Origin of the sequence: Catenulispora sp. GP43 (assembly GCF_041260665.1) — a bacterium.
In the GTDB taxonomy this organism is placed as follows: domain Bacteria; phylum Actinomycetota; class Actinomycetes; order Streptomycetales; family Catenulisporaceae; genus Catenulispora.
Genome location: NZ_JBGCCT010000039.1, coordinates 1 through 114,422, shown reverse-complemented (window position 1 = coordinate 114,422; position 114,422 = coordinate 1). Strand labels below are relative to the sequence as shown.

Sequence of the window (114,422 nt, the reverse complement as noted above, 5' to 3'; positions counted from 1 at the left end):
CGCCAGTGAGCGCACCAGCAGCGTCTTCGCCACGCCCGGCACGCCTTCGAGGAGCACGTGGCCGCCCGACAGCAGCGCGATGACCAGGCCGGTGACCGCGGAGTCCTGGCCGACGACGGCCTTGCCGACCTCGGCGCGGACGGCCATCAGCGCGGCACGGGCGTCGGCGGGGTCGACCGGCCCGGTGGCCGAACCCGCCGAACGCGCGGAACCCCCCGAACCCGCCATGCCGATCCCCGGCTCTTCGAAAGCCGTTCCTCCGGCACCCGACACCGCAGCGCCGCCCACCCCGAAACCAGAGCCCTGCGTCATCTCGCTCTCCTGTCCCTCGTCACAGCCGCCCGACCTCGGCTTCCAGCCGGTCCAGCGCCGAAGCCAATCCCACCAGGCCGGCGTCGTCGGCGGGCGCCGGGCCCGCCAGCACCGCCAGGGTGTCCGCCGCCGGCGGTCCGCCGCGGGCCGCGACGGCCGTCGCGATGTCGCCGACCGCGGCCGTGCGCGGCAGGCCCAGGCGGGCGGCCAGCCGGGAGCGCGCCGCCTCGCGCAGCGCACCGGACGCGCGGTCGGTCACCCGGCCGCGTTCGTACAGCCTCGCGCGGCCCTCGGCCGTCTCGGCGGCGCGGACCGCCACCGGCATGCGCTCGGCCACGACCGGGCCGAGGCGGCGGGCCTGCCACAGGGCCAGCAGTCCGATGGCCAGCACCATCGTCAGGGCGCCCCAGCGCCAGCCGGCCGGCAGGACCGCGGTGAAGCTTTTTTGGCCGGAGGCCGTAGCGCCCGGGTCCGCGCCGTCCGGCAGGTACCAGACGACCGTCGGGTGCTTGCCGAGCAGGCGCAGGGCCAGGGCCGCGTTGCCGTGGTCGGCGAGGTGGTCGTTGCGGAACGGCGTGCGGCTGCCGACCAGCACCGTGTCGTCCGACGCCGGTCCCGGCGCCGTTGCCAGCGCGTAGCCGTCGGGTGTCTGGTAGCAGCCGGCGGTCAGACCGCTGAACACTTCGGCGTCGCCGATGTCGGCGTTGCCGGCGGCAGTCGCGTCGGCGTCCGGGCAGGCCGGGTCGACCACCGGCACGCCCGCGGGCGACTGGCCCACCCGGGTCACCGGGGAGGTGAACAGCTGCGCCGACTGCGGATCCGGCTGCACCACCACCAGCCGGGCCACCGGCGTCGCGGCCAGGGTGTCGATCTGCACCAGGGTCAGCAGCCCCGGGTCGGTGACGAGCAGCGTCGCGCCGCCCTGCGCGCCCTGGACCGCGGCCAGTGCGTCGGCGGTGGTCCGCGCGGGGGTGACCGTGACGCCCCGGTCCCGCAGCAGTGCGGCCAGGGCGCGGCCGCCGTCAGGCGAGGCCGAGTCCGGATCGAGGGTGCCGCCGCCGTTGCCGCCGAAGGTCAGCACGGTGACCAGGGCGCCGAGCAGCAGGACGGCGAGCGCGGCCAGCGGCCAGCGCCAGGCCCGCAGGGTCTTCATCGCGGCTCCGGCGGCTTGGAGGGGCTCGACGGTTCCGACCGCCCCGACCGGCCCGACCGCCCCGGCAGCTCAGCCAGCTCAGCCAGCTCCCCGCCCGCCGAGCCCCCGGCCGAACCCCCGGCCACGCTCCCGACCTGCACCTGCACCTGCACCCGCACCCGCGCGGCCGCGACCGCCTCGTCCACCGCCACCAGCCGCCGGTAGTCCTCGGCCCCGGCGGCCGCCTGGCCGTACCAGATGTCGTCGAAGACCCGCGCCGCGGCCAGCAGGGCCGGCGCCTGCTCCGGCAGCAGCGCCCCGGCCTCCCGCGCCGCCACGTCGGCGGTCCGCCCCGGCCGCGGGTCCAGCACCGCCCGCTCCTCCAGCGCCGCGATGACCGCGCGCAGCCGTGCCCGCACCGCCTCGGCCCACCGCCCGCCGGCCGCGTGCTCCTCCGCCGCGTGCCGGTAGCCGGCCGCGTCCATCGGGGCCGCCTCGTCGAACAGCGCCTGGTCGGCCCGCACCCGCCGCCGGACCGGCCCGTAGCGCCGGCGGACCACCAGCACGACGACCACCAGCAGCACCAGGACGACCAGCAGCGCGGTCCAGCCGTCGCCCCCGCTCGTCCCGCCGCCGAAGGCCTTGTCCCACAACGTGCTCAGCTCGTGCCCGATCCAGTCCAGCGCCCGCCGGGTGAGCGAGGGCCGGGCGTGCGCGTAGGCCGGCTTGGCCAGCTCGTCCGCGGCCGCGCGGCGCGCCTCGTCTCGGCCGACGTCGATCGGTACGCCAGGCGGCGGCGTCACCGGGGCCCCGGGATCGGTCACGCAGCCGGGCCGTTCCCCGGCGCCGGTCCGCCGCCGGCCGCCGAGCTCTCACGCTGGTGCCGCGCGTTCATCGCCAGCTGGATGTCCAGCCCCTCGCGGCGCATCCGCCGGTCCACGTACTGCAGGGCCATCACCGAGGCGGCGAAGGGCGACACCACCGACTGGATCGCCGCCGAGAACAGGGCCCCGAGGAACACGTACAGCAGCGAGACGTGGTGCCCGGAGAAGGTCCCGTCCCCGTTGTCGGCCACCGGGCTCAGATTCGAGCCGACGACCACTTCCTGCACCACCGAGAGCACCACGGCGATCATCTCCGACACCAGCAGCGCCAGCAGCGAGACGCCCACGACCCGCCACCAGCCGCCCTTGACCAGCGTCGAGGACCGCTTCAGCGCCCGCCGGACCGGCTGCTCCTCCAGGACCAGCGCGGCCGCGGCCAGCGACCACGCCACCCAGCGGTTGACCGCCAGCACCGCCGCCGCGCCGATCCCTAGCAGCAGCACCAGGGCCGCGGCCGGGCTCCCGGCGGCGGCCAGCAGCAGGCCCGGGACCATGCCCAGGATCAGCAGGCCGAACAGGGCGACGAAGATCAGCAGCGAGAGCCCGAACAGCCGGAGCAGCCGGGGCCGGGTCGAGGCCCACACCTGGGCCAGGGTCACCGGCCGGCCCAGCGCCGCCCGGGCCACCGCGGCGGTCAGCAGCCCGACCAGCAGCGAGACGATCAGCGCGTTGATCAGTATGCCGGGCCGCAGCATCGCCAGGTCGTTGAGCCCGGTGCCGCTGCCCAGCGTGGTGTTGTCGTTGACCAGTCCGGCCAGGAACCGCAGATACAGATAGTCCAGCGGGATCGCCACGGCCTGGCCGACGGTGACCACCAGCGCCGACAGGCCGAGCATGACGCCGGGATGGGCCCGCATCGCGGTCACCGCGCCGTCGAGGATTTCCCCGGCTTGCAGCGGACGCAAAGGGACCACTCCGCGTCCCAGGCCCGCGGGCGTGTACGCCGCCCGAGCGTCGGAGCCGGGCACGGAAGGGGACATCGTGGGTCCGGTGACGTGGCTCATGGGCTGCGTGGACGCCTCTTCCTCGGGGCTTCGCCGGCTCGTCGCCGGAGTGTGCACCCCAGCATGCAGGCAGGGCAGAGGACGGCGCCACCCCCGCACCAACACCCGTGATCCTTCCCAGGGGCCCCGGGGATTCACCAAAAACGGAAAGTAATGCGACGATGGTCCGCATGAAAGGTCGTGTCCTCATCGTCGACGATGACATAGCCCTGTCCGAGATGCTGGGCATCGCCCTGCGCGGCGAGGGCTTCGAGACCACGTCCGTCGCCGACGGTGACCGGGCCCTGCAGGTGTTCCGCGACTTCAAGCCGGACCTGGTCCTGCTTGACCTGATGCTCCCGGGCCGCGACGGCATCGACGTGTGCCGGCTGATCCGCGGCGAGTCCGGGGTCCCGATCATCATGCTCACCGCCAAGAGCGACACCGTCGACGTGGTGGTCGGCCTGGAGTCCGGCGCCGACGACTACGTGATCAAGCCGTTCAAGGTCAAGGAGCTGGTGGCCCGGGTGCGCGCCCGGCTGCGCCGCGCCGACGAGCCCAAGCCCGAGACGCTGGCCATCGGCGACCTGTCGATCGACGTGGCCGGCCACTCCGTCAAGCGCGACGGCCGGCAGATCCCGCTCACGCCGCTGGAGTTCGACCTGCTGGTCGCCCTGGCGCGCAAGCCCTGGCAGGTGTTCACCCGCGAGGTGCTGCTGGAGCAGGTCTGGGGCTACCGCCACGCCGCCGACACCCGGCTGGTGAACGTGCACGTGCAGCGGCTGCGCAGCAAGATCGAGGTCGACCCGGAGAACCCGGAGATCGTGGTCACCGTGCGCGGGGTGGGTTACAAAGCCGGTCCGGCTTAACACGGGCGGGAAGTAGATGCGGGTCTCGAAGTTCACCGGCGGTGCCCGGCGTTTCGGCCGCGCCGTCCTGGAACTGCCCGGGACCTGGCGCGGCTCGCTGCAGTTGCGCGTGGTGTCGCTCACCCTGCTGCTGTCGGTCGTCATCGCGTTCATCCTGGGCTGGGTGCTGGACAGCAAGATCCGCGACGGCCTGGTGCAGGCCAAGGAGAGCTCGTCGCTGGCCATGGTCAGCAGCGGGTTCAGCGAGGCCAGCGCGTCCATCGCCACCGCCTCGGATGGCATCCGGCAGGCCGGGACCGCCGGCGTGCCGCTGCGCGACGCCGGCCCGGCCGCCACCGCCGCGTGGGTCAACAGCCTGGACGACATGGTCCGCAACCTGTGCACCGGCGCCAACAGCGACACCTACCAGGTGATGCTGATGACGGACGAGTCCACCCTCCCGGTCTCGGGCTACACCTGCGGCGGGATCCTGCCCAAGAGCATCCCGGACAAGCTGCGCGGCAAGGTCCAGCCCTACGGCGGGGACAACTTCCAGGCCCAGATGCTCACCACGAACCTGGAGTACGGCGTGCAGACGGCCGCCGGGGACGTGGTCATGCTCGACGCCTCCACCGGGGCCGGGCTGACCGACCACAAGACCCCGGGGCTGCTCTACGGCGGGGCGTTCCAGCTGCCGGACCCCAACCACGACACGGTCAAGTTGTACTACGCCTTCCCGTTCACCACGGAGAGCCAGGCTCTCAACTTCGACAACGAGATGATCGTCATCGCCGGCGCGGTGCTGGTCCTGGCCCTGGCCGGGGTCGCCTGGTTCATCACCCGGCTGGTGGTCACCCCGGTCCGGCAGGCCGCCGGGATCGCCGAGCGCCTGGCCGACGGCCGGTTCGACGAGCGGATGCGGGTGCGCGGCGAGGACGACCTGGCCCGGCTGGCGACCTCGTTCAACACCATGGCCGGCAACATGCAGCGGCAGATCCGCAAGCTGGAGGAGCTCTCGCGGGTCCAGCGCCGGTTCGTCTCCGACGTCTCCCACGAGCTGCGCACACCGCTGACCACCGTGCGGATGGCCGCCGACGTCCTGCACGACTCCCGCGAGGACTTCAGCGGCCCGACCGCGCGCTCGGCCGAGCTGCTGCAGACCCAGCTGGACCGCTTCGAGGAACTGCTCGGCGACCTGCTGGAGATCAGCCGGTTCGACGCCGGCGCCGCGGTGCTGGACGCCGAGCCGGTGGACCTGCGCCTGCTGGCCCGCCGGGTGGTCGACGGCTGCGCGGTGCTGTCCGAGCGCAAGGGCTCGGACGTGCGCATCGTGGCGCCGGAGAGCCCTTGCGTGGCCGAGATCGACCCGCGCCGCATCGAGCGCATCCTGCGCAACCTGGTGGTCAACGCCATCGAGCACAGCGAGGGCCGCCCGGTGGTGGTCAAGGTGGCCGCCTCCGGCGAGGCGGTCGCGGTCGCGGTGCGCGACTACGGCGTCGGCCTCAAGCCCGGCGAGTCCTCGCTGGTCTTCGGCCGCTTCTGGCGGGCCGACCCGGCCCGGGCCCGCACCACCGGCGGCACCGGCCTGGGCCTGGCGATCTCGCTGGAGGACGCGCACCTGCACCACGGCTGGCTCCAGGCCTGGGGCGAGCCCGGCGGCGGCTCGCAGTTCCGGCTGACGCTGCCGCGTACCGCCGGCGTGGAGCTGGTGCGCTCGCCGATCCCGCTGGAGCCGGACGACTCGCGCCACCACAAGCGCCAGGCCGAGGCCGCGCGGCTGGCCGCCGAGGGCGCCGTCGCGGCCGCCCCGCGCCACACCGGCCCGGACCTGACCGGACTCGCCGGGCGCGGCTCGGACCGACTGGGGGAGCGTCGATGACCACGGGGAATCCGGACGGCCGGGCGGCCGCCGGCCCGCGCCGCGCCGCCGGGAACAGGGTGGCCCGCTGGGCCGCCGGGCTGCTCGCGCTGATAGCCGTCGCGGGCACCGCGGCGTGCGCGGGCCCGCCGTCCAAGGGCGACGTCCACGGCGTCACGCTGAACCAGAGCCGGAACAACGTCTTCATCCTGGCCCTGGAACCCAGTGCCTCCATGTCGCCGACGACGCTGGTGTCCAGCTTCCTGCAGGCGCTGACCGGCGACCAGAAGGACCCCACCTTCAGCGTCGCCCAGGAGTACCTGACGCCCGCGGCCCGCGCCAAGTGGAACCCCGCCGCCACCACGACCCAGGTCGTGAACTACTCGGGGCCGGCCCTGACCACCGATCAGAGTGCCGATCAGAGCACGGACCACAGCGCCGACCACAGCGCGCATCCGGATGCCGCCGTTTCCAGCGCGCCCCAGGCCGCCCCGGCGGCGCCGGCCGTCGGCTCGGTGACGAACGTGACCGTGAAGGGCACCGAGGTCGCCCAGATCGACAGCTACGGCTTCTTCCAGTACGTGACGCAGCCGGTCTCGCAGCAGTTCGCGGTGAAGTACCTCGGCCCGGACACCGGGTGGCGGATCGACACGCCGCCGGGCTTCCGCTGGGTCACCCCCGACGCCTTCAAACGGGCCTACCAGACCTACCAGTCCGCGCTGCCGGTCTACCTGCCCACGCACGGCGGGATCTCGCAGATGGACCAGGTGTACCTGACCCAGGACACCGGCAAGCCCGACTACACCTACGACGCCCTGGCCCGCGCCGTGCTGCACGGCAGGTATCCCGCGCAGAACACCCACCTGGAACTGGCGAGCACGGTGGACGTGGATCCCAGCGGTGTGGCCAGAGTGCAGCTGAAGGCGCCGCCGGCCGGGATGACGGACATCAGCGACGTGCAGCACGCGCTGCTCCAGACGTTCCGGGACGCCGCGGAGACCCAGCAGCTGCTCTCCCCGATCCCGCTCGCCGAGGTGAGCGTCACCTATCCCGGCTGTACCGTGTGCCACCCCGAGGACGTCTTGCAGAATTCGGGGCCGCCGACGGCGTACTGGGTGTGCCCGCAGGCGGGGCAGAACGCGAGCGCGGCGATCCTCTCCAAGCAGCTGACCGCCAATGGCGGCCCCGCGGGCGTCTGCCCGGCGAACGGCGGGAAGGTCCAGTCGGTGGTCGGCCTGGGCGACCTGCAACTGCAGAAGAACTCGCCGATCGCGGTGAAACAGACCACCGACTCCTCCGACGTGAAGGCGCCGTCCGGCACGACCGCGGTGGCCGCGGTCGAGAAGGACGGCTCGGTGGTCGTGGTCAACGACAAGAACACCGACCAGCGGGTCTGGTACACCGCGAGCGACCCCGGGAACGTGACCGACCTGGAGTGGGATCCGGTGGACGGCTCGCTCTGGGTGGTCGACAATTCCAACCTCTACCACGTGCAGGATCCCGGTGAGAAGGGCGCCGACGGCCAGAACCGGCAGGCCGTGCTGGTCCCCGGCGGGACGCTGACCCGCTTCAAGCCCTCGCCGGACGGCCTGCGCGCGGTCGTGGTGAACGGGCAGGCCAAGACGAGCAACCCGGCGGCCGCCGGCAGCCCGTTGCCGGCCTCGATGGTGACCATCGACCGCACCGGGAGCGCGCCGACCCTGTCCATGGACACGTTCTTCCAGCTGATGCAGGGCCCCCAGCAGACCGGGGACCAGCTGTCGGCGGCGCTGCAGAACGTCACGGACGCGGCGTGGGCCGACGGCCGCACCGTGGTGCTCCTGGGCACCCAGACCGATTCCACCACCCCCAAGCTCTACAAGGTGTACCTGGACGGTTCGCAGGACTCGACGATCATCGACCCCGACGACGCCCAGCCCGGCGCCCGGCACATCGCCGCGGCGACCGGCGCCAACGGCGGGCACGCGGCGCTGTGGACGTTCAGCGACGCCCCCGAGCCCAACGACCCGTCGAGCACGGTCACGTACTTCAAGCGCAGCGGCGGCACGGACAGCTTCCAGGAGATCGGGTCCAGCCCGGTGGAGGCGACGGTGACCGCGGACTGATTCCGGTGGCGCGCGAAGTCGGGCATGGCGGATAATTCGCCGTATTCCGACCACAGCGCGAACCGGGGGTCCGATGCCGCTCGTCCGCCCGCTCTGGGCCGCCCTGATGGACCTGGCAGCCGAACGCGACTGCGGCGGCTGCGGGCGTCCCCAGCCCTCCGGGGAGCCGCTCTGCCCGGACTGCGACGGCCTGCTCGCCGACGGCGGACCGTGGCGCACGCTGGCGGCGGTGCCCGGCACGCCGCGCACGCACGCGGTGGCCCGGTACGAGGACCCCGTGCGGACCATGCTCATCGGCTACAAGGAGCGCGGGCGCGCCGATCTGCGGCGGGTGCTGGGCCGGGCGCTCGCGCGGGCTGTCGCGGGGACCTTGGAGACGGGCGGCGCGCCGACCACCACCCCGCGCCGGCCCCCGGTGGCACTGATCCCCATGCCCTCACGCCGCAAAGCCGTCCGCGACCGCGGCCAGGACACCACCGCCCGCCTGGCCGGCACCGCGGCGCGGGCCCTGCGCGAGGTCGGCGTGCCGGCCCGGGCCGTGTCCGCGCTGCGCCACGCCCGCGCCGTCGAGGACCAGGCCGGCCTGTCCCGCCAGGAGCGCGCCGCGAACCTCTCCGGAGCCCTGCGGGCCCGCCGTGCCGCCGCCCTCGCCGGAGCCGCCGTGGTCCTCGTCGACGACATCAGCACCAGCGGCGCCAGCCTGGCCGAAGCGGCCCGGGCGCTGCGGGCGGCCGGGGTGCCGGTGATCGGGGCGGCCACGATTGCCGCCGCGCGGGTACGCATGTGACGCGCGAATCTGGTTATCCAGTGGGCGTGTCTCGTTATGTGAACCACCGAGGAATCGGTACGAAACCCCGCACAAACCCCGGTCGAACGCCGTTCCGATCACTCGAACGGTCCAACGCCGCCTTCGGCCTCTTCCGCCGGGCGCCATCGAGGGCTAGTTTTCAGCCATAGGCACTCGCCCACGAGTTAGTGAGCAGGCACGATGCGCACCAGCACGCTCATAATCGGCCACCTCTAGCGGGTGGCTCCCGGCCCCTTCGGCCCGGCCCGTCCCCCTCGAACACCTCGCGTCGCGGCCGTACCCCCGGCGACTCAAGTCGGAACCCGTACCGGCTGTGACTTCCTCCACTCGGAAACCCGGGCACGAAGTACATCCGGCGTACGTTGGAGGTCTACAAGTCGATCTCGATCTAGGAGTTCGATGTCGCATCACAAGAGCAGTCCCCGATCACTTCGCGGAGGCGCCGCTGGTTGAACCCTCATCCGACGCCGAAGCCGGTAGCCCTGAGCCCGGCACAGATCTGAACGCGAGATTGGAGAACGCGCGTGGACATCGTCGTCAAGAGCCGCCATCACGAGGTGACCGACCGGTTCCGCCGGCACGTGATGGAGAAGTTGGCCAAGGTCGAGGAGATGGACGGCAAGGCCATCAGCCTCACCGTCGTGCTGGGCGAGGAGAAGAACCCCCGCCAGGCCGAGCAGAAGGACCGGATCGAGCTGACGCTGGACTGCCCCCGTTCCCCGGTGATCCGGGCCGAGGCGTGCGCCGGCGACCCCTATTCGGCGCTCGATCTGGCTGCGGCCAAGCTCCAGGCGCAGCTCCGCAGGGTCAAGGACCGGCGGAAGATCCACCGCAACCGCAAGGCGATCGCCGATTCCATCAAGCACATCCCGCCGATGGCGGACCTGCCGACGGGCACCGAGCCGCTGCTCACGTCCGACGGCGCGACCGGCGACAACCCCGAGGTGGATCTGCAGCCCTACGGTGTCCCCGGCCAGGCCGGTGAGGGCCCGATGGTGGTCCGGGAGAAGACCCACGCGGCTGCTCCGATGACGCTCGACCAGGCGCTCTACGAGATGGAACTCGTCGGTCACGACTTCTATCTCTACGTGGACAAGGACTCCGGCCTGCCGGCGGTCGTCTACCGGCGCCGGGCCTACGACTACGGCGTGATCCACCTCGAGGCCTCCGAGGCGATGGCCGAGTCCATGATGAACGGGTCGTCGATGAACGGCTCCTCACCGTCGGACCGGATGGCCAGCGCCCGGCGCTGATCGGATCGCCGGTCCCGGCGGTCCTTGATCAACAGGACTCTGATCTCAGGGGATTCCCCCACGGAGCCGGCCTCGCCGGCTCCGTGGGGTTGAGAGGGTTCAACGATCACTCGGATGGGTAATGTCATGTGTCCTTCCGAGGTGTCATCATGGTTCTGTGTCGGAAGCCATAAGAGTCCTCATAGCCGACGACCACACGCTCCTGCGGCGGGGGCTGGCCGTCGTCCTCGACACCGAGGACGACATCGAGGTGGTGGGCGAGGCGTCGGACGGCGCCGAGGCCCTGCGCAAGGCCCAGGAGCTGGTGCCCGACGTGGTGATCCTCGACGTCCGGATGCCCGACACCGACGGTCTGGCGGCGTGCGCGGCGATCAAGCGCTCGGTCCCGGGCGTCAAGGTCATCATGCTGACCTCCAGCGACGAGGAGACCGACCTGTACGAGGCGGTCAAGTCCGGCGCCTCCGGCTACCTGCTCAAGAGCGTGCTCCCGCACACCATCCCGGACGCGCTGCGCGCCGTCCAGCGCGGTGAGTCACAGGTGAGCCCTTCGATGGCGGCGAAGTTGATGACCGGTTTCGCCGCTTTGGCGCGAGGCGCGGACGCCTCGAACGCCCCGGCCCCGACCGCCGCGGCGCCCAAGCTCACCGACCGCGAGATGGAAGTCCTCAAACTGGTCGCCACCGGGCGCAACAACCGGGAGATCGCCAAGGAGCTGTTCATCACCGAGAACACGGTGAAGAACCACGTCCGCAACATCCTTGAGAAGCTGAACCTGCACTCCCGCATGGAAGCCGTTGTCTACGCGGTGCGCGAGAAACTCCTGGAGATCACCTAGCGTTAGCGGCTTGACATGGTGAGACGCCTCCCGCGTAGGTTCGTGACCATGGACATATCCGTGACGTTGAGAGACGCCGCGGACGGCGGGGTGATAGCGCGCACGGTGGTTCCGACGCAGAGCCTGCCCCCGGCGTTCGACGGAACGCAGATGCTGGAGGCCGCGGGCCGGGTGTGGCGGGTGGTCCGGGCCGAGCCGGCCTTCCGCGAGGAGTACGAGCTGATCGGCGAGCTGGAGCTCACCCTGCGCCTGGTCGAGCAGGAGCCGCGGGTCGAGCTGATGCCGGCCCGCGACATCCACTTCAGCATGTCCAGCATCAGCGACCGCCTGCCGGACATCGCCGGGCCGCTGGACGGTCGCACGGTGCTGCTGGTCAAGGACGACCTGTGGCGCGACGTGGAGCTGGTCGGGCCGCGGGGGGCGTCCGCGGTCGAGGAGAACCTGCTGGCCATCCGCCGGATCCAGGACGAGTTCCGCTCCGGCCCCGGCTTCACCGAGATCCACCTGCGCCAGACCCCTGCCGAGCCGTTGGACGGGGTCACGGTGACGGTCGAGGACCTGGCCGCGGGACTGGGCACCACCACGCACTTCGTCCGCCCGGTCGCGATCGAGGGCCGCGGCGTGGTGCTCGGCGGGTTCGCGCTGACGGTCGCGGACGGCGTGCACGTCTACGGCCTCGTCGACACCGCCAGCCGGGTGAAGGTCGCCGGCGTGCACCGCACCGGCATCGCCGGACCGGAGGTCGCCGGCGCCTTCGGGGCGCTGTTGCGGGAGCGCGGTCTGGAGCTGGTCGACTGGCGCGGGGGTCTGCGGACCGACGACGCCGAAGTACTGGTCAGCTGGTTCGGGGCGCCGCCGCAGCCGTTGTGGCGCTAGTGATCTGATCCGATGATCGGCCTTCGGGCCGAGTGGGGGCGACGGATTCCCGAGCCGGGCCGCCAGGAGTCGTCAGCTCAGCGCGGCCCGCAGCGCCGCCGCCGCACCGGCCGGACTCACCTGCTCCACGGCGACGGCGTCGCACCCGACCCAGCCCGCGGCCTCCCGCAGCGCGTCGGCCATCGGGCGCACCGCGTTCGCCGTGTCCAGCGACACCTTGCGCGCGACCAGCGTCTTCCCTTCGCGCTTGGGGTCCACGCGGCCCAGCAGCCTGCCGCCGGCCAGCAGCGGCATCGCGAAGTAGCCGTGCACCCGTTTCGCGGCAGGCGTGTACGCCTCGATCCGGTGCACCATCCCGAAGATCCGCTCCATCCGGTCGCGCTCCCAGATCAGCGAGTCGAACGGGGACAGCAGCGTGGTCCGGTGCCGGCCGCGCGGGCCGCCGGCGGCCAGCAGTTCCAGGGCCGCGGGATCGGCCCAGGCCGGCCGGCTCCAGCCCCGGACCGTCACCGGCACCAGGCCGGTCTGCTCCATCAGGGGCCTGGCCTCAGGGATCTTCAACCGGTAGTAGTCGGCCAGGTCGCCTATCGTCCCCACGCCCAGCCGCCGGCCGGCCTGCGCCAGCAGGCGGACGTGCGACTCCTCGCGGGTCGGCTCCGGGGCGTCCAGCACGGCCTTCGGCAGCGCGCGCTCCGGCAGGTCGTAGACCCGGCGCCAGCCGCGCCGCTCGACACACACCACGTCGCCGGTCGCCAGCATCTTCTCGACCGCGACCTTGCTCTCCGACCAGTCCCACCACTCCGCGCTCTTGCGCGCCCCGCCGAAGTCCGAGGTCATGCAGGGACCCTCGTCTCGCAGCTTGCCGAGTACGAGCGCCTCGGCCTCGCCGGTGGTCGCCATGCCCCAGCCGCCGTTGGCCCGGTTGCGGAAGTTCGCCCGGCGGTAGGCGAAGGTCGGCCACTCCTCGACGGGCAGGATGCAAGCGGCGTGCGCCCAGTACTCGAAGGTCGAGGCGCCGTGCGCCTCGTGGTTCCAGTACGCCTTCTCGATCGCCTCGCGCCCGACCGCTCCGAGCCGGGCGTAGGGCACCAGTTCGTGCGAGCGTGCCAGTACGCTGATGGTGTCCAGCTGGACCGCCCCCAGGCCGTGCAGCACGCCCGCGACCCCGCCGCGGCGGTCCGGCGCGCCGATCAGCCCCTGCGCGTGCAGGGCCAGGCGGCGGGCCTCGTCGGTGGACAATTCGGCGTGCGGAGCGGGTACGGATGTCACATCCGTCACGCTAGCGGTCGCCACCGACAGCCCGGCCGACCGCAGTTCCGCGGTTTTCCGCCTACCGCAGCTCTCCGGGCAGGATGTCCGCCAGCCACATGTCGCGCAGCCGGCCGTGGTGCGCGTGCGAGGAGCGCTGCCGGCCGACGATCGTGAAGCCCGCCTTCTCGATCACTCTGCGCGACGCCGCGTTGCCGTCGAAGGCCTGCCACGTGACACGCCCGAGCGCGGCCTCTTCGAAACCCCACCGAACGACTTCGCGCACACTCTCTGTGATGAAACCGCGACCGCGCGTCTCGGGGTTGGCCCAGTATCCGATCTCCGCGGACCGCACTCCGCGGTTCGCCACGGAGGCCTTGATCCCGGCGAGCCCGATCGCCCCGGCGATCTGTCCGGTGTCCTTGACGAAGATCCCGAACGTCGCTTCGTCTCCGCTCCGGAATCCCCTAGGTGTGTGTTCCCGCACGAACCATTCCGCGTCCTTCATCTGATAGGGGGACGGCACAGTGGTCCAGCGCTGGACTTCCGGGTCCTGGCAGATCCGGAAGATCTCCGGGATGTCCGCGTCGCGCCACGGCCGCAACAGCAGTCGCGCGGTCTCCAAAGGGCCCTGGGGCAGCGGCGGAGCGGCCGGAGCGAGATCCGGTATGGGAACCGGTTCGGGGCGCTCGCGCGTTCGCTGTATGTCCATCGCCCCACCGTAGGCGAGCCGGATCGGCGGTCTCCAGGGAATATGCCGATGATCATCACGCCGCGCTCTTCCCTTGGAGTGCGGGCCGTCGCATAACATGTTGGAAAAGGCGGGGCATCCCCCTGCCTGCCCGAGCCCGTAATCGAGGAGTTGTCTGCCGTGGCGCGTCTGATGGACAAGGTCTTGCGGGCCGGCGAGGGGAAGATCCTGCGCCGGCTGGAGGCCGTCGCCGACCTCGTCGAGGAGATCGAGGACGATTACGTCCAGATGAGCGACGCCGAGCTGCGTGCTCAGACCGACGAGTTCCGGGCCCGCCTGGAGGACGGCGAGACGCTGGACGACCTGATGCCCGAGGCCTTCGCGGTGGTCCGCGAGGCGGCCAAGCGCACCCTGGGCCAGCGCCACTACAAGGTGCAGCTGATGGGCGGCGCCGCGCTGCATCTGGGCAACATCGCCGAGATGCGCACCGGCGAGGGCAAGACGCTGGTCGGCACCCTGCCCGCGTACCTGAACGCGCTGGCCGGCAAGGGCGTGCACATCGTCACCACCAACGACTACCTGGCCGAGCGCGACTCGTCCTGGATGGGCCGGGTGCACCGGTTCCTGGGCCTGCAGGTCGGCGTGATCCTGGCGAACATGACGCCGGCCGAGCGCCGCGAGCAGTACAACTGCGACATCACCTACGGCACCAACAACGAGTTCGGCTTCGACTACCTGCGCGACAACATGGCGTGGTCGAGGGAGGAGATGGTCCAGCGCGGCCACTTCTACGCCTGTGTCGACGAGGTCGACTCGATCCTCATCGACGAGGCCCGGACCCCGCTGATCATCTCGGGCCCGGCGGACCAGGCCACCAAGTGGTACACCGACTTCGCCAAGATCGTGGACCGGCTGGCCCCGGAGGTCGACTACGAGGTCGACGAGAAGAAGCGCACCGTCGGCATCCTGGAGCGCGGTGTGGAGCGGGTCGAGGACCTGCTGGGCATCGACAACCTCTACGAGTCCGTGAACACCCCGCTGGTCGGCTACCTGAACAACGCCATCAAGGCCAAGGAGCTGTTCAAGAAGGACAAGGACTACGTCGTGATGAACGGCGAAGTCATGATCGTCGACGAGCACACCGGCCGCATCCTGGCCGGCCGCCGCTACAACGAGGGCATGCACCAGGCCATCGAGGCCAAGGAGCAGGTCGAGATCAAGGACGAGAACCAGACGCTCGCCACGATCACCCTGCAGAACTACTTCCGCCTCTACGAGAAGCTGGCCGGCATGACCGGTACCGCGATGACCGAGGCCGCGGAGTTCCAGCAGATCTACAAGCTGGGCGTGGTGCCGATCCCGACGAACAAGCCGCTGATCCGCATGGACCAGCAGGACCTGATCTACGTCAGCGAGGAGGCGAAGTTCGAGGCGGTCGTCGACGACATCGCCGAGCGCAGCGCCACCGGCCAGCCGGTGCTGGTCGGCACCACCTCGGTGGAGAAGTCCGAGCGCCTGTCGCAGATGCTGCGCAAGCGCGGCGTCCCGCACGAGGTCCTCAACGCCAAGTACCACGAGCGCGAGGCCGCGATCGTGGCTCAGGCCGGCCGCAAGGGCGCGGTCACCGTGGCCACCAACATGGCCGGCCGAGGCACCGACATCCAGCTCGGCGGCAACCCCGACGACATGGCCAACGCCGAGCTGATGCAGCGCGGCCTGGACCCGGAGCAGACCCCGGAGGAGTGGCTGGCGGCGCTGCCGGACGCGCTGGAGAAGGCCAAGCGCAAGGTGAAGACCGAGCACGACGAGGTCCAGGACCTCGGCGGGCTGTACGTGCTGGGCACCGAGCGCCACGAGTCCCGCCGCATCGACAACCAGCTGCGCGGTCGTGCCGGCCGCCAGGGCGACCCCGGCGAGACCCGCTTCTACCTCTCGCTGGGCGACGACCTGATGCGCATGTTCAAGGCCGGCATGGTCGAGCGCGTGCTGGCCATGGCGAACGTCCCGAAGGACGTGCCGATCGAGCACAAGATGGTCACCCGGGCCATCGCCAGCGCGCAGACCCAGATCGAGCAGCAGAACTTCGAGATCCGCAAGAACGTCCTGAAGTACGACGAGGTCCTCAACCGCCAGCGCCTGGTGGTCTACGAAGAGCGCCGCAAGGTGCTCGACGGCGCGGACCTGGAGGACCAGGTCCGGCTGATGATGGACGACACCATCGCCGGCTACGTCGACGCCGCCACCTCCGAGGGCTACGCCGAGGAGTGGGACCTGGACAAGCTCTGGACCGCGCTGGAGACGCTGTACCCGATCTCGGTGACGGTCGAGGAGATCGAGGAGGCCGCCGGCGGCGCCGACAAGGTCACCCGGGACGTGCTGGCCGACGAGCTGACCGCCGACATCCGCAGCGGCTACGACCACCGCGAGGAGCAGCTCGGCGAGCAGATCACCCGCGAGCTCGAGCGCCGCGTGGTCCTGTCGGTTCTGGACCGCAAGTGGCGCGAGCACCTGTACGAGATGGACTACCTGCAGGAGGGCATCGGCCTGCGCGCCATGGCCCAGCGCGACCCGCTGGTCGAGTACCAGCGCGAGGGCTACGCGATGTTCCAGGCGATGATGGACGCCATCAAGGAGGAGTCCGTCGGCTACCTGTTCAACCTCAAGGTCGAGGTCGAGGCCGTGAACCAGGACCCGGAGGCGCAGGCGCAGGCCGCGGCCACCGCGAACGCCCTGGCCGGCGGCCAGGGCGGGGTCCAGGACGCGGTCCCCGGCGCCCCGCACCTGCTGGCCAAGGGCCTGGAGGCCCCGCGCCGCCCGGACCACCTGAGCTACACGGCCCCCACGGTCGACGGCGAGGGCGGCGTCCTGCAGCGCGAGGTGTCCTTCGCCACCGAGTACGGCGAAGACGTGGTTCACGAGCCGCTCGAGGACGAGGCCCCGCGCCGCCGCTCCTCGGGCAAGCGCAAGAAGCGCTGAAGCGGCATGGGTACTGAGCTCTGAGCTGAGGACTGCTGAGCCCCGAGCACCGGGCTGAGCACCGAGCACCGAGCCGGGTCCTGAGCGGATCAGGGCCCGGCGAAGCTGGGCCGAACGGCTGACTTTCCCCGGGAAGTCAGCCGTTTCGCATGCCCCTGTGATCTGCTGGAAACTCGGTTCCGGCAGGACAGGGGAGGTGGTGGCCCGTGGCACCGGTGCGTGCGGTCGGGACGGTCGAGGTCGGCGCGCGGTGGCGGCGGGATAACAGGCCAGACTTCCCGGGCATCGCGGTGTGGGTGGACGCGGTGGCGGAGATTGAGATCGCCGCGGAGTGCTTCGAGGACCTCGCCGGGATCCAGGACTCCCGCGGGTCGGGCGGTCGTTCGCAGGGTATGGATGACGCCGGCCCTATGCCGTGCGCCGTGGACCAGCCGTCGCCGGAGTCGGAGTGCGGGATGGCGTGGAGTCCGCTGTCGGGCAGCGGCCGGGAGCCGCGTCCGGGGCTGTTGCTGTCCGTGGTGCGGGCAGGAGCCGTGATCGCCTACCCGACGCCGCTGCCCGACCCGCCGGCGGGTGTGCTGGCCGGGGCCCTGTCACGCCCGGAGGCCGCAGCCGAGCCCAGGCCAGACGTACTGCCCGTGGAAGAAGCGCCGTCCCGTCCTCGCCCGCGCCGCACCGCGCCGCAGAAGGCTTATGGCGAAGTCAGAGCCCTGGTAGGCGTCCTTGTCGAGATCCTCGTCGGCCGGCGCGCCGCCGTCCACGCGGCCCGCTGGACCGACCCCGAGGTCCGCGGCAAGCTCCGCATCCCGCGCTACGCCCGGACCGCATCGCTGAAGTCCGTCCGTCTCGCCGAGAGCGGTGAGGGCATCGAAGCCCTCGCGCTGGTCCAGGACAGCGGCCGTACCCGCGTCGTCGCCCTGCGCTTCGACCGGATCGAGGACTCGCGCTGGCAGTGCACCGCGCTTCAGGCCGGCTGAGGCCCCGCTGAGGCAGGTTGAGGCCGGCGGGTCCGGCCGGCTCGCTACCAGCCCCGCCGTCGCACGGCCCGCCCCACGGCGTCCTCGTCCCGGATCTCGCCGTCCAACTGTGCCCGCTCCCGCTCCCGCGCCCGCTCTCCGGCCGGCGCCACCCGCCGGCGGTCCAGCGGCAGCGAGAACTCCATCGCGAGCGCCGAGGCGGCCAGCCAGCCGACCTCGCCCCACGACCGGAACATCACCGACCGCGGCTGCCAGCCGGGCCGGAACTTGGCGTTGAACCGGTACAGGCTCTCCAACATGATCCACGGGTCCAGCAGGTGGATCGCGCGGTACGCCGCGCTCTGCAGCGGTGTGCGGCGGCTGCCGGCGTCCATGATCGGGCGGAAGGCCGCGAAGTTCAGCGAGATCTCCGCGACGCCCCGCTCCCGGGCCCAGGCGGCCAGGTCGACGATCAGGCGCTCGTTCACGCCGTTCGGGCTCTGCGGGTCGCGCGGCATCACGTCCAGCGACAGCGCCGTCGGGTGGCCGGAGAGCTGATCGGCGCCGACCGGGTGGTAGCGCTGGAAGCCGACCGCGCGGCCGTCGGCGGCGTAGGCGACGATCAACAGCGCGTCGGGGTGCCGGGCCGAGGTGATGGCGTCCAGGTTCATCGCGAAGCCGTGCTCGGCGTGCCCCTTCAGCCAGCGCTGGTGGATGGCCAGCAGTTGGTCGGCCTCCTGCTCGTCCAGGGCCGTCTCCCGCAGCACGCGCGTGGTGATCCCGGCCTTGTGCGTCCGGCGCACCGCCTGCCGCACGTTGCGGATCGACCGCCCCTCCAGCGAGAAGGCGGCCACGTCCAGCATGACCTCGTCCCCGATCTCGATCGAGCGCCGCATCCCGTGCTCCCGCCACAGCGGCAGCAGCGCCTCGCGCGCGCCCAGCACCGCGGGCCGCCACCCGCGGCGCCGGCACAGAGCCAGGAACTCGGCCATCGCGGCCTCCCGGGCGTCCGCGGCGCCGAACGGGTCGCCGCCCACCACCGCGGTGCCCAGGAAGACGCGGTACCCGATGGCGGCGCGGCCGTCGGGGGAGAAGACGTAGGACTTGTCGTGCCGCAGCGCGAACGGGGCCAGCGTGTCCGAGTCCGGATGCTGCACCAGCCGCCGCACCCGGTCCCGTTCCGCGTCCGTCCCCGGGAGCGGAGCCCGCGCCGGCGCCAGCAGGCATGTCAGCACCAGCAGCAGCGTGATACCGCCGAGCAGGGAGAGCCCGTGGAGAAACCACGAGCGCCCCTCGATCGTCATCGGCTCGGAGTTCGCCGTCAGGCCGTCGAACAGCTCGCGCCCCAGCCCGACCGGGGTCAGCGAGGAGCTGAGCCGGCCCCGCTGCAGGAAGATCCCGCCGCCCCCGACCACGAGCGCGAAGATGCCGAACCCGAGGAGCCAGTGCAGGGCGGTGCGCACCCGCGTGGCGTCGGGCACGGCAGTGAACCGCATCCGCGCCCCCCACAGCGCCCACCCGAAGGCCGCCATCGGCACCAGCCGCCACGGCTGGTCCCAGGTGATCAGCGACATCGCCGTCGACCACACCACTGCGGCAGAGGTCAGATACAGCGCCATCAGACGCCGCATGTACAGGCCGCGCCCCAGAAGCAGGAAGGCGAGCCCGATGTGCACCGCGTGGCCGCCGGAGGGTGTCGTGCCGATGATCACGATGACGGTCCTGGCGAGCCAGGACGGCGGGCTGGAGGCTGCCGCGTACCCGAACAAGGTCGCCGCCGCGGCGAGCACCAAGGCGGCGAACGGCCACACCGTGAGCCGGTCCTCAGGGACCGGCACCTCGCTTCCATCCCGGTCAGCCATGGGCACTACCTCCCGCGACACACGAACGGCCCCGCCTGTCACGGTATTCCCGCCAGAAAGCCCTGTGTATCCGACTTTGGTCGGCATCGACGCCGGGTAGCGCGCCGGCTCCGCCGTTACAGTCGAGAGAAGTCTGGGGAAACGGATCATCGAGAACGGACCACCGGCGAGGGGAGAGACACGATGGCCTCCACGGCGGTGCGGCGCGGACTGGTCCTGGGCGGCGGCGGCATGCTCGGCGCGGCCTGGATGGTCGGGTCGCTGTCGGTGCTCAGCGAAGCGATCGGCTGGGACCCGCGCGAGGCCGAGATGATCGTCGGGACCTCCGCCGGCTCGGTGCTGGGCGCGCTGATCGGCGCCGGCGCCACCCCCGCGGACCTGTACGAGCACCAGCTCACCGGGCGCATCGAGCGGGGGCCGCTCACCGGCCTGGAGTTCGACTACGCCACCGCGGCCGGCGGCGCGCACCCGGAGCGGCCCAAGCTGCGGCTGGGGTCCGGCCCGCTGCTGGCCCGGACCGCACGCCATCCCCGCTCCGTGCCCCCGACCGCCGTCATGGCCGCCGCGATGCCGCCGGGCCGCGGCTCGCTCGGCGGCGTCGGCGAGCTCGTCGAAGCCCTGCCGCACGCCGCGGACGGCTGGTCGCCGCACAAGGCGCTGCGCATCGTGGCGCTGGACTTCACCACCGGCGAGCGCGTCACCTTCGGCAACCCCCGGGCCCCGCACACGACGCTGGCCGAGGCCGTGACCGCCTCCTGCGCGATCCCGGGCTGGTTCGCCCCGATCATCATCGACGGCCGCCGCTACGTGGACGGCGGCATGTGGTCGGCGACCAACGTGGACGTGGCCGACAAGCAGAGCTTCCAGGAGATCGGCGAGCCGCCCCTGGACGAGCTCTACGTCCTGGCCCCGATGGCGGTGCGCGGCTTCAACGGCCCGCCGCACAGCGTCATGGAGCGCGTGGCGCGCCGCTACCGCAGGGGCGTGACGCGGCGGATGCTGATGGAGGCGCAGCGGGTGCGCGCCGACGGCACGAAGGTCATCGTGTTCTGCCCGACCGCCGACGACTTCGAAGCCATCGGCCTGAACGTGATGGACGGCGACCGCCGCCCGCACGTCCTGGAGACCGCGATGCGCACCACCCGCGAGCAGATCGACGCCCAGCGGACCCTGGCGTAGAAGTCCGCTATAGCGCTCCCCGGCGCGGCGCGCTACACCGCACCCCCGAAGGGGATAATGGCGCAATGCGCGTCTACCTTCCCGCGACCCTGTCAGTGCTCGCCGAGCTCCACAAGACGGGGGTGGTCGCCGACGCTCCGCTGACGGCGTACGCGGTCACGCCGGCGCTGCGCGAGTGGTACACCGAAGGGGACAGCGAGGAGCTGGAGTACGCCGCCATGACCGACGCCGCGCGCGCCTCGCTGCGTCTGCTGGCCGACGCCCCGGACGCGCCCCGCCGCCGCGTGGTGGTGGCCGCCGAGGTGCCCGACGCGCACGCCCAGCCGGTCCTGGACGGCGCCGAGCCCGGCCTGGTCCGGGTCAGCGCCGAGATCCCGCTGTCCTGGGTGGCCTCGCTGCACGTCGACGACCCGGCCGTGATCGACGAGGTGGCGCTGGCCGTGGTGCTGCTCGGCGCGGCCGAGGCCGGGGACGAGGACGCGTCGTTCACCGTGGACGGGATCGACGACCACGAGCTGCTGTGGTACGCCACACAGGAGCTCCCCGACCTGCTGGGTTAGCAGGATCATCGCCTGCGGGAAACAAAACTGGTGGCGACCGCCGATAGCCTGTTCAGGTGACTGTGCCGAAGATGCAGCAGCCAACGCACCTCGTCTGGGACTGGAACGGCACCGTCCTGAACGACTTCGAGATCATCCTGCGCTCCACGAACGACTCGTTCGCCGACCACGGCCTGCCGCCGATAACGGCCGAGCAGTACCGCACGCAGATCAAGATGCCGATCCGGGCCTTCTACGCCGACATCATCGGCCGCGAGCCCGAGGACGAGGAGTGGGAGGCGCTCGACGCCACCTTCCACAAGTACTACGTCGCCTACGAGCGCGAGGCGCGCCTGTCCGACGGCCTGCCCGACCTGTTCCGGGAGTGGTCCGGGCGCGGGCACTCGCAGTCGCTGCTGTCGATGTACCACGACGACAAGCTCGTCCCGGTGGTCCGGCACCACGGCATCGCCGGCCACTTCGCGCTGGTCCAGGGCACCACGCCGCCGCGTCCGGCGCGCAAGGGGCAGCACCTGCGGGACCACCTGGCCCGCCTGGACGTGGACCCGGCGCGGGTGGTGCTCATCGGCGACTCGCCGGACGACGCGGCGGCCGCCGCCAGCGTCGGCGCGCGCGTGATCCTGTACTCCGGCGGGTTCGCCGCCGCGCAGTCGCTGCGGGCCGCCGGGGCGCCGATCGCCGACAGCCTGACCGCCGCGGTGGCGCTGATCGACGAGGTCATGGTCGCGCGCGACTGAGCCGGCTGAGCCTATTGAGCCGGCGCGCCGCCGCCGGGTGCGCGTCCATCGATCCGTGCATCGATTCGTCCATCGATCGGCGCATCCGTGTGGCGCCCCCTTCCGCGCCGCGATGGGATGCGGATCATGGCCGCGCACGCGAACGAGGACGTCACCGGCGTCACGAAGGTCCCCGTCCCCTCGAACGAACCGGTGCTCGACTACGCGTCCGGCAGCCCCGAGCGCGCGGCCCTGACCGCGAAGCTCGCCGAGCTCTCCGCGCTGCGCCACGACCTGACCGCGACCATCGGCGGCCGCCAGCGCCACGGCGGCGGCGAGCCGATCGACGTCGTCCAGCCGCACAACCACAAGGCGGTCCTGGGCACCCTGCACAACGCCACCCAGAACGACGCCCGGGCCGCCGTCGCCGCCGCCCGCGAAGCCGCCCCGGCCTGGCGCGCGCTGTCCTTCGACGACCGCGCCGCGATCCTGCTCAAGGCCGCCGACCTGCTGTCCGGCCCGTGGCGGGCGACCCTGAACGCGGCGACCATGCTGGGCCAGTCCAAGACCGCGGTGCAGGCCGAGATCGACAGCGCCTGCGAGCTCATCGACTTCTGGCGCTTCAACGCCGAGTTCGCCCGGCAGACCCTGGCCGAGCAGCCGCCCGAGAATTCCCGCAGCGTCTGGAACCGCACCGACCACCGGCCGCTGGACGGCTTCGTCTACGCGATCACGCCCTTCAACTTCACCGCGATCGCCGGCAACCTGCCGACCGCCCCGGCGCTGATGGGCAACACGGTGATCTGGAAGCCGTCGCCGACCCAGCAACTGGCCGCGCACGTCACCATGCGGCTGCTGGAGGCCGCGGGCCTGCCGCCCGGGGTGATCAACATGCTGCCGGGGGACGGCCTGGCGGTCTCCGAGGTGGTGCTGGCCGACCAGCACCTGGCCGGCATCCACTTCACCGGCTCGACCGCCACCTTCCAGCACCTGTGGCGGACCGTCGGCGAGAACATCGCGGCCTACCGCGCCTACCCGCGCATCGTCGGCGAGACCGGCGGCAAGGACTTCGTGCTGGCACATCCCAGCGCGGATCGGGCGGTGCTGAAGACGGCGCTGACCCGCGGCGCGTTCGAGTACCAGGGCCAGAAGTGCTCGGCGGCCTCGCGCGCGTACGTCCCTCGTTCCATCTGGAGAGACCAGGGGCTGCGCGAGGAGTTCTCCGCCGAGGTCGACGGGCTGACCATGGGCGACCCGGCCGATATGGCGAACTTCATGGGCGCGGTGATCGACGCCCGGGCCTTCGCCAAGCACCGCCGGGTGCTGGACATCGCGCACGGCGACGACACCATCCGCATCGCCGCAGGCGGGAGCGCCGACGACTCGGTCGGCTACTTCGTGCGGCCGACGGTGATGGTGTGCACGAACCCCGGGCACGAGATCTTCTCCACCGAGTACTTCGGCCCGCTGCTGTCGGTCTACGTGTACGACGACCACGACTACGACCGGGTCCTGCACGGTGTCGAAGGCGTCACCGACTACGCGCTCACCGGCTCGATCATCGCGCAGGACCGGGCGGCCGTGGCCGAGGCGATGAGCGTGCTGCGCTTCGCCGCCGGCAACTTCTACATCAATGACAAGCCGACCGGGGCCGTCGTCGGCCAGCAGCCGTTCGGCGGATCCAAGTCCTCCGGCACGAACGACAAGGCCGGGTCGGCGCAGAACCTGATGCGGTGGACGTCCACGCGCTCGATCAAGGAGACGTTCGTCCCGCCGACGGACCACCGCTATCCGCACATGGACTAGTCGGCCGGTTCAGAGCGGCTCGTCGAACAGCGTGACGCCCGCAGCGGCGCCCGCCGGGCTGCGCGCCCACTCGCGGATCTCCGTTCCGACCGCGCCGTGCACGGTGATCCAGCTCTGGTCGGCGTACTCGAAGACGAGGGCGAGCAGGTCCTGGTTGGCCGCCTGGTGGGCGTCCACCGCCTCGGCGTCCGCGTACTCCTCGACCGCCGCGTAGTCGCCGGGAGCGCCGCGGAAGAAGCTCATGCGCTCCACTCCTTCGAGGCCTGCTTCGCCATGTCCACCATCATGTCCATGAACCCGGCGATGGTCTCCAACTGCTCGCTGTCGTAGCGGTCCAGGAGCTCCACCGCGGTGTTGTTCATCCCGGCGAACAGCCGCACGACCTCCCCGACCCGCTCGCGCACCGGCTGGATCAGCACCACGCGCCGGTCCTCGGGGCTGCGCTCCCGGGACACCCAGCCGGACTTCTCCAGCTTGTCCAGGATCCCGGTCATGGTCGCCGGGTGCATGCCCAGCCGCTGCCCCAGCGTCTTGGCGCTCATCGCGCCGTCGCGCATCAGCACGTCCAGCGCCTTCATCTCCACGTCCCGCAGCCCCACCTGCTCGCCGGCCCGCAGGTTGAGCACCGTCATCACCACGGACATCTCGCGGAAGCTGTCCGTGATCTGGTTCATCGTGCGCCGACGGGAGCGGGAGGCCGCGGCGTCGGGCCCCGACATCCCGTTAGATGATACGGAACTCATATGATACCTTCTTCGTAACGTACGAATCTCAAAGTAATAGCGTACCGGAGGGGGTCTCCCGTGTCTGCGTCCTTCCTATCAACCGGCAGAGGCAAGCTCATTCTGCTGCTCTTGTGCGGCGTCGCGTTCCTGGATCTGGTCGACGCCTCGATCGTGAACGTGGCGCTGCCCGCCATCCGCCAGGACCTGCACTTCAGCACGCAGGGCCTGCAGTGGGTGCCGAGCGGCTATCTGCTCACCTACGGCGGGTTCATGCTGCTCGGCGGACGTGCCGCCGACTTGTTCGGCCGGCGCCGCGTGCTGGTCACCGGGACGGTGGTGTTCGGTCTGGCCTCGCTGGCCGGCGGGTTCGCCGGCTCGGCCGGACTGCTCGTCGGCGCGCGGCTGGTCCAGGGCGTCGGCGCCGCCTTGATGATGCCCGCCGCGCTGTCGCTGCTCACCACGACGTTCAAGGAGGGCGCGGACCGCACGAAGGCGTTCGGCGCGTGGGGTGCGGTGGCGGGCCTGGCCTCGGCGGTCGGCGTGCTGGCCGGCGGTCTGCTCACCGACGGTCCCGGGTGGCGCTGGGTGATGTTCGTGAACCCGCCGTTCTGCGTGGTGATCCTCGTCGGCGCGTTCCGGATGTTCGAGGCGGACGGCAAGCGGGTCTCCCTCAAGGGCCTGGACCTCGTCGGCGCGTTCCTGGTCACCGCCGGGATGCTGCTGCTGGTGTTCGGCCTGGTGAAGGCTCCGGACCAGGGGTGGGGGTCCAGCCGGACGGTGCTGGAGCTGGCCGGGGCCGGGCTGCTGCTGGTGGTGTTCGTCGTGAACGAGCGCTTCAGCCGTGAGCCGCTGCTGCCGCTGTCGGTCTTCCGGATCCGCGGCCTGGTCGCAGCGGACGTCACGCAGCTGGTCGGGGTCGCCGGGTTCATCTCCATGTTCTTCTTCCTGACCCTCTACATGCAGAACGTCGAGGGCTGGTCGCCGATCCGCACCGGCCTGGCGTACCTGCCGATCACGGTCGCCGTCGGGATCGGCGCCGGGGTGGCGCCGAAGCTGGTGGCGAAGGTCGGCACCCGGCCGGTCGTGGTCTCCGGCGCGGCGGTCGCCTCGGTCGGCGTCTACTTGCTGGCCCAGCTGAAGGTGCACGGCTCGTACGTCAGCGGGATGCTGCCGGGCATGGTGATCATGGCGATCGGGCTCGGGCTGCTGTTCGTGGCGATCTCCACGGCCGCCAACGCCGGCGTGCCGCACCACCAGGCGGGTCTGGCCGCCGCGCTGCTGAATGCCTCGCAGCAGGTCGGCGGCGCGCTGGGGCTCGCGGTCTTCGCCGCGGTCTCCACGGCGCGGCTGAACCACGAGCTGAAGCAGGGGGTGCGGCCCACCGCGGCCTTCACGTCCGGACTGTCCTGGGCGCTGACGGCCTGCGCGATCGCGGTGGCCTGCGCGGCGGTCATCGCGCTGCGGACCCGCAACGTGCACAGCGAGGCGGAGGCGGAAGCTCTGGCCGAGGTGGAGGAGCTCGTCACGGCCCGCTGAAACACCGCGCGGCCCTGAAACAAAACGAGCCCGAAGGCTCTGCGACGGCGTCTGCTATCGTAGAGTTTTCGGGCACAGCCAAATAACCAGAGAACTGGTACGTGCTTGATTCTGGAGCATCGGGAGGCGTTTTGTCAAGGGGTACGGAAGAAATCCTCCACGAACAGCGGTACCTGGACTTCCTGTACAAGCGTCTCGACGCGCTGCGCGGCCGCACCGAGGACCACCTCGCCGGCGTGTTGCGCGCCGGCACCGGCACCCAGCAGGCGCGCACCGAGCGCGACACGCTGGCCACCGCCGGCGCCGGCCGGATCGCGCAGCTGGACGCCGCCGAGGAAGGACTCTGCTTCGGCCGGCTGGACCTGGTCGAGGGCGAGCGCCGCTACGTCGGCCGGATCGGCATCCTCGACGAGGACGGCGACTTCGAGCCCCTGCTGGTGGACTGGCGGGCGCCGGCGGCCCGGCCGTTCTACGTGGCGACCTCCGCGGCGCCGCAGGGCGTGCGGCGCCGGCGCAGCATCCGGACCCGCTTCCGGACCGTCGTCGAGATCGACGACGACGTGCTGGATCTGGACATCGCCGCCGACGGCGACGCCTCCGGGCTGGTCGGCGAGGGCGCGCTGCTGGCGGCCCTGACCGCCGGCCGCACCGGCCGGATGCGCGACGTGGTGGAGACCATCCAGGCCGAGCAGGACCACGCGATCCGGTCGGAGCTGCGCGGGGTCCTGGTCGTGCAGGGCGGCCCGGGCACCGGCAAGACCGCCGTGGCGCTGCACCGCGCGGCCTACCTGCTCTACACCTACCGCGAGCGGCTGGCCAAGCGCGGCGTGCTGATCGTCGGGCCGAACCCGACCTTCCTGCGCTACGTCTCGCACGTGCTGCCGGCGCTGGGGGAGACCAGCGCGGTGCTGGCCACGGTCGGGGAGATGTTCCCGGGGGTGCGGGCCTCGCGCGCCGACGCCCCGGAGGTCGCCGAGATCAAGGGCCGGGCGGTGATGGCGGACCTGATCGCCGGCGCGGTGCGGGCCCGGCAGCGGGTGCCCGAGGACGTGCTGGAAGTGGTCTACGAGGGCGTGAAGTACCGGCTGACCCGAGAGACCTGTGAGGCCGCCCGCGAACTGGGGCGTAAAGCCAGCCGGCTGCCCAACCTGGGCCGTAAGGCGTTCGCCGAGTACGTCATCGACACCCTCGCCGGGCAGGTCGTGGACCGGCTGAACGACGATCCGCACCGCCAGGAGACGCTGGCGATGGTGAACCTGATCGCCGAGGAGCTCGGCGAGGACCCCGCGGAGATGGCCGACGGCGTGTTCCTGGGCCGGGCCGACCGCGACCAGATCGCGGCGTCGCTGGCCGACGAGCCGAGCGTGCAGGAGGCGCTGGACTGGCTGTGGCCGCAGCTGACGCCGCAGCGGATGCTGGCCGAGCTGTTCGCGACACCGGAGCTGCTGCGCGAGGCCGTGGAAGAGGCCGCGGACGGCGGCGCGGGCCCGGCGGACGGCGCGCCGCTGCTGACGGACGCCGAGATGGACCTGCTGCTGCGCACCCCGGGTGGTTGGTCGGCGGCCGACATCCCGCTGCTGGACGAGGCGGCGGAGCTGCTCGGCGAATCCGACACCGCCGAGGCGGCGGCGCGGGCCGAGGCCGAGCGCCGGGCCCGCATCGCCTACGCGCAGGGCGCCCTGGAAGTAGCCGAGGGCTCTCGCTCGATCGACCTGGAGGACCCGCGCGAGGAGATCGTCACCGCCGTGGACCTGGTCTCGGCCGAGATGCTGGCCGAGCGGTTCGAGGAGGTCGACGGCCGCAGCGTGGCCGAGCGCGCGATGGGCGACCGGACCTGGACCTTCGGGCACGTGATCGTGGACGAGGCGCAGGAGCTCTCGCCGATGGCCTGGCGGCTGCTGATGCGGCGCTGCCCGGCCCGCTCGATGACACTGGTCGGCGACGTCGCGCAGACCGGCGACCCGGCCGGGGCGGCGTCCTGGGGCGCGGTGCTGGCGCCGCACGTCGGCGACCGCTGGCGGCTGGCGGAGCTGACGGTGAACTACCGCACCCCCTCGGAGATCATGGCCGTGGCCGCCGAGGTGCTGGAGCGCATCGACCCGGGGTTGAAGCCGCCGCGCTCGGTGCGCTCCAGCGGCGAGGAGCCCTGGCGGGTGTCGGTGCCGGCGTCCTCGCTGGCCGCGAAGGTCGCCGAGCTGGCGTTGGCCGAGGACGCGGCGCTGGCGGCCGGGGAGGCCGGGCGGATGGCGGTGCTGGTGCCGGCCGAACGCCTGGCCGAGGTGGCGGCGGCGGTGGCGGCGCGGCTGCCCGAGGCCGGCTACGGCTCGGACCCGGACCTGGAGCGGCGCACCGTCGTGCTGCCGGTGCGCCAGGCGAAGGGGCTGGAGTTCGACACCGTGCTGGTCGTCGACCCGGCCGCGATCGCCGCCGCCCGGCATGGCGAGAACGATCTCTACGTCGCGCTGACCCGGGCCACGCAGCGGCTGGGGATCGTCGAGGTCGAGGGCTGACGTACAGCCGCCGACCGCGGTGCGGGTCTCGGTGGGGCTTCGGGGGGGTTTGTCAGACCGTGAAGACGATCTTCCCGAACGCCTCGCCCTGCGCCATCCGCTCGAAGCCGGTCCGGGCCTGGTCCAGCGGCAGCACCGAGTCGACGACCGGCCGCACGTCCGTGGTGTCGCACAGCCGGGCCAGCGCCTTGAGCTCGTCCAGCGAGCCCATGGTCGAGCCGACGACGCGCAGCTGCAGGAAGAAGATGCGGGTCAGCTCGGCCGGCGGCATGGCGCCGGAGGTCGCGCCGGAGATGACGATCGTGCCCTCGGGCCGCAGCGACTTCACCGAGTGCGCCCAGGTCGCGGCGCCGACCGTCTCCATCACCGCGTCCACCCGCTCCGGCAGGCGGGCGCCGGACTCGAAGGCGGCGTGCGCGCCGAGCTCCACGGCCCGCGCCCGCTTCTCCTCGCTGCGCGAGGTCGTCCACACCCGGAACCCGGCGGCCCGGGCCAGCACGATCGCCGCGGTCGCCACGCCGCCGCCGGCGCCCTGGATCAGCACCGTGTCACCGGGGCGCAGGCCGGAGTTGCGGAAGAGCATCCGGTAGGCGGTGAGCCAGGCGGTCGGCAGGCACGCGGCCTGCTCCCAGGACAGCGCGGCCGGTTTGGGCACCAGGTTGGCCTTGGGGACCAGCACCTTCTGCGCGAAGGTGCCGTCGTAGGCCTCGGTGAGGATGGACGGCTTGCCGTCCCGCGGGTCGATGACGGAGTGGATGATCACCTCGTTGCCGTCCTCGTCGAGCCCGGCGGCGTCGCAGCCCAGGATCATCGGCAGCTTGTCCTCGGTGATGCCCACGCCGCGCAGGGTCCACAGGTCGTGGTGGTTCAGGGCCGCGGCCTTGACCGTGACCGTGGTCCAGCCCGCGCGGGGCTCGGGCTCGGCGCGTTCCCCGAGTTCGAGGCCGGACAGGGGGTCCTTGGAGTCGATGCGCACGGCGCTCACTGCGAACATGGGCCGAGCATAGACCGCGGGTGGCCGCGGGCCGCTGTGGCTGTGCGCGCCGTCACGGCGCGGGCGGGCGGGGTCCGGCAGCAGGGTCAGGCAGCAGGACCGGGCAGCAGGACCGGGCAGCAGGGTCAGGCCGGCGGCGCGGTCCGGTAGACGCTGCGGATCGCCCGGACGTCCGGCGCGACGTCGAACACTGACGCCGGGACGTCGGCGGCCAGCGCGGTGAGCTCCTTCTTGACCCGCTTGGCGATGCCGGTGCCGAGCAGGTAGCGGGTCGGTGTGGCGGCACGTTGGGCGCCGGCCAGCAGTTTCAGGGCGCCGGGGCTGCCGAGGCCGGTGTAGCGCAGGTTGACGAAGACGAGGTGGTGCGGGGCGTCGGCGAGGGCTTCGGCGACCGTCGCGGCGCCGGACTCGTCGAGGTGGTTGTCGTCGGCGGCCAGGACGGCGGCGGCCTTCACCCGTCCGGCGTCGACCAGTTCGACCCCGGCCGCCGCGGCCGCCGCGATCAGCTCCGCCAGCGCCGCCGGGCCGATGCCGTTGCTGGCCACGGAGATGCGGCGCAGGGTGCGGTGTGGTGCGGCGCGCAGCGCCGTCGCCAGCACTCGCGCCCCGGAGTCGCCGAGGCGTGCGGCCGAGACGTAGAGCTCTGCGACCGCTCCGGCCGTCAGCAGCCGGGCCAGTTCCCGCGCGCCGTCGGCGCCGAGCCGGTTGCCGCCGATGTAGAGCCGTTCGATGGCGTGGGCACCGCCGCCGGCCTCGATCATGGCGTCGACCAGCGTGGCGGCGTCGGGTGCGGTCAGGCCGGTCTGCGTCAGGTCGATGGTGCGCAGCACAGTGCCGGCGCGCACCGTCTCGGCCACCGCGCGCACGCCGTCCGCGCCGACCGGGTTGCGCTTGAGCCACAGCGCCTTCACCACGCCGGGGGAGGCGATGAGCTGGTTCGCGATCTCGCAGACCCCGCCGCCCCCGATGCCGTTGCAGCCCAGGTAGAGCGTCTCGACCCCGGCGGCGACCGCCTTCGGGGCGACCGCGGCCACCCCGCCGTCGCCGAGCCCGTCGGTGCCCAGCAGCAGGTGCTTCACCGGGCCGCCGCCCTCGGGCAGCGCGTTCGCGACCGCGGCGGCGCCGAGCGGCCCCAGGTCCTGCTTGCACATGTCGAGCCGGCCGTCGGGCAGCGCGGTCCCGGCCGGGAAAGCGGTCCGGGTGCGCACCGCCTCGCCGCGCCGCAGCCACGCCAGCACCGGCGCCAGCTCCTCGGCGGGGCGCGCCTCGAACCCGCTCACCACGCCACCGCCCGGTAGTCCTTCAGGAACACCCCGGACAACGGCTCGCCGCCCTCGCCGCTGACGATCGGATGGTAGATCCGCGCCGCGCCGTCGATGATGTCCAGCGGCGTCCGGAAGCCGGCCTCGGCGTGCCGCGCCTTGCTCGGCATCGGCTTCTCGTCGGTGATCCAGCCGGTGTCCACACTGCTCAGGTGGATCCCGCGCCGGGCCAGCGCCTCGGCACTGGTTCGGGTCAGCATGTTGAGCGCGGCCTTGGCCATGTTGGTGTGCGGATGGCCCGCGGTCTTGTTGCGCACCTCGAAGCGCCCCTCGACGGCCGTGACGTTCACGATGTAGCGCCGCGCGAACGGCGAGCCGGCCATCAGCGGCAGCAGCCGGTCGGCCAGCAGCGCCGGCGCGACGGCGTTGACCAGGTGCACCTCCAGCACCTCGACCGGATCCAGCTCCCCGAGCTTCGCCGACCAGGAGTTGTGCGGCGAGGGGTCGGGGAGCAGGCCGTTCTCGTCGACGGCGGGCCCGGTGGCCGCGACCAGCTCGGTGCCGTGCGGGACCACGTCGGCGCCCGCGCCGTGGTAGCCGGCGATCGGCGCGAGCTCGCGAAGACCGCCGCCGAGCCGGGCCGCCGCGGCGCGGTCGGCGGCGATCAGCGGCGCGTAGGAGGCTTCGGGGCGCCGCACGGTCTGGGCGGCGTTGTTGATGAGGATCTCGAGGGGCTCGCCCTCGGCCAGGAGCGTTTCGCAGAGCTCGATGACCTGGCGCGGGTCGCGCAGATCCAGGCCGGTGACGGTCAGCCGGTCGAGCCACTTCGCGCTGTCCTCGACCTCGCGGAAGCGGCGTATGGCGTCGTGCGGGAAGCGGGTGACCACCCGCACCGCCGCCCCGTCCCGCAGCAGCATCAGCGCCACCTGGAAGCCGATCTTCACCCGGCCGCCGGTGACCAGCGCGCGCCGGCCGTCCAGCGGGGTGCGGGCCGAGCGCCAGGCCAGGTTCTCGGCCGCGCAGGGCGGGCACAGCTGGTGGTAGAAGGCTGAGACCTGGGTGAAGTGCTGCTTGCAGACGTAGCAGCGGCGGGGGCGCAGCAGGGTTCCGACCGAATCCGGCCCGCTCGCCGCCATGTCTTCGGGCTGCCCGGCGGCATCGGCATGGTCATTCCCGTTCGTGCCGATCGCCGCCGCCCCGCCCGGCGCCGCCAGCGCGGCATCCTCTCGCCGTTCGGTCGCCCCCGTCGCCGCGGACGCCAGCACCGCGCGGTCGGCGGCCTCGCGCCGCGCCCTCAGTTCTTTCTTCCGCCGGGTCCGGCCGTAGCGCACGAAGGATTCCATGACGCGCTCGGCACGCAGCCGGGTCGGGTCGTCGAGCGGCAGCCCCTTCAGGTCCGCCAACGCGCGGCTCAACTCCTCCAGGCCCATGCCGACCCCTCCCGTCGGTGGCCCCGGCCGGATTCGAACCGGCGTTCCCCGCGTCGGTTGAGTGGATCTGAGCGGTGCGCCTGCCTCTGCGCTACGGGGCCGTTCACGGAATCCTGGCGGAAGCCTGCCGCGATCGGCAAGCCGCCAGCACACCGACCCAGAAGGCCTGCGCGTCCTCCGAGGCGCCGACCAGATAGGTGGCCCGCAGTTTCGGCGGGAGGTGCGCGGCCAGGCGGATCACCACCTCGCGCTGCTTCTTCAGCTGCGACAGCTCGGCGTTGGCGAACACCTGGTGGACCACGTCGGAGGCGTCGTCGCCCTCTGCGTTGCCGGCCACCGCCAGCGCCAGGCGCCGCTCCCAGGAGTCGACGTCCGCGGCCAGCTCCTTCAGGCCGGTGCGCTGCGAGCCGGCCAGGCGCGCGGTCAGGCCGCCGAGCGGGACCGGGGCGTACTCACCGTCGCCGAGGTAGACCAGGCCCTGCTGCAGGGGCAGGCCGCGGCCGTGCAGCCGGATCAGGCGCTCCAGGGTGCGCTTGGTGATCCAGGCGCGGCCCTCGTCGTCGATGTCGTTCTTCCACCACTCCAGGACGGTCTCGGCGATCGCGCCGTACTTGGCGATCAGCCACTCGTTGGCCGGGATGTCCTCCGGGGTGATGTCCAGCGACGCGGTGAAGCGCGAGGCCTGGGCGATGTTGTTGCGCGACACCAGGAGTTTGCGGCCCACGTGGTACGGCGGGTTCTGCAGCGCGATCTGGGCGCGCAGGCCGCGGATCGGGCGGCCGGCCACCGACCACTCCTGGGTGATCTCCATCAGCCGGGCGAAGGCCGCCTTGTCCTTCGGGCGGTTGTACTCGTCCCACACCACGGCCTTCGGCTCGTCCCCGGTGAAGCCGGCGGCCAGCAGGTTGTCCAGGGTGCCGTCGGGGGAGGGGACCGGGGCGCACAGGTCCTCGACGTTGGTCACCGGCAGCGAGAAGTACAGCGGGTCGCGCCGCAGCACCTCCTGGATCAGCGTCCTGACCACCTCGGTCTTGCCGCAGCCGGGCGGGCCCTGGACCAGCACGCACCACCGGTTCTTCAACGCCGCGCGCACCAGGCGGCGTACCGGGTCGGCGATCGTGGCCCGGTTCGGGACGTTCAGCGCCGCGGCGATCGCGTCCAGGATCTCCCCGGTGCGGTCCACCTCCTTGGCCCGGGCGCCCTCGCCGGCCGGCAGCGCCAGCCGCAGCCGGCTGCCGTTGAGCAGCGGCAGGCCCCAGACCAGCGGGAAGCCCTCGGCGGCGTTGGCCAGGATGTGCTCCAGCGTGCGCGGGGAGAGCAGCCGGCGGATCTCCGGGGGCTGCGCGGCCCAGACCCGGAACACACCGGTCAGGTCGAACTGGCCGAACTTGCGGCGCAGCGCGTCGCGCCAGGCCGTGTCGTTCGCGGTCACCTTGATGGTGACCATCCGGTCCAGGATCGCGAAGTCGCTGCGCCGGGCCGCGGTCTCGGCCAGCGACTCGTTGTCGGCCAGGAAGACGCCGACGCAGCCCAGGGCCCGCAGGTCGTGCTCGCCGAGGGTCCAGTTGCAGGCGATCTGCATCAGCTGCGACTGGATCGCCGGGCCCGCCTGCAGCGAGTCGTCGATCAGCAGCACGAACCGGCGCCCCGGCTTGAGCTGGCGCATCACCAGCTGCCGCAGCACCAGCTCGCCGCTGCGCGGGTCCCGCACTGGGGCGTTCACCAGCAGGTCGTCCGGGGCCAGGTTCGCGGCCGGGACGTAGACCAGCTCGGTGTCGTCGTACGCGGCCTTGATGTGCGCGGCGAACGTGGCGGTCTTGCCGATGCCGTGCTCGCCGAAGATCTGCCCGGTCTGGCCCAGGTCGATCATGGCGTCGATGAACGCCTCCAGGGCCGAGGGCCGGGCCGCGGCGGCCCGGGCGCCGGGGCCGGCGCCGTCCCCGCCGCCCTGGCGCGGCAGTCCGGGGTCGTCGCCCAGTCCGACGCCGACGCCGCTGCCGAAGCCGTCCGCCTCCGGCGGCAACGCGGTCTGGCCGGTGGTGTGCTCGCTCAACGGTCCCCCGTTCGTACCTTGTGACAGGCCATCTGCGGCGAATGGCCCTCGGGCCAGTCGTCGCCGTGCTCGGTGATCAGCCAGATCCACTTGTCGGGCTCGGCCGGGGTGATGTGCGGGGCCATGCCGTCGGTCACCATGATGACCGCGTCCAGCGTCTCGTCGAACGGCTCCCCGGTCCGGGCCGAGGGCGTGCGCCCCTCGAGGTAGTCCGCGACCGCCCGGAAGCTGGTCCCGCCGCCGCCGACCAGCGGGTCGCCCGGCGCGAACGGCACCACCTCGGCGTCGAAGGACAGCCAGTGCGCCTCCACCCCGTCCAGCTGCCCGACCAGCGAGGCGATCCAGTCCACCACCGGCGGCGGCATCGATCCGGAGGCGTCCACGGCGATCGCCACCACCCGGTGCCGCTCCGGACCGCGCCGGGACAGCGTCGGGTCCTGGCCGAGCGCGGCCAGCACCGCGCCCCGCTTCTTCGGGTAGACCAGCCGCTCGCCCTCGGCCAGCTTGGAGGCCAGCACGTCGACCAGCCAGCGCTGCCACCAGTCCACCCGCCGGGTCCGCTGCGTCTGGCCGCGGATCATCCCGGCGCCCATGTCGCCCCACAGCTTGGCCAGCCGGTCGGTGGCGCCCTCGGTCCGGTCGATGAGGTCCAGCAGCTCCGAGCGCGCCTCGCGCACCCCGCGCTTGCCGGCCAGCAGCACGTTCGCCAGCACCTCGTTGCCGATCCGCTCGATGGTCTCGGCGTCGGCGAGCTCCTCCTGCAGCTCCTGAAGCAGCTCGTGGACGCAGACCGGCGGCGGCGTCGGAGGGTGCTTCATCCGCCGCAGCTCGGTGTAGCAGCCCATGTCGGTCCGGATGAACTCCTCGTAGGAGAACGGACTCAGGCCCTGCGCGGTGAGATCGGCGTGGTAGCCCGCGAAGATCTTGCGCGGGTCCACCCCGGTCGGCTCGCCGCCGTACACCGGCAGGCTGTCGCGGCGCAGCCGGGTCAGCGCGACGTGGTTGATGGTGCACTCGATGGCGATGTCGAACACCGGGTCCTCGCGCAGCTCCGGCTCGGTGAACAGGTGCCGCTGGATCAGGTGCCGGGCCTCGTGGAAGAGCACGAACTTCACCCCGTCCAGCCCCAGCTCGACGAAGAAGTCCGGATTGAACAGCAGCAGACAGGTGCCGTCCCCGGCCGCCATCACCGCCGCGGTCTCGATGGCGGTGGTGGGTATCTGGTGCGCGCACTTGGAGTAGATCCACCCGGCGATGGCCGAGGACTCCATGCCGAAGTCGACGAGCGCCGCCTCCTTCAGCCGCACCGCCTCCGCGATCGTCTCCGGCTCCGCGGGCTGCCACGCCGCCAGCGCCTTGCGGTCGGTGGCGCTGACCGGCAGGCGCCGGGAGCGGCGGTCCGACTCGTGGGTCTTCATGCGGCGTCCTCCTCGGCGGTGGCGGTGGCGGTGGCGGTGGCGGTGATGGTGTCGGTGTTTCCGTCGGCGGGCGGCGGCGTTTTCGTGTCCTGCCTCAAGTCTTCTATGCCGCGGCCCGCCGGTCGAACCCATTGCCCGGTTGCCCATTGCCCGAGTCCGAGCGCCGACTCGGCTCCTTCATCCGATGATCCGAGCAATGCCCGCCAGCGGTCCAGCCGACCATCGAGATGACTGCGTACCGCGTCCTCCACCGGCCACTCGGTCAGCGGGCCCTGATTCGGCGCCGGTTCCGGCGGACCCGGCGGGGTCTTCGCCTCGGCGGCGGCGATCAGCGGTGCGAGGCCGCCGCCGGCCATGGACGCCCGCACCGCCGAATGCACCATCAGGGTGAGGCCGCCGGCGAGGTCCAGCTCGACGCTCCACACCGGCTCCGGTCCGGCCAGCTCCCCGAGGCGGCGGTAGGCGAACACCCGCAGCGCCCCCGCCTCCGTATTGCGCCGCAGGAGGGGCTTGAGCGCGGTGAGCAGGCCGTAGAGCTCGTCGGCGGTCTCGGCGCCCGACAGCAGCGCGTGGACCTGCTCGGGCGTCGTCTGGGCGAGGCTGCTGGTGCGCCACCGGTTCGCAGCGGAGTCCGGGTCCCGGTGGACGCGCAGCCGCAGGGCGAGGTCGTTGTGCGCGGCCGCGATCAGCGCCGTGTACCGCGGGCCCATGCCGTGATCGAGCAGCTCGTGGGCCAGCGCCAAGGGCTTGCCGGTGCTCGCGCACAGCGACTGGCGCGCGTAGTCGGAGCCGTCGGGGCCGAAGGCGTACTCCCGGTACGCGGGGAGGTAAGGCGGGTGCCTGAGCAGTCCCTGGAGCATCCCCTCGGATCGGCGTCCGGTGTGGACGAGCACGTCCGCGACGACCGCGGGCGGCGCCAGGGCGAGCACGACGCCGGGCAGGAACAGCTCACCCGGCAGGCGGAAGCGCATGGTGCCGTCCGGCGGCTCCGACTCCGAGGCCCAACCCGCGGCCTCGTCGAGCAGGTCGGTGAAGGACCGCGGCCAGGTGTCGGCCAGCCTCAGGACTCCGAACCACCGCCACGGCTCGGCTCCGAGCGCCGCGGTGAGCGCGGCGGAGAGCTGCCGGTTCAGATCAGCCCGCGGACGGCCGTAGGGAGTGATGCCGTCGCGCAGCAAAGCCTCATACGGCGCGCGAGCCGCGAGCCGCAGGGTGTCCTGGACGGCGCCGGGCTCGCCCAGGAGGTCGTCGGTCTTCCGGCGCGGGCCGAGCAGGGCATGGCAGAGGGCGTCACGGTCCGGCCGGACCGAGCGCAGCTCGGGATCGCAGTGCTCGTCGGCCAGGCCCGCGGCCAGGTCGGCGTCGGACAGCAGGGACAGGACCGGCGCGACGTCCTCGGGACGCGCCGCGTGCAGCAGGTTCAGGACCCGGGCCGGGGCGTTCACGCGCTGGGCGGCTTCGGGGGCTCGCTGTGGGGGAGCGGCGGCACCGGACTCGGGGTCTGGCTCTGTCGCGGCCGCGGAACCTGCGGCTCGGCCCCCTCGAACTCCGCGAGCAGCCCGTACAGCGTGGCCCCGGGCTCGGCGAGCCGCGACCAGCGCTCGGGCCGGCCGTCGAGATGCCGGCGGACGCGCTCGGCGGTGTCGGGCCGGGACGGCTGGAAGTCGGCGTCCCACCCCGTGGCGACACGCTCCGGCTCCGGCCGCGCGATGTCCTCCGCCGCCGCGCGCAGGGGCTCGTCGCTGTGCGCGCTCATCGAGGCGCGGACCGCCTCGTGCATGCGCTCCAGGCTCCCGGCCCGCTCCAGCTCCAGCGCCCACACCGGCTCCGGGCCGGCGGCCTCGGCCAGGCGCGCGTAGGCGACGACGCGCCGGTCGGTCTGCAACGAGCGGTTGCTCCGCCGCAGCACGGTGTGCAGCAGCTCCGGATCGCGCGATTCCAGCACCGGCTGCAACATCGCCGGCTCCACAGGCCGCGTCACCAGCCGGCGCACCAGCCCCGGATACACCCCGCCCGCGGCCTCGGACCGCACCACCGCCGCGATCCGCAGCTCCAGCGACGCCAGCGGATGCAGATATACCGCCGCCAGCACACCGGGTTCCGCGGGCTCCCGGTCGGCCAGCCGCCACAGCGTGCCGACCGTCGCCGCCGGATTGCGGGCCGCCGCCAGGCGCATGGCCGGCGTGCCGTTCGGGCCGAGCGCGAGGTCGAGCAGCCACCGCGGCTCGGGACCGCGGTCCAGGATGCGGGTGAGGACGCCGATCAGCGCACGAGTCTCAGGGCCGGGGGATTCCGCCGCGCTGGTGGGTGGCTGGTCGTCCGCTGCCGCGCCGACCAGTGCCCGCCCCTCCACCACCGCCCGCACCGCCGCGGCCACCTCCGCCGGCGCGACCTCCAACACCACCGCCGCCGGGTCCACCCCGCGCGGCCACCGTCCCGCGCGCCGTTCCGGCAGCGGGGCTCCGGCGTCGACCGCCTCCAGCAGACCTCCCGGGCCGCCGAGGCTGCCCTCCCACGCCGCCACCCGGGTCAGCACCTTGAGCCAGCGCACCGGATCCGGCCCGATCGCCTCGGCGATCGCCGCGCGCAGGTCGGCCTGGTACCGCTCCTCGGCCTCCGGCGGGATGCGGACGAAGTGCGGTGCGAAGCCGTTCTTCCCCTTGGCCGTGTAGTACTCCGTCAGCCCCGGGGGCGTGGGCAGCGCCAGTGCCAGCACGTCCGCCGCCGGCTCCGCGTGCGCCACCGCCTCCGGCGCGCTCAGCGAACCGTGCAGCAGGCCGCGACGGAGCAGTTCGCGCGTCGCGAAGTGCCGCGTCGCCGGGTTCAGGCGCCGCGCGGCCTCGCGCGCCCGCCGCAGCGTCCCGGCATCCGGCCGCGCCGCCCAGAACACCGCGCGCGGGTACCGCTCCTCGAACGTCGCGCGCACGTCCTGCGGCACGTCCTCGCGCGCCGCCGCCTCGTCGAGCCCGCGGGCCGTGCCATGTCCGGCCTGGGTGCCCTCGTCGCCCTCGCCGACCACGTCCGCGTAAGCCAGCACCTCGTCCCACGGCACCGCGTAGAGCTGCGACCCGGTGTTCGGCGCGGTCCAGGACTCGGCCTCGTCCACCCCCGGCAGGACGGCGGTGCGCAGCCGCCGCGAGGCCTTCGCCAGCGCCGCGTCGTCGCCGGTGTCCCCGAACGCGAGCGCGGTCTCCCACCCCGGGATGTAGTACGCCGACCCCGAGCCCATCACCTCGGTGACGATCTCGCGCAGCCCGTCCTCCCACAGCGAGCTGAGAAGCCCGTGATCGCGCAGCGTCCGCAGCCCGCGCACCACGGCCGTCACCTGGCGCAACCGCACGGCCAGCGGCAGAGCGGTCGCCACCAGGCCCGGATCGTCCGCGCAGCACACGGCCACCGTCAGATCGATCTCGATCCGCGCCGGCATCGGCGTGTGCCGTCCCGCGTGCCGCCGCTCGGTCCGCGCCAGCTGGGCCCGCAGGAACCGCTTGACGCCGGGGGTGATGACCGCCGCGCCGTCCGGGCCGCGCCGGTCCCGCACCAGCGCCGCCAGGATCCAAGTCCTCGACCGCTTGCCCGCGGTCCGCACCAGCGCCTCGTCGACGGCCGGATCCGCCCGCCGGATCAGCGCCCGCAGCACCGCGTCCGGATCGGCCACGGTCTCGTCGGCCAGCGCGCGCCGGGCCAGTGCCACCGCCGGCGCCGAGGCGGGCCGGCCGAGCACGAAATCGCTCACCGCCACGCACAAGGGCAGCGAAGCACCCGCGATCTCCTCGGCGAGCTCCAGGTCGTCGAGGCCGCGCAGCAGCGCCGACGCGTCGTCCCGGCCCGCGAAGTGCACAGCGTCGATGAGTCCTGCGACCACGATGGCTCCCTCCCAGGAGTCATGATGCCGCATGGGCCCGACGCCCCGATAAATGCCGGACGCACCGGCAAACGCCGACGGCGCGCGCCGGAGGACCGAAGTCCGCCGGCGCGCGCCGCCACCCCCTCTTGCTCTCCGGGTCGTGTCAGCCCCGGAAGATGTCCCGCAGCTCCCGAGCCGCCCGCTCCAGCACCTCGCGCGCCGCGTTCAGCTGGTCCTGCGTCACAGGGATGTCGGCCTGGTGCTCGCGCGCCATGGTCCGCACCTCGTCGCGGAAGCGCATGAACGTCGCCCGCAGCTCGTCCAGCTGCTCGCGATCGGCCCGGTCCCGCGCGCGGCGGCCGGTCCAGTCGTCCACGCTGTCGTGCGCGAAGCGCTGCCAGCGCGTGGCCTCGTCCTGCCAGTGCTCACGCCACTGCGCGGCCCACTGGTCCTTCCACTGTTCCTTCCAGTCGTTCTGCGCGCGCTTCCACTCGCGCCACTCGTCCTTGCCCCACTGCGAGCGGTCCGCCGGCGGGTGCGAGGGCGCGCCGCGGCCCTTCGTGGACTCGGTGCGGGCCTCGGCGGCGGCCGCGCGCAGCTCCTCCTGGATGTGCCGGGCGGATTCCTTGACCTCGTCGCGGATCTCCTCGGCCAGGCTGCTGACCGACTCGCGGATCTCGGTCTCCAGCGCGTCCATGTCGTCGGCGCGCGCGGCGAGCTCGGTCCGGCCGGCGTCGGTGATGTGGTACACCTTGCGGCCGCGCTCGTCGGTCTCGTGCCGGATCAGGCCCTCGCTCTCCAGGCGCGACAGCCGCGGGTACACCGTGCCGGCGCTGGGCGCGTACAGGCCCTGGAACCGCTCCTTGAGCTGCTGGATGATCTCGTACCCGTGCTTGGGGCTCTCAGCGAGCAGCTTCAACAGGTACAGCCGCAGCCGTCCGTGTCCGAAGACGGGTGCCATCTAACGATCCTCTCCATCTTCGCCGCCCACGCCCGAGCCCTTCAGCTCGGGGTCGGCGGCCCTTCTCAGCAGCGTCATGTCACCGGACACCGCCCGCGCCTTCAGCTTCCCCTGTCCGGTACCCAGACGTCCGGACAGCTGCCGCGGCTTGGTGAAGGGGATCTGCTTGTTCCCGAACAGCGCCTGGGAGTCCAGCCCGTCGAAGGTGGTGACGGTGCGGCCGCTCATCGTGGACATGTCCACCTCCAGGTTCGCATCCTCCGGGGCGCGCACGATGACCTGGCCGGAGACCACGTTCAGCTCCAGGCGCGGGGCGTCGGTGCCGTCCTCCAGGTCCACGGTGATCGCGCCCGACGTGGTGCCGGCCTTGATCGTGTTCTGCGACCCCAGGGCGATCACGGTGATCGGCCCGGAGACGGTGTGCGCGCTCAGGTCGTCGGTGACGCTCTCGGCGGTGATCGCGCCGGAGACCGTCTTGACGTCGGTGGGCCCGTGCAGCTGGGCGAGGGTGATCTCGCCGGACACGCCCTGGACCCGGGTCCGCTCGTGCAGGTTCGACACCACCAGGGGTCCGGAGACCACCGTGACGTCCACCAGGCAGTCCGGGGGCACCTGGATCGAGATGTCGGCCTCGATCTTGCGGCCGTGCATCAGCCAGCCGAGCACGTTCGGCCGGAACTCGCCGTGCCGCACCGTCAGCTCGCCGTCCTCGGCCGCGACTACCAGGGGCTCCCCGCCCTTGACCCGGGTCACGTCCACCACCGCCGCGCCGTCCTCGCCGGCACCGACCACGTCGACCCTGCCCGCGGTGGTGACGACTTTCAGCCGGTGGATCCCCTCGAAGGCGAGCCGGTCCGGACCGCTCAGCTCGTGTCTCGTCATCACCTGGGCCCTTTCACGATGTATCGCGTCTCTGATGGAGACGATATATCGCGTTGCGGGCGGGGGCAAGTCCCCCGCCGTGACCAGGGCTTCAGTCCTCGTCGTCGGCCAACCGCGCGAGCCAGGTGGCCAGCCGGTCCACCGCGGTCTCGAACTCCGGGTTCAGATCGGTGAAGGTGCGCAGCTGCTCGGCCAGCCAGGACAGCGTCACCTCCTCCTCTCCCCGGCGCTTGTCCAGCTCCTCGATGCCCCGGTCTGTGAAGTACATCGTTCTTCCGTTCGCTATGAAAGAGCTCTGAGTTTCTATACAAAGGGGTGGGACCCGCGCCGCAGCGCGAATCCCACCCCGTGTTATGGGCGGGACCCGTGCCGAAGCGCGAATCCCACTCTGGGTCATGCCGTGTCAGTCGCCTGTCAGCCGGCGAAGGCGTCCTCGACCAGCTGGCCCTGCTCAACGGCGTGCCGCTTGCCCGAGCCCACCGCCGGGGAGGACGCGGCGGCCCGCGAGACCACCGTCAGGCCGCGGCCCAGGGCCGCCGGCAGGTTCATCGCCACGAACGGCCACACGCCCTGGTTGGCCGGCTCCTCCTGGACCCAGCGCAGGTCCACGTCCGGGCCGTAGGCGGCCAGCACCGCGGCGATCTCGGCGGCCGGCAGCGGGTGCAGCCGCTCCACCCGCACGATCGCGGTGTCGGTGATACCCGCCTTGGCCCGCTTGGCCGCCAGCTCCCAGTAGAGCTTGCCGGAGACCAGCAGCACCCGGCGCACGCCGGCCGGGTCGACCGTGACGTCCGGCAGCACCGGCTCGAAGCGGCCCGAGGTGAAGTCGGCGACCGGCGAGACCGCGTCCTTCAGGCGCAGCATCGACTTGGGCGTGAACACCACCAGCGGCTTGTGCGCCGGGTTGTGCGCCTGCCAGCGCAGCAGGTGGAAGTAGGACGCCGGGTTCGAGGGCATCGCCACGGTCATGTTGTTCTGCGCGCACATCTGCAGGAAGCGCTCGGGGCGGGCCGAGGAGTGGTCCGGGCCCTGGCCCTCGTAGCCGTGCGGCAGCAGGAGCACGACGCCGGACTGCTGGCCCCACTTCTGCTCGCCGCTGGAGATGTACTCGTCGATGACCGACTGCGCGCCGTTGACGAAGTCGCCGAACTGCGCCTCCCACAGCACCAGGGCGTTCGTGCGGACCACGGAGTAGCCGTACTCGAAGCCCAGGGCCGCGTACTCGCTCAGCAGCGAGTCGTAGACCGTGTACTTGGCCTGCTCGGAGGTCAGGTTGGACAGCGGGGTGTACTCGGTGGCGTTCTCCCGGTCCACCAGCACGTGCTGGCGCTGCACGAAGGTGCCGCGGCGGGAGTCCTGGCCGGCCAGCCGGACCGGCACGCCCTCCATCAGCAGCGAGCCGAAGGCCAGGGTCTCGCCCATGCCCCAGTCGATCTTGTCGTCGGTGATCATCTGCGCGCGCTTCTGCAGCGGCTGCAGCACCTTCGGGTGCGGGGTGAAGCCGTCGGGCAGCGAGACCTGCGAGTCGGCGATGACCTTGACGGTCTGCTCGGTGATCGCGGTTTCCACCTGCGCCGGGTAGGGCTGCACGTCCACCGCGAAGGTCGCCGACACCGGGGCCTTGGAGACCTCCTTGGTCTCGGCGAACACCCGCTCCAGCTGGCCCTGGTAGTTGCGCAGGGCCTCCTCGGCCTCTTCCAGGGTGATGTCGCCGCGGCCGATCAGGCCCTCGGTGTACAGCTTGCGGACGCTGCGCTTGGCCTCGATGAGGTTGTACATCAGCGGCTGGGTCATCGACGGGTCGTCGCCCTCGTTGTGGCCGCGGCGGCGATAGCAGATCATGTCGATGACGACGTCCTTGTTGAACGCCTGGCGGTAGTCGAAGGCCAGCTGCGCCACCCGGACGCAGGCCTCGGGGTCGTCGCCGTTCACGTGGAAGATCGGCGCCTCGATCATCCGGGCCACGTCGGTGGCGTAGATCGAGGAGCGCGAGGAGGTCGGCGAGGTGGTGAAGCCGACCTGGTTGTTGATCACCAGGTGCACGGTGCCGCCGGTGCGGTAGCCGCGCAGCTGCGACAGGTTCAGGGTCTCGGCCACCACGCCCTGGCCGGCGAACGCGGCGTCGCCGTGGATCAGCAGCGGCAGCACGGTGAAGCCGGCCGAGGCCTTGTCGATGATGTCCTGCTTGGCGCGGACGATGCCCTCCAGGACCGGGTCCACGGTCTCCAGGTGCGAGGGGTTCGCGGCCAGGGTGACGGCGATCTCCGAGCCGTCCAGGGCGGTGAAGCTGCCCGAGGCGCCCAGGTGGTACTTCACGTCGCCGGAGCCGTGCATGGACTTGGGGTCCAGGTTGCCCTCGAACTCGCGGAAGACCTCGGCGTACTCCTTGCCGACGATGTTCGTCAGCACGTTGAGCCGGCCGCGGTGGGCCATGCCGATCGCGACCTCGTCCAGGCCCGCGCGCGCGGCGTCGGCCAGGATCTCGCCGAGCAGCGGGATCGCCGACTCCCCGCCCTCCAGCGAGAAGCGCTTCTGGCCCATGAACTTGACCTGCAGGAAGGTCTCGAAAGCCTCGGCGGCGTTCAGGCGCTCCAGGATGCGCAGCTGCTCGGTGCGGTCGGGCTTGGCGTAGCCGTGCTCCACCCGGTTCTGGATCCACTTGCGCTCGTCCGGGGACTGGATGTGCATGTACTCGATGCCGATGGTGCGGCAGTAGGAGTCGCGCAGCACGCCCAGCACGTCGCGCAGCTTCATCAGCTTCTTGCCGCCGAAGCCGCCGGTGGCGAACTCGCGCTCCAGGTCCCACAGGGTCAGGCCGTGGCTGACCACGTCCAGGTCCGGGTGCCGGCGCTGCTTGTACTCCAGCGGGTCGGTGTCGGCCATCAGGTGGCCGCGGGTGCGGTAGGACTCGATGAGCTCCTGCACGCGCGCGGTCTTGTTGATGTCGTCCTCGTGCGAGGCCGAGATGTCCTGGATCCAGCGGACCGGCTCGTAGGGGATGCGCAGCGACTCGAAGATCTTGTCGTAGAACCCGTCCTCGCCCAGCAGCAGCTGGTGGATGATCCGCAGGAAGTCGCCGGACTGCGCGCCCTGGATGATCCGGTGGTCGTAGGTCGAGGTCAGGGTCATGACCTTGCTGACCGCCAGCCGGGACAGGGTCTCCTCGCTGGTGCCGGAGTACTCCGCCGGGTACTCCATGGCGCCCACGCCCAGGATGGTGCCCTGGCCCTTCATCAGGCGCGGCACGGAGTGCACGGTGCCGATGGTGCCCGGGTTGGTCAGCGAGATCGTGGTGCCGGCGAAGTCGTCCGGGGTCAGCTTGTTGTTGCGGGCGCGGCGGACCACGTCCTCGTAGGCCTGCCAGAACTCGCGGAAGTCCATGAGCTCGGCGCCCTTGATGGAGGGGACCAGCAGCTGCCGGGTGCCGTCCGGCTTCACCTGGTCGATGGCCAGGCCCACGTTGACGTGCGCCGGGGTCACGACCGCCGGCTTGCCGTTCTCGGTGGTGAACGAGCGGTTCATCTCCGGCATGGCCTTGAGCGCCTGCGCCAGGGCGTAGCCGATGATGTGGGTGAAGGAGACCTTGCCGCCGCGGGCCCGCTTCAGGTGGTTGTTGATGACGATCCGGTTGTCGATCAGCAGCTTGGCCGGGACGGCGCGCACGCTGGTCGCGGTCGGGACCTCCAGCGAGGCCTCCATGTTGGTGACCACCCGGGCCGCCGGGCCCTTCAGGACCGCCGTGGTGGTCCCCGCGGCGCCGCCGGCCGGGGCCGGGGCGGCGGTGGTCGCCGCGTCGCGCGGGACCTGGACCGGGGCGGGGGCGGGGGCGGCCGGGGCCGGAGCCGGAGCCGCGGGCTGCGCGGCGGGGGCCGGAGCCGGGGCCGGCACGGTCGCCGGGGCGGCCGGAGCCGCGGCGGCCGGGGCGGGAGCGGTCTGAGGGGCGGCCGATGTGTCGGAGGTCACAGTCACTTCGGGGTTATCAACCTTCGCAACGGGGGCAAGAGCCTGCGCGGCGGCAGAGCTGTCCGTGGGCTGGTAGTCGTTGAAGAAGTCCCACCACGCGCGGTCCACGCTCTCGGGGTCGCGCAGGAACTGCTGGTAGATCTCGTCCACCAGCCACTCGTTCGGGCCGAACTCGGCCAGGGTGTGCCCCGGCGTGGAGCCCGGCGTACCGGCAGTCTGATCGGTGGTTGCCTGCTGCGACGGCTGTGGCGACACGGCGGTTTCCGCCCTCTTCCGCGTGGGTGCGTATAGGAGTGCACAGCGGCTACGACCGGGGCCGGCCGTAGACGTATAGCGGTCATCCAGGCTACGCCGATGTGGGGCCTTATTGCAGTCGCGCCCCGGGTTCGAGGCACTGATCACACCGGCCGGCGCGGAAAATCCCTCTATCTGACTAGGGCCAGGTTGCAGGCGCGTGGTCAGGAGTGACCAGACTCACACCCGGGGCGCACATCAGTGCGTGGGGCTGGAGGGGTCGGTTACGGCAGATCGACACGGATCACACAGCCCGGTGACGCGCTGACGGCCACCGGATGGCCGGCGAGCACCGCGACGGGCTCGGCGGCCCCCGCGGCGAGCACCGGCACGGCGGGCTCGGCCACCGAGATCCGTCCGCCGTGCAGATCCACCACCCAGCGCGCGATGGCCAGCCCCAGCCCCGTGCCGCCGTCCGCGGCCTGCCGCGAGCCGCGGTCGAAGCGGTCGAAGACCCGGACCCGCTCCCCGGGCGGGATGCCGGGGCCCTGGTCGCAGACCTCGATCCGGACGCCGCCCTCCTCCAGCCGCCGGGCCCGCAGCGTCACCTTGCCGCCGGGCGGGGAGTGGCGGACCGCGTTGTCCAGCAGATTGGCCGCGACCTGGTGCAGCCGCTCGCGGTCGGCGCGCACGGTGAGCGCCGGCGGAGCCACGTCGACCACGGTGTAGGGGCGCCGGTCGGCGCCGTCCCGGGTCAGCATCGAGACCGTGGCCTCGCGGGCCACGGTGCCCAGGAACTCCTCCAGCGCCACGTCCTCGCGGTCCAGCTCGACCGCGCCGGCGTCGATCCGGGACAGGTCCAGCAGCGTGCTGACCAGCCGGCCCAGCCGCTCGGCCTGCTCCAGGGCCAGCCGCATGGTCGGCGGGTCCGGCTCGGTGACGCCGTCGACCACGTTCTCCAGCACCGCGCGCAGCGCCGAGATCGGCGTGCGCAGCTCGTGCGAGACGTTCGCGATCAGCTCCTTGCGCTGCCGGTCCACCGCCTCCAGGTCGGCGGCCATCAGGTTGAACGCGGCGGCCAGCTGCCCGACCTCGTCGCGGGAGCTGGAGGCGGTGACCCGGCGGCTGTAGTCGCCGCGGGCGATGCGCTCGACGGCGTCGGCCATGGAGCGCAGCGGGCTGGTCATGCCGTGCGCCAGGAACTGCGTCACGCCGAGCGAGAGGATCACCGCGACGCTGACCACGTACCGGGCCTGGATGCCGGCCGAGACCCCGAGGGCGGTGAACACGCCGACCACCGACACCGAGGCCACGACGAGCACGCCGAGCTTGACCTTGATGCTGTGGAAGCGGTCCAGCGGGCGCACCTCGCGGGCCCGGCCCACGACGGTGCCGCCGACCTTGCGGGAGGCCGCGTTCAGGGTGGTGACGCGAGTGCCGAAGCGCAGCGTGACGCGCGAGCTCATCGTCCGGCCGCCTCCAGCCCCTCGCCCCGGAGCGGCTCGGCCTCCAGCGCGTAGCCGACGCCGTGCACGGTGCGGATCCAGTCCGCGCCGATCTTGCGGCGCACGGCCTTCACGTGGCTGTCGACGGTGCGGGTGCCGGAGGCGTCCAGCCAGTCCCACACCTCGGCCAGCAGCTTCTCCCGGGTCAGGACGGTGCGCGGCTGCCCGGCCAGGCAGGCCAGCAGGTCGAACTCGGTGGGCGTCAGGTGCGCCTCGTCCTGCGACCGCCCGGCCCCGACCCGCACCCGCCGCTGGGCCGGGTCGATCTCCAGCACCCGGGCGCCGGCGCTGGTGCCGATGGCCATGAAGCGCAGCGGCTGCGGGGTGCGCACCGCGGCGGTGCCCGGCCCGAAGCCGGTCCCGATCGGCACGACGTTGCTCTCGGCCGGACCGCCGTTCCCGCCCGAGCCGAGCTCCGCGGCCCGCTCCACGCGCCGGAGCAGGGCGTGCACCCGCGCGATCAGCTCGCGCATCGAGAACGGCTTGGTCAGGTAGTCGTCGGCGCCGGTGCGCAGCCCCTCGATCAGGTCGCTCTCGTCGTCACGCGCGGTGACCATCAGCACCGGGACGGCCCGCTCGGCCTGGATCCGCCGGCAGACCTCCAGGCCGTCGAAGCCGGGCAGCATGACGTCCAGGACGATCAGGTCCGGCAGGTGCTCCTGGGCCGTGCGCACCGCCGCCGGGCCGTCGCCGGCCAGATGGGTGGCGAAGCCCTCGGCCCGCAGCCGGGCCGCGATCGCCTCGGCGAGGGTCGGTTCGTCCTCGACGACGAGAATTCCCACCCGTCTCCCACCGCCACCCGTTAAGGAGGCGCTTTGCGCCGCTGATTGACTGGTCACGCGCTTCAGCATAGGCACGGATGGTCCTAGCACCGAGATGGTGACGGAACGCGCACACTTTCGGCACAGGGTGTGCCACGACCTGCGCGATCTTGCTATTCGACGGCGTCGAGGTCCTTCGCATAGTGCTCGATGGCGGCCCGGTAGCCCTGGACCCCGGCGTCGGAACTCGTCGCCGCCAGCACCTCCAACAGCGTCCGCATCGCCTCGTGGTGCTCGCCGACGTTGTACAGCGCCATCGCCGAGAACGTCCGCAGAGCGTTGTCCTCAGGGAACTCCGCGATCCCGCGCCGGAACACCTCGACCGCCTCCGGATACCGGCCGAGACCCCGCAGGGTGCTGCCGTATCCGAGAAACGCGCCGCGCCGGTCCTCGTCTGACAATCCGTCCAATCCGTCCAATCCGTCGCCTGCGAGTGCGAGTTCGTAGAACGGCACTGCCTCGGCCTCCAGTCCGAGGACGTCGTGGGCCCATGCGGTCTGATACGCCACCTCGGCATCCGCCGGGAACTCGGCGCTCAGTGCCACCAACGACTGCCGCGCCTGTTCCCGCTCTCCGGCGCCGCGCAGCGCCACCGCCTCGGCCAGCCGCTCGTCGCGGCCCTTCTCGATCATCGTCATAACCGCCGGACCCTACCCGTTCACCTCGTCGCCAGGCCTTCGCTCAGGCGCGGCGATAGGGTTTCAACCGCCGATACAGCACGTCGCTAGGAGGACGCCGATGACCGAGAAGCTCACCGATCTGCCGCAGTGGAAGGCGCTTGAGACGCACCACGCGGAGTTCGACCGGGTGAACCTGCGCGAGCTGTTCAAGACCGACCCGGGCCGCGCGGAGCGCTACTTCGCGCAGGCCGGCGACCTGTCGGCGGACTACTCCAAGCAACTGGTCACGGACGAGACCCTGCGGCTGCTGCTGGACCTGGCGCGTGAGCGCGGGGTGTTCGAGCTGCGCGACAAGATGTTCCGCGGCGAGAAGATCAACCTCACCGAGGACCGCGCGGTGCTGCACGTCGCCCTGCGCGCGCCGGAGACCGAGCGCATCGAGGTCGACGGCGAGGACGTGGTGCCCGCGGTGCACGAGGTGCTCCACCGGATGGCCGCCTTCTCCGCGCGGGTGCGCAGCGGCGAGTGGACCGGCGCCACCGGCAAGCGCATCAAGACCGTCGTCAACATCGGCATCGGCGGCTCCGACCTGGGCCCGGCGATGGCCTACGAGGCGCTCAAGCCGTACAGCATGCGCGACATGCAGTTCCGCTTCGTCTCCAACGTGGACGGCGCCGACCTGTACGAGGCCACGCACGACCTGGACCCGGCCGAGACCCTGTTCATCGTCTCCTCCAAGACCTTCACCACGGTCGAGACCGTCACCAACGCCACCTCCGCCAAGAAGTGGCTGCTGGCCGGCCTCGGCGGTGACGCGATGTCTGATGGCGGCCCCGCCGCAGGGGCCATCGCCAAGCACTTCGTCGCGGTCTCCACCAACGCCGAGGCGGTGTCCGCCTTCGGCATCGACACCGACAACATGTTCGGGTTCTGGGACTGGGTCGGCGGCCGCTACTCCTACGACTCGGCGATCGGCCTGTCGCTGATGATCGCGATCGGCCCGGAGCGGTTCGAGGAGATGCTCCAGGGCTTCCACACCATCGACGAGCACTTCCGCACCGCGCCGGCGGAGCAGAACCTGCCGGTGCTGCTGGGCGTGATCGGCGTCTGGTACCGCAACTTCTGGGACGCCCAGACGCTCGCGGTCCTGCCGTACTCGCACTACCTCTCCAAGTTCACCGCCTACCTGCAGCAGCTGGACATGGAGTCCAACGGCAAGTCGACGCGCCGAAACGGCGAGCTGGTGGAGTGGGAGACCGGCCCGATCGTCTGGGGCACCCCGGGCACCAACGGCCAGCACGCCTACTACCAGCTGATCCACCAGGGCACCGCGCTGATCCCGGCCGACTTCATCGGCTTCGACCGGCCGATCGAGGGCACCGACCCGTTCGGGCAGCACGACGCGCTGATGGCGAACTTCTTCGCCCAGACCGAGGCCCTGGCCTTCGGCAAGACCCGCGAGCAGGTCGAGGCCGAGGGCGTGGCGGCCGCGCAGGTCCCGCACCGCACCTTCCGCGGCAACCACCCGACCACCACGATCACCGCCCGCCGCCTGACCCCCTCGATCCTGGGCCAGCTGGTCGCGCTGTACGAGCACAAGGTGTTCGTGCAGGGCGCGATCTGGGACATCGACTCCTTCGACCAGTGGGGCGTCGAGCTGGGCAAGGTGCTGGCCAAGAAGATCGTCCCGGAGCTGTCCTCGGACGGCGCGCTGGAGCACGACTCCTCGACCAACGCCGCGATCGGGCGCTACCGCGCCGACCGCGAGTCGGGGAAGTGACACGCCTCACCCCGCAGCCGCTGTGACCGCCGAGGGCTCGCCGGCGCCTCCCGCAGGCGCCGGCGAGCCCTCGGCGCGTGCCGGGCGGCCCCGGGTCTCACCGCTCGGGAACCGGGGTCCGCTCGCTGGCCGGGATGAATATCATGGGGGTATGCGTTCTCCCGGCATGGACCCGACGGTGCTGCTCGTCGCGCGCCGCCATGTCGACTTCGGCCGGCTGGCCAGCGCGCTGTGTCGCCGGGGCGCCTGAACCCGCGACCCGCACCGTCCCCCGCGGTTGAGCCGCAGCCCTGGCTGCCACACGCCTTCCCGCGGGGCCTCCCATACGCTCTGCCCGCCTGTTCCGCCCTTTTCCCACGAGGAGATGACCGGCCATGTCCGTCAGCGTGTCGATCCCGACCATCCTGCGCACCTACACCGACGGCGCCAAGCGCGTCGAGGCCGAGGGGACCACCCTGGCCGCCCTGATCACCGACCTGGACGCCCGGCACCCCGGGCTCGGGGACCGGCTGCTGGACTCCGGCGAGCTGCGCCGGTTCGTGAACGTTTACAAGAACGACGAGGACGTGCGCTTCCTCGGGGGCCTGTCGACCCCGCTCACCGACGGGGACGCGGTCACCGTGCTGCCCGCCGTCGCCGGCGGCTGAGGCGGGACGCGGGAAAGCCACGAGGGCGCCGACGATGCGCTACGACTCGCTCCTGGACTCCGTGGGCCACACCCCGCTGGTGGGGCTGCCCACCCTGTCGCCCTCCCCGGAGGTGCGGCTGTGGGCCAAGCTCGAGGACCGCAACCCCACCGGCTCGGTCAAGGACCGGGTGGCCCTGGGGCTGATCGAGTCCGCGGAGAAGGAGGGCCGGCTCAAGCCCGGCGACACCATCCTGGAGCCCACCTCCGGCAACACCGGCATCGGCCTGGCGATGGCGGCCAAGCTCAAGGGCTACCGCCTGATCTGCGTCATGCCGGAGAACACCTCCGAGGAGCGCCGGCAGATCCTGCGCATGTACGGCGCCGAGATCATCTCCTCGAACGCCGCCGGCGGCTCCAACGAGGCGGTCCGGGTGGCCAAGGAGCTGGCCGCCGAGCACCCCGACTGGGTCATGCCCTACCAGTACGGCAACCCCGCCAACGCCCTGGCGCACTACCACGGCACCGGCCCGGAGCTGCTGGCCGACCTGCCCACCATCACCCACTTCGTCGCGGGCCTGGGCACCACCGGCACCCTCATGGGCGTCGGCCGGTATCTGCGCGAGCAGAAGCCGGACGTGCAGATCGTCGCCGCCGAACCGCGCTACGACGAGCTGATCTACGGCCTGCGCAACCTCGACGAGGGCTTCGTCCCGGAGCTGTACGACGAGTCGGTCCTGACCACCCGCTTCTCGGTCGGCGCGCACGACGCCCTGCGCCGCACCCGCGAGCTGCTGGCCGCCGAGGGCGTCTTCGCGGGCATCTCCACCGGCTGCGCGCTGCACGCGGCGCTCGGTATCGCGCGCAAGGCGGTCGAGGCGGGCGAGGGCGCGGACATCGCGTTCATCGTCGCCGACGGCGGCTGGAAGTACCTGTCCACCGGCGCTTACGAGGGGACCCTCGACGAGGCCGAGGACCGCATTGAAGGTCAGCTCTGGGCTTGATCTGATCGCCGGCTCTCCTGCGGCGGTGGCTATGACGGCAGTCGTGGCCACCGCCGTTTGATCTTCCACCGACCCCGAGGGCTGGCCTGATCTGCGGCGACGTTAGGATTCCCCCGCTCTTCAGCTTTTACGATCAAGCACCATCAAGGGTGGGAAACTCATGCCCCGCAAGCAGATATGGTCCGGCGCCGTGCTGGCGGCCGTGGCCGCGTCCTCGCTCACCGGCTGCTCCCTGAAGGGATCGGACGGCACGCCCCAGTCCTTCGCGCAGCTGTCCTCGCTCAGCGCCGGACAGGCGATCCAGGCCGCGGACTTCGCCGTCGCCTCGCACCCCACCGCAAAGGTGCACACGGTGCTGACCAGCGCGACCGCCTCGGAGACCTCCGACGTGGTGGCGAGTTTCGACGACCACCCGTCGCTGCAGGGCACGCTGGTCATGAGCCAGACCGACCCGTCCGACCCGAGCGCGCAGGCCGCCGGCCCGGCCATCCCGATCCGCTACGCGGACGACGTGATGTACATGCAGATGGGCGGCGTCCCGCAGATGGCCGCCCAGATGGACGGCAAGCAGTGGCTGAAGATGGACCTGCAGGCCATGGCCCAGGACCCGAACACCGCCTCGTTCGGCACCGACGTGCTGGAGAACACCTCCCCGAGCAAGGGCCTGACCATGCTGGCGGCCAGCAAGGACCTGCACGCGGTCGGCGCCGAGCAGCGCGGCGGCGTCCAGACCATGCACTACGCCGGCACCCTGGCCGGCGACGACGTCACCGACCCCAACGTGGCCGGCCGCAACGGCCTGACCGCCGACGACGCCGCCACCGTCAGCGACGCCCTGGCCCAGGGCCTGGTCACCAAGCTGGGCTACGACGTGTGGCTGGGCGCCAACGGCCTCCCGGTCGCGATGACCTTCACCGAGACCACCCCCAACGGCAGCATGACCGGCGAGATCGACTACAGCGCCTGGGGCACCTCGGTCGCCGTGGCGCCGATCCCCGACACGCAGAGCGCGGACTTCGTCGCGATGGTGAAGCAGGCCGAGGCCGCGCAGAGCGGATCGCAGGACTCCGGGAGCGGCAGCTCGACGCCGACCAGCCCGGCGAGCTCGGAGGGGTCCGCCGCGCCGAGCAGCCCGAGCAGCCCGACCAGCCCGGCCGCGCCGAGCACCCCGAGCACGCCCGGCACGCCCAGCAGCCCGGCGGCGCCGAGCGTTCCGAGCACACCGGGCGCCCCGACGCCGACCGGCCCGGCGAGCACCTCCTCGACCTCCTCGAGCGGCACCTCGAGCAGCTCGAGCAGCTCGTCGGCGTCGAGCAGCGCGTCCTCGGCGCCGTCGGGCACGTCGAGCTCGGGCGCCTGAGCATCCGGATGCCGCCGGGCCGAGCTGCGATTCGGTCCGGCGGCATCCGCCGGGTATCGCCATCGAGCAGATCGGGCTCCGGCGCCTGAGCAACCGGATGCCGCCGCCGCACCGCGATTCGGCCCGGCGCCACCCACCAGGTACCGTCGAAGCGTGAGCGTGGACCAGGCTGAGCAGCATGTCGCGACCTCGACATCGACCTCGACCGGGCCCCTGACCGCGACCGCCGTCCTGCCCGAGCCCGTCTGGCAGGCCCGCGAAGCCGCGCACCAGGCCCGCGTCGCCGCCTGGACCGACCCCCATCTGCGCCGCCGCGCCGACAACGAGGCGCATCCGGTCATGGACTTCCTGTTCACCTACTACTCGCACCGCCCCGCGCGCCTACTGCGCTGGCATCCCGGCGCCGGCGTCGTACTGGCCGGCGGCGCGGCCCGTGAGCGGTTGGCCTGGCGCGGCTACCGCGAGACCCCCGAGGGCGTGGCCCTGGATCCCGCGGAGTTCACCGACGCGCGGCGCCGTACCGCCGAGTTCCTCCGCGCCCTGCTCGCCGCCACCGCGGGGCGGGAGCCGCGGCTGGCCTGCTTCGGGCTGCACGAGTGGGCCATGGTCTACCGCCTCGAGCCCGAGGAGGTGCGGCACTCCGCGCGCCGGCTGCGCCTGGGCTCGGCCGGTACCGACGAGGTCGTCGAGACCCAGCACATCCGCTGCTCCCACTTCGACGCCTACCGCTTCTTCACCCCCGACGCGGTCCCGCTGAACACCCTGCGCCCGACCCGCGACGCGCAGGTCGCCAACGAGCAGCCCGGCTGCCTGCACGCCGGTATGGACCTCTACAAGTGGGCCTACAAGCTGGACCCGTTCGTGCCCTCCGAGCTGATCGCCGACTGCTTCGCGCTGGCCGCCGAGATCCGCGAGATGGATATGCGCGCCAGCCCCTACGACCTCGCCGAGCTCGGCTATGCTCCGATCGCCGTCGAGACGCCGGCCGGCCGTGCCGAGTACGCCGCCATGCAGGCCGAATTCGCCCGGCGCGGCGCCCCGCTGCGGCGCCGGCTGATCGACGTCTGCGACGCCCTGCTCGCCTGGGCCGCGCCGACCGTGGCCGCCTGACCCCGCGGACGCTCGCCGCAGGTCAAGCGGCCCGTGAGCAAAACCACCGCTGAGACGGTGGCCACATCGACCGGCCCGATCGCGGACGCTCTGCGCGGGGAGCCGTACTCTTTTCCCTCATGGCCGCACCACTGCCTCCGTTCATCGACCCGGCCTCCCGGGACGCGCCCATCGGCATCTTCGACTCCGGCTTCGGCGGGCTGACCGTCGTCCGGGCTCTGCTGGACCAGCTGCCCCACGAGGCCGTCAGCTACTTCGGCGACACCGCGCGCCAGCCCTACGGCCCGCGGCCGATCGCCCAGGTGCGCGCGTACGCCCTGGAGTGCATGGACAAGCTCGTCGAGTCCGGGGTGAAGATGCTGGTCATCGCGTGCAACTCGGCCTCCGGCGCGGTGCTGCGCGACGCCCGCGAACGCTACGAGATCCCGGTGGTGGAGGTCATCCGGCCGGCCGTGCGGCTGGCCGTGGCCGCCACCCGGAACCAGCACGTCGGCGTGATCAGCACCCGCTCCACCCGGCGCTCGATGGCCTACGTCGACGCCTTCGCCGCGGCGCCGCAGATCCAGCTCACCACCCAGGAGTGCCCGCGCTTCGTGGAGTTCGTCGAGGCCGGGGAGACCGCCGGCGAGGAACTGCTGAAGGTCGCGCACGAGTACCTGGACCCGGTCGCGCAGGCCGGCGTCGACACGCTGATCCTGGGCTGCACGCACTACCCCCTGCTCACCGGCGTCATCTCCTACGTGATGGGGGACGACGTGATCCTGATCAACAGCGCCGAGGAGACCGCCAAGGACGTCTTCCGCGTCCTGGCCGAGAACTCGCTCATGCGTCCCGGCGACCTCCCCGAGCCGACGCACACCTTCACCACCACCGGCGACCCGGACCAGTTCCTGCAGATCGGGCAGCGTTTCCTCGGCCCCGAGATCGGCCACGTGCACCAGGGACTGCTCCCCGCCGCATCACAAGATGCCGCCGGCACCGAATCCCGATACGCCACAGTTGCGGAGACCCCATGAAGCTCACCGTGATCGGATCCTCCGGCTCCTTCGGAGGCCCCGGCAACCCGTGTTCGAGCTACCTGGTCGAGCACGACGGCCACCGGATCCTGCTGGACTTCGGCAACGGCGCGCTCGGCGAGCTGCAGCGGTACGGCGACGTCTACGACCTGCAGGCCGTGATCCTGTCGCACCTGCACGCCGACCACTGCGTCGACATGTGCGGGTACTACGTCGCGCGCAAATACCGGCCCGGCGGCGAGCCGCTGCCGCTGCTGCCGGTGTGGGGCCCGGCCGGCACCCGCGAGCGCATCGCCAAGGCCTACGACACCGACGACGCCGAGTGCGAGTCGGTCTTCGACTTCCGCAACGTGCTGGAGGGCGCCCCGGAGGGCGCGACCGGCAACAGCTTCGAGATCGGGCCGTTCTCGGTGCGCGTGGTGCGCGTCGACCACCCCGTGGAGGCCTACGCCATCCGCCTGGAGGCCGGCGGGAGCACCCTGGTCTACAGCGGCGACACCGGCCCCTGCGCCGCCCTGGACCACCTGGCCAAGGGCGCCGACCTGCTGCTGGCCGAGGCCTCGTTCCAGGAGCCGCGCGACAACGGCCTGCTGGGCCTGCACCTCAACGGCCGCGAGGCCGGCGAGAGCGCGACCGCCGGCGGCGTCGGGCGGCTGGTGCTGACCCACATCCCGCCGTGGACCGACGCCGAGCTGAACCGGGCCGCCGCCGAGGCCGCCTTCGACGGCGAGGTGTTCCTGGCCACGCCCGGCGCCGTCTTCCACATCTGAGACCATGATGGAGAGATGAGGGGAGCGGCGCCCGCCGCCGCCCCCGCGCAGCAACGCCGGAGAGGACCCGACTGTGCCGACCACCATGCTCATCGTCGAGAAGACGATCAACCAGCACGACCTGGAGTACGTCGTCGGCCTGCACGCCGACAACGTCGAGGAGGGCATGGACGCCGAGAAGTACGTCATCGTGGTGCCCGTCGGCAAGGAGAACGGCAAGGTCCTGGCCACCCTCGACGACCTGGCCCTGGGCAACTTCAAGGGGGCCGAGGAGGACTCCCACGGCGAGCCGCTGAACGAGGCCGTCGTGGAAGCCCGCGCGATCATGACCGCGACCGTCGAGGCCTTCCAGAAGGTCGGCGCCCAGGCCACCGGCGAACTGCTGGCCGGCCCGCCGGTGGAGGGGCTGAAGGAGATCGCGGCCAAGTACCTGGTCGACGAGATCATCGTGCTGACCGTGCCGCACCTGGTCGAGGAGTTCTTCCACCGGGACCTGGCCTCCCGGCTGCGCAAGGCCACCGACCTGCCGACGCTGCGGCTGCTGGCGCACGTGCAGCTGGACTGACGCGGCGCGGGCCGGCGCAGTTCCGGCGCGGCCCTGCTCGACCCGGCGCGGCCCTGCTCGACCCTGGCGCTGCTCGGGTTCCCGCATGGCCCGGCCCAGCCCTGCCCGGCCCTGCCAGCCCCCGGCGCGGCCGCGGCGGGGCCCGGCGGCGGCCCCGCGCCCGGCACCGTCGGCGGCGTCGGCCCCATCGGTGGGCTAGGGTCTTCACATGTCAGCAGCACGCGTCGACGGCCGCAAAACAGGCCAGCTCCGTCCGGTCACCCTGACCCGCAAGTGGTCGATCCACCCCGAGGGCAGCGTCCTCGTGGAGTTCGGCCAGACCAGGGTGCTGTGCACCGCCAGCGTCACCGAGGGCGTCCCGCGCTGGCTGCGCGGCACCGGCAAGGGCTGGGTCACCGCCGAGTACGCGATGCTGCCCCGGGCCACCAACACCCGCGGCGACCGCGAGTCGGTCAAGGGCAAGGTCGGCGGGCGCACCCAGGAGATCTCCCGGCTGATCGGCCGCGCGCTGCGCGCCGTGGTGGACACCAAGGCCCTGGGCGAGAACACCATCGTCGTGGACTGCGACGTGCTGCAGGCCGACGGCGGCACCCGGACCGCGGCCATCACCGGCGCGTACGTGGCGCTGCAGGACGCGGTCACGTGGATGCGCGACAAGAAGATGATCAAGGCCACCAAGGAGCCGCTGACCGGTTCGGTGTCGGCGGTCAGCGTCGGCATCATCGACGGCGTGCCGATGCTCGACCTGTGCTACGAGGAGGACGTCCGCGCCGAGACCGACATGAACGTCGTGTGCACGGCCGACGGCCGCTTCGTCGAGGTCCAGGGCACCGCCGAGGGCGCGCCCTTCGACCGCACCGAGCTGGACGCGCTGCTCGACCTGGCCGCCGCCGGCTGCCGCGAACTGGCCTCGCACCAGGTCAAGGCACTGCTGAGCTGACCGCAGGTAACCACCTCTTATATTGTTCGGAGCCCCGCGCAAGCCGGGGCTCCGATGCTTTCCACTGGGGGTGGGCTCATGACCGTGCGGCTTCGCGCGAGCGTGATACCGGGACTGCTGGCCCTGACCGCGCTGTCGCTGACGGCGTGCGCGTCGCAGGGCACGATCGGGGCGGGCACGTCCGGCGGGCCGGTCCCCGGCGCGGACAGCTCCACGGTCGCGTCGGGCTCGGCGAGTGGCTCCGCCTCCGACGGCACCAGCACCAGCACCAGCGCTCCCTCCTCCGCCGACACCGGCTCGTCGGCACCGTCGGGCTCCCAGGACCCCTCGGCCCTGGCCTCGTCGCTGAAGACGCTCAACCAGCTGTGGACCGACCCCGGCTGCAAGGAGGCGCTGGCCGGCTTCGGCGACTATGTGTCCGCGCAGGAGAAGAGCACGCTGCAGGGCGTCGCGACGATCCCCGCCTCAGTCCAGAAGATCCGCCTCGGCGCACAGCAGACCAAGAAGCCCGGTGCCGCCGACGCGATGAACAAGCTGGCCACCGACATGCAGGCCATCGTCGCGCAGGCGCAGCAGGGCAAGACCCCGGATAACGGGCCGGTGAAGACCGACTTCCAGGTGATGGGCAACATCTGCTCGCAAGGCAATCAGTAGGACGGCCCACAGGCGGCCTACAGGCGGCCCATAGGCGGCCATAGACTGGCGCCCATGCGCCAGATCGTCCTCGCGACCCGCAACGCCAAGAAGATCACCGAACTCCAGCGGATCCTGCTCGCCGCCGGCCTCGACGACGTCGAACTCGCCGGCCCCGAGCTGTACGCGGCCCTGCCGGAGATCCCCGAGACCGGCCTGACCTTCGCCGAGAACGCCCTGATCAAGGCGCGCGCGGTGGCCGCCGCGACCGGCCTGCCCGCCGTCGCCGACGACTCGGGCCTGTGCGTGGAGGCGCTGAACGGCATGCCCGGCGTCCTGTCCGCGCGCTGGTCGGGCCGCTTCGGCGACCTGCCGGACGGCCCCGGCCGCGACGTGTCCAACCTGCGGCTGGTCCTGGACCAGGTCGCCGACGTCCCCGACGAGGCCCTGGGCGCGAACTTCACCTGCGCGGCCGCCTTGGTCCAGCCCGACCATACCGAGCATGTGGTCTCGGGCGTCGTGACGGGCCACCTGATCCGCGCCCCCCGCGGCGACGGCGGCTTCGGCTACGACCCGATCTTCGTCCCGGAGGGCGAGACCCGCACCACCGCGGAGCTCAGCCCGCAGGAGAAGGACGCGATCAGCCACCGGGGCCGGGCGTTCCGGGCCCTGGTGCCGCTGCTGAAGGGCTGACCGAGAACGGCGACGGCCGCCGCTGACCGGGGCTTCGGGTCGGCGGCGGCCGCGTTCCTGTTACTTGCCGATGGTGCAGAGGTGGTCCATCTGCTGCAGATCGGAGCTGAGCTTGTCCTGGTCACCGTGGCCGGCGGCGATCGCGGCGTAGTCGTCGTGCACGGCCTGCACCGTCGAGCGCACATCACCGCGCTTGGACTCGGAGGCGGCCTTGGCCAGATCGTCGACGAGCGTGCCGAGGTCGTTCTGCACGGCGCTCGTGTCGCCCTTCTGCGAGTCGGCGTCGATCTGCTTGGACTGCTGCAGCACCGCCGTCTTCCCGCGCGTACACCCCGGATCCAGCGCCGACGGCTTCGAAGCGATCGCCGCCCCCACGAGCACCGCACCGGCGGTCACCAGAATGGACAGCACCAGAGCCGTGATGGCCAGCCCGCGCCCCCGCGCCTTCCCCTTGGCGGTCTTCACCATCCCGATGATGCTCAGCACCAACCCGGCGACCGGCACCCAGAACAGGCACAGCGCGACGATCGCGACGGCACTGGTCACCGTCGGCCGCGGCGGCGGATAGCCGTAGCCGTAGGCCGGCGGCATCGGCCCGGGACCCGGCATCGGCCCGGGACCCGGCATCGGCCCGGGACCCGGCATCGGCCCCGGTCCCGCCCCCGGTATCCCACCTGGCCCGAACTGCGGCGCCGACCCCGGCCCGGAACCCGGCATCCCGCTCGGCGGCGCGTACGGAGAATCCGGCTGCGGGTTGTACACCGGTGAGGTCTGCGTCGGAAGGCTCTGCTCGGGCGTCGCCGGATACCCGGGACCCGGCGCACCCGCCGCCCCGAACTGCCCCGGCAGCGGCGCCTGTCCAGGCGGCGCCGGCGTGCCGAACGGATTGGGTTCGTTCGTCGGTGTGCTCACGGTCGGGCGTCCCCCAGGCTTCGTCGTGATCTCCAGTCGTTGACGGAGCCTAGCGGGATACCACCTGTGGCGAGTGCCGGCTGGGGGATTCGAACCCCCACGATCAAAGATCAACAGCTCCTAAGGCTGCCGCGTATACCTGTTTCGCCAAGCCGGCTTGATATTTGTGAGGCATTATTCCCAGTGCCTCGTCCGATAGCCCAGGCAAGGCTATCAGCCGAAAGCGCCGCATTCACGCCCGCTTCTTGCGGCAGAAGGTCGGCGTGGCCGCATGGCAGTTCGGGCAGAGGAACCTGAGGTTCTCCAACGCCGGGGAATTGCGTTCGCTGCATGATCAGACCGGTGCCGACCTGCCTGTCTGGGCGACCGAGGGCAAGCTCTTCAGATCGCCAGAGGACGCTATGGCCTGCCACGTTGTCGCCCGGCGCGCATCAGATGAACGATTCGAGCATCCGATGCGCAGGAGGGACGGGTGGCGACCGAGACGTTGAGCGAGGGGTCCGCTCGCCTGGTTCTGCTCGACGGTGTCGCGCTCCTGCACCCCGAAGACATGGTGTTCGAGGCGATGCTGGAGGGCTGGTCCCGACAGCAGCTCGGCGGCCGGCGCCTTCAATCGAGCCGACGTGGACGAGTGGATGGCGTACCTGGTCGGTGAGCTGAAGCTCGCCGGATCCACGATCCGCGGCTATCAGACGACGCTCTGGCTGCTCTGTGACTACGTCACGTCTCCGCACTACCAGTGGCCGGCCGAGTGCGAGGCTCGCTTCGGTACCCATCCCGTCCAGATCTGCCACGAGTGGAAGTGCGCCACGAGGCGCTGCTGTTTTCGGATGGAGGTGGAAGACCCCATCGGTTCGCCGTCGTAGCGGCGGGCTGAAGCTGGAGGCAGCCTGAGCCGGGGATCGCCGGTGAGGGCGGGAGCAGCCTCGACAAAGTCGTGTCGGCCCAGCACTGCCAGATGGGTCGGGCGCGGTGAGCGAGACGGGAAGGTATACGCGAGGAACCGGTGTTGTTAAGCCTCTTGATGTGGAACCAGCTCAAATCTGGCGGATATGGGCTGGGTGGCGGTGCGCACCCGCTCCTCATTGCGAGCGGGGAACTCTCTGTCTGGGTCTTTCCAGTCTGGGACAGGAGGCCGCGGTGAATGGCTACGGCGTAGTCGCGGCGATACCGCAGGGGCAGAGCCGGGTGCCTAACTCGTCGACCGGACAGCAGTGAACGTGGGAACCGCCTGCGCGCGTTCCTCGGAGTCCTCTCAGCCAGAGGGGACGGCGGGGATAGGTGCGATGCCGACCGAAGGTCTAGGCGGGGCGGAGCCGTCGTAGTACTCCGAGGCCGGGAGAGCCGGCCGCATGGGGAAGGACGGCAGCATGTCAGACAGGGAGGGAAAGCAATGTCCGAAGACGCGCCGGTGAACACCGGCGCCGTGCAGTGGCCGAGTGTTGAATCGGCACTGCTCACGGTACGGAGTATGCAGACCAAACTGCACCATTGGGCGGGGGCTGATGCCTCCCGCCGTTTCGGTGACCTCTACAACCTCGTCTGTGACCCGGCGTTTCTGATGCACGCGTGGGAGCGCGTCGCCTCCAACGCCGGGGCGCGGACCCCGGGGATCGACCGGGCCACGGTGGCGCGGATCGAGACCGGGATCGGGGTGGAGGGGTTCTTGGGCCAGATTCGGGACGCGCTGAAGTCGGGCGAGTTCCGGCCGGTCGAGGTGCGGCAGGTGATGATCCCCAAAGGGAACAGCGGGAAGCTCCGGAAGCTCGGAATCCCCACCGTCGCCGACCGCGTGGTCCAGGCCAGCCTGAAAGCAGTTCTCGAACCCATCTTCGAGGCGGACTTCAAGCCGTGCTCGTACGGGTTCCGCCCCAACCGGCGGGCGCACGACGCCATCGCCGAGATCTACTACTGGGCGTCCGCTCCCAGGAAGTACGAGTGGACGTTAGAAGCCGACATCGAAGCCTGTTTCGATCAAATCTCGCATCCGGCTTTGATGGACCGGCTCCGGCTGAGGATCAGCGACAAGCGTGTGTGTACGTTGGTGAAGGCGTTCCTGAAGTCCGGGGTCATGACGGCTGCCGGGGATCGGGAGGAGACGCTGACAGGAGCTCCGCAAGGCGGGATCCTCTCGCCGCTGCTGGCGAACATCGCCTTGTCGGTGCTGGACGAACACTTCGACCAGCAGTGGCAGCAGGAGATGGGAACCCAGTGGCAGCGCACCAAACGCAGACGAAACGGCCTCGGGCTGTGGAAGCTCGTCCGCTTCGCGGACGACTTCGTCCTCATGGTGGCCGGTGAACGCCATCATGCCGAGGCCCTGCGGGAGGAGGTGGCCGCCGTACTGGCCCCGATGGGGCTGCGGCTGTCGCCGGAGAAGACCCGCGTGGTCCACATCGATGAGGGCTTCGACTTCCTCAGCTTCCACATCCGCAGGAAACGGAAGCGGGGGACGCAGAAGCAGTACATCTACACCATGCCGTCTACGAAGGCCGTCCAGGCCGTCAAGGACAAGGTGAAGGCGAAGACGTACAGGTCAACCCGCCACATGCAGCTGGACGAGCTGCTTGTCAGCCTCAACCGGCTGTTACGCGGGTGGGCGAACTACTTCCGGCACGCGGCGTCCAAGAACGCGTTCAACGCGATCGACTCCCTGGCCTGGAAGCGGATCATGCGATGGATCCGCCACAAATACAGGCAGGGACGTCGCGGGCTGGGGATGAACGAGCTCCGCCGTCGCTTCTGCGACCGGGGCTGGCGGTTCGCCCACAACGGGGTGGTGTTCACCGGCGCATCCAGCGTCACGGTGTTCCGTTACCGCTACCGCGGCAACACGATTCCCACCCCGTGGCCCCCGAGACCGGCAGTCCCCGCCACCGGGGACTGACTAATGGCCAAGGCATGTGGAGCGCCCGATGCGCGGAGACGCGCACGTCGGGTGCGGGAAGGCGGCTCAGGGAAACGGACCGGTGGCAACACCGATACCGCGCCCTGGGCCGACCTCACCACCGCGGCGCACCTGCTCGACTACGAGGGCGGTCCAGAGCGGCGGCCGACGACCCGTGAGGAGATCCAGGCGTTCCTCGACCACGCCGACGCTCAGGTCGAGCGGGCCGTGCGCAGCGGCCGCAAAGGAGCCATGGCTGCTTACCGGGACGCCGTCGGTATTCAAGGTGATCTATGGCTGGGGTCTGAGATGCACCGAGACCGCCAAGCTGGACGTCACCGACTTCGGTCGCAACCCCAAGGCCCCCGAGCTGGGACGATTCGGCATGCTGCTGGTGCGCTAGGCACCGCGAAGCCGAAGGATTCGGCGCCGAGTACGCGGCGGATCTCAATCGCCGACACGGGCGGTGACGACATGCCGCGTTCTGGGTTGTCGGCCGCGATCTCTAGCCTGCGGGTATGGGATTCAACGGAGAGGTCCTGGTCGGTCAAGGCGGGGCCTTCATCGACGCACTCACCCAGGTCTGGAACTGGGACGAAGAGGTATCTGCTGACTGGCCACTGCGCGATGGATGGCACGCGGTGCAGGTCCGGACGCCGGCTTTCGGCGACGAGTTGGCCGAACTCGCCGATGCTGCCGGCGGGCCAGTACTGGCCTGCTTGGTCTTCGAGAGCGGCATGGGCCACATTCGGGGCATCAGCGACGCCGGGCAGTGGGAAGCCTGGCTGAACCCGGGCTATGCGGCACACCTTCGCGCCTGGAACACCGTGAACGACGAGATCGGCGGCGGCGTCTACCCCGATGGCACCCCGCAGGGTCACGCCCGAGTCGAGCAACTCGAATCGGAGTACGCCGCCGAACTCGATGCCGGTCGGCCCGCCGCCGCAACGGCTGCGGCCACATGGGCGGCGCGGTCCGGGCTGCACGTTGATGCAGGCCGGCTTGAGGAGATCCTTGCGACCCGATGGGAGCCGGCCGCGCAGCGGGGCTTCTTCGCGATGCTGGCAGTGCTCGGCTTGGCTGACCCGGAGGATGGGGACAGCGAAGCGGGCTGAGACTGCCTGGCCTCGGCTCGGGACCTTCCCGACTGCGCGGCATCGAACGGCAGTGCTGGCTTCTGAAGCCCTATTCCGCACGTTCTGATAGCCGTGACTACTAGTCGGCCGGTTGTCGGTGCTATCGCCGCTGATGTGGTCGATCTCCAGCGTGATCAGTCGGCCGCGCCAGTCTGGTCCGCCATCGCAGATCGCGCAGCGGTAGGTGATGCCGATCTCGATCATGGCGGCACGGAGCAGCGCGGTCCTCGTCCGCCTGCGGGCTGTCGGGTCGGCGATGAGGACGTCGGCCGGAGTGCGCTGCCGCCGACCGCCGACGCGACCGCCACGAGCATGTGCCTGTCCGAGGACATGCGACACGTCCACCCCCTGCTCGGTGATGCGTTCGCGGTAGTGGCGGCGGAAGGTGGCGGTGTCCGCGACTCCGAGCATCCTGGCGACTTGAGCGACACTGCGTGCCTGGCTGACGGCGACCGCGAACTCAGCTGTGGGCACTTCTTCGAGTCGCTGGCGGCTTCTCCGCCTGAGCGACTCGAAGTGCGAGATGTCGATCTCGTACCGGCGCAAGAGTCGGCCGATGCGTGCCTGGGTCCCTCCTACCTCCATGGCACCCAGACGCCGGACGACTTCAGCGATCGAGTTCGACTGTGCGGCGGCCTCTTTTGATCGGCCGTGGCTACTCGTCCAACCCCAGATCCCGCCGCAACTTCGCGACATGCCCCGTCGCCTTGACGTTGTACTGCGCCACGTCCACCTTCGCGGTGCCCTTCGGGTCCACGTCCAGCACGAACGTCGATCGGATCACGCCGACCACCGTCTTGCCGTACAGCTTCTTCTCGCCGTACGCGCCGTACTCCTCCAGCACCGCCTTGTCCGGGTCGGACAGCAGGGGGAAGGTCAGGGCGTCGCGCTCGCGGAACTTCGCCAGCTTCTCCGGCTTGTCGGGGGACAGGCCGAGGACGGCGTAGCCCTCCTTCTGGAAGGAGGCGATGTTGTCGCGGAAGTCGCAGGCCTGCTTCGTGCACCCCGGGGTCATGGCGGCGGGGTAGACGTACAGGATGACCTTGCGGCCGGCGAAGTCGGCCAGGTTCACGGACGTGCCGTGGTCGTCGGTCAGGGTGAACGCGGGGGCGGTGTCTCCGGGGTTGAGTTTCACGCGTTCCAGGCTAGACGAGGGGTCCCCCGCCCACCCGCCGGAAGCAGACGGGCATGGTCCGGTGCGATAACGTCACAAGCGTGAGTTCAGGAGAGAAGCTTCCGATCCGGATGCTGCACGACCGCGTGCTGGTGCGCGAGGACCCGGAGGCGGGGGACCGGCGCTCGTCCGGCGGCATCCTCATCCCCGCGACCGCCCGGGTGGGCAACCGTCTGGCGTGGGCGGAGGTCGTGGCGATCGGTGCGAACGTGCGCACGATCCAGGTCGGGGACCGGGTGCTCTACGACCCCGCCGACCGCGGTGAGGTCGAGGTGCGCGGTACCGACTACGTCCTGCTCCGGGAGCGAGACGTGCACGCGGTGGCCGCCGAGCGGCTCGGCGAGGGTGAGGGCGACACCGGTCTGTATCTCTGACCGTGTCCGACCGCTGTTGCTGACCGCCGTCCCCGACCGGCGCCCGCACTGAGCTCGTCACCGACGGGTTACCCGTAGACCACTCACGTCCCCTAAGGTCGTGGGCATGGCCGGTGAACAGGCGACCTCGACGCGCGCCCCGAAGCCCTCCAGCGCGCCCCCGGCCTCGAACGGCTCGGCCGCGCAGAGCCCGGGCGTCCGGGCCGGCGCCGGCCCCGGCTCGGACGAGCCGCCGTCGCTGTCCGCCATGCCCGCCGGCGGCTGGTTCGCCTTCGCGTTCTGGCTCGCCGCCGGCGCCATCACCGCCTACGCCCTGGTCCACCTGATCTCGGGCCTGGGCAGCCTGCTGTCGATCCTGCTGCTGGCGGTGTTCTTCGCCACCGCGCTGGATCCGATGGTCACCGGGCTGGTGCGCCGCGGGCTGCGCCGCGGCCTGGCCGTGGCGGTCGTCGCGCTGGCCGTGCTGGCCCTGCTGGCCGGGTTCGTCGCGGTGGTCTTCCCGCCGGTCGACCGGGAGGTCAACTCCCTGATAAACGCAATCCCCAGCTATCTGAACGACCTGCGCAACAAGTCCACGTACCTGGGCAAGCTGGAGAACAAGTACCACCTGATCGAGAAGGCCAAGTCCTGGATCAGCGCCAACAAAGCCGGGACCCTGGATCTCAACGGCATCCTCGGCGCCGGCAAGGCGGTCTTCTCGCTGCTCACCGGGACCCTGGCCGGGATCGCACTGACCTTCTACTTCGTCGCGAACATGCCGGGCATCAAGAACTTCGCCTACCACCTGGTGCCGGTCCGGCGCCGGCCGCGCGTCTCCGAGCTCTCCGACCGGATCCTGGCGCAGGTCGGCAAGTACGTGATCGGCCAGATGATCATCGCCTCCATCGCCGGCTTCTTCACCTGGGTCTGGGCGATGGCGTGGTCGATCCCCTATCCGGCCGCGCTGGGTGTGGTGGTCGCGCTGTTCGGGCTGGTGCCGGTGGTCGGCTCCTCGATCGGCGGCGCGGTGGTGACGCTGGTCGCGCTCACCATCTCGGTGAAGGTGGCGATCATCACGCTGGCTTACTACGTGGTGGCCCGCCTGGCCGAGGACTACCTGATCGCCCCTAGGGTCAACCGCCGTACGGTGGACGTCCATCCGATGGTCACCATCCTCGCGGTGCTGGCCGGAGCGGCTCTGTTCGGGATCGTCGGGGCGCTGGTGGCGATCCCGGCGGCGGTGGCGGTCAAGCTCATCGCCACCGAAGTGCTTCTGCCCCGCATCGACGAGATGTGATACGCGACCCTTCGATAAGGCATGATCTCCCCTATCGGGTGAGACCCGAGACGCGCATCGCGCGGCGCGTTCCGGGAATGGGGTGGGACTACTACTGTGGGCGTTCTGATGGATACCAACGATGGCCGGTAGGGCCGATCTCGTCGTGCTCGGCGCGGGCCCTGCGGGCCTGGCCGCGGCGTGGTACGCGGCGCGCCGGGGCCTGTCCGTGGACGTGTTGGAGCGGGCCGAGACCGTGGGCGGGATGGCGGCGTCCTTCGACGTCGCGGGCTTCCGCGTGGACCTGGGCAGCCACCGGCTGAACCCGGACCTGCCGGAGAACATCCTGGCCGATCTCAGATCCCTGATGGGCTCGGATCTGCAGACCCGCTACCGCAACGGCCGGCTGCTGGTGGGCGACCGCTGGGTCACCTATCCCTTCAAGCCGCGCGAGCTGGCCAAGTCGATGCCGGCGGTGCCGATGGCGCGTGCCGCCTTCGACGCCGTGGCCGCCACGTGGCGCGGCAAGAAGCAGATCGCCGCCGCCGACTCCTACGCGGAGCTGATGCGCGCCGGCTTCGGGCCGACGATGTACAAGCAGGTCTACGAGCCCTACGCGGCCAAGCTCTGGGGTGTCTCCGGCGAGGACCTGGACATCGACCAGGCCCGGCGCAAGGCCGGCTCGCAGACGATGTGGGGCGCGCTGGTGCGCAGCGTCCGCAACTCGATCGCCAGCGAGTCGCTGGCCTACCTGTACCCGCGCCGCGGCTTCGGCCAGCTCTGTGAGAGCCTCGCGGACGCCGCGATGGAGGCCGGCGCGCGCATCCGCCTGGGCGCGGCGGCCGAGCACCTGGCGGTGGACGCCGACGGCGTCAGCGTGACCCTGGCCCGCTCGGAGTTCCACGGCTCGGCCGCCGAACGCGGCGGCTGGTCGGGGGAGCAGCACTGGGCCGAAGGCGGCTCGGACATCCGGGCCGACCACGTCTTCTCGACCATCCCGGTGCCGCTGCTGGCCCGCCTGACCTCGCCCGGCGCGCCGTACGAGGCCGTGGAGGCCAGCGGCAAGCTGCGCTTCCGCGCGATCCTGCTGGTCTACGCGGTGCACGCCGGAGGCCGCTGGACCGACTGCGACGTCCACTACATCCCGGACGGCGACACCCCGGTCACCCGCATCTCCGAGCCGGCGAACCACCGCTTCTCGCCGGACGATCCGGTCGAGCGGACCGTGCTGTGCTTCGAGATCCCCTGCGACATAGGGGACGACCTGTGGGCCGCGGACGAGGACCAGCTCGCGAACCTGATCCGGGAGACGGTCCGCCGCCTCGGGCTGCCGCACCTGAACCTGGAGTGGGTGCAGGTCAAGCGGATGCGCCAGGTCTACCCGATCTACCACAAGGGGTACCGGGAGGCCTTGTCCGACCTGGACTCCTGGGTCGAGTCGCTGCCGCACGTGACCACCTTCGGCCGGCTGGGCCTGTTCACGCCGGACAACACGCACCACGCGCTGATGATGGGCTACGAAGCCGCCGAGGCGCTGGGGACCGGGGAGTGGGACCAGCGGATGTGGTCCCAGGCGCGGGACCGGTTCGCGCAGCACGTCGTCGAGAGCTGACATCGGTTGTGACACGGATCACGCCGTGTCCGTGTCACAACGAGATGTGAGGTATCAGACGCCTCCCACCTCGGCGTACTGTCACCGGCCCCCTCTAGCCTGGACTGCAATCTGAGATTGAGTCCGAAGCCTGAGGGGGCTGACGAGGCATGGCCGATATCGACATGAATCCTCCTGAAGAGATATCCGAGGAGATGCCGGGGGACATAACCACCCCCGATCCCAAGCGCTGGCTCGCGCTGGCGGTCATCCTGTCCGCGGCGTTCATGGACCTGCTGGACGTGACGATCGTCAACGTCGCCATCCCGTCGATCCAGAGCCAGATGAAGGCCGGGTACTCGGCGATCCAGTGGATCACCGCCGGCTACGCGCTGGCCTTCGCCGTGGTGCTGATCACCGGCGGCCGGCTCGGCGACATCTTCGGCCGCAAGCGGCTGTTCCTCATCGGCATGACCGGCTTCACCATCGCCTCCGCGCTGTGCGGGGTGGCGGCCACGCCGGGCATGCTCATCGGCGCGCGGGTCCTGCAGGGCGGCATGGCGGCGCTGATGGTGCCGCAGGTCATGGCGATCATCCACGTCACCTTCCCGGCCGAGGAGCGCGGCAAGGTGATGGGCATGTTCGGCGGGATCGTCGGCTCGGCCGCGGTCGCCGGCCCGATCGTCGGCGGCCTGCTGGTGCAGTGGAACATCCTGGGCCTGCACTGGCGCCCGATCTTCCTGGTGAACCTGCCGGTCGGGATCTTCGGCCTGATCGTCGCCTTCCGGGTGATCACCGAGTCCAAGGCGCCGCACGCCACCAAGCTGGACCTGCCCGGCGTCGGGTTGTCCGTGGCCGGCCTGTTCATGCTCGTCTTCCCGCTGATGCAGGGCCGGGACCTGGGCTGGCCGCTGTGGGGCTGGCTGATGATGGCCGCCGCGGTGCCGGTGCTGGCCGTGTTCGTGCTCTACGAACGCCGCAAGGGCCTGCGCGGCGCCTCGCCGCTGGTGGAGCTGAGCCTGTTCCGCTTCCGCTCCTTCGCCTCCGGCATCCTGACCAACCTCACCTTCGCCACCACCCTCGGCGTCTTCTTCCTGGTCTGGTCGCTGTACATGCAGCTGGGCCTGGGCTGGACGCCGCTGCACGCCGGCCTGACCGGCATCCCGTTCTCGATCGGCGTGTCGGCCGCGGCCGGCATGTCGGTGCAGTTCCTGGTGCCCAGGTTCGGGCGCAAGGTGGTGCAGTTCGGCGTGCTGCTGATGGGCGGCGGCCTGGTGCTGTACATCGAGATGGCCAAGCACCTGGACCTGTCCTTCACCTCGCTCCAGATGGCGCTGCCGCTGCTGATCACCGGGGTGGGCATGGGCCTGGTGGTGGCCCCGATCTTCGACCTGATCCTCACCGACGTGCCGACCCGCGACGCCGGTTCGGCCTCCGGCCTGCTGAACACCAGCCAGCAGCTGGGCCAGGCCTTCGGCATCGCGCTGACCGCGCTGGTGTTCTTCAACATGATGGGGACGAACGCCGCCAAGGCCGTGGACGGCCAGAAGCCCGCGGTCACTCAGCAGCTCGCGGCAGCCGGAGTGCCGGCGCAGCAGGCGGACCAGATCTTCGCGTCGTTCAAGCAGTGCGCGGTGGACCGGGCCAAGGAGAAGGACCCGAGCAGCCGGCCGGCGTCCTGCCCGGACCCGGCGCACCCGGACCCGGACCAGCCGCCGGCGGTCGGGAGGATCCTCGCCGCCCAGGGCGTCCGGGCCGGGCAGCAGACCATGGTCAACGGGTACGAGACCACGCTGTGGTTCGTCGCCGGGGGACAGTTCCTTGTCTTCCTCCTGATGTTCTTCCTGCCGAAGAACGTGCGCGCCAAGGGTCCGGACGGATCCTCCGGCGCCGGCGGCGACACCGGTTCCGAGGACTTCGCACCTGTGTTCGCACACTGACGAACCCCAGCTCAAGCGACTAATGCTGCCCCCGCGGGCGTCCGTACTTCGCTGGATGTTCACCTGGGGTTCGCCTTGATCGACCAGACTCCGGGGCATGGCGCGACAGTTCCGCCCGGAGCGGGTTGAGTACGACGTACTCACCGCGCACCCCGATCCGGCCGAGGCCGCGGCCGGTGTGACCCAGTGGGCCACCGCCGCGGTCGACGCCGTCGATCCCGCTCCGCTGAACGGGATGGACGCGTTGAAGGACTACGTGCTGGCGATGGTCCCGCGGCTGCGGGACTTCGCCGAGCACGTGACCGCGCCGCGCGGGGAGGCGCACTCCCCGGCGCTGCGCTACGGCGCGTACCTGAGCGTGCGCGCGATGGTGCGGGACAAGTCGGGGATGGCGCTGGCCGAACTGCACGCCGACGGCCGCGCGCTGCTGCCCGGCGAGCTCGACGCCGACCTGCGCGGCCGGGTCAACGGCCTGGTCAACGTCGGTCTGCCGATGGCGACCCGGGCCGTGGACCAGGGTGCTTACGAGAGCGCCCTGGAGTCGCTGGTGAAGGCGCGCGGCGTGGTGAACGCCATGCTGCAGGCGGTGCTGAACATGGCGGTGTCCGGCCCCGAGCCGGTGTCCCGGGAACGGCTGGCCGCCGCGCTGCGGGTGCAGCCGGCCGACCTGGACAGCTGGTACGCCGGCCGCACCTCCTAGGGCCGGCCGGCCGTAGGGTCACCCCCGACCCCCAACTGCTACAACCTGTCGTAGGCTGTCCTCCGCGGCCCCGCGCCGCCGGCCGGTCCGCGCGACCGTTCCGGACCAAGCCAGTGTGCTGCTGCTTTGCCCTACGTTCACCGTCTGTTTCCCCGCGCCGCCGGACGTCCCGCGTATCCTCCGGCAGACTGCATCCGTTTTCCGACAGGGGTACGAGTTGTCCGGCCTCACCTATCTCGAAGCCTGCACCATCGGGCTGGTCCAAGGCGTCACCGAGCTGTTCCCCATATCCAGCCTCGGCCACTCGATACTCCTGCCCGCCTTCATCGGCGGCAGTTGGAAGGCCGATCTGGACATGACGGCCAAGGACTCGCCGTACCTGGCGTTCCTGGTGCTGGCGCACGTCGCCACCGCTTTGGCGCTGGTGGCGTTCTTCTGGCGGGACTGGGTGCGCATCATCAGGGCCCTGTTCACCTCGATCCGGCACCGCAGCGTGGAGGGCCCGGACGAGCGTCTGGCCTGGCTGCTGGTGATCGGCACCATCCCGGTCGGCCTGATCGGCATCGTGGCGGACAAGGCGCTGCGCACGCACCTGGGCAAACCGGTGCCGGCCGCCGTGTTCCTGCTCATCAACGGCTTCGTGATCTTCCTCGCGGACGCCATGCTCAAGAGCGCCTCCAAGGGCCGGCACGCCGACGACGGCAACGCCCCGCCCCGCCGCGGCGAGCCCCCGGAGATCGCCGCCGACCGCCGGCTGGCCCGGCTCGGCTGGAAGTCCGCCGCCGGCATAGGCGGCGCGCAGGCCTTCGCCCTGCTGCCCGGCATCAGCCGCTCGGGCATCACCATGGTCGCCGGCCTCGCGCGCGGGCTGAAGACCGAGGACGCCGCCCGCTTCGCGTTCCTGCTGGCCACCCCGGTGATCCTGGCCGCCGGCGTGTACAAGACCCCTGAGCTGGCCAAGCCGGCGAACCACGGCATCCTGGGCCCGGCGATCGCCGGCTCGGTGCTGGCCGGGATCGCCGCCTACATCTCGGTGCGCTTCCTGACCAAGTACTTCGAGAACCGCGATCTGAAGCCGTTCGGCATCTACTGCGTGATCGCCGGCGTCGTGTCGCTGGTCTGGTTCTCGGTGCACCACTGAGTCTGGAGGCCGGAACACTTCGGGCCGCCGCCCGCGTATGCGGTGCGGCGGCCCGAAGGCCTTTCAGCAGAAGGTCAGCGGTACTCGGTGAGCCGCGACCGCAGGCCCAGAACGGTCAGCCCGATCAGCAGCAGCGCCAGCACGTAGGGCAGCCACGACCACAGGCCGATCCCGTTCTTCGCGGCCGGCATCGAGGACTCGAAGTGCGCCTCGTTGTTCGCGATGACGGTGTCGAGCGCCTTGCTGTAGGCGTTGAACGCCTGGTCCGACGTGCCGGGGGTGTCGGCGTTGGTGTCGAAGTCGATCGCCGCCTTGATCCCCTTCGCCGAGTCCATCGGCATCATGCGCAAAGTGGCGTCGTCCTGGATGTAGGCGCTGTAGGCGGTGAACGCGGCCAGCGCCTGCTCGGCCTCGCCGGGGAAGGTGATGTTGGTGAACTCCTCGCCGAAGCTGCTGTTGTGCGACAGCGTCGTCTGGTTCAGGTCGTCCACGGTCCGCGCGGAAGCCTCGCCCTTCAGAAGCCCGGCGTAGGAGCCGATGTCGGTCGCACCGGGCACGCCGGCGATCGCGTCCTCACCGTGCAGGAAGGACTGCTGGTACTCGCTGCGCTGCGCCGGGTAGTTCTGCGCCAGCAGCCAGCGGCTCTCGTCGGAGTTGATCCCCGCGCTCGTCGCGTCGGCCTCGCTCAGGGCGAGCACCGAGTCGAAGGCGTCGGACTTGGCGGTGTGGAAGTCGCCCGCCGCGCTCGCCGCCCCCGCCGCCCCGCCGATCGTGAGGATCAGGGCGACCACGGTCGCGGCGATCAGGGCCGGGTTCAGCACGCGCTTGAAGCGCCGGAACACGAACACCTGCAAGCCGGCCAGGGCGCCGGTCAGGAGGAGACCGAAGACCAGGAACTCCGCCACCGCCACGTTCAGCGCGTCGGTGGTGGACGACGCGGAGGAGTCGATCGCGTCCTTGCTGGCGGTCTCCAGGCCGGTGGCGGACTTCATCAGCCCGCCGTTGTCGTCGTCGCCGAACAGGATGGAGTGCCCGGCCAGGTAGTCGGCGAATATCGACGCCGGCGCGGCGCCGGCGGTCGTGCCGCCCTCCCGCTCGTCGTCGGCCAGGGTCCGGGTGGCCTGGGCCTGGTACTGGCCGTAGGCGTCGGACACCGCGTGCAACTGGTCCAGTGCGCTCTGGTCGCCGGCCAGCGCCACGGTCGCGGCCTCCAGGTCCCCGTCGGCGGCCTTGCGGTCGGCGTCGTACAACGCCTCGCTGGCCCCGCGCGACACGTGGACCTGGGTGTCGCCGTTCACCAGCAGGGCGTTGACCAGTTGGGCGTCCATGTCCTGGAGCCGGAACAGGAAGTCGTCGGTGGCCCGGACGCTTGGGGCGTCCGTGCTCCCGACCGCGCTGATCTTGGACTGGGCCCCCGAAGCGGAGCCGGTCAGTACGACGGCCGCGATGAGGGCCAGCACCCCGGTGGCGGCCGCGGCCGCCCGCAGGAGGTTCGGCGTGGTCCCGCGAGGTGCGTGCGGGATGTGAGTGAGATGATCGCTGAAGCTGGTTCCGTTGGTGGTCGCCCGGTGCGATGTACTGCGGTTGGGCGCCTGAGTAAGAGTCCCCGACACGGTCCGAACATAAGTCCGGCAGGTGCTTATGAGGACCCTGTGAGAGCTGTTCCAAACGGAATGCAAACACTTCGGCGGCGGACGGCGTTTGCCCGGGTGGGCGCGGTCGGCGATGATCGTGCGGTTGTGCTGGCTCAGTAGACGATGAGAGGTCGCGGGGTGTCACCTCAGCAGGACGGTTCGGCGCACGTCAAGGATCGCGAGATCGCGGTCGAGCAGCAGGCCGTGGACGCCGCCTACGCCCGGCTGGCCCGGATGCGCGAGCAGGCCGCGAGCCGGGTGCGCGAGAGCTACAAGGTGGCCCAGGGCGGGACCTACTCGGCGCTGGTCGACCGGGACGTGCAGGTCATGGAGGCGGCCATCTGGGAGCGGTCCCTGGAGAACGCCTACAACGAACTGGTGTTCGGTCGCCTGGACCTCAAGCCGGAGACCCCCGGCGAGGAGCTGGAGACCTACCGCATCGGCCGGCTCGGGGTGCGCACCGAGGAGCTGGAGCCGCTGGTCGTGGACTGGCGCGCGCCGGCCGCCGCCGCCTTCTACCAGGCCGCCCCGGAGGACCCGAAGGGCGTCGTGCGCCGCCGGGTGCTGCACTGCCGCGGCGAGAAGGTCCTGGACATCGAGGACGACCTGCTCGACCCGGACGCCGCGCCCGAGGGCCTGCCGGTGGTCGGCGACGGCGCCTTCATCGCCGCGCTGGCCCGCACCCGCACCGGCCACATGCGCGACATCGTCGCGACCATCCAGCGCGAGCAGGACGTGGTGATCCGCTCGCCCGCCGACGTGAGCGTGGTGGTCACCGGCGGCCCGGGCACCGGCAAGACCGCGGTGGCGCTGCACCGGGTGGCGTGGCTGATGTTCCAGCACCGGCGCCGCTTCGGCTCGCGCGGGGTGCTGGTGGTCGGCCCGAACCGGCGCTTCACCGACTACATCGAGCGGGTGCTGCCCTCCCTGGGTGAGGGCGGTGCCGCGCTGCGCTCGCTGGGCGACGTGGTGAACGGCGTGGAGGCCACCCGCCACGAGGACGCGGTGCTGGCCAAGCTGAAGGGCTCGCCGCGCATGGTGCGCGTCCTGCGCAAGGCGGCGAACGACGCGCCGTGGGGCGCCCCGAAGGACGTCCGCCTGATCTACCAGGGCACGTTCTTCACCCTGGACGCGCCGCAGCTGGCCGCGCTGCGCGAGCGGATGCTGCGCGGCGGCAACCGGCGCCCGAACGCGGTGCGCGCCGACGTCATCCGGGCCCTCCAGGACGCCGCCTGGAACGCCTACCAGGACGCCAAGCGCGCCGCCGGCGACGCCTCGCCCTACGACGAGTACCCGGACCTGCTCGAGGACGACAAGCGCACCTTCCTGTCCGAGCTGCGCTCCGAGCGGCCCTTCGCCGACTTCGTGACCGCCTGGTGGCCGCAGCGCAGCCCGCTGGAGGTGCTGCGCTCGCTCGGCGACCCGGCGTACCTGGCCGACGTCTCACGCGGCGTGCTGAGCGCCTCCGACGCCGCCCTGCTGGCCGAGTCGTGGCGCGCCGTGGGGGAGCGGGGCGCCGGGCTGTCCTACTCCGACGTGGCGCTCCTGGACGAGCTGGACTCGCTGCTCGGCGAGGGCCCGCGCACGGCGCGCGCGGCCGCGGCGGCGAACCCCTACGTCGTGGACGGCGTGAACCTGCTGACCGGCGAGGAGACCGACGACGGCACGGAGCCGGAGTCCGGCGGCTTCCGCGAGCTGTCGACCTTCGGCGACCGCGCGGCGCGCCGCGGTGCCTACGAGGAAGAACCTGACCCGGAGGAATTCGGGCACATCGTCGTCGACGAGGCCCAGGACCTCTCGCCCATGCAGTGGCGGATGCTGGCCCGGCGCGGCCGGCACGCGACCTGGACCGTGGTGGCCGACGCGGCCCAGAGCTCGTGGGAGGACCTGGACGAGGCCCGGCGCTCGATGGACCTGGCGCTGGGCACCTCGCGGGAGCGCCGGCAGTTCGAGCTGACCACCAACTACCGGAACCCGGTGGAGATCGCCGACTACGCCGCGGCCCTGCTGCGCCGGTTCCTGCCGGACGCGGCGCTGCCGCGGGCCGTCCGTTCCACCGGACGGCCCCCGGAGTTCGTGGTGAGCACCGAGGCCGACCTGGCCTCGGCCGCCGGGGCCGCCGCGCGCCGGTTGGCCGGCGAGGTGGAGGGCACAGTCGGAGTGATCGTGCCGATGACCCGGTTGGGGAGGTTCATCGTGACCGACGTGCCGGACCGCGTGCAGGTCCTGGGCTCGCTGGAGTCCAAGGGCCTGGAGTTCGACGCCGTGGTGCTGGTCGACCCGGACCTGATCGCCTCGGAATCCCCGATGGGCCCCCGCACGCACTACGTCACCGCCACTCGGGCCACTCAGCTGCTCGTCACGATTTCCGTGGAGGGTGGAACCGCAGCTGGGGGGTCAAGCGTCATCGAAGTGGGCGGGGACGGGGACTGAGCGGACGGAGTACGAACGGTGAGTGACGACACGTCCGGTATAGCCGAGGACGACACCTCCGGCACGGCATGGGTCCCCAAGCACTCCTCGGGGACGCCGCAGGACGCGGCCGCCGCGGGGCCGCAGGCGAGCAGGACGCGGCGCCGCGTCAAGCGCACGCTGATGGTCATTTCCGGGATGCTGGTGCTGGTCATCGGCGGCACGGTCGCCTACGCGGGCTACTGGTACTACCGCCTCGACCACAACATCAAGGGCGCGCCGCTGCACGGCGCCGTCGTCCCGCCGGACCAGCTGGCCAGCGGCGGCGGCATCGTCCAGCCGACTCCGGACCCGTACGGCGACGTCCCGATCAACATCCTGCTCATCGGCACCGACGCCCGGCTGCCCGGCCAGGACGCGAGCCTGGGCGGCTTCACCGACCCCTCCGGCCGCTCCGACGTGGAGATGCTGGTCCACATCTCGGCCGACCGCAGCAACGCGACCGTGGTGTCGCTGCCGCGCGACACCATGGTCCCGATCCCGGCGTGCGTGGACGCCAAGGGCAACCAGTACCCGGCGCAGAGCGTCGGCATGATCAACTCGGCGCTGGCCGCCGGCCCCGGCTGCCAGGTGGACACCGTCGAGGAGTTCACCCACGTCAAGATCGACCACTTCATGATGGTCGACTTCGCCGGCGTGGTGGCCCTGACCGACGCCGTCGGCGGCGTCCCGGTCTGCGTCACCAAGGCGGTGAACGACCCGGACTCACACCTGAACCTGCCGGCCGGCACCTCGGTGATCCAGGGCGACACGGCCCTGGCCTTCCTGCGCACCCGCGAGGGCTTCGCCGACGGCTCGGACCTGTACCGCACCGAGGCGCAGCACCAGTACCTGTCGGCCCTGATCCGCAAGATGAAGGACCAGGCCACGTTCGACAACCCGATCCAGGCCACGCACCTGATGGACATCGCCTCCAAGTCGCTGACCGTGGACGACGGCATCGCCAGCGTGAGCAAGCTGCTGGACCTGGCCAACACCCTCAAGAAGGTGCCGACCCAGAACATCACCTTCCTGACCATGCCCACGACCGCCTACGCGCCGGACCCCAACCGCGTGGCCCCGGACACCGCCCTGGACCAGCAGATCTTCTCCCTGATCGGCCACGACCAGTCGGTCACCGGCCCCACCACGGCGGCGAGCGGCAGCGCCGGTGCCACCCCCGGCGCGCCCTCCCCGACCCCGGCGGCGACGACCAGCAGCCTGAGCCCGAGCTCGGTCACGGACAGCATCGTGGTCGAGAACGGCACCACCAACGACGGCCGCTCCCGCCAGCTCGCCGCCACCTTGCAGGCCGACGGCTTCAAGAACGCCACCGGCGTCGGCTACGGCAGCGGCGTCGCCACGACCACGGTGTACTACAGCGGCCAGGCGCACCAGGCCGCGGCCCAGGCGGTCGCCGCGGCGCTCCAGCTGCCGGCCTCCGCGGTCCAGCCCGGCACCGACGGCAGCGCGCCGATCGTGGTGCGCGTCGGCTCGGACTTCGCCAGCGGTGACGTGTACAACCCCGGCGCGGCCTCGTCCTCCAGCAGCCCGAGCGCGCTGCCGTCGGCGGCGCTGTCCAGCGCCGACGGGGAGAACGCGGCCGACCCGAACCTGTGCGTCACGGCGGCCGGGTCGTAGTCGAAGGTGTAGCGGTCGAAGCCATAGCGGCTTTGCGGGAGGTGCCGAGGAGCGGGTTCAGCAGCTCCTGTGTCTCGGCGGTGAGCCTGTGGCCAAACCGGCGATCGTTCGCAGTCGGGCGGCGGCTGTGCGTCAGGCCCCGCGCGACCTGACGAACGTCTCGAGCTTGCCGAGGAGCGGGATCAACACCTCCCGCTCCTCGGCGCTGAGCCCGGCGACCAGCTCCGAGTCGCGCCCGAGCACCGCGTCCACGGAGCGCTCGATCACCGCGTGCCCCGCCGCGGTCAGCGCCACCGCCACCGCCTTGTGCCCCGAGGGATCCGGCGCCCGGGTCACCAGGCCCTCCTGCTCGGCCCGCGCCACCCGCTGCGAGATCGCCCCGGCGGTCACCAGCGTCCGCTCGGTGAGCGCGCGCGTGGTCAGCGTGTAGGGCGGCCCGGAGCGCCGCAGCACCGACAGCAGGTCCAGCGTCGCCCGGTCGATGCCGGCCGCGCGCAGCACCCGGGTCCGGTCGTCGGTGAGCAGCTTGGCCAGCCGCACGATCGGGGTGAAGACCTCGATGGAGTCGACCGGCGTCCCGGGGCGTTCGCGGCGCCATGCGTCGGCGATCTCGGCGGCGGTGGTGCTCATGCGGCTCCCTGGCTCTCTGGCTCTCTGGCGGCGTGGCGGCGCTATGTTAAGGTCTAAACGTTTAGCTCTAAACATATCAGGAGGCGACCATGCCCCGCAGCGTCCTCGTCACCGGCGGCACCAGCGGCATCGGCCGCGCCGTCGCCGAGCGCTTCACCGCCGACGGCGCCGGCGTCGTCATCACCGGCCGCCGCGAGCACCTCGTCGAGAGCGTCGCGAAGGAACTCGGCGCGGTCGGCGTGGTCTGCGACGCCGCCGACCCGCGCGCCGTCGAAGCCCTCGCGGCCCGCTTCGACACCCTCGACGTCCTGGTCAACGCCGCCGGCGGCCTCGGCGCCGCGCAGCCTGGACCGGAGGCCGCCGAGCTGGAGGCCGTGCTCGCCCACTGGCGCGCCGATCTGGACGGCAACCTGCTCAGCGCGGTCCTGACCACCACCGCCCTCAAGCCGGTCCTCGCCCCCGGCGGCACCGCCCTGGCCGTCGGCACCATCGGCTCCGAACGCCGCGGCGGCTCCTACGGCGCGGCCAAAGCCGCCCTCGCCGCCTGGTACGCCATGCTGTCCGCCGAACTCGGCCCGCGCGGCGTCACCGCCAACGTGATCGCCCCCGGCTACATCGCCGGCACCGGCTTCTTCCAGGGCGCCATGACCGACGTGCGCGAGCAGGCCCTGATCGCCGAGACCCACACCAAGCGCGCCGGCACGCCGCGGGACATCGCCGAGACGGTCTTCTTCCTGGCCTCGGCCGGGGCGCGGCACATCACCGGCCAGACGATCCACGTGGACGGCGGTGCCTTCACCACACGCTGAGGCCCGCCGCGCGCCCTTGATCGCGGTGACCTATCGTCGGCATCGATGACTGCCGCCGACCCCGCCCCGTCCCAGGACGACCTCGCCCTGCTCCGCGCCCACGAGCCGATCCTGGCCTACACCAAGGGCGAGTACTTCCTCCCGACCGACATCGAGCGCTACATCGCCGCGGCCGGCCTGTGGCGCGACGGCGACAGACAGACCGAGCTGGTCCCGGCCGGCGAACTCGACCTCGCGAGCCTGCTGACGGTCTCCGAGCAGCACCCCGGCCGCCCTCTGTTCCTGCGCTACGTCCTCAAACCCGCCGGCGGCGGCGAGGTCCGCCGCTGGCGCAAAGGACACCCGACCGGCATCCGCCGCACCGGCCGGCTCGCGGCCGTCGGCTTCGTCGCGCGCCTGATCGACGTCCTGCTCCGGCTGAGCCTGCTGATCCGCGGCACGGTCCCCGGCGGCGTGATGACCAAGGCCGCCGAGCAGTACCAGGCCGGCGGCGGGGCGGAGGCGTCCCCGTACTACGGCCGCGTCCTGCGCCAGGGCGGCTACGTCATCCTGCAGTACTGGTACTTCTACGCGGCCAACGACTGGCGCTCCACGTTCGGCGGCGTCAACGACCACGAGGCGGACTGGGAGATGGTGACGGTCTACCTCGCCGAGGACCAGTCGGCCGTCGCCGGGGGGCCGAGCACCGTCATCCCGCGCTGGGTCGCCTTCTCCTCGCACGACTACACCGGCGACGACCTCCGCCGCCGCTGGGACGACCCGGACCTCACGGTGGCCGAGGGCACCCACCCCGTCGTCTTCGCCGGGGCCGGCTCCCACTCCGGGGCCTTCCTCGCCGGCGACTACCTCGTCACCGTCAACCCCCGCTTCCTCGGCACACTGGCCCGTTGGTGGAAGCGGGCGGCGGAGGTGATGCTGCGCCGGGCCCGCAGCGAGGACCACGGCTTCGGCATCCCGTTCATCGACTACGCCCGCGGCGACGGCACCCGGGTCGGCCCCGGCCAGGACCGCGCGTGGCAGCCGGTCCTCATCGACGACGACACCCCCTGGGTGCGCGGCTTCCGCGGCCTGTGGGGCGTCGACACCCGGGACTGGGCCGGCGGCGAGCGAGCCCCGGCGGGCCCGCGCTACGAGCGCGACGGCACCGTCCGCTTCTCCTGGGCCGACCCCCTCGGCTGGGCCGGCCTGCACAAGGTGTCCCCGGACGACACCGGCCTGGCGCACAGCCTCCAGAGCCGCATCGCCGACCTCGACATCCGCATCGCCGAAGCCGACGAGCAGACCGCGGCCCTCCAGCAGGGGGCCCGCGACCGCCACGCCGAAGTCCGGTCCCTGAGCACGGAGTTCCAGACCGCCAAAACCGCGGCCGAGCGCCTCGGCGAGGCGCGCGTGGCCGAGCAGTCGGTCATGAGCCTGATCCGGGAGCGCACCGCGCTGGCCGAGGAGCGTGCGGTCCACGCCGACGTGTTGCAGCGCGGCGGTCCGCCGCCGCAGGACCCGCAGGAGCACGTCACCCGCTCCCACAAGCCGTACGTCCCCGGGGACCGCAAGCACCACGGGATCCTGCTGCAGATCTGGGCCGCGGTCAGCGTCCCGCTGCTGTTCCTGGCGGTGGCCACGGTCCTGCTGCTGCCCGACGACCGCCAGAAGATCCCGACGCTGCTGGCCATCCTGGTGGTCTTCGCCGCCCTGGAGTCCCTGGCCCGCCGCCGCCTGCTGACCACCGCGGTCAGCCTCGCGGTGATCCTGGTCGGCGCCGGCGTGGTGATCAGCGTGCTGGAGTACGCGGCGCGGCACGCCCGCGACGGGTTCCTCGTCGTGATGGGCATCGCGGCGCTGGTGCTGCTGCTGGTGAACGTGCGGGACTTCTTCCGGCGGTGAGCCGCGGCTCGGGCACCGGACCCACTCGGTGTGCCGTCCATCACATGGGGCTGGCTGAAAACCATCGCTGAGCACGGCGTATGACGGATCCCTGCCATGAACGCCGAGCACCGATGCGCCGGATCCGGTGCCTGCGCACCGGATCCGGCCGCGTGTGGACCTCTGGCCGCTCCCGCCGTGCCGCCGCCCGGCGTCCTTGCCGGGCTTGCGGGCTTGCGGGCTTGCCGACCCGGCTCAGGCCGCGGCGAGCACCCGCCGGCTGTTGCGCTGCCCGTGCCGGACCGTCACCGCGCTGCGGTCGGCGCGCTCCGCCCGCTCGGCCAGCACCGCGAACGACGCCGCCGAGTGCTGCGCGGCCGGCGCCAGCGGAGCCTGCTCCGGCTCCAGCGTCTCCAGCTCGTCGCAGCCGTAGGCGCGGCACAGCTGCAGTTCGGCGACGTGCACGACGTACCAGCGCGCGTAGTACCCGTCCTCTTCGCGTGAGACCAGGATCTGCTGCACGACCCCGGTGCGCTCCTCGCCGACGACCTCCACGCGGGCCCCGACGGGGTGCCCGGCGGCCCGCACGCTCGCGGCCACCTCGGGGTCGACGCGCTCGGCGGCCAGGGCGCGGGCCGCGTGGTCGGCGGCGTCGTACTCGTCGGTCCAGGTGCGCCGCAGGTGGATCAGGATCCGGCCGATGGCCGCGGCGCGGGCCCCGGCCAGGGCCCGTTGTTCAGGATTGGCGTTGGGGCTTGTCGAGGCGGCGTGCCAGCGGGCACGGGCCGCGCAGGCACGCTGCTCGATCTCGTAACGGTCCAGGCCGGCCAGCTCGTCACGGACGGCGTCGTAGATCTTCTCCAGGCGGCGGGGGTCCATCGGGGGTGCTCCTCAGCGGGGTCGCATAACTCACGAAACGGGGGTCGGCGGTCCGGAAAGGGCGTACGCAGACAACGCTGGCTGGTACGCCCCAGCGCATTCGGCGGCACGTTTTATGAACGCGGGGAGGGACCCGGTGCGTAAGCAGGCACAGGCGGTAGTCCGGTGTGCGGCGGGCAGGTGCGACGGAGCTGAGGCGGGGCCTCGAAGGATCTGTCATCAGAGTTACCTCTACAGGAGTACGGCGGCTGGAAGGTGCCCTCCGGATGACGCGGGGGCGAACCCTCGCTCTTCCGTACCAGCGGGCTATCGGACGTCAGCGGCCGCACATTCGGCGCATGCGGCATACGCGGCCGGCCATATGGGCTTTCGTCCCATGGCAGGTCGCGCAGCACGTGATGCAAGCGCCGGTCATGGCGCTATTAAACCACGACGCTCCCGGGGGCTTGTCAAGCGGCCCACGTCACAGGCGCAGGTCGGGCGGGCTTGTCTCCCGGGTTTCGCGGCTTGCCAAAGGCGGTGCGCATCCACCGCTGTTCACCGGCACGGATCCGGCAATACGTCTAAGAGTATTGATTCAGGCTACTGAGTAACGTTAGAGTGGCTTGCCGGTTCCGTCGTATTTAGTGACGACGGAGAGAGGTATGAGAGGTCATGGCAGGGACTGTCTCGAACATCGGCATAACACTCGCGATCGTTTCCACGTATCCGCCGCGACGGTGCGGCATCGCCACCTACTCGCGCGACCTGGCCGTCGCGCTCAACGATGCTGCTCCGGACGTGCGCGTGGAGGTCTGCGCGTTGGACCGGGACGGACTGGCCTACCCCGCAACGGTGCGGACGGTGATCCGCCAGGACGAGCGCTCCGACTACCGCAGGGCGGCCCAGCAGGTGGCCGCCTCCGGGGTGGGCGCCGTCGTCATCCAGCACGAGTACGGGATCTTCGGCGGCGTCGATGGCGCCTGGATCACGGACTTCGCCGCCGAGCTGTACCGGCTCGGCGTCCCGTATCTGGTCACACTGCACACGGTGCTGTCCGAGCCGAGCCCTTCGCAGGCCGGCACCCTGTATCGGCTGTGCCGCGACGCCGCGGCCGTGACCGTGTTCACCGGGACCGCGCGCCGGCTGGCGGTCGACACCGGTATCGCCCCGCCGGACCGGATCGTGCACGTCCCGCACGGAGCGCCGCCGCCCGGGAGCGGCGGCGCCGTGCGCCCGGAGGTGGCCGCGGCGCTGGACCGGCTGGCCGGCCGGCGGCTGCTGTCCACCTTCGGCCTGCTGTCGCCGAACAAGGGCCTGCAGACCGCGATCGCGGCGCTGGGCCTGATCGCCGCGCGGCATCCCGACGTGACCTATCTCATCGCCGGCTCCACCCACCCGGAGGTCGCCCGCCAGGAAGGCGAGAACTACCGCGACCACCTGGTCGCCGCGGTACAGGACGCGGGGCTCCAGGACCGGGTGGTGTTCCTGGACACCTTCCTGTCCGACGCCGAGATCTCCGCGGTCCTGGCCCGCACCGAGATCTTCTGCACGCCCTACCGCTCCCGCGAGCAGATCTCGTCGGGCGCCCTCACCTTCGCCGTCGCCGCCGGCTGCCCGGTGGTGTCGACGTCGTACTTCTACGCCGAGGACATGCTGGCCGGCGGCTCCGGCATCACGGTTCCGCCGGAGGACCCGGAGGCCTACGCCGAAGCGCTGCACGCCCTGCTGTCCGATCCGGACCGCCTGGAGCGCGCCAGGGAAGCCGCCAGGACCCAGGGCGCGGGGTTGCACTGGACCGCGGTGGCCCGCCGGTTCGCCGGGATCGCACGGGCCACCGCGGCCCGCCGCAGCCGCCCCGTGCCCGACGCGGTCGCCACCGACGCCGCCGGCATGGCCCGGGTCGACGTGCCCAAGCTCAAGCTCACGCACCTGAACCGGATCACCGACTCCGGCGGCGTCGTGCAGTTCAGCGACCACGCCAAACCCGACCTCGGGTCCGGCTACTGCGTGGACGACGTCGCCCGGCTGGCGATCGTGGCGGCGGGTCTGTGCGACATCCCCGTCCGCGAACTGAAAGGCGCCGACCCGCACGACTGGCTGGACACCGCTCTGAGCTTCCTGGAGGCCGGCTACGACCCGGCCGCCCTCGGGTCCCGCAACATGCGCGACGCGTCCGGACTGTGGCTGGACGCCCCGCACAACGGCGACCACGTGGGGCGGCTGCTGTGGTCTCTGGGCGCCGTGGCGGCCGGCGCCGCGGTCCCGGACAAATGCCGCGAGCGGGCCGCGGCGCTGCTGGATCTTGCGCGGCCGTCGCTGCGCGCGATGACGACGGTCCGCTCCACCGCGTACGCCCTACTCGGGCTGGTGCGGGTTCCGGAGCCCGGACCCGAGTTGGCGCTCGGCGTGGCACGGCTGGAGGCGGCGTTCCGCGCCGCCTCCACCGATGACTGGCCCTGGTTCGAGGACGAGCTCACCTACGACAACGCCCGCCTGCCGCAGGCGCTGCTGGCCGGCGGGGAGCGGGCCGGGGACGCCGCGATGGTGGCGGACGCGCTGCGGGCCCTGGACTGGTACCTGGATCAGGTCGGCCTCGGCCCGGTCGGCCCGGCGGAGACCGGGCTGGCGGAGACCGGGCCGGGGGAGACCGGGCCGGGGGAACCGGAGGGGCACCTGGTCCTGGTCGGGAACCTGTGGCGGCGCAAAGGTGCGCCGCGCCCGGCCCATGAGGGCGACGAGCAGCCGATCGACGCCGCGGCGGTGGTCGAGGCGTGTGTCGAGGCCTGGCGGGTCACCGGCCGCGAGTTCTACGCCGACCGGGCCCGGCGGGCCTTCGGCTGGTTCCTCGGCGAGAACCGGCTCGGCCTGCCGCTGTACGACGCGACCAGCGGCGGCGGCCGGGACGGGCTGCGCGAGACCCAGGCGAACGAGAATCAGGGAGCTGAGTCGACGCTCGCCTACTACCAGGCGCTGCTGGCACTGAGGTCCGCCGACCTGGTGTGATCCCGACGGGCGTCAGGGTGTTTTCTCCAAGCCCGGCTTGGAGATTCGGCTCCGGCGCCGTGCGCCACGGCCCCGTACCGCACCCCGCGCGAGCGGGGATGTGGTACGGGGCCGGCCTGGTTCAGTAGCTGCGCTCCCGCAGCGCCGTGGCCAGCTCCACGGCGCGCTGCTCCTCGCGCAGTTCACGTTCCGTCGGTGCCATCGCGACCACCAGCAGCATGATCGTGGTGGCGATGCTGATCCCGAGCACCAGCGGAGTCAGCAGCTCCGAGGCCGCCATCCCGGACGGCGCGGACGGCGCGGAGCCGAAGGCTGACGCGGCGGCCGCAGCGGAGGTGAGGTGCAGCGCCGCCATCCCGAGGTAGTGCGCGCCGGTGATGGCCGCGCCCAGGACGATCGCGGCGCCGAGGGTGGAGGGCAGCCCGCGTACCCGCAGCGCGAACCAGAGCGCGCCGGCGGAGGCGGCCACGGCGACCACTTCCGAGGCGGCGATCAGCCATACGGTGTAGTGCTTCCCCGCGTTCATGTGCAGTGCCGCCATCCCGAGGTAGTTCACCCCGGCGACGGCCGAACCGATGGCGAGTCCGCCCAGCAGCAGCGACCGGTTGTCGGTCTCGCGGCGCACCACCACGGTCAGGCCGCCGGCGGCCGCCGCGATCGCCGCGACCAGGCCGGCGACGGTCAGCACCGGGTCGTAGCGGATCTCGACGCCCGGGACCGTGAAGCCCAGGATCGCTATGTACTGCATGACCCAAATGGCCGTGCCGCCCAAAGCCAGCGCGGCCATCGTCAGCCAGCGGGTCCGGGAGCCCCCGGTGGCCGCCCGCGCCCGCGAGGCGCTCTGCAGCCCGATCACCGAGCCCAGGAACGACATGAAGAAGGCCAGCAAAGGGGTCAGCGGGCCGTAGGTGAAACCATTGACGTGCACGGGAGCACACCTCTTCCAGGCGGAGACGGACAGCATCGTGGTGGCTGCCGTCGGTGACCTCGCGGGCGAGTGAGCAGCGAGCGATCTGTCAACGGCCGAGTAATCATAGGGGTGGCGGGCGGCCGCTCCGCACCGGGTGGGGTCGCACGACCGTCGCGCTGTGGCCTTCGTCACACAATCGGTCGCGGCGCCGTCAAGGCCCGTAAATACCGTGTGCATGGCGGGTCGTGGCGAAAAGCCCGGGAGCTGCTGTAGGGGCCCCTAAACGGAAAGCCCCTGTTGGCACCCGCCTTTAGCGTGTTGTCCAGACAGGGTGTGATCACGGGCGCTACAGTCGGTGCTTTCCAGCGGCGAACTGTGCCGTTTGCGAAGATCGAAACCTGTTCGCAACCAGACCACCTGCGAGGCAAAAGATGTCGACCCCGCTCGGCACCACCAGCCCCCACGGCGAACTGTTCCGCCGAGACCCCGCCAATCCGATCCTGACGGCCAACGACTGGCCCTATCAGATCAACACCGTCTTCAACCCGGGCGCCACGAGCCATGACGGGGAGACGGTCCTGCTGTGCCGCGTTGAGGACCGCCGCGGCCTGTCCCACCTGACCGTCGCGCGCTCCCCCGACGGGGTGCACGGCTGGCGCGTGGACCCCAAGCCGTTGCTGGCCGACGACCCGGCCGATCACACGAGCATGTGGGGCGTGGAAGACTGCCGCATCACCTATGTGGCCGAACTTTCGGCGTATGTGATCTCCTATACCGCTTATGGCCCCTCCGGCCCCTGCGTCGCCCTGGCGACCACCGAGGATTTCCAGTCGGTGGAGAAGCTCGGCGTGGTCATGCCTCCGGAGGACAAGAACGCCTCGCTGCTGCCCCGCCGGGTCAACGGCGAGTTCTGCCTGTACCACCGCCCGTACGCGGGCCACGACGGCCGCGCCGACGTGTGGATGTCCCGCTCCGAGGACCTGCGCACCTGGTCCAACCCGGAGCCGGTGATGACCAGCCGCCAGGGCGCCTGGTGGGACGCGGCCCGCATGGGCCTGGGCCCGGCCCCGATCGAGACCGAGCACGGCTGGCTGGGCGTGTACCACGGCGTGAAGCAGATGGCCGCCGGCCCGCTGTACCGCGCCGGCCTGGTCCTGTTCGACCTGGACAACCCGGCGAAGGTGATCCGCCGCTCGCCGCAGTGGGTCCTGGGCCCGGCCACCGACTACGAGACCCACGGCGACGTGCCGAACGTGGTGTTCCCCACCGGGATGATCCACGACGAGGAGACCGGCGACCTGCGGCTGTACTACGGCGCGGCCGACTCCTGCATCGCCATGGCGACGGCCTCGATGAGCGAGGTCATGGACTACCTGCTCCAGTACGGCTGAGAACGGCTGACGGCGCGCTCCGGATACCCGCCGGACGCGCCGGCCAGAACGAGACCGGAGAACTACAGGCCCGCCTTTGAAGCCGGGCGACTACGTGGCCTGGGTCCGCTCCGCCCAGGCCATCGCCACCAGAGCCGAGGCCAGCAGGATCCCGAAGGCCTGCCAGGGATCGTGGTGCTCCAGGAGCGTCCGCTGCTTGTCGACCAGGTCCGCGAACCACTGCGGGAAGTCATAGCTCGGCAGGTGCAGCCACCAGTTGTTCTCCACCGTCCCGGCTGCGAACGCCGCCAGCACCGCCTGGTAGGGCCGGGCCACCGCGGCGGTCAGCACCGCGACGATCGTGATCCACGGCAGCAATCGGAACTCCACTACCATCGCGTGGTACAGATATGCCCTCCCGTCTCCCACCACCGCCCGTTGAGGAGATGCTTCGCGTCGCAGTATTGATGGGCCGCCCAGTTGCCACGGCTTATATCCCAAAGCGCGGAACACCGGCCATGACTTGCCGCCGCTTTGCGTGTGATCCCCGATCCAGAACGCCGCCAATTGCCCTGCGGTAATGCTGAACAGCAGAGCCAGAAATGTCAGCACGATCGAGAGCAGCGCGAGTGCGAACTCGCCGCGGGTGCGCGGAGCGGGCCGCGGATGCGGCCGGTGGGTCCGCCCGGGGCGGATGACGGCTCTGGGGACGCGGCCCTCCTGCTGGGCGATCGCGGTACGGATCTTGTCGATGTCGTGGTTGGCCATCTCGGGCATCTCAGGCTTGTTCCCAGTACACGGCCACCGCGCCCCGGTGGAGTTGCTCGAGGGCGGTGCGCCAGCCCTCCAGGCGAGCCATGACGAGGTCGGGGTCGGCGGTGGGGTCGATGGTGAGAAGGGCGGCGTGGAGGGCGCTGTGGGGGGCTGCTGGGCGGCTTTCCGGGGCGGTGCGGAGGCGCGCCCGGCTCACCCCGACATGGGGGAGGATCCGCTCCAGCGCGGCGCGCGTGGTGAGAGCCGGATCGGCGGCAGCCGGCACGGCGCAGAGCCACACGTCGTCGCGATCGGGCCAGCGGATACGCACCGGACCGACCGGCGTGCCCACGGTCGTCGCGGCGATGAGCGTGGTCGAGCGGCCGTCCTTCCCGATGGTCACGGTGCCCGAAGACGTCAGTGCCCTGATGTCGGGGATCTCTGCCCGCGAGGCCGCCGCGACGACCGGATCCAGCTCCCCGATCTCCTCACCGCGCCCCAACGCGATGAGGATCGTCGACGGCCACATGGCGAACGCCGCCGTCAGGCCGCCGATGATCGGCTCGAACTCGTCCAGCGTCGCTCTCAGCTCCTCGCCGAGTTCCGCGGCCTCCGGTGATTCGGATTCCAGGTGGAAGGCGACGGCGTCCACGTCGATCGGTGGCACGACCCGCACCTGGTCGGCCAGGCTCGCCAGCGCCGTGCGCAACGTCGCGAGCCATGCCGCCGCGGCGGGGGAGGGCGCGGGGTACAGGGCGCTCATGCGCCGTCTCTCAGAGCCCTGATCAGGTCGACATCCGGCTCCTGGGAGGCGGACGGATCCGTACGTCCCGCGGGATCGCCGCAGACCGGGCAATCGCTTCGGCCGGAGACCGTCAGCCACAGCGACTGGTACGCGTATTGCGCCGGGGTGGCGCGCATCAGCTCGGCGAAGATCCAGTAATCGGGCTCGTGGCCGAAGACGGCATATGTGGTGCCGGCTTTGAGGATTCCGTGGGCGAAGCGGGCTGCTGCGACATCGTCGTCGGGGGAGTGCAACAGGCCGAGGGCCGCCTTCGCCGCGATGGCCGCGACGTGGTGCACGTCGGTCAGCAGCCCCGGCTCGGCGATCAATCGCCCGGTGCCGTAGTCGGTGCGCGCGGCGACCTCGCCACTGCCGGTCTCCTGCAGATCGGCGCGCACGCCACCGGTGGCGCACGCGAAGCAGGCGCTCCCCTCGGCGGCGATGATCACCTCGCCGCCCTGAGCACCCTGATACAGCCCTGGGAAGACCGCCGGCCGCCCGGCCCGATAGGCGAAGTGCCCCACCCGCGCCTGCGCTTGCGGATCATCGGTGGCCACGACGACGACATCGGCCTGCGTCACCAGCGCTGCCAGATCCACGTCCTCATGCCGCGCGGCGTGGACACCCGCCCGCGCCGAGGGATTGACCGCCAGCACGATCTCGGCGGCCGCGAAAGCCTTTCCCAGCCCCACATCGGCCACCCGATAGGCGCTGCGCCCCACGTTGACGGCCTCGACGTCGTCGGGATCCACGATCGTGAAGGCGCCCACGCCGCTGCGTGCCAGCACCTCGGCCAGGTAGGAGCCGACGGACCCGGCGCCGACGATCAGGACACTGCGATCGGCCAGCGTCGGCAACAGGATGCCCTCGGTACGGGCGAACAGGAGCGCCGCCGGGTCCCGCCTCACGGTCTCCGTCGCCGTTTGGTCTTCCGCACCCGCCTCGACTCGATGCGACGCATCCCGCCCTTCGCGGTCCCTGGCGCGCCCACGCCGCAACGCCAGCACCGCCCCGGCCAATCGCTCGACCGCGGGCACCCCGAGGTCCCAGCCGAGCGCCAGCGGCCCGTCCCCGTGCTCGGGCAGCACGATCGGCGCCGTCGCCGGGAAATCCGCGCCCAGCAACAGCGTCACCGCTCCGAGACCGGGCAGCTGCGCGTGCGTGGCGAGCAGGGTCGTGCCCTCCACGTCGATCGCCGCCGGGTCGCCCTCCGGCCGCGCTCCGGCGCGCCGCAGCATCCGCGCCACCGGCACCACCACGGGCCGCACCGGGGCCAGCACGAAGCCGTCGGAGGCCCGCTCCGCGCCGTAGAACGAGATCCGCGCCGGCCCGAGGCGCACCTCGTGGCCGGCCAGCGGGGTGTCGACGTCGTGCGTCACGATCGGCGCCAGGTAGCGCGCCAGCAGCGGATTCAGCCGCAGCGACTCCGCGTACTCGGCCTGGTCCTGCGACGAGGGCACAGGCATCCCGCGCGGATGCGAGTGCACGATCCCCTTGAACCGCGCCGCCGTCGCCGCCTCCCGCGCCCCGATGGCCGCGATGAGCCAGTCCGTGTTCTGGTACCGCGTGCCGGTCGTCGCGGCACCGCCGTCGTGGATGAACTCGGTGACGTAGTCCAGCCCCGGCAGCCCCAACAACGCCCCGCCCTGCTCCGGTTCGACCGCACCGACACGCGCGGCGATGGCGTCCAGCACGAAGTCCGCCACCCGTACGGGCGTCAGCATGCGCTCCTCCGACCTCCGGACGGCCGCCGAATCAGAGACCGTACTCGAACTCGTTGTTCGTCGAGAAGGGGAACGGATGCCCCGCCAGCACCACGTCCATCCCCGTGGCCCACAACACCGACTTGGAGTAGGCCTCCTCCAAAGTCGGCTGCCCCGAACCCCCGGACTGGCTCAGGCACAAACGCCCGTTGGCATACAGATGCCCCGCATGCGCGCCGACCAGCCCCTCCAACCGAGGCTCGACCAACTTGACCTGATAACTCGTCCCATCGAAGTACGCGAACATGGTGTAAGGCCGCCCCATCTGCGACAGGAAGCTGTAACACCACCCCCGAGCATCCCGATGATCGATGAACTGCGTATTCCGCGGCATATGCATGGCCGCCCACCGCAGATCCTCGACCTCCCGCACCCGCACCCGCGCCGCGAAAGTCCCGTGCTGCACCCTGCTCAAGGGCCGCCCCGCAGGCACCACCCCGGTGTAGATCTCACCCTCGGACCCGACCGTGATCCGCGCCTTCGGATCCACCGGGTACTGGTCGCCCTGCTGCTGCGCGCTGCGGATGATGTCACGCAGGCGGTTCAGGTCGGTGCGTTCGACGTCTGACATGGCTTACCCCTAGCGCTGGGCTTCCGTGCGTTTTCAGGGTAGATCGGCACCCGAACCCTGACTACCCCGCCACCAACCGCAACCCGTTCCGCCGCTCGTCCTCCGCCAACAACCGCTCCATCTTCGCCCGCGTATCCGACCCGGCCTGCGGGTTGTGCAGCACGATCCGCAGGTCCGCGCGGTCCGGCACGGCCAGCGTCACCGACTCGAAGTGCAGCGGCCCGACGCGGGAGCTCAGCGACTTCTTGTTCACGCCGCTGTGTGCCACGCCCTGGCGCGCCCACAGCTCCGCGAACTCAGCGCTCTGCGGCAGCAGGGTCTCCACCACCTGGCGGAAGCCTTCGTCGCCGGGGCAGGCCGTCATCTCCGAGCGGTAGGTGGCCACCACGTGCGGGGCCAGGTCCGACCAGTTCTCCAGGGACTCGCGGTAGATCTCGTCCAGGAAGTACTGGTGCAGGCAGTTCCAGCCGGTTTCGGTGATGTGCAGGGCCAGTTCGGCCGCTCGGTTGGCGACCACCATGTTCCAGTGGCGGTCGATGATCATGCCGGGGTTGGGGAGCCAGGTGTCCACCAGGTGGACCAGGGCCTCGTTCACCGGGCCGGCGGCGTCGTCCGGGCAGATGCGGCCGACCGGGGGCGGGTTCAGGCCCGCCAGGGCGTACAGGTGGCGGGTCTCGGGTTCGTCGAGTTTCAGGACGCGGCCGATGGCGTCCAGGACCTGGGAGGACACCGTGATGTCCCGGCCCTGCTCCAGCCACTGGTACCAGGAGGTGCCGACGCCTGCCAGGACCGCGACCTCCTCGCGGCGCAGGCCAGGGGTGCGGCGGCGGCCGCCGGGGGCCAGGCCCACTTCCTCGGGTGTGATGCGGGCGCGGCGGGCCAGCAGGAACTCCCGCAGGTTCGCTCGCCGGACGGCGTCGGGGTCCACCCGGACCGGAGACGTCATCGACACAGCTTTCTCCCCTCAAGCATGCGAAGCCCCGGTCCTCGGCACGCTGCCGGCCGCCGGAGCCGATCCCCGCCACCAGTGACGACGGGCGCGGCCCCGTGAGCCGCGGTGCTCAGCCTGGTGTAAGGACCACCAGCATAAACAGGCGCTACCCACGTTCGCTTCCCGCGCCGAATCCTGGATCCCATGACAGATGTCCTCGACCAGTCCACACCGGTGACGTACGCCGGCGCGGGTGGTGCGGCAGCCACCGCGAACATCGACAACCCCTCGACAACCTCCGGCTTGTCCGCGCGGGCCAAGCTTGTCCTCTTCCTGCTCTGCGCGGCGAACTTCATGGTCGCCGTCGACTTCTCCATCCTGAACATCGCCGTCCCCAGCATCGGCAAGGACCTGCACATCGCCGACGCCGACCTGCAGTGGATCGCGACCGCCTTCGCGCTGCCCTCCGGCGGCCTGCTGCTGTTGTCCGGGCGGGTCGGTGACCTCGTCGGGCGCAAGAAGGTCTTCGTCGCCGGCACCGTGCTGTTCACCGCGGCCAGTGTCATCGCGGCGGTGGCCTGGGTCCCTGCCGTGCTGCTGGCCGGCCGGGCGCTGCAGGGCATCGGGGCGGCGATGATCGTGCCGACCGGTATGGCGCTGCTGACCACCTCCTTCCCCGAGGGGCCGCAGCGGGAGCGCGCGCTGGGCATCAACGGCACCCTGATGACCGTCGGCTTCACCGCCGGCATGGTGCTCGGCGGCGTGCTGACCCAGGCGCTGTCCTGGCGCTCGACCATGGTGCTGAACACCGCGATGGGCGCCGTCGTGCTGCTCGGCGCGCCGCGGCTGCTCACCGAGAGCCGCAACCCGCACGCCTCCCGCCTGGACATCCCCGGCGCCGTCACCGTCACCACCGCGCTGCTGGCGCTGATCTACGCGCTGTCCACCGCCGCGCAGGCCGGCTTCGGCCGCGCCGACGTGATCGTCGGCCTGTTCGCCGGCGTCGCGCTGCTGGCGGCCTTCGCCGGCATCGAGTCGCGCGCCGCCGAACCGCTGGTGTCGCTGCGGATCCTGCGCCGCCGCACCGTCGCGATCGGCAACCTCGGCGGGCTGGTGACCTTCGCCTGCATGAGCGCGGTCGTCTTCCTCGGCACGCTGTTCCTGCAGCAGGTGGAGGGCATGTCCCCGACCCTGACCGGCCTGGTGTTCGCGGTGATGGGGGTCGCGGCGGCGCTCGGCGGCATGCTCGCCCCGCGGCTCATCGGCCGCTTCGGCGCCCGCGCCACCCTGGTCGGCGGCCTGCTGTTCCAGGGCCTGCTGATTCTGCCGCTGGCCCTGATCGCCCCCGGCAACGGCACCCTCCTGCTGCTGACGGTCGGCGCCGTCGCCGCCTTCGGCCACCTGGCCGCCGTGGTCTCCTACGGCGTCACCGCGACCTCCGGCCTCGGCGACACCGAGCAGGGCCTGGCCACCGGCCTGGTCACCACCTCGCAGCAGGTCGGCCTGACGCTCGGCATCCCGCTGCTGTCCGCCGTGGCCTCGGCCCGCAGCGACAGCCTCAGGAGCGCCGGGCACACCGCCAAGGACGCGCTCACCAGCGGCATCCAGCTCAGCCTGGGCACCGACGGCGTGGTCGTGCTCGTGGCCGCCGCGCTGGTGTGGTTCGGCCTGCGGACGCGGGCCGCCCGCCGCTGAGTCCGACGATCCAGAACGGTCCCGCTCCGGCGGGGTCTTTCCCTTGCGGGGCCCTTCCCTTGTGCGCCCCCGGGACAATCCCTTTCGCGTCTTCGCCCAGATAGGGCATGCTGTGGCAGGTGGGGGATCTTGGCGGGATGCCGGAGGGAGTGGCGGACGCCGACGCGCCCGTCGTCGTCGCCTTCATCAGCACGATGAGAACGGCGGTCGTCAGCGAACTCGGCGACGCGCTGGCGACGTTCTTCTGGGTCGGCGCCGTCGTCATCGGCGGCCTGATCCAGGCGATCAGCACCGCGACCTTCATCCTGCCCGCCGCCGGGTCCGTGGTCATCGCGGGCGCGCTTCTCCTGCACTACTTCAAGCTGCGGTCCAGCGGACGCCTGACGCCCGCGGCCGTCACCGTCGCGTTCGACGCCGAAGGTGTCACCTACGCGATCTCCGGCAGGATCGCCAAGCTCCCGTGGAGCCAATGGCGCCGCGCGTATCGCCGGTTCGGCATCTGGCACCTCAAGCTCGTCGCCGCGCCGACGAAAGGTCTGGCGTTCCCCGACTCGGCGCTGGAACCAGAGCAGCGAGCCCGTCTCATCGACCTGCTGGCCGACCAGTACCTCCTGCGCAACGGCCACCGTTCCTGAGCTACGCGTCGACCGCGCGCACCACCCCGGTCTTGATCGCGTTCATCAGGACCTTGTGATCCTCCCGGGTCTGGTCCGCGTACGCCAGCGCCCACCGCCCCATGGCGCGGTCGAACGAATCCCCGCTGCCCAAGTACGCCGAGATCGCCACCCGGTCCCCGGAGCGCGCATGAGCCCGCGCCAGCGTCAGCCCGCACAGTTCCGAGTAGGCGCGCAGCATCGTCTTGTCCATCTCCGGGACGTTCGCCGAGCCCTTCATGTCGCGCAGCTGCCGCACGTAGAAGTACCGTCCCTCGGGCCCGGTGGCCCACCCCAGGAAGATGTCGCTGGTCGCCTGCATCAGCCGCTGCCCGGCGACCACCCGGTGCCCCTGGTGCTCGTAGCGGCTCGCCTTCAGGTACGGCGCGAGCACCGACTCCTCGGCCTCCTTCACCTGGAGGAACAACGGCGCCGAGGTGGTCTCGCCGAGCATCAGCGCCATCGAGCAGCGGGTCCCGACGCTGCCGACACCCACCACCTTCAGCGCCGACTCCACGTACCGGAACCGCTCAAGCAGGGCCCTGCGATCCTCCTGGAGCGTCGAGCGGTAGTCGGTGAAGACCCGGCGGATGGTCTCCTCCTCGGTGTCCCGGTCGAAGCCCAGCTCCGCGAACGGCACCAGCAGCGGCGGCTGGTAGCGGATCCGCGGCGTGCCGTCCGGTCCGGGCCCGGTCAGCTTGCGCAGCGCCTGCAGGTTCGTGTGCCGCTCCGCCTCGCTGAACGACGCCTCCAGCTCCTTGCGGCCCCGCTTGCGCCGGGCCAGCTGCAGCAGCATCGTGGCGTCCACGCTCTGGTACCAGACGTCCAGCTCGTCCTTCTGCGTCATCGCCGCCATCGCGGTGCGGTACGCCCGGGCCGCCTCGACGGCGGCGCTGTGGCCGCAGTCGTCCTCGAAACCGTTCTGGCGCGCGGCCACCGCGATGCTCGCCGTCAGCCGCTTCACGTCCCACTCGAAGGGCCCCGGCAGCGTCTCGTCGAAGTCGTTCAGGTCGAAGACCAGGCGGCGTTCGGGGGAGGCGTACAGCCCGAAGTTGGACAGGTGCGCGTCGCCGCACAGCTGCACCGTCAGCCCCGTGGTGGGTGACTGCGCCAGGTCGGCGGCCATGATCGCCGGCCCGCCGCGCAGGAACGCGAACTCCGAGGCGGCCATCCGGCCGTAGCGGATCGGCACCAGGCCCGGCAGCCGGGTGGCCGCCTGCTTCTCCAGGACGGCCACCGGGTCCTGGCGGTCTTTGGGCGCCTTCCAGTCCCCGGTCGAGGAGCGCGTGACCAGCTTGCGGGCCGCGCGCCCGGCCGCTACTCGTGAGGCCAGGCTCGAGTTCGTCATGCGTCACAGCCTGCGTCCGATGCGGACCGAGCGCACGTCGATGCCCGGCCGGATCGGCTGATGAGGCGATCCGGCCGGGCATCGGGCTCGGCGAAGCGGAAGGTGCGGGGGGCGTCGGCTCAGCGCTTGGCGGCCATCCCCGCGGCCTGCTTGGGCAGCAGGAAGGCCATCGCCAGAATGGCCGCCACGAACACCACGTCCACCGCGTCCACCCAGCGCATCGCGCTCACGTACCCGCCGAACCCGCCCGGGTGCGATCCCAGCACCGAGAAGAACACCGTGCCCAGGATCGTCACCCCCGCCGCGCCGCCGAACTGCTGCGCCGTGACCAGCATCCCGGAGGCCGCGCCGGCGTTCCTGGACTTGATGCCGGCCAGCACCGAGCCCACCAGCGAGGGCAGCACCAGGCCGTTCCCTGCGCCGACCAGGACCATCGAGGGCAGCAGCTGCCAGGACGCCAGGTCCGCGCCGCGCCAGGCCAGCACCACGCCCAGCAGCACCAGCCCGGTGGTGCTCAGCGCGGCGCCGATGGCGATCACCCGGGCGCCCCAGCGGCCCGAGACCCGCCGGGCCAGCATCGAGCTGCCGGCGAAGGCCACGCCCAGCGGCCCGAACAGCAGCCCGGCCCGCACCGGGCTCATGTGCATCCCGCCCTGCAGGAACAGGGTCATGGCCAGCATGAACCCGCCGAACATGGCCAGCATCAGCCCGGACAGCGCCAGGCCCACGCTGAACGTGCGCTCCTTGAACAGCGTCAGGTCCACCATCGGGGACCCGCCGGCCCGCGAGAGCCTGGCCTCCCAGCGCATCGCCACGATCATCACCGGGACCGAGGCGATCAGCGAGACCCAGGTCCACACCGGCCACCCCTCGGCCCGGCCCAGGATCAGCGGGGCCAGCGCCAGGCCGATGCTCAGCGCGATCGCGACCGCGCCGACCGGGTCGAACTTCGGACGGTGGGTGCCCCGGGTGTCCGGCAGCCAGCGCAGCGCCAGCAGCACCGCGACCAGCCCGATCGGCACGTTCACCAGGAATATCGGCCGCCACGTCCAGTGGAAGAGGTTCGCCTCCAGCAGCACGCCGCCCAGCACCTGCCCGGCGACCGAGCCGACGCCGATGGTGGCGCCGAACCAGGCCATCGCCCGGGGCCGCTCGTGCACCGGGTAGATCACGTTGATCAGGGCCAGCAGCTGCGGCACCATCGCCGCCGCGGTCGCGCCCTGCACCAGGCGCGCGACGATCAGCAGGGTCGAGGAGGTGGCGATGCCGCAGGCCAGGCTGGCCAGGGTGAACGCGGCCATCCCGGCGACGAACATCCGCTTGTGGCCGAGCAGGTCGCCCAGCCGGCCGCCGGTGATCAGCCCGGCCGCGTAGGCGAAGCCGTACCCGCCGACGATCAGCTCCAGGCCGGCGTCCGTGGTGTGCAGGTCGTGCTGGAACGAGGGCGCGGCGACGTTGACCACGAAGTAGTCGAACATCGCCATGAACATCGCCGACAGGATCACCGGCAGCATGCGCCAGCGCCGCGGGTCGGGGGAAGATTCCGGCGCGGGTGCGGTTGTTAAGGGGGTAACGCGTTCTTGCGTGGTGGCTGACACGGGGCACCATCCGCTTCGCTCGAGGTGACGCTGGGTAGTACGTGGTGAGAATCAGTTCGACATCCATCGAACCGTTCGACTAGCATCGAACTGTACGACCACTATCGAACCGAAGGCAAGCGGGTTTAGGCTGTGACAATGGGCACCCAGGTCGAGCAGTACGAACTGACTCATCCCGGCGACGAGGCCGTGGAGCTGACGGCGGTGCTGTCGGCGCTGGCCGAACCGGCCCGGCTGACCATCGTCCACACGGTCGCCGACTACGGCTCCGAAGGCGGCATGGCCTGCCTGGACGTCTGGGAGAAGAGCGGGCTCACCGCGACCAAGTCGACGATGTCGCACCACTACAAGGTGCTGCGCGAGGCCGGGCTGGTCGTCATGTGGTGGGTCGGCGCCAAGAAGCACGTGCGGCTGCGCCGGGAGCTGATGGACGTGCGCTGGCCCGGGCTGCTGGACGCGGTGCTGGCGGACAGCAGCGTGCCCCGGGCGCAGCAGAAGCAGTAGAACGCGGCGCGCTCAAGGGTGCATCGAAGCACCCTTGAAAGCCTTGTCGACCGCGTTCTTGGGGCCGTACACCGCGATGCCGACCAGATCCAGGTCGTCCGCGCGCACGGCCCGTACCGCGGCCCGGTTGTCGGCGTCGTTGCCGGTGCCGAACATGTCGGCGGTGAACACCGCGACGTCCAGCCCGCGCGCCACGGCTTTGGCCCGGGCGGCCGCGAGGAGTTCCCTACTCCCCTCGAACACCATCACCGGCTGCCGGAACTCCGACAGGTAGACGGTGCCGTCGGCGTCCCGGTACGCCTCGCCGACGACTTCGGGACGGGCCGTGCCGATCCCGCTGACCAGGAATGCCGTGACGTTCAGCCGCTGCCACACTGCGAGGTCGTCCCGCAGCAGCACGGCGATCTTCGTGTCGAACATGCCCCGATGATCGCCGGCGGCGCACGGGCGCGTCTTGTACGCTCGTGCGCTGCCGGCTATGCGAATCAGGACTCTGAGACCAGACCCGACTCGCCGGGCTCCTCGGCCGCCGCACCCGCCGCACCCGCCGCACCCGCCGCCGCGTCGGAGCCCTGGGCCGGGACGGCCGTCGCACCGGCCCCCTGCCCGGCGCCGCCCGCGGACACCCCGCCGCCCGTGGAGAGCGTCCCGCCGCGCAGGTCCCGCTCGATCTGCTCCAGGCTGCGGCCCTTGGTCTCCGGGATGTAGAAGCGGGCCAGGAGCAGCAGCACGATGTTGACCCCGGCGAACACCCACATCGCGCCGCCGATCCCCAGGTTGCTCTTCGCCGACATCGTCGGGAAGACCGCGGTGACCAGACCGGTGGCGGCCCACAGGACCGTGGTGGCCACGGCCGTGCCGGCGGCGCGGGCGCGCAGTGGGAAGATCTCGCCGATCATCACCCAGACCGTGGCGCCCCAGCCGAGTTCGTAGCCGGCCAGGTAGAGGATCAGGAAGATCAGGGTCAGGGTGCCGAGCGTGTCCTTGTCGGTCACGTTCTTGATGACCAGGCCCGCGGCGAACAGCGAGACCGTCATCACCGCCGCGCCGATCATCAGCAGCGGCCTGCGGCCCCAGCGGTCGACCATGAACAGCTCCCACACCGTGAACAGGAACTTCACGACGCCGAGCACGACCGCCGACAGCAGCGCGGTGCGCGTGGCGAACCCCAGCGACTTCAGCATCGTCGGGAAGTAGGCGTTGATCGCGTTGACGCCGGAGAACTGCTGCCCGATCGCCAGGATCATCGCGACCAGCACCATCGGCCGCACCCACGGCTGCCACAGGTCGCGCACCCGGCCGCGTTCCTGGCTGTCGCGCCGGATCACGTCGCGGATGTCCTGGACTTCGGCGTCCAGCTCCGCATCGGTCGCGTTCGGCAGCGTGGCGGCCAGCACGGCCCGGGCCTCGCCGTCCCGGCCCCTGCTCAGCAGCCAGCGCGGGGTCTCCGGCAGCACCAGCAGCCCGACGATCAGGATGGCCGCGGGGACCAGGGCCCCGAGGAACATCCCCTTCCAGTTGTTGTGGCTGGACAACGCGTAGTCCACGAGGAACGCGCTCAGGATGCCGGTGACGATGAACAGCTGGTTCAGCGAGCCCAGCGCGCCGCGCACCCGGGCCGGGGCCAGCTCGGCCAGGTAGGTCGGGACGGTCGCCGAGGACAGCCCGATGCCGATGCCGATGACGCCGCGGGTCAGCATCATCACCTGCCAGTCGCCGGCCAGCACGCAGGCGACGGTCCCGACGATCACCACCACGGCGGCCGTCATGATGGTCAGCCGCCGGCCGATCCGGTTGCACAGCCGGCCGGCCAGCACCGCGCCGGCCATCGCGCCCACCGACAGGCTGGCGGTGATGGCGCCTTTCTGGAACGCGGTCAGCGACCACTGTTTCGCGATCAGGACCAGGACGCCGGCGATGACGCCCAAGTCGTAGCCGAACAGGATGCCGCCGAAGGCGCCGAAGGTGTACAGGGTCGCGCGGTTCACCGGCCGGCGCGCAGCCGGAGCTGCCGAGGACGCAGTATTCGCCATGGCGGGAACCGTGGCACTGGTTAAGAAGCCTGACAAGACATCCGGCGGTAACAATTCAGCAAAGCAAACGGCGTTCACATACGAGAACGGTTACTGATCAACGGAATCCGCGGATCGGGCTTGCCTGTTCCAAGCCGCCGGACTACCGGATCCCGGCCCGCCTCAGCTGCTGACTCAGGTCCTCGGCGACATCGCGCAGCAGTGTCCCGACCCGCTGCAACTCCGCGTCCGTGACCCGCTCGTCCGGCATCGAACAGCTCACCGCGTCCGTGCCCGGGATCCGGTACGGCACCACGGCCGCCACGCACGCCAGGTTCGGCGAGCTCTGCCCGCGCTCGGTGGAGTACCCGCGCTCGCGGATGAAGGCCAGCTCCGAGCGCAGCGCCTCGCGGTCGGTGATCGTCAGGTCGGTGAGCGCGTCCAGGTGCTTGGGCAGCACCGCCGTCAGCTCGTCGTCGGCCAGTTCGGCGAGCAGCACCTTGCCCAGCGCGGTGGCGTGCGCCGGCAGCGTGCGGCCGACGCGCGACACCAGATGCGCCGAGGTGCGCGACTCGCGGGTCTGCAGGTACACGATGTCCGGGCCGTTGAGGCGGGCGAAGTGGCAGGTGTAGCCGATCTGCTCGCGCAGCCGCTCCAGGGCCTCGGTGGCGTAGGGCATCACCGGGTCGCGGTCCAGGTAGGCGGTGCCGCAGATCAGGGCTTTGACACCGAGCCGGAACCGGGTGCCGGCGTCGTCGGACTCGATCCAGCCGACGTCGCGCAGGGTGCGCAGCAGGCCGTGCAGCGAGGAGCGCGGGAACCCGGTGTGGTGGTGCAGGTCGGTGAGCGAGAGCCAGGAGTGGTTCGTGCCGAAGGCCTCCAGCAGCTCCACGGCCCGCCGTGCCGACTTCACTCCCGCCGCGGAGTCGCCGCCGCCCAGCTCGGAGGCCCCGTCCGCGCTCGCGTCGGACGTCAGGGCGGCGGATCCGGCCGCCGGTCCGCGGGATATGCCGGTGTCGGCCATGGCGCTCCTTCGTTGACAGGTCTCCTGCCCCACATTACCGTCTGCGACGGATTTCAGATATCTGACAGTCGTTCATATATCTGAAACCCCCGTTCAGTACGTCACATGTGTTCGAAAGGAGATCACTCCAGTGCGACCATCAAGACGTCGGGGGACGAAAATCCTCATCGGGATGCTCGCCGCAGGGCTCACGCTGTTCGGCGTGACCCAGGCCGGACAGGCCGCCACCGGCCGGTACGCCGCCGCCGCGACACCAGCGGCGACGGCGGCACCGGCCTCGACGGTCCCGGCGTGGACGGGGACGTTCGACAACTTCCACACCGCACCGTGGATCGCGAACTGGGGCACCACATCTGACACCGCGCAGTGTCAGGGTGCCTCGGGGACATTCACCTGTAACTGGGGCTACGGAAACCTGGCCCCGGTCACCGACTCCAGCGCCCCGGGATCCGGGCAGGCGCTGAAGGCCACCTATCCCGCCAACAGCGGACCGCCCAGCTGCTACCTGTCGGTCAGCGGCTGTGTGCTCGGCGGCGGCCAGTTCTACCAAGACCTGACCACCAACGGCCAGACCGCCCTGGCGAACAGCCCCAGCCTGGACCTGAAGTACGACTACAGCTTCCCGGTCGGCTTCGACTTCGGCGGCAAGACCCAGGGCAAGATGCCGGGCCTGTGGGGCGGCGGGGTGATGGGCTGCGAGAGCGGCGCGCAGCACTGCGCCAGCGGCTGGTCGACCCGCTACATGTGGAAGGGCGGCAGCTCCAGCGCACCCAACGGCGAGCTGTACTTCTACACCGCGTCCGGCTCCGGCTACGGTGCCGACCTGTGCAACGGCAACTGGACGTTCGCCGCGGACGGCAAGTGGCACTCGATCGAGCAGCTGACCAACGTCTCGACCGGGTCCATCACCATCTGGAGCGACGGCAAGAACGTCTGCCAGGTCACCGAGCCGATGCCCGGGGCGCACTCCGGCGTGTTCTTCTCCACCTTCCACGGCGGGCACGACCTGAGCTACAGCCCGAAGAAGACCGAGAACGCCGAGTTCGCCGACTTCAGCCTGGCCACGGACGGTCCGCAGACCCCCACGTCGACCGGCCCGGCCGCCCCGACCGCGCTGAGCGCCTCGGCGACCTCCAGCTCCAGCATCGCGCTGACCTGGACCGAGACGAACAACTCCGACGCCGCGGCCTCGTACGACGTGTACGAGGGCTCGACGAAGGTCGCGACGGTCAGCGGTACCAGCGCCACGATCACCGGCCTGGCCGCGGGCAGCACCCACACCTACACGGTCACGGCCGTCGACGGCTCCGGTGTGGAATCCGCGCACAGCACCGCCGCGACGGCGACGACGCCGAGCTCGGCCAACACTCCCGCGACGCCGGCGAACCTCGCGGTCAGCGGGACCACGAGCTCCAGCATCAGCTTGTCCTGGACCGAGACGAACAACGCCGACCCGGCCGCGTCCTACCAGGTCCTCGAAGGCTCCACCGTGGTCGCCACCTCGACCGGCACGAGTGCCACCGTCGGCGGGCTGACCGCCGGGAGTACGCACACGTACACGGTCGAAGCCCTCGACGCGGCGGGCAACGCCTCGGCGCCGAGCGCGTCGGTGACCGGTACCACGGCCAACCCCAGTACCGTTCCGGCTGTCCCGCAACACGTGGTCGTGGCCAGTGCGACCTCGTCGAGCATCACGTTGAACTGGACTGAGACCAACAACTCGGACGCGGCGGCGTCGTACAACGTCTACGAGGGCACCAGCAAGGTCGCCACCTCGACGACGACCAGCGCCACGATCACCGGCCTGGCCGCGGGCAGCACTCACGCCTACACCGTCACGGCGGTCGACGCCGCGGGCAACGAGTCCGCGCACAGCGCCGCGGCCACCGGCAGCACGACCGGCGGCGGGGGCGTCGGACTGACCGCCACCATCAAGAAGACCAAGGACTGGGGGAGCGGCTACACCGACACCGCGACGCTCACCAACACCTCCGGTTCCGCGGTCACCGGCTGGGACGTGCAGTTCGATCTGGACAAGAGCGAGAACATCGAGAGCTCGGCGGGCGTCACCTATGCCTCCAGCGCGAACCACTACACGCTCAGCAACGACAGTGCCGACGCGACCCTCGCGGCCGGTGCCAGCCTGCAGTTCCAGTTCAGCGGCGACTACGGCTCCGGCGGCTACATCGCGCCGGCCAACGTCGCGGCCTACGCGCTGTCCGGGCAGCAGACCCCGGCGACGCCGACCGGTCTGACCGTCACCGGCACCACGACGTCCAGCATCAGCCTGGCGTGGACCGAGACGGACAACAGCGATCCGGCCGCCGCGTACACCGTCTCCGAAGGCGGCGTCACGGTCGCGACCGTCGCCACCACCAGCGCCACCATCTCGGGGCTGGCGGCCGGCAGTACGCACACCTACACGGTGACCGCGGTCGACGCCTCCGGCAACGGTTCCGCGGCCAGCGCGCCGGTCACCGCGACCACCGGCTCCGGCGGTCCGGCCACGCCGGCCACGCCGACCGGCCTGACGGTCACCGGCACCACGTCCTCCAGCATCAGCCTGTCCTGGACCGAGACGGACAACGGTGATCCCGCTGCTTCGTACCAGGTCCGGGAGGGCTCCACGGTGGTGGCCTCGCCGACCGCGACGTCCGCGACCGTCAGCGGCCTGGCGGCCGGCAGTACGCACGCCTACACGGTGGTGGCGGTCGACAGCGCGGGCAACACCTCCGCGCCGAGTGCCCCGGTCACCGGCAGCACCGCCGGCGGCGGCGGACCGAACCCGTTCACGCAGTCGCTGATCGACAGCGCGGTCGCCGCCGCGCCGTTCAACTGGGCCGCGCCGACTTCCTCGGTTCCGCGTCCCGGTACCAACCCGGCCAACATCAACCAGGCGAAGGTGCTGTACTACCTGGCGCTGGTCGACGAGGTCGCGCCGGGTTCTGCGGCTACCAGTGGGACCAGCGTCCAGAGCGCGCTGCTGACCCAGGTCAGGAGCCTGATAGCGGGCGGCCATGAGCCGGACGCCGACGGCGGCCTGGAGATGTGGGGGCAGGCGCCGGTGGCACAGGCCTTGCTGCTGCTCAAGAACGACAGCTCGGCGTGGAGCCGGCTGTCCTCCGCCGAGCAGAACAAGGTCACGCTGCTGGAAGCGGCCATGGGCTACGGCAGCAACTACACCTACAACGACGCCGACAACTTCTCGTCCGGGATCTGCGGCTTCGGGAACTTCTCGAAGACCAACAACCCGAACTACCGGGACGGCGGCGTCGACACCGAGATCGCGGCGATCCAGTTCTTCGGCGCCTCGGCCTGGGACGGCATGCTCAGCGCGTTCAACGACGCGACGTTCACCGGACAGCTGAACGCCGCCGGCCTGACCAACGCCGGCCAGTGCTTCGCGGCGGTCGGCAGTGGCGGGAACTCGGCGATCGCGCGGCCGTTCGTCTACTCCGGCCACCACTCCAGCGACCTGATGGGGATCTGGAGCACCATCGCCGGGAACACCTTCGACAAGACCGCGCAGAGCACGGTGAGCCCGGCGCACATCGCCGACAACACCACCAGCCCCTACGACGGCCAGTGCTGCATGGGCCACGAGTTCAACAGCACTGACTCCTCCGGGCTGCGCAGCTCCGCGCTGTACACGTTCGAGGGCTGGATGAACGTCACCGGCTCCCGGGTCGCGATGGAGGTGCTGGGGAACTTCACCATCTCCGCGGCCACCACGGAATCGCAGTTCCACATCGGCACGCTGGACCTGAAGTACAAGCTCGACCACGGGTACATCAGCCAGGCCCTCAACCAGAGCCAGATCCTGGTGGACGACCACGGCAACCCGGCGACCGACGGTCCCAACGCCAAGGGCTTCCTGTACGACTGGGACGCCTACACCGTCTCGGGCGCGCCCAACAGCTGATCGCCCACTGATCGCCCACTGATCGCCCACCAACCGGGGGCTCCTTCGGGAGCCCCTTCCTCTTGCCCTCGGGCTCCTCTTGACCGCTCGGACGTTCGCCACTACGTTTCCAGCATCTGAGCACGTTCACCTCCATGTCTTTCGTTCACATCCATGAATCCCCGTTGAAGCCGAGGGCCCCATGCGAACCGTGACACCCCGAACAGCGAGATCCATCTGCGCCGCGCTCATGGCGGCCGGCGTGGCGATATCCGCCGCCGCTTGCGGCGGTTCCAGCAGCTCCTCCGGTGCGAGCACGTCGAAGAACGCCGCCGCCGCCGGCACGCTCACCGTGTGGATCCGGGGGTCCGGCGACTCGCCGAAGGCCTACCAGAAGATCTTCGACGCCTTCACCACGCAGACCGGCATCAAGGTCTCCATCGGCAAGGCGACGCTCACCGACTTCGAGACCGCGCTCACCGCCGCGGCCTCCGCGCACCAGCTCCCCGACGTCGTCATCGACGACGCCGCGCAGATGGGCAACTTCGTCTCGCAGGGCATCGTCCTGCCGATCGACAAGACCAAGTTCGCCGGCGCCGACCAGCTCACCGACCAGGCGTGGGCGTCGGCCACAGACCTGTCGGGGCAGACCTACGCGGTGCCGTTCTCGGCGCAGGCGAACGTGCTGCTGGTCCGCAAGGACTGGCTGGACAAGCTCGGCCTGCAGCCGCCGAAGACCTGGGACGACCTGGCCAAGGTCGCGCAGGCCTTCACCACGCGGGACCCGGACGGCGACGGCAAGAACGACACCTACGGCCTGGCCGTCCCCGGCTCCACCTCGCGCGGCTACACCTCGTGGTTCTGGTCCTCGTTCCTGTACTCCGCGGGCGGCGACTTCCTCAAGGCCGGCGGCGGCAAGTTCACGGCGACCCTGAACACCCCGCAGGCCGTGTCCTCGGCGCAGTTCCTGGAGGACCAGGTCTGCAAGAACAAGGACGTGCAGCCCTCGGCGCTCGGGGACGACACCACCGCGGCCAACAAGGCGTTCCAGACCGGCGTGGCCGGCATGTACCTCACCGGCCCCTACGCCTACGCCACGATGGACGCCACCGCGGTCAAGGGCAAGTACATCGTGGTCGCCCCGCCGTCCGGCCCCGACGGCACCGCCGGGACCCTGGCCGAGGGCACCGACATCTTCACGATGGCCGACAGCAAGCAGGACGAGGTGACCAAGCTCGAGGAGTTCATGGTCACCCCGGACGCCCAGAAGCTCGGCATGACCGCGATCCCGTCCGCGACCGTGGTCCGGCTGCCGGTCAACAAGACCGTCGACCCGGCCGCGGTGCACGGGAACGACCCGCGCTGGCAGCTGGCGCAGCAGGTCTACAGCACGTCGGGCCACTACGAGTACGACAACGCGCCGAACTGGACGCAGCTGCGGCAGAAGATGTCGGACGACCTCAACAAGCTGCTGTCCTCCTGTGGGAGCGTGCAGACCGGTCTGGACTCCATGAACTCCGACGTCGCCTCGCTCCTGAAGCAGCAGGGCGTCGGATGACGGCCGGAATTCGGACCCCGGTGGCGGCGGACAGCGTGCTGTCCGGCCGCCGCCGTACCGGCGGTCCACCCGCGAAGCCGTTCTGGCGGCGCCTGGGGCCGTGGCTGTATCTGGCGCCGTTGCTGGCGTTCATCGGCGTGTTCAAGGTGTGGCCGACGATATGGGGCGTCTACCTCAGCTTCTTCCACGTCCGGCCCTACCTCGGGAACCAGTACGTCGGCACCGCGAACTACTCCAAGCTGTTCTCCGACCCGGATCTGCGCTCCGCGGTCGTACACACGCTCTTCGACGCGGTGTTCGCGGTCTCCGGCTCGATCTTCGTCGGTTTCTGGCTCGCGGTGCTGCTGCAGGGGCCGGCCCGGCACATCAGGATCCTGCGGACCGCGGTCTTCCTGCCGACCGTGATCGCCATGGTCGCCGCCGCCGAGCTGTGGACGACGCTGCTCTACCCCTCGCCGTACGGCTCGGTGAACTCGCTGCTGGGCAAGGTCGGCATCGGCCCGGAGCCGTTCTTCAGCAGCCCGCACTCGGCGCTGGCGTCGGTGATATTGATGCAGATCTGGAAGAACGCTCCGTACGACATGGTGATTTTCGTTGCCGGTCTGGCGTCGGTGGATCGCGAGATGTACGAGGCCTGCCATCTCGACGGTGCGAACTGGTGGCAGCGGCTGCGCTTCGTGACGCTGCCCTCGCTGCGCCCGATCACCACCATCGTGCTGGTGCTCGGGATCATCAGGGGCCTGCGGGTCTTCACCGAGATCTGGGTCTCGACCAACGGCGGCCCGGCCGGGTCGTCGGAGTCCGTGGTCACCTTTCTCTACCGGCAGTTCAGCCAGAACAACGACACCGGCTACGCCGCCGCCATCGGGACGGCGCTGCTCGTGGTGACGATGCTGCTGACGTGCCTGATGCTGCTGTGGCGGAGGCGCGGGGACATATGAGGATCCGTACCAGAGCCGGCGTCTGGCTGCTCTACGCGCTGGTCGCCTTCGTGTTCGTCTACCCGCTGTGGACGGTCGTGGCGACCGCCTTCTCCAAGCGTCAGGCCAAGCTCGGCGCGCTGATGAACGTCCCGCACGGCCTCACCGGCGCCAACGTCTCCCAGGCCTGGCACCTGGGCGTGGCGCGCGGCCTGCTGAACTCGCTGATCGTGGTCGCGGTCGGGCTCACGCTGCAGCTGGCGGTGTCCTCGCTGGCCGCCTACGCCCTGGCCCGCAAACGCTTCAAGGGTGCCGGACTGGTGATGCTGGCGATCCTGGCCACCATGATGATGCCCGAGGAGGTGATCGCGGTCCCGCTGTTCCAGGTGCTCGGCAAGATCCACCAGCCCTTCACCGGCGGGACGCTGGTCAACTCCTACGGCGGCCTGATCCTGCCGCTGGTCGGCTGGGCGCTTCCGGTGTACGTGCTGACCGGCTTCATGAAGCGGGTCCCGCTGGAGCTGGAAGAGGCCGCACGGATCGACGGCGCCGGAGACTTCCGCATCTTCTGGCGCATCGTGCTGCCGGTGTGCCGGCCGGCGCTGGGCACGTGCGCGGTGTTCGGGTTCCTGATGATCTGGGACCAGTACCTGCTTCCGCTGCTGGTGTCGCAGAGTCCGAAGATGGACACCCTGACCGTCGTCGTCACCAGCCTGCAGGCCTCGCAGGAACAGGGCGAGGGGGTGCGGCTGGCCGCCGTGCTGATCCTCGCGGTGCCCGGCGTGCTGGTCTATCTGGCCTTGCAGAGACTGTTCGAACGCGGCCTGCTCAGCGGATCGCTCAAGGGATAAGGGTACTGATGCAATCACTCGTGGACCGGCTGGACGGCTTGCTGTTCTTCCCCGTCACCCCCTTCACACGCACCGCCGGGGACAAGCCCGGCCGCGTCGACCTGGACGTCTACCGCGAGCATCTGCGCTCGCGGCTGGCGTTCCTGGACGCGCCCGAGCGGCCGGGGCCCGCGGCGGTGTTCGCCTGCTGCGGGACCGGCGAGTTCCACTCGCTGGACGTGGACGAGTTCGCCGAGTGCGTCCGGGCCGCCGCCGAGGTCGCGGCCGGCCGGGCGCCGGTGGTGGCCGGGGTCGGGTACGGGGCCGCGCTGGCGACCTCGTTCGCCTCCGCGGCCAAGGAGGCCGGCGCCGACGGACTGCTGGTGATGCCGCCGTATCTGGTCGCCGGGGGAGCGGCGGGCCTGCGCGACCACTACACCGCGGTGGCCGAGGCGACCGACCTGGATCTGATCATCTATCAGCGGGACAACGTGACGTTCACCCCGGACGTGGTCGCGGACCTGGCCGAGGTCCCGAACATCGTCGGGTTCAAGGACGGCAAGGGCGACCTGGACCTGATGCAGCGCATCGTCTCGGCCGTCCGGGACCGCCACGGCGAGGACAAACTCCACTACTTCAACGGACTCCCGACCGCCGAGATGTCGCAGCTCGCCTACGCCGGCGTCGGCGTGCCGAACTACTCCTCGGCGGTGTTCTGCTTCGTCCCCGACATCGCGCTGGCGTTCTACCACGGGTACCGCGCGGGCGAGACGAGCCTGGTCAACGCGCTCCTGGACCGGTTCTACCGGCCGCTGGTCGAGCTCCGTGCCAAGGCCCCCGGCTACGCTGTCGCCTTGGTGAAGGCGGGAGTGCGGCTGGACGGCCTGGACGCCGGCCCCGTGCGTCCGCCGCTGACCGACGCCGCCCCGGAGCACGTGGAACGCCTTCAGGAGTTGGTCAACGCCGGGCGCCGGGTACTGACCGAACACGGACTCGACACCGCTGCGTGAGAACGGGATGACAGATGTCTGACACGACTTTCGGCAGGATCCTGATGACCGGCGCGGCCGGCGGCGTGGGCACGTTCCTGCGCGCCGGCCTGGCCGAACTCGGTTGGCAGGTGCGCGGCTTCGACCTGGTGACCCCGGACGAGCCGGGCGCCACCGAGTGGGTGGTCGGCGACGTCGGCGACCCGGCGGCCCTGGACGCGGCGATGCGGGACGTGGACGTGGTCATCCACCTCGCCGGGATCCCGGTCGAGGACCGCTTCGACCGGATCCTGAAGAGCAACATCGACGGGACCTACCAGGTGTTCGACGCCGCGGTGCGGGCCGGCGTGCCGAGGATCCTGACGGCGAGCAGCAACCACGCCGTGGGATACCACGAGCGCGCGGACTACCGCGACGCGCCGATCGGCGTGGACGTGCGGCCCAGGCCGGACACGTACTACGGCGTCTCGAAGGTCTTCATGGAGGCCATCGGGTCGTTCTACGCCGACCGGCACGGCCTGCAGGTGGTGTGCGTCCGCATCGGGTCCTGCTTCGAGGAGCCGAAGAGCATCCGGATGCTCGACACCTGGCTCAGCCCCGCCGACGCCACGCGCCTGTTCCACGCCCTGGCGACCGCGCCGGAGGTCCGCTACGAGATCGTGTACGGGATCTCGGCGAACAAGACGGCCTGGTGGGACCTGGAGCCCGCGCGGCGGCTCGGGTACGAGCCGCGGGACGACTCCGACGTGTTCGCCGAGAAGGTCGAGGCCGCGGCGGGCGGGGCGCCGGATCCGGCGGACCCGGAGTTCCGCTACCTCGGCGGACGGTTCACGACCGCGGTGCCGCCGCAGGACTAGGACGGGACTGAGCGAGGTCGGGCCCCGTCTGCGTTCGGCGGATGGGGCTCGAACGCCACCAGCAGCGCGCACCGCGCCTCGGCCGGGATCAACGGCCGGATCTGCGCTTCGGACCGCGCCCCGACGAGGACGACCAGCATCCGCCGGCCGGCCAGCGCGCTGCGGAAGGCGGCCGCGAGTTCGTCGGCCGTCGCCTCGGCGGGCCGAGCGGCCTCCAGCGATCGCAGAAACCTGCGAAGGATCGCGGCCGACGGAGTGGCGGGTGTCCCGGCGAGGTCCGCGTACAACTGTCCGTCGGGGAACTTCGCGGAAGCGTGGTGCGCCGCGCGGACCGCTGTCTCCGGGGTCCCGACGCGCACCACCGCGGCCCGATACGGTCCGGTCGGGCCCGCCACCACCTCGGCCAGGACTTCTCGTACGTCGAGCGCGGGGTCGCCCAGATCCGGCGGCAGTTCGCGCGGTATGACGACGCCGTCGGTCGGCAGGTCCGGGCCCACGGTGGTTCCGCCGACCTGTACTGGATGAGGAGGTTTTAGGCCGCCGAGTATGCCCTCCGGCCCCGCCTCTGTTTCCGACTCATCGCCGGCGACCGCGCGCCGCACCGTCCCCATCAACCGCGCTCGCGGCACCTGGAGCGCGTCGGCCAGCATCTGCACCGTCGTCCTGCGTGGCCGCAACGTCCGGCCGCGCTCCAGGCTGCGGATCGCCCGGGTGCTCAGGCCGCTCGCGTGCGAGAGCTCCTCCTGCGTCCAGCCGCGGCGCTCGCGCCAGGAGCGGATCGCCTCCGCGAAGCCGCTGCCGCCGCTGCTGCCGCCGGCGTGGTCGTCCCCCTCTTCCACAGCGGCAGTCTGCCCGGCTGACATGCGGCTAATCGTCGGCCATTCGTCCGCGCAACTTCCGGCGTCCATTCCTGGTCCGGGCCGCGGGTGTGCGCCAGCCTGGAAGCGGAGGAGGTGGTGGTAGTGGTGATCTTCGTAGCGGTCGCGGGCTGCGTGGTCGTGGCCCTGCTGGGGCGTGCGGTGGCGACGGCGGCGCAGCGGATGCGCGGTTGGTATCGGGGGAGTGTGGAGGGCAGCGCAATAGAGCTCGTCGCGCTGGCCGCCGTGGTGGGCGGCCTGCTCGGCGAGCTCTACATGCGGATGCGCCGGTGAGGCCGGCGTTTTGGCACGACTACCGGTGCTGCGACACCGTGTACGGGGCCTTGCTGCTGTTCGAGCTGCTGGTGTTCGAGTTGAACACGCTGTTGAGGATGACCCCGATCGCGCCGATCACGATCATCACGATCATCAGCGTCCGGGCCCCGCTCGACATCAGCAGCGGCCGGGTCGGCGACCGGCGCTCGGCGGCGGCGTCCGGGGAGCCGGGCGCCTCGCCGAACAGGCCCTTGGGCTGCGTCGGCGTCAGCATCCCGGAGAAGGCCATGAACCGGGTCTCGAAGCGCAGGAAGGAGCTGAGCGCGCCGAACGCGGGCTCGGGCTGCCGGCCGGTGAACAGCATGATCACCCAGACGAAGAACGCCACCACGGCGGCGCCCTCGCTGACCACCGAGGTGATGATCCAGCCCGGGACCATGAGGATGATGCGGAAGAACACCGCCGCCGGGTTCAGGTGGGTGGCCTCCGGGACCTCCGTCTGGATCGGGTAGCCCGGGGCCTCGAAGAACACGAACGGCGGGTACTCGTCGACCAGCAGGGACAGGTATCCGTGCACCCGGACCTGGTACTTCAGGATGCCGATCAGGAAGTCCCGGATGCCGGCCGGCAGGCGGCCGGTGAACAGCGCCGCGAACCAGCCGACGATCAGCACGAAGAAGCCGGCCAGCAGCAGGAAGTACAGGATGATCAGCTGCGGGATGGCCAGGATCAGGCGGATCAGGACGGTCCAGCGGCGCTGCGGGCGCAGGCCGTGGACGTCGATCTGGACCTCGGGCTCGCGCCGGAGTTCGCCGTAGGCGTTGCCGCCGGGGTACTGCGGGTACTGCGGATAGCCCTGCTGGCCGTAGGGATGGCCGTACGGCTGCTGCTGGCCGGGTTGCTGCTGGCCGTAGGGCGGTTGCTGCCCGTATGGCGGCGGCTGTTGCCCCGGTTGCTGCCCGGGCTGTTGCCCGGACGGCGGAGGCTGCCGGCCATAAGGCGGCTGGTTGGGGTCCTCCGGCGGGGGCGGAGGGGCCGGCGGCAGGTCGCTCATGGGCCTCGGGCCTCCTTGCTCGGGCTCGCCCTCATCAGGGCTCGGCGCGCGCTCGCGCACCACAGGCCCCAGCATCACTCCGGCTCCGGGCCCTCACCTCCGCTGCCGACCGATCGGATGACAGAGCGGCCCCGGCGCCGCGTGGGCCGGACCCGCGGCGGCGTCGCCACCAGGCCCAGGGCCTCCATCAGCAGCCGTGCGTCCTCGGCGTCGCGGGCCCGGGCCGCCAGCGCGCGCAGCGCCCGTTCGCGGATCTCGGGCGGGCATTCCGCGCTGGAGGCGAGCTCGACGACCGTCCCGCCGGAGGGGAAGGCGAAGCTGTCCGTTCCTTTCGTCACGGTGTGACCCTTACCCGCTTCGGGCGACGCGTGAACGGGACACGCCCCCGACCGGCCGCCCGGATGCCGGCTTCTGGTCTAATCACCTCCGTGAAAGCCGCCCTGCTGCGCCTGTCAGACCGCCTCTACGACGGCGGGGCCGCCGAGCACGGCGTGCTGCCGGCCGCGCTGGTCGTCGCCACCCTCGTCACCGGTGTGGTGGACGCCGTCAGCTATCTGGCCCTGAACCACATCTTCGTGGCCAACATGACCGGCAACGTGGTCTTCGTCGGCTTCGCCCTGGCCGGCGCGAAGGGCCTGACGGTCTGGGCCCCGTGCCTGGCCATCGCCTGCTTCGCGGCCGGCGCCTGGATCGAGACCCGGCTGGCCCGCGGCACCCCCGGCCAGGCCAAGCACCGCCGCCTGGCCAATGCCGTGGCCGCGCACGCCGCCTTCGTCACGGTCGCCCTGATCCTCGCCGCGGTCGAGGACGACACGACGACCGCCACCCACGCCCAGCTCACCGCGATCCTGGCCTTCGGCTTCGGGGTGCAGAACGCGGTGGTCCGCAAGCTCGCCGTCCCGGACCTGACCACCACGGTCCTCACCATGACGGTCACCGGCATCGCCGCGGACCCGCTCGGCAAGCCGACGGTGCGCCGCCTGCTCTCCCTGGCCTGCATCTTCCTCGGCGCGGTCAGCGGCGGCCTGCTGGTGCTGCACCAGAGCATCAGCGCCGCGCTCGGGCTGGCGCTGGTGTTGTTGGTGACCGCTTCCGGGCTGGCGCGGCTCGGGTGAAGGGGTCCTAGTTCAGCTGCGCCAAGCCCGCTCTGAGCTCCTGCGGGACCTCCGCCGTGAACTGCCCGCCGACGATCCCCGCACCGAGGTCGCGCACATCCCATCCGCGCACCCACAGCAGCCGCGGCGGCAGCGCCTTCTGCGTCCGGCGGCCCAGCGTCTCGTTCAGGTCCCAGAGCGCGGAGGCCGCGTGCAGCGTCGCGCCCGAGTCCAGCGGCAGCGCGACGAACGAGTTGTCGTCCGTCACCATCACGAGCGCGCCGAGCGGCAGCCGCCGTCCCAGCGCCTGCTCCAGCCGGAACATGTGCGCGGCCCCCGGCCAGCCCATGCCGGTCACCGAGTAGGCCTCGGTCCGGGTCCCGGGCATGGTGAAGCCCCGCACCTCCAGCGGCTCCACGCTCAGGGCGGCCAGCGCGTCGTCCCACAGCCGGGCCGGCGGGACCTGCCAGGTCGCGGCCAGGTGGCGGGTCAGGACCAGCGGCTCGTCCCGGCGTCCCTTCACCACGACCGCGCCGACCAGGTCGGGGTGGAAGTCCGAGGTGAAGGCGTCATCGCCCAGCGGCGAGCCGGCCGGCTGCACCACGACCCGCAGTTGCAGCGGCAGCAGGCTCGACGGCACGCCGGCGACCGTCAGGCAGACTGGATCAGAGCACGGCAATGGTGCGTTCATGGTGGATCCCCGCCGCTTTATAAAAAGATACAGATCACATCCCCGAGCGCCCACATCCCGGGCGCCGAGAGAGCTTATAACACCGGGAGGGCCATTGACCGCCCCGTTTCGCGGTGAGACATTCACCGGGAACTAAAACGCTTTTCTTCGACATCGCAGAGGTCGACAGGTCGACGGCGAGGCCGCTACGGACGCCGCGTGTCAGCGAATGGGGCGTGACACGCGGCCGGGGGGGGGGGGGGGGGGGCCCCCCCCCCCCGCCGCCCCCCCCCCCCCCCCCCCAAACCCCCCCCCCCCCCCCCCCCCCCCCCCCCGCCACCCCGGCCCCACCCCCC

The 114,422-nt window shown here is 71.4% G+C and carries 98 protein-coding genes, 2 tRNA genes and 1 pseudogene (1 of these 101 running past the window's edge); 56 read left to right on the top strand and 45 right to left on the bottom strand.

Annotated features, from left to right (window positions below; all coding sequences use genetic code 11):
* The 4 genes from ABH926_RS47025 to ABH926_RS47010 all read right to left on the bottom strand — a co-directional run.
* Positions 1-147 carry the 5' portion of an AAA family ATPase gene (locus ABH926_RS47025; RefSeq protein ID WP_370373801.1) on the bottom strand. 780 nt of this gene lie to the left of the window's left edge, so 147 of the gene's 927 nt are visible here — the first part of the coding sequence; it begins with the start codon at positions 145-147; its stop codon lies beyond the left edge, outside the window.
* A gap of 184 nt (positions 148-331) precedes the next feature.
* Positions 332-1,465: a DUF4350 domain-containing protein gene (locus tag ABH926_RS47020; RefSeq protein ID WP_370373789.1), complete on the bottom strand. Its 1,134-nt coding sequence runs from the start codon at positions 1,463-1,465 to the stop codon at positions 332-334.
* Positions 1,462-2,268: a DUF4129 domain-containing protein gene (locus ABH926_RS47015; protein WP_370373787.1), complete on the bottom strand. Its 807-nt coding sequence runs from the start codon at positions 2,266-2,268 to the stop codon at positions 1,462-1,464. Before ABH926_RS47015 ends, ABH926_RS47020 begins: the two co-directional genes overlap by 4 nt.
* Positions 2,265-3,332: a hypothetical protein gene (locus ABH926_RS47010; protein ID WP_370373785.1), complete on the bottom strand. Its 1,068-nt coding sequence runs from the start codon at positions 3,330-3,332 to the stop codon at positions 2,265-2,267. Before ABH926_RS47010 ends, ABH926_RS47015 begins: the two co-directional genes overlap by 4 nt.
* A 170-nt stretch (positions 3,333-3,502) precedes the next feature.
* Here ABH926_RS47010 and mtrA point away from each other — a divergent pair, with 170 nt between their 5' ends.
* The 7 genes from mtrA (at position 3,503) to ABH926_RS46975 (ending at position 11,894) form a co-directional block, all read left to right on the top strand.
* Positions 3,503-4,180 carry an MtrAB system response regulator MtrA gene (gene mtrA / locus ABH926_RS47005; protein ID WP_194894868.1) on the top strand — a complete coding sequence of 226 codons (678 nt, stop codon included), beginning with the start codon at positions 3,503-3,505 and terminating at the stop codon, positions 4,178-4,180.
* A gap of 16 nt (positions 4,181-4,196) precedes the next feature.
* Entirely contained in the window at positions 4,197-6,038 is a 1,842-nt protein-coding gene (gene mtrB, locus ABH926_RS47000) for an MtrAB system histidine kinase MtrB (protein ID WP_370373783.1), read from the top strand.
* Positions 6,035-8,122, top strand: a complete 2,088-nt coding sequence (locus tag ABH926_RS46995; protein WP_370373781.1) for a hypothetical protein — start codon at positions 6,035-6,037, stop codon at positions 8,120-8,122. Before mtrB ends, ABH926_RS46995 begins: the two co-directional genes overlap by 4 nt.
* A gap of 73 nt (positions 8,123-8,195) precedes the next feature.
* Positions 8,196-8,909, top strand: coding sequence for a ComF family protein (locus ABH926_RS46990; protein WP_370373780.1), 714 nt, complete (start codon positions 8,196-8,198; stop codon positions 8,907-8,909).
* Positions 8,910-9,454: 545 nt separating this feature from the next.
* Positions 9,455-10,183, top strand: coding sequence for a ribosome hibernation-promoting factor, HPF/YfiA family (gene hpf / locus ABH926_RS46985; protein WP_370373779.1), 729 nt, complete (start codon positions 9,455-9,457; stop codon positions 10,181-10,183).
* Between the two features lie 121 nt (positions 10,184-10,304).
* The gene (locus ABH926_RS46980) at positions 10,305-11,018 is read left to right on the top strand and encodes a response regulator (protein WP_370373777.1); all 714 of its coding nucleotides are present in this window, start codon (positions 10,305-10,307) and stop codon (positions 11,016-11,018) included.
* A gap of 48 nt (positions 11,019-11,066) precedes the next feature.
* Positions 11,067-11,894 (top strand): hypothetical protein, encoded by an 828-nt coding sequence (locus tag ABH926_RS46975; RefSeq protein ID WP_370373775.1) that lies wholly within the window; start codon positions 11,067-11,069, stop codon positions 11,892-11,894.
* 72 nt (positions 11,895-11,966) lie between these two features.
* Here ABH926_RS46975 and ABH926_RS46970 read toward each other — a convergent pair whose 3' ends face one another.
* Positions 11,967-13,172, bottom strand: a complete 1,206-nt coding sequence (locus ABH926_RS46970) for a winged helix-turn-helix domain-containing protein (RefSeq protein ID WP_370373773.1) — start codon at positions 13,170-13,172, stop codon at positions 11,967-11,969.
* A gap of 52 nt (positions 13,173-13,224) precedes the next feature.
* Positions 13,225-13,854: a GNAT family N-acetyltransferase gene (locus ABH926_RS46965; protein ID WP_370373771.1), complete on the bottom strand. Its 630-nt coding sequence runs from the start codon at positions 13,852-13,854 to the stop codon at positions 13,225-13,227.
* Between the two features lie 171 nt (positions 13,855-14,025).
* Here ABH926_RS46965 and secA point away from each other — a divergent pair, with 171 nt between their 5' ends.
* On the top strand, positions 14,026-16,809 hold the full coding sequence (gene secA / locus ABH926_RS46960) for a preprotein translocase subunit SecA (RefSeq protein ID WP_370373799.1): 2,784 nt from the start codon (positions 14,026-14,028) through the stop codon (positions 16,807-16,809).
* Positions 16,810-17,015: 206 nt separating this feature from the next.
* On the top strand, positions 17,016-17,786 hold the full coding sequence (locus tag ABH926_RS46955) for an Rv3235 family protein (protein WP_370373769.1): 771 nt from the start codon (positions 17,016-17,018) through the stop codon (positions 17,784-17,786).
* A gap of 44 nt (positions 17,787-17,830) precedes the next feature.
* On the opposite strand, the gene ABH926_RS46950 is transcribed toward ABH926_RS46955, so the two are convergent.
* Positions 17,831-19,627: a bifunctional lysylphosphatidylglycerol flippase/synthetase MprF gene (locus ABH926_RS46950; protein WP_370373767.1), complete on the bottom strand. Its 1,797-nt coding sequence runs from the start codon at positions 19,625-19,627 to the stop codon at positions 17,831-17,833.
* Positions 19,628-19,810: 183 nt separating this feature from the next.
* Between ABH926_RS46950 and ABH926_RS46945 the strand changes: the two genes are divergently transcribed.
* The 4 genes from ABH926_RS46945 to pruA all read left to right on the top strand — a co-directional run bounded on the left by ABH926_RS46945 (position 19,811) and on the right by pruA (position 23,888).
* Complete coding sequence (locus tag ABH926_RS46945; protein WP_370373765.1) at positions 19,811-20,806, top strand: patatin-like phospholipase family protein; 996 nt, start codon at positions 19,811-19,813, stop codon at positions 20,804-20,806.
* Between the two features lie 65 nt (positions 20,807-20,871).
* Complete coding sequence (locus ABH926_RS46940) at positions 20,872-21,366, top strand: hypothetical protein (protein ID WP_370373764.1); 495 nt, start codon at positions 20,872-20,874, stop codon at positions 21,364-21,366.
* A gap of 56 nt (positions 21,367-21,422) precedes the next feature.
* On the top strand, positions 21,423-22,103 hold the full coding sequence (locus ABH926_RS46935; RefSeq protein ID WP_370373762.1) for an HAD family hydrolase: 681 nt from the start codon (positions 21,423-21,425) through the stop codon (positions 22,101-22,103).
* Between the two features lie 126 nt (positions 22,104-22,229).
* Positions 22,230-23,888, top strand: a complete 1,659-nt coding sequence (gene pruA, locus ABH926_RS46930) for an L-glutamate gamma-semialdehyde dehydrogenase (protein ID WP_370373761.1) — start codon at positions 22,230-22,232, stop codon at positions 23,886-23,888.
* A 9-nt stretch (positions 23,889-23,897) separates the two neighbouring features.
* Here the strand turns inward: pruA and ABH926_RS46925 are convergent, their stop codons facing one another.
* Positions 23,898-24,131, bottom strand: a complete 234-nt coding sequence (locus ABH926_RS46925) for a hypothetical protein (protein WP_370373759.1) — start codon at positions 24,129-24,131, stop codon at positions 23,898-23,900.
* Positions 24,128-24,607 (bottom strand): MarR family winged helix-turn-helix transcriptional regulator, encoded by a 480-nt coding sequence (locus ABH926_RS46920; RefSeq protein ID WP_370373757.1) that lies wholly within the window; start codon positions 24,605-24,607, stop codon positions 24,128-24,130. Before ABH926_RS46920 ends, ABH926_RS46925 begins: the two co-directional genes overlap by 4 nt.
* 84 nt (positions 24,608-24,691) lie before the next feature.
* On the opposite strand from ABH926_RS46920, the gene ABH926_RS46915 reads away from it, so the two are divergent.
* A complete protein-coding gene (locus tag ABH926_RS46915) occupies positions 24,692-26,149 on the top strand; it encodes an MFS transporter (protein WP_370373756.1) in 1,458 nt (485 codons plus the stop codon).
* A gap of 131 nt (positions 26,150-26,280) precedes the next feature.
* A complete protein-coding gene (locus ABH926_RS46910) occupies positions 26,281-28,659 on the top strand; it encodes an ATP-binding domain-containing protein (RefSeq protein ID WP_370373754.1) in 2,379 nt (792 codons plus the stop codon).
* 52 nt (positions 28,660-28,711) lie between these two features.
* Here the strand turns inward: ABH926_RS46910 and ABH926_RS46905 are convergent, their stop codons facing one another.
* The 15 genes from ABH926_RS46905 to ABH926_RS46835 all read right to left on the bottom strand — a co-directional run bounded on the left by ABH926_RS46905 (position 28,712) and on the right by ABH926_RS46835 (position 48,661).
* The gene (locus ABH926_RS46905) at positions 28,712-29,653 is read right to left on the bottom strand and encodes a zinc-binding dehydrogenase (RefSeq protein ID WP_370373753.1); all 942 of its coding nucleotides are present in this window, start codon (positions 29,651-29,653) and stop codon (positions 28,712-28,714) included.
* Positions 29,654-29,778: 125 nt separating this feature from the next.
* Entirely contained in the window at positions 29,779-30,933 is a 1,155-nt protein-coding gene (locus ABH926_RS46900) for a ribonuclease inhibitor (RefSeq protein WP_370373751.1), read from the bottom strand.
* Positions 30,930-32,345: an SDR family NAD(P)-dependent oxidoreductase gene (locus tag ABH926_RS46895; RefSeq protein ID WP_370373749.1), complete on the bottom strand. Its 1,416-nt coding sequence runs from the start codon at positions 32,343-32,345 to the stop codon at positions 30,930-30,932. Before ABH926_RS46895 ends, ABH926_RS46900 begins: the two co-directional genes overlap by 4 nt.
* Positions 32,346-32,363: 18 nt before the next feature.
* A tRNA-OTHER gene (locus ABH926_RS46890) sits at positions 32,364-32,446 on the bottom strand.
* Between the two features lie 2 nt (positions 32,447-32,448).
* Positions 32,449-34,398 carry an AAA family ATPase gene (locus ABH926_RS46885; RefSeq protein WP_370373747.1) on the bottom strand — a complete coding sequence of 650 codons (1,950 nt, stop codon included), beginning with the start codon at positions 34,396-34,398 and terminating at the stop codon, positions 32,449-32,451.
* Positions 34,395-35,816, bottom strand: a complete 1,422-nt coding sequence (locus tag ABH926_RS46880) for a hypothetical protein (protein ID WP_370373745.1) — start codon at positions 35,814-35,816, stop codon at positions 34,395-34,397. Before ABH926_RS46880 ends, ABH926_RS46885 begins: the two co-directional genes overlap by 4 nt.
* Positions 35,813-37,261, bottom strand: a complete 1,449-nt coding sequence (locus ABH926_RS46875; RefSeq protein WP_370373744.1) for a hypothetical protein — start codon at positions 37,259-37,261, stop codon at positions 35,813-35,815. Before ABH926_RS46875 ends, ABH926_RS46880 begins: the two co-directional genes overlap by 4 nt.
* The gene (locus ABH926_RS46870) at positions 37,258-39,681 is read right to left on the bottom strand and encodes a hypothetical protein (protein ID WP_370373742.1); all 2,424 of its coding nucleotides are present in this window, start codon (positions 39,679-39,681) and stop codon (positions 37,258-37,260) included. The genes ABH926_RS46875 and ABH926_RS46870 overlap by 4 nt, the downstream gene beginning before the upstream one ends.
* A gap of 145 nt (positions 39,682-39,826) precedes the next feature.
* A complete protein-coding gene (locus ABH926_RS46865) occupies positions 39,827-40,624 on the bottom strand; it encodes a PadR family transcriptional regulator (RefSeq protein ID WP_370373740.1) in 798 nt (265 codons plus the stop codon).
* A complete protein-coding gene (locus ABH926_RS46860; RefSeq protein ID WP_370373738.1) occupies positions 40,625-41,506 on the bottom strand; it encodes a DUF4097 domain-containing protein in 882 nt (293 codons plus the stop codon).
* A gap of 91 nt (positions 41,507-41,597) precedes the next feature.
* Positions 41,598-41,774: a DUF6104 family protein gene (locus ABH926_RS46855; protein WP_370373736.1), complete on the bottom strand. Its 177-nt coding sequence runs from the start codon at positions 41,772-41,774 to the stop codon at positions 41,598-41,600.
* A gap of 146 nt (positions 41,775-41,920) precedes the next feature.
* Positions 41,921-45,724 carry a multifunctional oxoglutarate decarboxylase/oxoglutarate dehydrogenase thiamine pyrophosphate-binding subunit/dihydrolipoyllysine-residue succinyltransferase subunit gene (locus tag ABH926_RS46850; RefSeq protein WP_370373734.1) on the bottom strand — a complete coding sequence of 1,268 codons (3,804 nt, stop codon included), beginning with the start codon at positions 45,722-45,724 and terminating at the stop codon, positions 41,921-41,923.
* A gap of 263 nt (positions 45,725-45,987) precedes the next feature.
* Positions 45,988-47,169: an ATP-binding protein gene (locus ABH926_RS46845; RefSeq protein ID WP_370373732.1), complete on the bottom strand. Its 1,182-nt coding sequence runs from the start codon at positions 47,167-47,169 to the stop codon at positions 45,988-45,990.
* Positions 47,166-48,059, bottom strand: coding sequence for a response regulator transcription factor (locus ABH926_RS46840; protein WP_370373730.1), 894 nt, complete (start codon positions 48,057-48,059; stop codon positions 47,166-47,168). The genes ABH926_RS46845 and ABH926_RS46840 overlap by 4 nt, the downstream gene beginning before the upstream one ends.
* Before the next feature lie 83 nt (positions 48,060-48,142).
* Entirely contained in the window at positions 48,143-48,661 is a 519-nt protein-coding gene (locus tag ABH926_RS46835) for a tetratricopeptide repeat protein (protein WP_370373797.1), read from the bottom strand.
* A 106-nt stretch (positions 48,662-48,767) separates the two neighbouring features.
* Between ABH926_RS46835 and pgi the strand changes: the two genes are divergently transcribed.
* The 12 genes from pgi to rdgB all read left to right on the top strand — a co-directional run bounded on the left by pgi (position 48,768) and on the right by rdgB (position 59,145).
* Positions 48,768-50,429, top strand: a complete 1,662-nt coding sequence (gene pgi / locus ABH926_RS46830) for a glucose-6-phosphate isomerase (protein ID WP_370373728.1) — start codon at positions 48,768-48,770, stop codon at positions 50,427-50,429.
* Positions 50,430-50,580: 151 nt separating this feature from the next.
* Positions 50,581-50,679, top strand: coding sequence for a putative leader peptide (locus ABH926_RS46825; RefSeq protein ID WP_317623733.1), 99 nt, complete (start codon positions 50,581-50,583; stop codon positions 50,677-50,679).
* 124 nt (positions 50,680-50,803) lie between these two features.
* Complete coding sequence (locus ABH926_RS46820) at positions 50,804-51,076, top strand: MoaD/ThiS family protein (protein ID WP_370342065.1); 273 nt, start codon at positions 50,804-50,806, stop codon at positions 51,074-51,076.
* 34 nt (positions 51,077-51,110) lie between these two features.
* Positions 51,111-52,058, top strand: coding sequence for a PLP-dependent cysteine synthase family protein (locus ABH926_RS46815; RefSeq protein ID WP_370373726.1), 948 nt, complete (start codon positions 51,111-51,113; stop codon positions 52,056-52,058).
* A 160-nt stretch (positions 52,059-52,218) separates the two neighbouring features.
* Positions 52,219-53,418, top strand: coding sequence for a hypothetical protein (locus ABH926_RS46810; RefSeq protein WP_370373724.1), 1,200 nt, complete (start codon positions 52,219-52,221; stop codon positions 53,416-53,418).
* Positions 53,419-53,631: 213 nt separating this feature from the next.
* Entirely contained in the window at positions 53,632-54,528 is an 897-nt protein-coding gene (locus ABH926_RS46805; RefSeq protein WP_370373795.1) for a 3-methyladenine DNA glycosylase, read from the top strand.
* 119 nt (positions 54,529-54,647) lie between these two features.
* The gene (murI, locus tag ABH926_RS46800; protein ID WP_370373722.1) at positions 54,648-55,544 is read left to right on the top strand and encodes a glutamate racemase; all 897 of its coding nucleotides are present in this window, start codon (positions 54,648-54,650) and stop codon (positions 55,542-55,544) included.
* Complete coding sequence (locus ABH926_RS46795; protein ID WP_370373720.1) at positions 55,541-56,314, top strand: MBL fold metallo-hydrolase; 774 nt, start codon at positions 55,541-55,543, stop codon at positions 56,312-56,314. The genes murI and ABH926_RS46795 overlap by 4 nt, the downstream gene beginning before the upstream one ends.
* A gap of 73 nt (positions 56,315-56,387) precedes the next feature.
* The gene (locus ABH926_RS46790; protein WP_370373718.1) at positions 56,388-56,879 is read left to right on the top strand and encodes an indole-3-glycerol phosphate synthase; all 492 of its coding nucleotides are present in this window, start codon (positions 56,388-56,390) and stop codon (positions 56,877-56,879) included.
* Positions 56,880-57,087: 208 nt separating this feature from the next.
* On the top strand, positions 57,088-57,819 hold the full coding sequence (rph, locus tag ABH926_RS46785; RefSeq protein WP_370373716.1) for a ribonuclease PH: 732 nt from the start codon (positions 57,088-57,090) through the stop codon (positions 57,817-57,819).
* Between the two features lie 78 nt (positions 57,820-57,897).
* The gene (locus ABH926_RS46780) at positions 57,898-58,473 is read left to right on the top strand and encodes a hypothetical protein (RefSeq protein ID WP_370373714.1); all 576 of its coding nucleotides are present in this window, start codon (positions 57,898-57,900) and stop codon (positions 58,471-58,473) included.
* Positions 58,474-58,527: 54 nt separating this feature from the next.
* Entirely contained in the window at positions 58,528-59,145 is a 618-nt protein-coding gene (rdgB, locus tag ABH926_RS46775) for an RdgB/HAM1 family non-canonical purine NTP pyrophosphatase (RefSeq protein WP_370373712.1), read from the top strand.
* A gap of 60 nt (positions 59,146-59,205) precedes the next feature.
* On the opposite strand, the gene ABH926_RS46770 is transcribed toward rdgB, so the two are convergent.
* Both ABH926_RS46770 and ABH926_RS46765 read right to left on the bottom strand, forming a co-directional pair.
* Positions 59,206-60,057 carry a DUF4190 domain-containing protein gene (locus tag ABH926_RS46770; RefSeq protein ID WP_370373710.1) on the bottom strand — a complete coding sequence of 284 codons (852 nt, stop codon included), beginning with the start codon at positions 60,055-60,057 and terminating at the stop codon, positions 59,206-59,208.
* Positions 60,058-60,131: 74 nt separating this feature from the next.
* Positions 60,132-60,214 (bottom strand) — tRNA-Leu (locus ABH926_RS46765).
* A gap of 315 nt (positions 60,215-60,529) precedes the next feature.
* Between ABH926_RS46765 and ABH926_RS46760 the strand changes: the two genes are divergently transcribed.
* The 6 genes and pseudogenes from ABH926_RS46760 to ABH926_RS46735 all read left to right on the top strand — a co-directional run bounded on the left by ABH926_RS46760 (position 60,530) and on the right by ABH926_RS46735 (position 64,725).
* Positions 60,530-60,712, top strand: coding sequence for a hypothetical protein (locus tag ABH926_RS46760; protein WP_370373709.1), 183 nt, complete (start codon positions 60,530-60,532; stop codon positions 60,710-60,712).
* Positions 60,693-60,923, top strand: coding sequence for a hypothetical protein (locus tag ABH926_RS46755; RefSeq protein WP_370373708.1), 231 nt, complete (start codon positions 60,693-60,695; stop codon positions 60,921-60,923). Before ABH926_RS46760 ends, ABH926_RS46755 begins: the two co-directional genes overlap by 20 nt.
* A 527-nt stretch (positions 60,924-61,450) precedes the next feature.
* Entirely contained in the window at positions 61,451-62,944 is a 1,494-nt protein-coding gene (gene ltrA, locus ABH926_RS46750; protein WP_370373706.1) for a group II intron reverse transcriptase/maturase, read from the top strand.
* 120 nt (positions 62,945-63,064) lie between these two features.
* Positions 63,065-63,344: pseudogene (locus ABH926_RS46745) on the top strand (site-specific integrase); the annotation flags it as partial.
* Between the two features lie 118 nt (positions 63,345-63,462).
* The gene (locus ABH926_RS46740) at positions 63,463-64,059 is read left to right on the top strand and encodes a hypothetical protein (RefSeq protein ID WP_370373704.1); all 597 of its coding nucleotides are present in this window, start codon (positions 63,463-63,465) and stop codon (positions 64,057-64,059) included.
* Positions 64,060-64,194: 135 nt separating this feature from the next.
* Complete coding sequence (locus tag ABH926_RS46735) at positions 64,195-64,725, top strand: hypothetical protein (RefSeq protein WP_370373702.1); 531 nt, start codon at positions 64,195-64,197, stop codon at positions 64,723-64,725.
* 10 nt (positions 64,726-64,735) lie between these two features.
* On the opposite strand, the gene bcp is transcribed toward ABH926_RS46735, so the two are convergent.
* Entirely contained in the window at positions 64,736-65,224 is a 489-nt protein-coding gene (bcp, locus tag ABH926_RS46730; protein WP_370373793.1) for a thioredoxin-dependent thiol peroxidase, read from the bottom strand.
* Between the two features lie 44 nt (positions 65,225-65,268).
* On the opposite strand from bcp, the gene ABH926_RS46725 reads away from it, so the two are divergent.
* The 6 genes from ABH926_RS46725 (at position 65,269) to ABH926_RS46700 (ending at position 72,255) form a co-directional block, all read left to right on the top strand.
* The gene (locus ABH926_RS46725) at positions 65,269-65,628 is read left to right on the top strand and encodes a co-chaperone GroES (protein ID WP_370373700.1); all 360 of its coding nucleotides are present in this window, start codon (positions 65,269-65,271) and stop codon (positions 65,626-65,628) included.
* 106 nt (positions 65,629-65,734) lie between these two features.
* Entirely contained in the window at positions 65,735-66,904 is a 1,170-nt protein-coding gene (locus tag ABH926_RS46720) for an AI-2E family transporter (RefSeq protein WP_370373699.1), read from the top strand.
* A 121-nt stretch (positions 66,905-67,025) separates the two neighbouring features.
* Entirely contained in the window at positions 67,026-68,495 is a 1,470-nt protein-coding gene (locus ABH926_RS46715; protein WP_370373698.1) for an NAD(P)/FAD-dependent oxidoreductase, read from the top strand.
* Between the two features lie 164 nt (positions 68,496-68,659).
* Positions 68,660-70,414 (top strand): MFS transporter, encoded by a 1,755-nt coding sequence (locus ABH926_RS46710; protein ID WP_370373697.1) that lies wholly within the window; start codon positions 68,660-68,662, stop codon positions 70,412-70,414.
* A 97-nt stretch (positions 70,415-70,511) separates the two neighbouring features.
* Entirely contained in the window at positions 70,512-71,114 is a 603-nt protein-coding gene (locus ABH926_RS46705) for a hypothetical protein (protein ID WP_370373696.1), read from the top strand.
* 217 nt (positions 71,115-71,331) lie between these two features.
* Positions 71,332-72,255, top strand: coding sequence for an undecaprenyl-diphosphate phosphatase (locus ABH926_RS46700; protein ID WP_370373694.1), 924 nt, complete (start codon positions 71,332-71,334; stop codon positions 72,253-72,255).
* A gap of 74 nt (positions 72,256-72,329) precedes the next feature.
* Here ABH926_RS46700 and ABH926_RS46695 read toward each other — a convergent pair whose 3' ends face one another.
* On the bottom strand, positions 72,330-73,868 hold the full coding sequence (locus ABH926_RS46695; protein WP_370373693.1) for a hypothetical protein: 1,539 nt from the start codon (positions 73,866-73,868) through the stop codon (positions 72,330-72,332).
* A gap of 159 nt (positions 73,869-74,027) precedes the next feature.
* On the opposite strand from ABH926_RS46695, the gene ABH926_RS46690 reads away from it, so the two are divergent.
* Together ABH926_RS46690 and ABH926_RS46685 are read left to right on the top strand one after the other, a co-directional pair.
* Positions 74,028-76,322, top strand: coding sequence for an AAA family ATPase (locus ABH926_RS46690; protein ID WP_370373691.1), 2,295 nt, complete (start codon positions 74,028-74,030; stop codon positions 76,320-76,322).
* Between the two features lie 18 nt (positions 76,323-76,340).
* Positions 76,341-77,981: an LCP family protein gene (locus tag ABH926_RS46685; protein ID WP_370373689.1), complete on the top strand. Its 1,641-nt coding sequence runs from the start codon at positions 76,341-76,343 to the stop codon at positions 77,979-77,981.
* A gap of 132 nt (positions 77,982-78,113) precedes the next feature.
* On the opposite strand, the gene ABH926_RS46680 is transcribed toward ABH926_RS46685, so the two are convergent.
* The gene (locus tag ABH926_RS46680) at positions 78,114-78,611 is read right to left on the bottom strand and encodes a MarR family winged helix-turn-helix transcriptional regulator (protein ID WP_370373687.1); all 498 of its coding nucleotides are present in this window, start codon (positions 78,609-78,611) and stop codon (positions 78,114-78,116) included.
* An 89-nt stretch (positions 78,612-78,700) separates the two neighbouring features.
* Between ABH926_RS46680 and ABH926_RS46675 the strand changes: the two genes are divergently transcribed.
* Together ABH926_RS46675 and ABH926_RS46670 are read left to right on the top strand one after the other, a co-directional pair.
* Positions 78,701-79,420 (top strand): SDR family NAD(P)-dependent oxidoreductase, encoded by a 720-nt coding sequence (locus ABH926_RS46675; RefSeq protein ID WP_370373685.1) that lies wholly within the window; start codon positions 78,701-78,703, stop codon positions 79,418-79,420.
* Positions 79,421-79,465: 45 nt separating this feature from the next.
* Positions 79,466-81,301 carry a hypothetical protein gene (locus ABH926_RS46670; RefSeq protein ID WP_370373683.1) on the top strand — a complete coding sequence of 612 codons (1,836 nt, stop codon included), beginning with the start codon at positions 79,466-79,468 and terminating at the stop codon, positions 81,299-81,301.
* Between the two features lie 234 nt (positions 81,302-81,535).
* Here the strand turns inward: ABH926_RS46670 and ABH926_RS46665 are convergent, their stop codons facing one another.
* On the bottom strand, positions 81,536-82,159 hold the full coding sequence (locus tag ABH926_RS46665; RefSeq protein WP_370373681.1) for a hypothetical protein: 624 nt from the start codon (positions 82,157-82,159) through the stop codon (positions 81,536-81,538).
* A gap of 654 nt (positions 82,160-82,813) precedes the next feature.
* On the opposite strand from ABH926_RS46665, the gene ABH926_RS46660 reads away from it, so the two are divergent.
* The gene (locus ABH926_RS46660; protein WP_370373679.1) at positions 82,814-85,144 is read left to right on the top strand and encodes a glycosyltransferase; all 2,331 of its coding nucleotides are present in this window, start codon (positions 82,814-82,816) and stop codon (positions 85,142-85,144) included.
* Between the two features lie 121 nt (positions 85,145-85,265).
* On the opposite strand, the gene ABH926_RS46655 is transcribed toward ABH926_RS46660, so the two are convergent.
* Positions 85,266-86,072: an MHYT domain-containing protein gene (locus ABH926_RS46655; RefSeq protein ID WP_370373677.1), complete on the bottom strand. Its 807-nt coding sequence runs from the start codon at positions 86,070-86,072 to the stop codon at positions 85,266-85,268.
* Positions 86,073-86,485: 413 nt separating this feature from the next.
* On the opposite strand from ABH926_RS46655, the gene ABH926_RS46650 reads away from it, so the two are divergent.
* Positions 86,486-87,445: a glycosidase gene (locus ABH926_RS46650; RefSeq protein ID WP_370373675.1), complete on the top strand. Its 960-nt coding sequence runs from the start codon at positions 86,486-86,488 to the stop codon at positions 87,443-87,445.
* 90 nt (positions 87,446-87,535) lie between these two features.
* On the opposite strand, the gene ABH926_RS46645 is transcribed toward ABH926_RS46650, so the two are convergent.
* The 5 genes from ABH926_RS46645 to ABH926_RS46625 form a co-directional block, all read right to left on the bottom strand.
* On the bottom strand, positions 87,536-88,201 hold the full coding sequence (locus ABH926_RS46645) for a hypothetical protein (protein ID WP_370373673.1): 666 nt from the start codon (positions 88,199-88,201) through the stop codon (positions 87,536-87,538).
* Position 88,202: 1 nt separating this feature from the next.
* Positions 88,203-88,940 carry a hypothetical protein gene (locus ABH926_RS46640; protein WP_370373671.1) on the bottom strand — a complete coding sequence of 246 codons (738 nt, stop codon included), beginning with the start codon at positions 88,938-88,940 and terminating at the stop codon, positions 88,203-88,205.
* Complete coding sequence (locus ABH926_RS46635) at positions 88,937-90,685, bottom strand: ThiF family adenylyltransferase (RefSeq protein ID WP_370373670.1); 1,749 nt, start codon at positions 90,683-90,685, stop codon at positions 88,937-88,939. The genes ABH926_RS46640 and ABH926_RS46635 overlap by 4 nt, the downstream gene beginning before the upstream one ends.
* Before the next feature lie 31 nt (positions 90,686-90,716).
* Complete coding sequence (locus ABH926_RS46630) at positions 90,717-91,295, bottom strand: hypothetical protein (RefSeq protein WP_370373668.1); 579 nt, start codon at positions 91,293-91,295, stop codon at positions 90,717-90,719.
* Positions 91,296-91,356: 61 nt separating this feature from the next.
* Positions 91,357-92,241 carry a helix-turn-helix transcriptional regulator gene (locus tag ABH926_RS46625; RefSeq protein ID WP_370373667.1) on the bottom strand — a complete coding sequence of 295 codons (885 nt, stop codon included), beginning with the start codon at positions 92,239-92,241 and terminating at the stop codon, positions 91,357-91,359.
* 189 nt (positions 92,242-92,430) lie between these two features.
* Here ABH926_RS46625 and ABH926_RS46620 point away from each other — a divergent pair, with 189 nt between their 5' ends.
* Complete coding sequence (locus ABH926_RS46620; protein ID WP_370373665.1) at positions 92,431-93,921, top strand: MFS transporter; 1,491 nt, start codon at positions 92,431-92,433, stop codon at positions 93,919-93,921.
* 137 nt (positions 93,922-94,058) lie between these two features.
* Positions 94,059-94,556: a hypothetical protein gene (locus ABH926_RS46615; RefSeq protein WP_370373663.1), complete on the top strand. Its 498-nt coding sequence runs from the start codon at positions 94,059-94,061 to the stop codon at positions 94,554-94,556.
* A 1-nt stretch (position 94,557) separates the two neighbouring features.
* On the opposite strand, the gene ABH926_RS46610 is transcribed toward ABH926_RS46615, so the two are convergent.
* Together ABH926_RS46610 and ABH926_RS46605 are read right to left on the bottom strand one after the other, a co-directional pair.
* Positions 94,558-95,922, bottom strand: a complete 1,365-nt coding sequence (locus ABH926_RS46610; RefSeq protein ID WP_370373662.1) for a DUF2252 domain-containing protein — start codon at positions 95,920-95,922, stop codon at positions 94,558-94,560.
* Between the two features lie 119 nt (positions 95,923-96,041).
* On the bottom strand, positions 96,042-97,436 hold the full coding sequence (locus ABH926_RS46605) for an MFS transporter (protein ID WP_370373660.1): 1,395 nt from the start codon (positions 97,434-97,436) through the stop codon (positions 96,042-96,044).
* Between the two features lie 222 nt (positions 97,437-97,658).
* On the opposite strand from ABH926_RS46605, the gene ABH926_RS46600 reads away from it, so the two are divergent.
* A complete protein-coding gene (locus tag ABH926_RS46600; RefSeq protein WP_370373658.1) occupies positions 97,659-98,024 on the top strand; it encodes an ArsR/SmtB family transcription factor in 366 nt (121 codons plus the stop codon).
* 12 nt (positions 98,025-98,036) lie between these two features.
* Here the strand turns inward: ABH926_RS46600 and ABH926_RS46595 are convergent, their stop codons facing one another.
* From ABH926_RS46595 to ABH926_RS46585, 3 genes are all read right to left on the bottom strand, one after another.
* Entirely contained in the window at positions 98,037-98,444 is a 408-nt protein-coding gene (locus ABH926_RS46595) for a DUF2000 family protein (protein ID WP_370373656.1), read from the bottom strand.
* Positions 98,445-98,509: 65 nt separating this feature from the next.
* Positions 98,510-100,057, bottom strand: a complete 1,548-nt coding sequence (locus ABH926_RS46590; RefSeq protein ID WP_370373654.1) for a sugar porter family MFS transporter — start codon at positions 100,055-100,057, stop codon at positions 98,510-98,512.
* Positions 100,058-100,199: 142 nt separating this feature from the next.
* On the bottom strand, positions 100,200-101,060 hold the full coding sequence (locus tag ABH926_RS46585; RefSeq protein ID WP_370373652.1) for an IclR family transcriptional regulator: 861 nt from the start codon (positions 101,058-101,060) through the stop codon (positions 100,200-100,202).
* Positions 101,061-101,232: 172 nt separating this feature from the next.
* On the opposite strand from ABH926_RS46585, the gene ABH926_RS46580 reads away from it, so the two are divergent.
* The 6 genes from ABH926_RS46580 to ABH926_RS46555 all read left to right on the top strand — a co-directional run bounded on the left by ABH926_RS46580 (position 101,233) and on the right by ABH926_RS46555 (position 110,115).
* Positions 101,233-104,982: a fibronectin type III domain-containing protein gene (locus tag ABH926_RS46580; RefSeq protein WP_370373650.1), complete on the top strand. Its 3,750-nt coding sequence runs from the start codon at positions 101,233-101,235 to the stop codon at positions 104,980-104,982.
* Positions 104,983-105,223: 241 nt separating this feature from the next.
* Positions 105,224-106,519: a sugar ABC transporter substrate-binding protein gene (locus ABH926_RS46575; protein ID WP_370373648.1), complete on the top strand. Its 1,296-nt coding sequence runs from the start codon at positions 105,224-105,226 to the stop codon at positions 106,517-106,519.
* Positions 106,516-107,460 (top strand): carbohydrate ABC transporter permease, encoded by a 945-nt coding sequence (locus tag ABH926_RS46570; protein ID WP_370373646.1) that lies wholly within the window; start codon positions 106,516-106,518, stop codon positions 107,458-107,460. The genes ABH926_RS46575 and ABH926_RS46570 overlap by 4 nt, the downstream gene beginning before the upstream one ends.
* Positions 107,457-108,290, top strand: coding sequence for a carbohydrate ABC transporter permease (locus ABH926_RS46565; RefSeq protein ID WP_370373644.1), 834 nt, complete (start codon positions 107,457-107,459; stop codon positions 108,288-108,290). The genes ABH926_RS46570 and ABH926_RS46565 overlap by 4 nt, the downstream gene beginning before the upstream one ends.
* Positions 108,291-108,298: 8 nt before the next feature.
* Positions 108,299-109,279, top strand: coding sequence for a 5-dehydro-4-deoxyglucarate dehydratase (locus ABH926_RS46560; RefSeq protein WP_370373642.1), 981 nt, complete (start codon positions 108,299-108,301; stop codon positions 109,277-109,279).
* A gap of 14 nt (positions 109,280-109,293) precedes the next feature.
* Positions 109,294-110,115 (top strand): NAD-dependent epimerase/dehydratase family protein, encoded by an 822-nt coding sequence (locus tag ABH926_RS46555; RefSeq protein WP_370373640.1) that lies wholly within the window; start codon positions 109,294-109,296, stop codon positions 110,113-110,115.
* Here the strand turns inward: ABH926_RS46555 and ABH926_RS46550 are convergent.
* Positions 110,112-110,978: a helix-turn-helix domain-containing protein gene (locus ABH926_RS46550; RefSeq protein ID WP_370373638.1), complete on the bottom strand. Its 867-nt coding sequence runs from the start codon at positions 110,976-110,978 to the stop codon at positions 110,112-110,114. The two genes, ABH926_RS46555 and ABH926_RS46550, sit on opposite strands and share 4 nt — an antisense overlap.
* A gap of 99 nt (positions 110,979-111,077) precedes the next feature.
* On the opposite strand from ABH926_RS46550, the gene ABH926_RS46545 reads away from it, so the two are divergent.
* Positions 111,078-111,266 carry a hypothetical protein gene (locus tag ABH926_RS46545; RefSeq protein ID WP_370373636.1) on the top strand — a complete coding sequence of 63 codons (189 nt, stop codon included), beginning with the start codon at positions 111,078-111,080 and terminating at the stop codon, positions 111,264-111,266.
* A gap of 19 nt (positions 111,267-111,285) precedes the next feature.
* Here the strand turns inward: ABH926_RS46545 and ABH926_RS46540 are convergent, their stop codons facing one another.
* Positions 111,286-112,302, bottom strand: coding sequence for a DUF4389 domain-containing protein (locus ABH926_RS46540; protein ID WP_370373634.1), 1,017 nt, complete (start codon positions 112,300-112,302; stop codon positions 111,286-111,288).
* A 74-nt stretch (positions 112,303-112,376) separates the two neighbouring features.
* Complete coding sequence (locus tag ABH926_RS46535; RefSeq protein WP_370373632.1) at positions 112,377-112,640, bottom strand: hypothetical protein; 264 nt, start codon at positions 112,638-112,640, stop codon at positions 112,377-112,379.
* 90 nt (positions 112,641-112,730) lie between these two features.
* Between ABH926_RS46535 and ABH926_RS46530 the strand changes: the two genes are divergently transcribed.
* Positions 112,731-113,417 (top strand): YoaK family protein, encoded by a 687-nt coding sequence (locus ABH926_RS46530; RefSeq protein ID WP_370373631.1) that lies wholly within the window; start codon positions 112,731-112,733, stop codon positions 113,415-113,417.
* Positions 113,418-113,424: 7 nt separating this feature from the next.
* On the opposite strand, the gene ABH926_RS46525 is transcribed toward ABH926_RS46530, so the two are convergent.
* Positions 113,425-114,087, bottom strand: coding sequence for a hypothetical protein (locus ABH926_RS46525; protein WP_370373629.1), 663 nt, complete (start codon positions 114,085-114,087; stop codon positions 113,425-113,427).
* Positions 114,088-114,422 lie beyond the last annotated feature (335 nt).

Bases quoted from the DNA above. Each gene is read 5' to 3' on its own strand.
- ABH926_RS46860 (WP_370373738.1), bottom strand. From the start codon at position 41,506: ATGACGAGACACGAGCTGAGCGGTCCGGACCGGCTCGCCTTCGAGGGG.
- ABH926_RS46980 (WP_370373777.1), top strand. From the start codon at position 10,305: ATGTCATGTGTCCTTCCGAGGTGTCATCATGGTTCTGTGTCGGAAGCC.
- ABH926_RS46990 (WP_370373780.1), top strand. From the start codon at position 8,196: ATGCCGCTCGTCCGCCCGCTCTGGGCCGCCCTGATGGACCTGGCAGCC.
- ABH926_RS46720 (WP_370373699.1), top strand. From the start codon at position 65,735: ATGGCCGGTGAACAGGCGACCTCGACGCGCGCCCCGAAGCCCTCCAGC.
- ABH926_RS46550 (WP_370373638.1), bottom strand. From the start codon at position 110,978: ATGTCAGCCGGGCAGACTGCCGCTGTGGAAGAGGGGGACGACCACGCC.
- ABH926_RS46925 (WP_370373759.1), bottom strand. From the start codon at position 24,131: ATGAGCTTCTTCCGCGGCGCTCCCGGCGACTACGCGGCGGTCGAGGAG.
- ABH926_RS46840 (WP_370373730.1), bottom strand. From the start codon at position 48,059: ATGCTGAAGCGCGTGACCAGTCAATCAGCGGCGCAAAGCGCCTCCTTA.
- murI (WP_370373722.1), top strand. From the start codon at position 54,648: ATGGCCGCACCACTGCCTCCGTTCATCGACCCGGCCTCCCGGGACGCG.
- ABH926_RS46740 (WP_370373704.1), top strand. From the start codon at position 63,463: ATGGGATTCAACGGAGAGGTCCTGGTCGGTCAAGGCGGGGCCTTCATC.
- ABH926_RS46950 (WP_370373767.1), bottom strand. From the start codon at position 19,627: ATGGCTGACCGGGATGGAAGCGAGGTGCCGGTCCCTGAGGACCGGCTC.
- ABH926_RS46630 (WP_370373668.1), bottom strand. From the start codon at position 91,295: ATGTCAGACGTCGAACGCACCGACCTGAACCGCCTGCGTGACATCATC.
- ABH926_RS46565 (WP_370373644.1), top strand. From the start codon at position 107,457: ATGAGGATCCGTACCAGAGCCGGCGTCTGGCTGCTCTACGCGCTGGTC.
- ABH926_RS46975 (WP_370373775.1), top strand. From the start codon at position 11,067: ATGGACATATCCGTGACGTTGAGAGACGCCGCGGACGGCGGGGTGATA.
- ABH926_RS47010 (WP_370373785.1), bottom strand. From the start codon at position 3,332: ATGAGCCACGTCACCGGACCCACGATGTCCCCTTCCGTGCCCGGCTCC.
- ABH926_RS46945 (WP_370373765.1), top strand. From the start codon at position 19,811: ATGGCCTCCACGGCGGTGCGGCGCGGACTGGTCCTGGGCGGCGGCGGC.
- rdgB (WP_370373712.1), top strand. From the start codon at position 58,528: ATGCGCCAGATCGTCCTCGCGACCCGCAACGCCAAGAAGATCACCGAA.
- ABH926_RS46995 (WP_370373781.1), top strand. From the start codon at position 6,035: ATGACCACGGGGAATCCGGACGGCCGGGCGGCCGCCGGCCCGCGCCGC.
- ABH926_RS46595 (WP_370373656.1), bottom strand. From the start codon at position 98,444: ATGTTCGACACGAAGATCGCCGTGCTGCTGCGGGACGACCTCGCAGTG.
- ABH926_RS46705 (WP_370373696.1), top strand. From the start codon at position 70,512: ATGGCGCGACAGTTCCGCCCGGAGCGGGTTGAGTACGACGTACTCACC.
- ABH926_RS46905 (WP_370373753.1), bottom strand. From the start codon at position 29,653: ATGTTCGCAGTGAGCGCCGTGCGCATCGACTCCAAGGACCCCCTGTCC.
- ABH926_RS46880 (WP_370373745.1), bottom strand. From the start codon at position 35,816: ATGAAGACCCACGAGTCGGACCGCCGCTCCCGGCGCCTGCCGGTCAGC.
- mtrB (WP_370373783.1), top strand. From the start codon at position 4,197: ATGCGGGTCTCGAAGTTCACCGGCGGTGCCCGGCGTTTCGGCCGCGCC.
- ABH926_RS46680 (WP_370373687.1), bottom strand. From the start codon at position 78,611: ATGAGCACCACCGCCGCCGAGATCGCCGACGCATGGCGCCGCGAACGC.
- ABH926_RS46660 (WP_370373679.1), top strand. From the start codon at position 82,814: ATGGCAGGGACTGTCTCGAACATCGGCATAACACTCGCGATCGTTTCC.
- ABH926_RS46725 (WP_370373700.1), top strand. From the start codon at position 65,269: ATGGTCCGGTGCGATAACGTCACAAGCGTGAGTTCAGGAGAGAAGCTT.
- pruA (WP_370373761.1), top strand. From the start codon at position 22,230: ATGGCCGCGCACGCGAACGAGGACGTCACCGGCGTCACGAAGGTCCCC.
- ABH926_RS46825 (WP_317623733.1), top strand. From the start codon at position 50,581: ATGCGTTCTCCCGGCATGGACCCGACGGTGCTGCTCGTCGCGCGCCGC.
- ABH926_RS46570 (WP_370373646.1), top strand. From the start codon at position 106,516: ATGACGGCCGGAATTCGGACCCCGGTGGCGGCGGACAGCGTGCTGTCC.
- ABH926_RS46645 (WP_370373673.1), bottom strand. From the start codon at position 88,201: ATGCCCGAGATGGCCAACCACGACATCGACAAGATCCGTACCGCGATC.
- ABH926_RS46590 (WP_370373654.1), bottom strand. From the start codon at position 100,057: ATGGCGAATACTGCGTCCTCGGCAGCTCCGGCTGCGCGCCGGCCGGTG.
- rph (WP_370373716.1), top strand. From the start codon at position 57,088: ATGTCAGCAGCACGCGTCGACGGCCGCAAAACAGGCCAGCTCCGTCCG.
- ABH926_RS46610 (WP_370373662.1), bottom strand. From the start codon at position 95,922: ATGACGAACTCGAGCCTGGCCTCACGAGTAGCGGCCGGGCGCGCGGCC.
- ABH926_RS46965 (WP_370373771.1), bottom strand. From the start codon at position 13,854: ATGGACATACAGCGAACGCGCGAGCGCCCCGAACCGGTTCCCATACCG.
- ABH926_RS46580 (WP_370373650.1), top strand. From the start codon at position 101,233: ATGCTCGCCGCAGGGCTCACGCTGTTCGGCGTGACCCAGGCCGGACAG.
- ABH926_RS46675 (WP_370373685.1), top strand. From the start codon at position 78,701: ATGCCCCGCAGCGTCCTCGTCACCGGCGGCACCAGCGGCATCGGCCGC.
- ABH926_RS46815 (WP_370373726.1), top strand. From the start codon at position 51,111: ATGCGCTACGACTCGCTCCTGGACTCCGTGGGCCACACCCCGCTGGTG.
- ABH926_RS46560 (WP_370373642.1), top strand. From the start codon at position 108,299: ATGCAATCACTCGTGGACCGGCTGGACGGCTTGCTGTTCTTCCCCGTC.
- ABH926_RS46940 (WP_370373764.1), top strand. From the start codon at position 20,872: ATGCGCGTCTACCTTCCCGCGACCCTGTCAGTGCTCGCCGAGCTCCAC.
- ABH926_RS46525 (WP_370373629.1), bottom strand. From the start codon at position 114,087: ATGAACGCACCATTGCCGTGCTCTGATCCAGTCTGCCTGACGGTCGCC.
- ABH926_RS46540 (WP_370373634.1), bottom strand. From the start codon at position 112,302: ATGAGCGACCTGCCGCCGGCCCCTCCGCCCCCGCCGGAGGACCCCAAC.
- ABH926_RS46855 (WP_370373736.1), bottom strand. From the start codon at position 41,774: ATGTACTTCACAGACCGGGGCATCGAGGAGCTGGACAAGCGCCGGGGA.
- ABH926_RS46715 (WP_370373698.1), top strand. From the start codon at position 67,026: ATGGCCGGTAGGGCCGATCTCGTCGTGCTCGGCGCGGGCCCTGCGGGC.
- ABH926_RS46605 (WP_370373660.1), bottom strand. From the start codon at position 97,436: ATGCTGCCGGTGATCCTGTCGGCGATGTTCATGGCGATGTTCGACTAC.
- ABH926_RS46795 (WP_370373720.1), top strand. From the start codon at position 55,541: ATGAAGCTCACCGTGATCGGATCCTCCGGCTCCTTCGGAGGCCCCGGC.
- ABH926_RS46635 (WP_370373670.1), bottom strand. From the start codon at position 90,685: ATGCTGACGCCCGTACGGGTGGCGGACTTCGTGCTGGACGCCATCGCC.
- mtrA (WP_194894868.1), top strand. From the start codon at position 3,503: ATGAAAGGTCGTGTCCTCATCGTCGACGATGACATAGCCCTGTCCGAG.
- ABH926_RS46755 (WP_370373708.1), top strand. From the start codon at position 60,693: ATGGCGTACCTGGTCGGTGAGCTGAAGCTCGCCGGATCCACGATCCGC.
- ABH926_RS46620 (WP_370373665.1), top strand. From the start codon at position 92,431: ATGACAGATGTCCTCGACCAGTCCACACCGGTGACGTACGCCGGCGCG.
- ABH926_RS46865 (WP_370373740.1), bottom strand. From the start codon at position 40,624: ATGGCACCCGTCTTCGGACACGGACGGCTGCGGCTGTACCTGTTGAAG.
- ABH926_RS46820 (WP_370342065.1), top strand. From the start codon at position 50,804: ATGTCCGTCAGCGTGTCGATCCCGACCATCCTGCGCACCTACACCGAC.
- ABH926_RS46650 (WP_370373675.1), top strand. From the start codon at position 86,486: ATGTCGACCCCGCTCGGCACCACCAGCCCCCACGGCGAACTGTTCCGC.
- ABH926_RS46895 (WP_370373749.1), bottom strand. From the start codon at position 32,345: ATGGGCCTGGAGGAGTTGAGCCGCGCGTTGGCGGACCTGAAGGGGCTG.
- ABH926_RS46810 (WP_370373724.1), top strand. From the start codon at position 52,219: ATGCCCCGCAAGCAGATATGGTCCGGCGCCGTGCTGGCGGCCGTGGCC.
- ABH926_RS46625 (WP_370373667.1), bottom strand. From the start codon at position 92,241: ATGACGTCTCCGGTCCGGGTGGACCCCGACGCCGTCCGGCGAGCGAAC.
- secA (WP_370373799.1), top strand. From the start codon at position 14,026: ATGGACAAGGTCTTGCGGGCCGGCGAGGGGAAGATCCTGCGCCGGCTG.
- ABH926_RS46615 (WP_370373663.1), top strand. From the start codon at position 94,059: ATGCCGGAGGGAGTGGCGGACGCCGACGCGCCCGTCGTCGTCGCCTTC.
- ABH926_RS46845 (WP_370373732.1), bottom strand. From the start codon at position 47,169: ATGAGCTCGCGCGTCACGCTGCGCTTCGGCACTCGCGTCACCACCCTG.
- ABH926_RS46665 (WP_370373681.1), bottom strand. From the start codon at position 82,159: ATGGACCCCCGCCGCCTGGAGAAGATCTACGACGCCGTCCGTGACGAG.
- ABH926_RS46780 (WP_370373714.1), top strand. From the start codon at position 57,898: ATGACCGTGCGGCTTCGCGCGAGCGTGATACCGGGACTGCTGGCCCTG.
- ltrA (WP_370373706.1), top strand. From the start codon at position 61,451: ATGTCCGAAGACGCGCCGGTGAACACCGGCGCCGTGCAGTGGCCGAGT.
- ABH926_RS46600 (WP_370373658.1), top strand. From the start codon at position 97,659: ATGGGCACCCAGGTCGAGCAGTACGAACTGACTCATCCCGGCGACGAG.
- ABH926_RS46585 (WP_370373652.1), bottom strand. From the start codon at position 101,060: ATGGCCGACACCGGCATATCCCGCGGACCGGCGGCCGGATCCGCCGCC.
- pgi (WP_370373728.1), top strand. From the start codon at position 48,768: ATGACCGAGAAGCTCACCGATCTGCCGCAGTGGAAGGCGCTTGAGACG.
- ABH926_RS47020 (WP_370373789.1), bottom strand. From the start codon at position 1,465: ATGAAGACCCTGCGGGCCTGGCGCTGGCCGCTGGCCGCGCTCGCCGTC.
- ABH926_RS46640 (WP_370373671.1), bottom strand. From the start codon at position 88,940: ATGAGCGCCCTGTACCCCGCGCCCTCCCCCGCCGCGGCGGCATGGCTC.
- ABH926_RS46670 (WP_370373683.1), top strand. From the start codon at position 79,466: ATGACTGCCGCCGACCCCGCCCCGTCCCAGGACGACCTCGCCCTGCTC.
- ABH926_RS46835 (WP_370373797.1), bottom strand. From the start codon at position 48,661: ATGATCGAGAAGGGCCGCGACGAGCGGCTGGCCGAGGCGGTGGCGCTG.
- ABH926_RS46920 (WP_370373757.1), bottom strand. From the start codon at position 24,607: ATGTCGGGGCCCGACGCCGCGGCCTCCCGCTCCCGTCGGCGCACGATG.
- ABH926_RS46555 (WP_370373640.1), top strand. From the start codon at position 109,294: ATGTCTGACACGACTTTCGGCAGGATCCTGATGACCGGCGCGGCCGGC.
- ABH926_RS46710 (WP_370373697.1), top strand. From the start codon at position 68,660: ATGAATCCTCCTGAAGAGATATCCGAGGAGATGCCGGGGGACATAACC.